Annotated in this window: 107 protein-coding genes and 1 tRNA gene (2 of these 108 cut by a window edge); 40 read left to right on the top strand and 68 right to left on the bottom strand. The window is 72.6% G+C overall.

Features of this window, described 5'->3' with window-relative positions; genetic code table 11:
• On the top strand, positions 1–438 hold the 3' portion of the coding sequence (locus tag ACWD6N_RS01060; protein WP_354962747.1) for a TIGR03089 family protein. Its footprint begins 252 nt before the window's first position; 438 of the gene's 690 nt are visible here — the last part of the coding sequence; its start codon lies beyond the left edge, outside the window; it ends in the stop codon at positions 436–438.
• 51 nt (positions 439–489) lie between these two features.
• On the opposite strand, the gene ACWD6N_RS01055 is transcribed toward ACWD6N_RS01060, so the two are convergent.
• Both ACWD6N_RS01055 and ACWD6N_RS01050 read right to left on the bottom strand, forming a co-directional pair.
• Positions 490–2,469 (bottom strand): acetoacetate--CoA ligase, encoded by a 1,980-nt coding sequence (locus tag ACWD6N_RS01055; protein ID WP_450004317.1) that lies wholly within the window; start codon positions 2,467–2,469, stop codon positions 490–492.
• A gap of 158 nt (positions 2,470–2,627) precedes the next feature.
• On the bottom strand, positions 2,628–3,146 hold the full coding sequence (locus ACWD6N_RS01050) for an acyl-CoA thioesterase (RefSeq protein ID WP_387323330.1): 519 nt from the start codon (positions 3,144–3,146) through the stop codon (positions 2,628–2,630).
• Positions 3,147–3,169: 23 nt separating this feature from the next.
• Here ACWD6N_RS01050 and ACWD6N_RS01045 point away from each other — a divergent pair, with 23 nt between their 5' ends.
• Entirely contained in the window at positions 3,170–3,835 is a 666-nt protein-coding gene (locus tag ACWD6N_RS01045) for a hypothetical protein (protein ID WP_387323328.1), read from the top strand.
• 53 nt (positions 3,836–3,888) lie between these two features.
• On the opposite strand, the gene ACWD6N_RS01040 is transcribed toward ACWD6N_RS01045, so the two are convergent.
• Both ACWD6N_RS01040 and ACWD6N_RS01035 read right to left on the bottom strand, forming a co-directional pair.
• Positions 3,889–5,181 (bottom strand): multidrug effflux MFS transporter, encoded by a 1,293-nt coding sequence (locus tag ACWD6N_RS01040; RefSeq protein WP_354962743.1) that lies wholly within the window; start codon positions 5,179–5,181, stop codon positions 3,889–3,891.
• Between the two features lie 262 nt (positions 5,182–5,443).
• Complete coding sequence (locus tag ACWD6N_RS01035; protein WP_450004316.1) at positions 5,444–6,613, bottom strand: acyl-CoA dehydrogenase family protein; 1,170 nt, start codon at positions 6,611–6,613, stop codon at positions 5,444–5,446.
• Between the two features lie 249 nt (positions 6,614–6,862).
• Between ACWD6N_RS01035 and ACWD6N_RS01030 the strand changes: the two genes are divergently transcribed.
• Entirely contained in the window at positions 6,863–8,290 is a 1,428-nt protein-coding gene (locus ACWD6N_RS01030) for a UDP-glucose dehydrogenase family protein (protein ID WP_354962741.1), read from the top strand.
• A gap of 150 nt (positions 8,291–8,440) precedes the next feature.
• Positions 8,441–13,336 carry an SCO7613 C-terminal domain-containing membrane protein gene (locus ACWD6N_RS01025; protein ID WP_450004315.1) on the top strand — a complete coding sequence of 1,632 codons (4,896 nt, stop codon included), beginning with the start codon at positions 8,441–8,443 and terminating at the stop codon, positions 13,334–13,336.
• A 258-nt stretch (positions 13,337–13,594) separates the two neighbouring features.
• Here ACWD6N_RS01025 and purE read toward each other — a convergent pair whose 3' ends face one another.
• From purE to mca, 6 genes are all read right to left on the bottom strand, one after another.
• Positions 13,595–14,086, bottom strand: a complete 492-nt coding sequence (purE, locus tag ACWD6N_RS01020) for a 5-(carboxyamino)imidazole ribonucleotide mutase (protein WP_354962739.1) — start codon at positions 14,084–14,086, stop codon at positions 13,595–13,597.
• A gap of 52 nt (positions 14,087–14,138) precedes the next feature.
• Entirely contained in the window at positions 14,139–15,314 is a 1,176-nt protein-coding gene (locus tag ACWD6N_RS01015; RefSeq protein WP_450004314.1) for a 5-(carboxyamino)imidazole ribonucleotide synthase, read from the bottom strand.
• A gap of 141 nt (positions 15,315–15,455) precedes the next feature.
• Positions 15,456–17,492: a thioredoxin domain-containing protein gene (locus ACWD6N_RS01010; protein ID WP_450004313.1), complete on the bottom strand. Its 2,037-nt coding sequence runs from the start codon at positions 17,490–17,492 to the stop codon at positions 15,456–15,458.
• A gap of 78 nt (positions 17,493–17,570) precedes the next feature.
• Positions 17,571–20,102, bottom strand: coding sequence for a putative bifunctional diguanylate cyclase/phosphodiesterase (locus ACWD6N_RS01005; RefSeq protein ID WP_450004312.1), 2,532 nt, complete (start codon positions 20,100–20,102; stop codon positions 17,571–17,573).
• Positions 20,103–20,284: 182 nt separating this feature from the next.
• The gene (locus ACWD6N_RS01000; protein WP_354962735.1) at positions 20,285–20,578 is read right to left on the bottom strand and encodes a hypothetical protein; all 294 of its coding nucleotides are present in this window, start codon (positions 20,576–20,578) and stop codon (positions 20,285–20,287) included.
• A 48-nt stretch (positions 20,579–20,626) separates the two neighbouring features.
• Entirely contained in the window at positions 20,627–21,508 is an 882-nt protein-coding gene (mca, locus tag ACWD6N_RS00995; RefSeq protein WP_354962734.1) for a mycothiol conjugate amidase Mca, read from the bottom strand.
• 197 nt (positions 21,509–21,705) lie between these two features.
• Between mca and ACWD6N_RS00990 the strand changes: the two genes are divergently transcribed.
• Positions 21,706–22,146 (top strand): DUF4307 domain-containing protein, encoded by a 441-nt coding sequence (locus ACWD6N_RS00990; RefSeq protein WP_354962733.1) that lies wholly within the window; start codon positions 21,706–21,708, stop codon positions 22,144–22,146.
• A 168-nt stretch (positions 22,147–22,314) separates the two neighbouring features.
• Positions 22,315–22,812: a transcription elongation factor GreA gene (gene greA, locus ACWD6N_RS00985; RefSeq protein WP_089017664.1), complete on the top strand. Its 498-nt coding sequence runs from the start codon at positions 22,315–22,317 to the stop codon at positions 22,810–22,812.
• A gap of 61 nt (positions 22,813–22,873) precedes the next feature.
• Here greA and ilvA read toward each other — a convergent pair whose 3' ends face one another.
• The 4 genes from ilvA to ACWD6N_RS00965 are packed head-to-tail and all read right to left on the bottom strand — an operon-like array spanning position 22,874 to position 27,610.
• The gene (gene ilvA / locus ACWD6N_RS00980) at positions 22,874–24,094 is read right to left on the bottom strand and encodes a threonine ammonia-lyase (protein WP_450004311.1); all 1,221 of its coding nucleotides are present in this window, start codon (positions 24,092–24,094) and stop codon (positions 22,874–22,876) included.
• Entirely contained in the window at positions 24,091–24,999 is a 909-nt protein-coding gene (locus ACWD6N_RS00975; RefSeq protein WP_450004310.1) for a DUF4328 domain-containing protein, read from the bottom strand. The genes ilvA and ACWD6N_RS00975 overlap by 4 nt, the downstream gene beginning before the upstream one ends.
• A 45-nt stretch (positions 25,000–25,044) precedes the next feature.
• Positions 25,045–26,454, bottom strand: coding sequence for an amidase (locus ACWD6N_RS00970; protein ID WP_354962730.1), 1,410 nt, complete (start codon positions 26,452–26,454; stop codon positions 25,045–25,047).
• Positions 26,455–26,467: 13 nt separating this feature from the next.
• Complete coding sequence (locus ACWD6N_RS00965; protein ID WP_354962729.1) at positions 26,468–27,610, bottom strand: cystathionine gamma-synthase; 1,143 nt, start codon at positions 27,608–27,610, stop codon at positions 26,468–26,470.
• A gap of 68 nt (positions 27,611–27,678) precedes the next feature.
• On the opposite strand from ACWD6N_RS00965, the gene ACWD6N_RS00960 reads away from it, so the two are divergent.
• The 5 genes from ACWD6N_RS00960 (at position 27,679) to ACWD6N_RS00940 (ending at position 31,755) form a co-directional block, all read left to right on the top strand.
• The gene (locus ACWD6N_RS00960; RefSeq protein ID WP_450004309.1) at positions 27,679–28,113 is read left to right on the top strand and encodes an HIT family protein; all 435 of its coding nucleotides are present in this window, start codon (positions 27,679–27,681) and stop codon (positions 28,111–28,113) included.
• 72 nt (positions 28,114–28,185) lie between these two features.
• Positions 28,186–28,848 carry a peptide-methionine (S)-S-oxide reductase MsrA gene (msrA, locus tag ACWD6N_RS00955; protein ID WP_450004308.1) on the top strand — a complete coding sequence of 221 codons (663 nt, stop codon included), beginning with the start codon at positions 28,186–28,188 and terminating at the stop codon, positions 28,846–28,848.
• Positions 28,849–29,242: 394 nt separating this feature from the next.
• Positions 29,243–30,172, top strand: a complete 930-nt coding sequence (locus ACWD6N_RS00950; RefSeq protein ID WP_354962726.1) for a ribonuclease Z — start codon at positions 29,243–29,245, stop codon at positions 30,170–30,172.
• Positions 30,169–30,684 (top strand): GNAT family N-acetyltransferase, encoded by a 516-nt coding sequence (locus tag ACWD6N_RS00945; RefSeq protein ID WP_387323300.1) that lies wholly within the window; start codon positions 30,169–30,171, stop codon positions 30,682–30,684. Before ACWD6N_RS00950 ends, ACWD6N_RS00945 begins: the two co-directional genes overlap by 4 nt.
• Before the next feature lie 120 nt (positions 30,685–30,804).
• A complete protein-coding gene (locus tag ACWD6N_RS00940; protein WP_450004307.1) occupies positions 30,805–31,755 on the top strand; it encodes a S1C family serine protease in 951 nt (316 codons plus the stop codon).
• A 90-nt stretch (positions 31,756–31,845) separates the two neighbouring features.
• On the opposite strand, the gene ACWD6N_RS00935 is transcribed toward ACWD6N_RS00940, so the two are convergent.
• Positions 31,846–33,216 (bottom strand): cystathionine beta-synthase, encoded by a 1,371-nt coding sequence (locus tag ACWD6N_RS00935; RefSeq protein WP_210911327.1) that lies wholly within the window; start codon positions 33,214–33,216, stop codon positions 31,846–31,848.
• 72 nt (positions 33,217–33,288) lie between these two features.
• Positions 33,289–33,645, bottom strand: coding sequence for a YkvA family protein (locus ACWD6N_RS00930; RefSeq protein WP_354962722.1), 357 nt, complete (start codon positions 33,643–33,645; stop codon positions 33,289–33,291).
• 150 nt (positions 33,646–33,795) lie between these two features.
• Here ACWD6N_RS00930 and ACWD6N_RS00925 point away from each other — a divergent pair, with 150 nt between their 5' ends.
• The 3 genes from ACWD6N_RS00925 (at position 33,796) to ACWD6N_RS00915 (ending at position 36,998) form a co-directional block, all read left to right on the top strand.
• On the top strand, positions 33,796–34,848 hold the full coding sequence (locus tag ACWD6N_RS00925) for an SGNH/GDSL hydrolase family protein (RefSeq protein WP_450004306.1): 1,053 nt from the start codon (positions 33,796–33,798) through the stop codon (positions 34,846–34,848).
• On the top strand, positions 34,845–35,657 hold the full coding sequence (locus tag ACWD6N_RS00920) for an SGNH/GDSL hydrolase family protein (protein WP_449936613.1): 813 nt from the start codon (positions 34,845–34,847) through the stop codon (positions 35,655–35,657). The genes ACWD6N_RS00925 and ACWD6N_RS00920 overlap by 4 nt, the downstream gene beginning before the upstream one ends.
• A gap of 78 nt (positions 35,658–35,735) precedes the next feature.
• On the top strand, positions 35,736–36,998 hold the full coding sequence (locus ACWD6N_RS00915; protein ID WP_450004305.1) for an acetyl-CoA C-acetyltransferase: 1,263 nt from the start codon (positions 35,736–35,738) through the stop codon (positions 36,996–36,998).
• A 12-nt stretch (positions 36,999–37,010) separates the two neighbouring features.
• Here ACWD6N_RS00915 and ACWD6N_RS00910 read toward each other — a convergent pair whose 3' ends face one another.
• The 4 genes from ACWD6N_RS00910 to ACWD6N_RS00895 form a co-directional block, all read right to left on the bottom strand.
• On the bottom strand, positions 37,011–37,331 hold the full coding sequence (locus tag ACWD6N_RS00910) for a hypothetical protein (RefSeq protein ID WP_450004304.1): 321 nt from the start codon (positions 37,329–37,331) through the stop codon (positions 37,011–37,013).
• A gap of 45 nt (positions 37,332–37,376) precedes the next feature.
• A complete protein-coding gene (locus tag ACWD6N_RS00905; protein WP_354962717.1) occupies positions 37,377–38,135 on the bottom strand; it encodes a Bax inhibitor-1/YccA family protein in 759 nt (252 codons plus the stop codon).
• Between the two features lie 143 nt (positions 38,136–38,278).
• The gene (locus ACWD6N_RS00900; protein WP_354962716.1) at positions 38,279–39,094 is read right to left on the bottom strand and encodes a Bax inhibitor-1/YccA family protein; all 816 of its coding nucleotides are present in this window, start codon (positions 39,092–39,094) and stop codon (positions 38,279–38,281) included.
• Between the two features lie 104 nt (positions 39,095–39,198).
• Positions 39,199–39,282 (bottom strand) — tRNA-Leu (locus ACWD6N_RS00895).
• Positions 39,283–39,383: 101 nt separating this feature from the next.
• Between ACWD6N_RS00895 and ACWD6N_RS00890 the strand changes: the two genes are divergently transcribed.
• Entirely contained in the window at positions 39,384–41,246 is a 1,863-nt protein-coding gene (locus ACWD6N_RS00890; RefSeq protein WP_450004303.1) for a hypothetical protein, read from the top strand.
• Between the two features lie 55 nt (positions 41,247–41,301).
• Here ACWD6N_RS00890 and ACWD6N_RS00885 read toward each other — a convergent pair whose 3' ends face one another.
• The 14 genes from ACWD6N_RS00885 to ACWD6N_RS00820 all read right to left on the bottom strand — a co-directional run bounded on the left by ACWD6N_RS00885 (position 41,302) and on the right by ACWD6N_RS00820 (position 53,423).
• Positions 41,302–42,633 (bottom strand): NAD(P)/FAD-dependent oxidoreductase, encoded by a 1,332-nt coding sequence (locus tag ACWD6N_RS00885; protein ID WP_449936603.1) that lies wholly within the window; start codon positions 42,631–42,633, stop codon positions 41,302–41,304.
• 103 nt (positions 42,634–42,736) lie between these two features.
• A complete protein-coding gene (locus ACWD6N_RS00880; protein ID WP_450004374.1) occupies positions 42,737–43,297 on the bottom strand; it encodes a hypothetical protein in 561 nt (186 codons plus the stop codon).
• Positions 43,298–43,316: 19 nt separating this feature from the next.
• Complete coding sequence (locus ACWD6N_RS00875; RefSeq protein ID WP_450004302.1) at positions 43,317–44,750, bottom strand: DUF58 domain-containing protein; 1,434 nt, start codon at positions 44,748–44,750, stop codon at positions 43,317–43,319.
• On the bottom strand, positions 44,750–45,757 hold the full coding sequence (locus ACWD6N_RS00870; RefSeq protein WP_450004301.1) for an AAA family ATPase: 1,008 nt from the start codon (positions 45,755–45,757) through the stop codon (positions 44,750–44,752). Before ACWD6N_RS00870 ends, ACWD6N_RS00875 begins: the two co-directional genes overlap by 1 nt.
• Positions 45,757–46,341, bottom strand: a complete 585-nt coding sequence (locus ACWD6N_RS00865; protein WP_354962710.1) for a hypothetical protein — start codon at positions 46,339–46,341, stop codon at positions 45,757–45,759. Before ACWD6N_RS00865 ends, ACWD6N_RS00870 begins: the two co-directional genes overlap by 1 nt.
• Complete coding sequence (locus ACWD6N_RS00860; protein WP_450004300.1) at positions 46,338–47,138, bottom strand: DUF4129 domain-containing protein; 801 nt, start codon at positions 47,136–47,138, stop codon at positions 46,338–46,340. Before ACWD6N_RS00860 ends, ACWD6N_RS00865 begins: the two co-directional genes overlap by 4 nt.
• Before the next feature lie 20 nt (positions 47,139–47,158).
• The gene (locus tag ACWD6N_RS00855; RefSeq protein WP_450004299.1) at positions 47,159–47,872 is read right to left on the bottom strand and encodes a uracil-DNA glycosylase; all 714 of its coding nucleotides are present in this window, start codon (positions 47,870–47,872) and stop codon (positions 47,159–47,161) included.
• A gap of 19 nt (positions 47,873–47,891) precedes the next feature.
• Complete coding sequence (locus ACWD6N_RS00850; RefSeq protein WP_354962708.1) at positions 47,892–48,578, bottom strand: dienelactone hydrolase family protein; 687 nt, start codon at positions 48,576–48,578, stop codon at positions 47,892–47,894.
• Between the two features lie 212 nt (positions 48,579–48,790).
• Positions 48,791–49,273: an LppU/SCO3897 family protein gene (locus ACWD6N_RS00845; RefSeq protein ID WP_354962707.1), complete on the bottom strand. Its 483-nt coding sequence runs from the start codon at positions 49,271–49,273 to the stop codon at positions 48,791–48,793.
• A gap of 130 nt (positions 49,274–49,403) precedes the next feature.
• Positions 49,404–50,402, bottom strand: a complete 999-nt coding sequence (locus tag ACWD6N_RS00840; protein WP_450004298.1) for an HAAS signaling domain-containing protein — start codon at positions 50,400–50,402, stop codon at positions 49,404–49,406.
• On the bottom strand, positions 50,399–50,731 hold the full coding sequence (locus ACWD6N_RS00835; RefSeq protein WP_354962705.1) for a PadR family transcriptional regulator: 333 nt from the start codon (positions 50,729–50,731) through the stop codon (positions 50,399–50,401). The genes ACWD6N_RS00840 and ACWD6N_RS00835 overlap by 4 nt, the downstream gene beginning before the upstream one ends.
• Positions 50,732–50,790: 59 nt before the next feature.
• Positions 50,791–51,294, bottom strand: coding sequence for a hypothetical protein (locus ACWD6N_RS00830; RefSeq protein WP_450004297.1), 504 nt, complete (start codon positions 51,292–51,294; stop codon positions 50,791–50,793).
• Between the two features lie 124 nt (positions 51,295–51,418).
• Positions 51,419–52,348, bottom strand: coding sequence for a Ppx/GppA phosphatase family protein (locus ACWD6N_RS00825; RefSeq protein ID WP_354962944.1), 930 nt, complete (start codon positions 52,346–52,348; stop codon positions 51,419–51,421).
• Between the two features lie 22 nt (positions 52,349–52,370).
• Positions 52,371–53,423 carry an ArsR/SmtB family transcription factor gene (locus ACWD6N_RS00820; protein WP_450004296.1) on the bottom strand — a complete coding sequence of 351 codons (1,053 nt, stop codon included), beginning with the start codon at positions 53,421–53,423 and terminating at the stop codon, positions 52,371–52,373.
• A 110-nt stretch (positions 53,424–53,533) separates the two neighbouring features.
• Here ACWD6N_RS00820 and ACWD6N_RS00815 point away from each other — a divergent pair, with 110 nt between their 5' ends.
• On the top strand, positions 53,534–54,409 hold the full coding sequence (locus ACWD6N_RS00815; protein WP_450004295.1) for an alpha/beta hydrolase family esterase: 876 nt from the start codon (positions 53,534–53,536) through the stop codon (positions 54,407–54,409).
• Here the strand turns inward: ACWD6N_RS00815 and ACWD6N_RS00810 are convergent.
• From ACWD6N_RS00810 to eno, 4 genes are read right to left on the bottom strand one after another with little or no spacing between them, the layout of a single operon-like run.
• Positions 54,406–54,948 carry an amino-acid N-acetyltransferase gene (locus tag ACWD6N_RS00810; protein WP_354962701.1) on the bottom strand — a complete coding sequence of 181 codons (543 nt, stop codon included), beginning with the start codon at positions 54,946–54,948 and terminating at the stop codon, positions 54,406–54,408. The two genes, ACWD6N_RS00815 and ACWD6N_RS00810, sit on opposite strands and share 4 nt — an antisense overlap.
• A complete protein-coding gene (locus tag ACWD6N_RS00805) occupies positions 54,945–55,502 on the bottom strand; it encodes a DUF501 domain-containing protein (RefSeq protein ID WP_354962700.1) in 558 nt (185 codons plus the stop codon). Before ACWD6N_RS00805 ends, ACWD6N_RS00810 begins: the two co-directional genes overlap by 4 nt.
• Before the next feature lie 34 nt (positions 55,503–55,536).
• Positions 55,537–56,178: an FtsB family cell division protein gene (locus ACWD6N_RS00800; RefSeq protein WP_354962943.1), complete on the bottom strand. Its 642-nt coding sequence runs from the start codon at positions 56,176–56,178 to the stop codon at positions 55,537–55,539.
• A gap of 31 nt (positions 56,179–56,209) precedes the next feature.
• Positions 56,210–57,493: a phosphopyruvate hydratase gene (eno, locus tag ACWD6N_RS00795; protein ID WP_354962699.1), complete on the bottom strand. Its 1,284-nt coding sequence runs from the start codon at positions 57,491–57,493 to the stop codon at positions 56,210–56,212.
• Positions 57,494–57,706: 213 nt separating this feature from the next.
• Here eno and ACWD6N_RS00790 point away from each other — a divergent pair, with 213 nt between their 5' ends.
• Together ACWD6N_RS00790 and nudC are read left to right on the top strand one after the other, a co-directional pair.
• The gene (locus tag ACWD6N_RS00790) at positions 57,707–58,399 is read left to right on the top strand and encodes a hypothetical protein (RefSeq protein ID WP_450004294.1); all 693 of its coding nucleotides are present in this window, start codon (positions 57,707–57,709) and stop codon (positions 58,397–58,399) included.
• 20 nt (positions 58,400–58,419) lie between these two features.
• Positions 58,420–59,262: an NAD(+) diphosphatase gene (gene nudC / locus ACWD6N_RS00785; RefSeq protein ID WP_450004293.1), complete on the top strand. Its 843-nt coding sequence runs from the start codon at positions 58,420–58,422 to the stop codon at positions 59,260–59,262.
• Between the two features lie 43 nt (positions 59,263–59,305).
• On the opposite strand, the gene ACWD6N_RS00780 is transcribed toward nudC, so the two are convergent.
• The 4 genes from ACWD6N_RS00780 to mfd form a co-directional block, all read right to left on the bottom strand.
• On the bottom strand, positions 59,306–60,925 hold the full coding sequence (locus tag ACWD6N_RS00780) for a DUF885 domain-containing protein (protein WP_450004292.1): 1,620 nt from the start codon (positions 60,923–60,925) through the stop codon (positions 59,306–59,308).
• Between the two features lie 96 nt (positions 60,926–61,021).
• On the bottom strand, positions 61,022–62,026 hold the full coding sequence (locus ACWD6N_RS00775) for a nucleoside triphosphate pyrophosphohydrolase (protein ID WP_450004291.1): 1,005 nt from the start codon (positions 62,024–62,026) through the stop codon (positions 61,022–61,024).
• Positions 62,027–62,028: 2 nt separating this feature from the next.
• On the bottom strand, positions 62,029–62,802 hold the full coding sequence (locus tag ACWD6N_RS00770) for a hypothetical protein (RefSeq protein ID WP_354962694.1): 774 nt from the start codon (positions 62,800–62,802) through the stop codon (positions 62,029–62,031).
• Between the two features lie 127 nt (positions 62,803–62,929).
• Positions 62,930–66,571, bottom strand: coding sequence for a transcription-repair coupling factor (gene mfd, locus ACWD6N_RS00765; protein WP_450004290.1), 3,642 nt, complete (start codon positions 66,569–66,571; stop codon positions 62,930–62,932).
• Between the two features lie 623 nt (positions 66,572–67,194).
• Between mfd and ACWD6N_RS00760 the strand changes: the two genes are divergently transcribed.
• On the top strand, positions 67,195–68,109 hold the full coding sequence (locus ACWD6N_RS00760; RefSeq protein ID WP_450004289.1) for a cyclase family protein: 915 nt from the start codon (positions 67,195–67,197) through the stop codon (positions 68,107–68,109).
• Between the two features lie 187 nt (positions 68,110–68,296).
• Here ACWD6N_RS00760 and ACWD6N_RS00755 read toward each other — a convergent pair whose 3' ends face one another.
• Positions 68,297–69,337 (bottom strand): S66 family peptidase, encoded by a 1,041-nt coding sequence (locus ACWD6N_RS00755; RefSeq protein WP_450004288.1) that lies wholly within the window; start codon positions 69,335–69,337, stop codon positions 68,297–68,299.
• Positions 69,338–69,569: 232 nt separating this feature from the next.
• On the opposite strand from ACWD6N_RS00755, the gene ppc reads away from it, so the two are divergent.
• Complete coding sequence (gene ppc / locus ACWD6N_RS00750; RefSeq protein ID WP_354962690.1) at positions 69,570–72,356, top strand: phosphoenolpyruvate carboxylase; 2,787 nt, start codon at positions 69,570–69,572, stop codon at positions 72,354–72,356.
• Between the two features lie 67 nt (positions 72,357–72,423).
• On the opposite strand, the gene ACWD6N_RS00745 is transcribed toward ppc, so the two are convergent.
• Positions 72,424–73,323 carry a hypothetical protein gene (locus ACWD6N_RS00745; RefSeq protein ID WP_450004287.1) on the bottom strand — a complete coding sequence of 300 codons (900 nt, stop codon included), beginning with the start codon at positions 73,321–73,323 and terminating at the stop codon, positions 72,424–72,426.
• 54 nt (positions 73,324–73,377) lie between these two features.
• On the opposite strand from ACWD6N_RS00745, the gene ACWD6N_RS00740 reads away from it, so the two are divergent.
• Positions 73,378–74,541 (top strand): DNA recombination protein RmuC, encoded by a 1,164-nt coding sequence (locus ACWD6N_RS00740; protein ID WP_089017708.1) that lies wholly within the window; start codon positions 73,378–73,380, stop codon positions 74,539–74,541.
• A gap of 57 nt (positions 74,542–74,598) precedes the next feature.
• Here the strand turns inward: ACWD6N_RS00740 and ACWD6N_RS00735 are convergent, their stop codons facing one another.
• Together ACWD6N_RS00735 and ACWD6N_RS00730 are read right to left on the bottom strand one after the other, a co-directional pair.
• Complete coding sequence (locus tag ACWD6N_RS00735; protein WP_354962688.1) at positions 74,599–75,024, bottom strand: hypothetical protein; 426 nt, start codon at positions 75,022–75,024, stop codon at positions 74,599–74,601.
• A gap of 58 nt (positions 75,025–75,082) precedes the next feature.
• Positions 75,083–76,069: a 4-hydroxy-3-methylbut-2-enyl diphosphate reductase gene (locus ACWD6N_RS00730; RefSeq protein WP_450004286.1), complete on the bottom strand. Its 987-nt coding sequence runs from the start codon at positions 76,067–76,069 to the stop codon at positions 75,083–75,085.
• Between the two features lie 118 nt (positions 76,070–76,187).
• On the opposite strand from ACWD6N_RS00730, the gene xseA reads away from it, so the two are divergent.
• Both xseA and ACWD6N_RS00720 read left to right on the top strand, forming a co-directional pair.
• On the top strand, positions 76,188–77,402 hold the full coding sequence (gene xseA, locus ACWD6N_RS00725) for an exodeoxyribonuclease VII large subunit (protein WP_354962686.1): 1,215 nt from the start codon (positions 76,188–76,190) through the stop codon (positions 77,400–77,402).
• Between the two features lie 46 nt (positions 77,403–77,448).
• Positions 77,449–77,670, top strand: a complete 222-nt coding sequence (locus ACWD6N_RS00720; protein WP_354962685.1) for an exodeoxyribonuclease VII small subunit — start codon at positions 77,449–77,451, stop codon at positions 77,668–77,670.
• A gap of 43 nt (positions 77,671–77,713) precedes the next feature.
• Here the strand turns inward: ACWD6N_RS00720 and ACWD6N_RS00715 are convergent, their stop codons facing one another.
• Both ACWD6N_RS00715 and ACWD6N_RS00710 read right to left on the bottom strand, forming a co-directional pair.
• Positions 77,714–78,562 carry a hypothetical protein gene (locus ACWD6N_RS00715; protein ID WP_450004285.1) on the bottom strand — a complete coding sequence of 283 codons (849 nt, stop codon included), beginning with the start codon at positions 78,560–78,562 and terminating at the stop codon, positions 77,714–77,716.
• A 219-nt stretch (positions 78,563–78,781) separates the two neighbouring features.
• On the bottom strand, positions 78,782–79,492 hold the full coding sequence (locus tag ACWD6N_RS00710) for a DUF4245 domain-containing protein (RefSeq protein ID WP_354962683.1): 711 nt from the start codon (positions 79,490–79,492) through the stop codon (positions 78,782–78,784).
• 159 nt (positions 79,493–79,651) lie between these two features.
• Here ACWD6N_RS00710 and glpX point away from each other — a divergent pair, with 159 nt between their 5' ends.
• Positions 79,652–80,683 (top strand): class II fructose-bisphosphatase, encoded by a 1,032-nt coding sequence (glpX, locus tag ACWD6N_RS00705; protein WP_354962682.1) that lies wholly within the window; start codon positions 79,652–79,654, stop codon positions 80,681–80,683.
• On the top strand, positions 80,680–81,651 hold the full coding sequence (locus ACWD6N_RS00700; protein WP_450004284.1) for a DMT family transporter: 972 nt from the start codon (positions 80,680–80,682) through the stop codon (positions 81,649–81,651). Before glpX ends, ACWD6N_RS00700 begins: the two co-directional genes overlap by 4 nt.
• Positions 81,652–81,685: 34 nt before the next feature.
• On the opposite strand, the gene ACWD6N_RS00695 is transcribed toward ACWD6N_RS00700, so the two are convergent.
• Positions 81,686–82,603 carry an NAD-dependent epimerase/dehydratase family protein gene (locus tag ACWD6N_RS00695; RefSeq protein WP_450004283.1) on the bottom strand — a complete coding sequence of 306 codons (918 nt, stop codon included), beginning with the start codon at positions 82,601–82,603 and terminating at the stop codon, positions 81,686–81,688.
• A 138-nt stretch (positions 82,604–82,741) separates the two neighbouring features.
• Between ACWD6N_RS00695 and ACWD6N_RS00690 the strand changes: the two genes are divergently transcribed.
• The gene (locus ACWD6N_RS00690) at positions 82,742–83,440 is read left to right on the top strand and encodes a TetR/AcrR family transcriptional regulator (protein WP_450004282.1); all 699 of its coding nucleotides are present in this window, start codon (positions 82,742–82,744) and stop codon (positions 83,438–83,440) included.
• A 39-nt stretch (positions 83,441–83,479) separates the two neighbouring features.
• Here ACWD6N_RS00690 and ACWD6N_RS00685 read toward each other — a convergent pair whose 3' ends face one another.
• The 6 genes from ACWD6N_RS00685 to ACWD6N_RS00660 all read right to left on the bottom strand — a co-directional run bounded on the left by ACWD6N_RS00685 (position 83,480) and on the right by ACWD6N_RS00660 (position 88,826).
• On the bottom strand, positions 83,480–84,448 hold the full coding sequence (locus ACWD6N_RS00685) for an NAD(P)/FAD-dependent oxidoreductase (protein WP_450004373.1): 969 nt from the start codon (positions 84,446–84,448) through the stop codon (positions 83,480–83,482).
• A gap of 106 nt (positions 84,449–84,554) precedes the next feature.
• Positions 84,555–85,208: a rhomboid family intramembrane serine protease gene (locus tag ACWD6N_RS00680; RefSeq protein ID WP_089017719.1), complete on the bottom strand. Its 654-nt coding sequence runs from the start codon at positions 85,206–85,208 to the stop codon at positions 84,555–84,557.
• A 114-nt stretch (positions 85,209–85,322) separates the two neighbouring features.
• On the bottom strand, positions 85,323–86,000 hold the full coding sequence (locus ACWD6N_RS00675; protein WP_354962678.1) for an aggregation-promoting factor C-terminal-like domain-containing protein: 678 nt from the start codon (positions 85,998–86,000) through the stop codon (positions 85,323–85,325).
• Between the two features lie 277 nt (positions 86,001–86,277).
• Positions 86,278–87,693: a PhoH family protein gene (locus ACWD6N_RS00670; protein ID WP_354962677.1), complete on the bottom strand. Its 1,416-nt coding sequence runs from the start codon at positions 87,691–87,693 to the stop codon at positions 86,278–86,280.
• Positions 87,694–88,114: 421 nt separating this feature from the next.
• Positions 88,115–88,450, bottom strand: coding sequence for a hypothetical protein (locus tag ACWD6N_RS00665; protein ID WP_074316807.1), 336 nt, complete (start codon positions 88,448–88,450; stop codon positions 88,115–88,117).
• 31 nt (positions 88,451–88,481) lie between these two features.
• Positions 88,482–88,826, bottom strand: coding sequence for a hypothetical protein (locus ACWD6N_RS00660; RefSeq protein ID WP_354962676.1), 345 nt, complete (start codon positions 88,824–88,826; stop codon positions 88,482–88,484).
• 264 nt (positions 88,827–89,090) lie between these two features.
• On the opposite strand from ACWD6N_RS00660, the gene ACWD6N_RS00655 reads away from it, so the two are divergent.
• The 3 genes from ACWD6N_RS00655 (at position 89,091) to otsB (ending at position 90,941) form a co-directional block, all read left to right on the top strand.
• Positions 89,091–89,534: an XRE family transcriptional regulator gene (locus ACWD6N_RS00655; protein WP_089021730.1), complete on the top strand. Its 444-nt coding sequence runs from the start codon at positions 89,091–89,093 to the stop codon at positions 89,532–89,534.
• 161 nt (positions 89,535–89,695) lie between these two features.
• A complete protein-coding gene (locus ACWD6N_RS00650; protein ID WP_354962675.1) occupies positions 89,696–90,049 on the top strand; it encodes a hypothetical protein in 354 nt (117 codons plus the stop codon).
• Positions 90,050–90,116: 67 nt separating this feature from the next.
• Positions 90,117–90,941: a trehalose-phosphatase gene (gene otsB, locus ACWD6N_RS00645; protein WP_450004281.1), complete on the top strand. Its 825-nt coding sequence runs from the start codon at positions 90,117–90,119 to the stop codon at positions 90,939–90,941.
• A 2-nt stretch (positions 90,942–90,943) separates the two neighbouring features.
• On the opposite strand, the gene ACWD6N_RS00640 is transcribed toward otsB, so the two are convergent.
• The 4 genes from ACWD6N_RS00640 to ACWD6N_RS00625 all read right to left on the bottom strand — a co-directional run bounded on the left by ACWD6N_RS00640 (position 90,944) and on the right by ACWD6N_RS00625 (position 96,059).
• A complete protein-coding gene (locus ACWD6N_RS00640) occupies positions 90,944–91,714 on the bottom strand; it encodes an isoprenyl transferase (protein ID WP_089017723.1) in 771 nt (256 codons plus the stop codon).
• 31 nt (positions 91,715–91,745) lie between these two features.
• Positions 91,746–92,987 carry an NAD(P)/FAD-dependent oxidoreductase gene (locus tag ACWD6N_RS00635; protein WP_450004280.1) on the bottom strand — a complete coding sequence of 414 codons (1,242 nt, stop codon included), beginning with the start codon at positions 92,985–92,987 and terminating at the stop codon, positions 91,746–91,748.
• 329 nt (positions 92,988–93,316) lie between these two features.
• The gene (locus ACWD6N_RS00630) at positions 93,317–94,177 is read right to left on the bottom strand and encodes a hypothetical protein (protein ID WP_450004279.1); all 861 of its coding nucleotides are present in this window, start codon (positions 94,175–94,177) and stop codon (positions 93,317–93,319) included.
• A 37-nt stretch (positions 94,178–94,214) separates the two neighbouring features.
• Positions 94,215–96,059, bottom strand: coding sequence for a phosphoenolpyruvate carboxykinase (GTP) (locus ACWD6N_RS00625; protein ID WP_354962671.1), 1,845 nt, complete (start codon positions 96,057–96,059; stop codon positions 94,215–94,217).
• Positions 96,060–96,495: 436 nt separating this feature from the next.
• On the opposite strand from ACWD6N_RS00625, the gene ACWD6N_RS00620 reads away from it, so the two are divergent.
• The 3 genes from ACWD6N_RS00620 to ACWD6N_RS00610 all read left to right on the top strand — a co-directional run bounded on the left by ACWD6N_RS00620 (position 96,496) and on the right by ACWD6N_RS00610 (position 98,345).
• Positions 96,496–97,032, top strand: coding sequence for a GtrA family protein (locus ACWD6N_RS00620; protein ID WP_354962941.1), 537 nt, complete (start codon positions 96,496–96,498; stop codon positions 97,030–97,032).
• Positions 97,033–97,095: 63 nt separating this feature from the next.
• Positions 97,096–97,803: a GtrA family protein gene (locus tag ACWD6N_RS00615; protein ID WP_354962940.1), complete on the top strand. Its 708-nt coding sequence runs from the start codon at positions 97,096–97,098 to the stop codon at positions 97,801–97,803.
• On the top strand, positions 97,800–98,345 hold the full coding sequence (locus ACWD6N_RS00610; protein WP_354962670.1) for a MaoC/PaaZ C-terminal domain-containing protein: 546 nt from the start codon (positions 97,800–97,802) through the stop codon (positions 98,343–98,345). The genes ACWD6N_RS00615 and ACWD6N_RS00610 overlap by 4 nt, the downstream gene beginning before the upstream one ends.
• A gap of 41 nt (positions 98,346–98,386) precedes the next feature.
• Here the strand turns inward: ACWD6N_RS00610 and ACWD6N_RS00605 are convergent, their stop codons facing one another.
• Together ACWD6N_RS00605 and ACWD6N_RS00600 are read right to left on the bottom strand one after the other, a co-directional pair.
• The gene (locus ACWD6N_RS00605; RefSeq protein ID WP_354962669.1) at positions 98,387–98,959 is read right to left on the bottom strand and encodes a PH domain-containing protein; all 573 of its coding nucleotides are present in this window, start codon (positions 98,957–98,959) and stop codon (positions 98,387–98,389) included.
• 86 nt (positions 98,960–99,045) lie between these two features.
• Positions 99,046–99,921 (bottom strand): biotin--[acetyl-CoA-carboxylase] ligase, encoded by an 876-nt coding sequence (locus tag ACWD6N_RS00600; protein WP_450004278.1) that lies wholly within the window; start codon positions 99,919–99,921, stop codon positions 99,046–99,048.
• 84 nt (positions 99,922–100,005) lie between these two features.
• Between ACWD6N_RS00600 and ACWD6N_RS00595 the strand changes: the two genes are divergently transcribed.
• The gene (locus ACWD6N_RS00595) at positions 100,006–101,589 is read left to right on the top strand and encodes an acyl-CoA carboxylase subunit beta (protein ID WP_449937014.1); all 1,584 of its coding nucleotides are present in this window, start codon (positions 100,006–100,008) and stop codon (positions 101,587–101,589) included.
• A gap of 58 nt (positions 101,590–101,647) precedes the next feature.
• Here the strand turns inward: ACWD6N_RS00595 and ACWD6N_RS00590 are convergent, their stop codons facing one another.
• The 4 genes from ACWD6N_RS00590 to ACWD6N_RS00575 all read right to left on the bottom strand — a co-directional run bounded on the left by ACWD6N_RS00590 (position 101,648) and on the right by ACWD6N_RS00575 (position 104,829).
• A complete protein-coding gene (locus ACWD6N_RS00590) occupies positions 101,648–102,514 on the bottom strand; it encodes a hypothetical protein (protein WP_450004277.1) in 867 nt (288 codons plus the stop codon).
• The gene (locus ACWD6N_RS00585; RefSeq protein WP_450004276.1) at positions 102,507–103,007 is read right to left on the bottom strand and encodes a SigE family RNA polymerase sigma factor; all 501 of its coding nucleotides are present in this window, start codon (positions 103,005–103,007) and stop codon (positions 102,507–102,509) included. The genes ACWD6N_RS00590 and ACWD6N_RS00585 overlap by 8 nt, the downstream gene beginning before the upstream one ends.
• Before the next feature lie 62 nt (positions 103,008–103,069).
• Positions 103,070–104,053: a ketopantoate reductase family protein gene (locus ACWD6N_RS00580; RefSeq protein WP_450004275.1), complete on the bottom strand. Its 984-nt coding sequence runs from the start codon at positions 104,051–104,053 to the stop codon at positions 103,070–103,072.
• A gap of 32 nt (positions 104,054–104,085) precedes the next feature.
• Entirely contained in the window at positions 104,086–104,829 is a 744-nt protein-coding gene (locus ACWD6N_RS00575) for a M50 family metallopeptidase (protein WP_354962663.1), read from the bottom strand.
• A gap of 228 nt (positions 104,830–105,057) precedes the next feature.
• On the opposite strand from ACWD6N_RS00575, the gene ACWD6N_RS00570 reads away from it, so the two are divergent.
• Positions 105,058–105,813: a GH25 family lysozyme gene (locus tag ACWD6N_RS00570; RefSeq protein ID WP_450004274.1), complete on the top strand. Its 756-nt coding sequence runs from the start codon at positions 105,058–105,060 to the stop codon at positions 105,811–105,813.
• A 108-nt stretch (positions 105,814–105,921) separates the two neighbouring features.
• Here the strand turns inward: ACWD6N_RS00570 and ACWD6N_RS00565 are convergent, their stop codons facing one another.
• Together ACWD6N_RS00565 and ACWD6N_RS00560 are read right to left on the bottom strand one after the other, a co-directional pair.
• Positions 105,922–106,155 (bottom strand): hypothetical protein, encoded by a 234-nt coding sequence (locus ACWD6N_RS00565; RefSeq protein ID WP_450004273.1) that lies wholly within the window; start codon positions 106,153–106,155, stop codon positions 105,922–105,924.
• 56 nt (positions 106,156–106,211) lie between these two features.
• Entirely contained in the window at positions 106,212–108,218 is a 2,007-nt protein-coding gene (locus ACWD6N_RS00560) for a protein kinase domain-containing protein (protein WP_450004272.1), read from the bottom strand.
• A gap of 90 nt (positions 108,219–108,308) precedes the next feature.
• Between ACWD6N_RS00560 and ACWD6N_RS00555 the strand changes: the two genes are divergently transcribed.
• The 6 genes from ACWD6N_RS00555 (at position 108,309) to ACWD6N_RS00530 (ending at position 113,071) form a co-directional block, all read left to right on the top strand.
• A complete protein-coding gene (locus tag ACWD6N_RS00555) occupies positions 108,309–108,521 on the top strand; it encodes an acyl-CoA carboxylase subunit epsilon (protein WP_450004271.1) in 213 nt (70 codons plus the stop codon).
• Positions 108,522–108,609: 88 nt separating this feature from the next.
• Positions 108,610–109,068 carry a hypothetical protein gene (locus tag ACWD6N_RS00550; RefSeq protein ID WP_450004270.1) on the top strand — a complete coding sequence of 153 codons (459 nt, stop codon included), beginning with the start codon at positions 108,610–108,612 and terminating at the stop codon, positions 109,066–109,068.
• Entirely contained in the window at positions 109,065–110,435 is a 1,371-nt protein-coding gene (locus ACWD6N_RS00545; protein ID WP_450004269.1) for a hypothetical protein, read from the top strand. The genes ACWD6N_RS00550 and ACWD6N_RS00545 overlap by 4 nt, the downstream gene beginning before the upstream one ends.
• A 58-nt stretch (positions 110,436–110,493) precedes the next feature.
• The gene (mycP, locus tag ACWD6N_RS00540) at positions 110,494–111,579 is read left to right on the top strand and encodes a type VII secretion-associated serine protease mycosin (RefSeq protein ID WP_450004372.1); all 1,086 of its coding nucleotides are present in this window, start codon (positions 110,494–110,496) and stop codon (positions 111,577–111,579) included.
• Between the two features lie 173 nt (positions 111,580–111,752).
• Positions 111,753–112,421, top strand: a complete 669-nt coding sequence (locus tag ACWD6N_RS00535; RefSeq protein WP_387323258.1) for a Maf family protein — start codon at positions 111,753–111,755, stop codon at positions 112,419–112,421.
• On the top strand, positions 112,418–113,071 hold the full coding sequence (locus tag ACWD6N_RS00530; protein ID WP_450004268.1) for an O-methyltransferase: 654 nt from the start codon (positions 112,418–112,420) through the stop codon (positions 113,069–113,071). Before ACWD6N_RS00535 ends, ACWD6N_RS00530 begins: the two co-directional genes overlap by 4 nt.
• Positions 113,072–113,144: 73 nt before the next feature.
• Here the strand turns inward: ACWD6N_RS00530 and ACWD6N_RS00525 are convergent, their stop codons facing one another.
• Positions 113,145–113,441, bottom strand: partial view of an ABC transporter permease gene (locus ACWD6N_RS00525; protein ID WP_354962655.1) — the 3' portion only. It continues 459 nt past the right edge of the window; only the last 297 of its 756 coding nucleotides appear in the window; its start codon lies beyond the right edge, outside the window; its stop codon occupies positions 113,145–113,147.

The following is a 113,441-nucleotide window of genomic DNA, read 5'->3' as shown; positions in this document are numbered from 1 at the left end:
CTGAGCGTGGTCGACACGCCGGGCGACGTGGACGTGCTCTTCGCCGCCGCCGACCGCCTCGACGAGGCGCAGTCCTGGTCCGCCGGTGAGCGGTACGCCCTGGGGCTGTCGCCGCTCGCCGCCCCGCTGCGGCAGGTGCCACCCGGGTTCGGCGACTACGTGGTGGAGGTGCGCCGGCACGGCGACCACTTCACCCCGCAGCCCGGACCGGGCCCCGCTGACGCTCCCCTGCTGGCCCGCGCCGAGGCCCGCGCCGCGGAGCTGGGCATCGAGGCCGGCGCTCGCGTCCTCATCGACGCCGCCCGGTACCCCGACCCGGTCGACTGGCTGCTGGCCCCGCTCACCCGGGCCGCCACCGTCGTCCTCTGCGCGAACCTCGACCCGGCCCGCCTGGCCACCCGCCAAACCACGGAAAAGGTCACCCACACCCTCCCGTGACCCGGCTGGGCGTCCGGCGGCGTGCAGGGCCCGCGGGTGTGACCGCAGCTTTCAGGCAGGCGTGTTGTCGGTGGCTCGGCGTTCAGCGAAGGTGGCGAAGGACGTCAGGGACTCGGGGTTGGCCAGGGCACCCTTGGCGGCGGCCTGGTCGACCGGGGTGCCGGTGAGGATCTTCTTGACCGGAACCTCCAGCTTCTTCGCCGAGAGGGTCCGGGGCACCGCGCGCACCTGGTGGATCTCGTCGGGCACGTGCCGGGGGGACAGCGCCGTACGCAGCTCGCGGCAGATCTTCGCGCGCATCGGGTCGTCCAGCTCCAGACCCTCGGCGAGCACCACGAAGAGCAGCAGCTCGCCGGCACCGCCCTCGTCGTCCTCCAGGTGCACGACGACCGAGTCGACCACCTCGTCCAGCCCCTCGACCACGGAGTAGAACTCGGCGGTGCCCAGCCGCACCCCGCCACGGTTGAGGGTGGCGTCCGAGCGTCCGGTGATCACGCAGCCGCCCCGGTCGTTGATGGTGATCCAGTCGCCGTGCCGCCAGACGCCCGGGTAGACGTCGAAGTAGGCCTCCCGGTAGCGGGTGCCGTCCGGGTCGTTCCAGAAGCCCACCGGCATGCTCGGCATCGGCTCGGTGATCACCAGCTCACCCAGCTCGCCGATCACCGGGGTGCCGTCGGCGGAGCGAGCCTCCACCTTGGCGCCCAACGCCCGGCAGGCGATCTCGCCGGCGTACACCGGCAGCAGCGGCACCCCGCCGACGAAGCCGGTGCACACGTCGGTGCCGCCCGACAGGGACTGGAGTTGGAGGTTGTCGCCGACGGTCTCGTACACCCAGGTGAAGCCCTCGGCGGGCAGCGGCGCACCGGTGGAGCCGACCGCGCGCAGCGCGGACAGGTCCGCGACCTCCCGCGGCACCAGCCCGGCCTTGCGGCAGGCCAGCAGGAACGGCGCCGAGGTGCCGAAGTACGTGGTGCCGGTCTCCGCCGCCAGCCGCCACAGCCCACCCAGGTCGGGGTGGCCCGGGTTGCCGTCGAAGAGCACGATGGTCGCGCCGACCGCCGGGCCGGAGACCAGGAAGTTCCACATCATCCACCCGGTGGTGGTGAACCAGAAGAACCGGTCGGCCGGGCCCAGGTCGTGGTGCAGGGCGAGCATCTTCAGGTGCTCCAGCAGGATGCCGCCGTGGCCGTGCACGATCGGCTTGGGCAGCCCGGTGGTGCCCGAGGAGTAGAGCACGTACAGCGGGTGGTCGAACGGCACCGGCGTGAACGTCAGTGGCTCGTCGGTGGGCGCGGCCAGGTCGGCCCAGCCCAGCGCGTCCTCCGGGGCGGCCTTCGGGTCCAGGTAGCCGATGCTGACGGTGTGCCGCACCGACGGCAGGGCGGCCCGGATGGCGGCGACCTCGGCGCGGCGGTCCACCGGCTTGTCGCCGTACCGGTAGCCGTCCACGGCGACCAGCACGGTCGGCTCGATCTGCTGCCAGCGGTCGGTGACGCTGCGGGTGCCGAACTCGGGTGCGCAGGACGAGAAGGTCGCTCCCAGGCTGGCGGAGGCCAGCAGCAGGACGTACGTCTCAGGAATGTTCGGGGCGTACGCCGCTACCCGGTCACCGGCGGTGACGCCGAGCCGGCGCAGCCCGGCCGCCACCCGGCGGACCTGCTCGCGCAGCTCCCCGGCGGTCAGCGTGACCGGCGCGCGGGTCTGCCCGTGCGCGATCACCACCGGGTCGTCGTCGGCCCGCCCCGGCATCCGCAGCACGTTCTCCGCGTAGTTCAGCGTGGCCCCGGGGAACCAGCGGGCACCGGGCATCCCCCGCTCGGCCAGCGTGGCGGTCGGCGGGGTGTGCGCCACCACCTCGAAGTGGTCCCAGATGGATCGCCAGAACCCGTCCAGGTCGGTGACCGACCAGCGCCACAGCGCGTCGTAGTCAGCGAAGTCCAGCCCGCGGTGCTCTCGCAGCCAGCGCAGGTAGCCGCCGATCCGGGACCGCTCGCGTACGTCCGCCGGCGGCGTCCACAGCACATCACCCACTGCTCCACCCTCCCCTGGCCCGGCACGACACTGTGAATGGGCCGTGGCGCCATCTTGCCCTACCTCGAAGCGCCATTCTGCGCACCGGGTACGAGCACCGACGCGTGCCCACCCCACACTCCACCCCACCCACGCATGTGGGAAGCAGCGAGGACAGCTCAGCCGGCGCGGTGGGCCTGGATGGCGCGGCGGCGGGCGAGGCGGTGCGCACGGCGGATCTCAGCCTCCCGGTACCGGCGCTCGTCCTCCGGCGTCTCGGGGAGCACCGGGCGGACCCACCGCGGGGCTCCGCCCACGTCCACTCCGACGAAGACCAGGTACGCGGTGGCCACCCGGACCGGCGCGTCCTCGGCGGAGTCCCACCGTTCGGCGACCACCCGCACGCCCACCTCCATCGAGGTCTGCCCGGTCCAGTTCACCTGGGCGTGCGCGTGCACCAGGTCGCCGACCCGGACCGCCTCGGAGAAGACGATCTCGTCGATCGCCGCCGTCACCGCGGTCCCGCCGCTGTGCCGGGCGGCCGCGGCCCCCGCCACGTCGTCGACGAACTTCATCAGGACCCCGCCGTGCACGGTGCCGTACAGGTTCACGTCGACGGCGGTCATGATCTTGCTCAGGGTGACGCGGGAGTACGACGTCGGCTTGCCGGTCGGAGCGGCGGAGAGGTGCTCGGTCATGCCGGAAACGGTACGGTGCGCGGATGCGACATCTCTGGAGCTTCCTCGCCGGGCTGGTGGTGGTGCCCATCACCTGGGTACTGGTCACACTCGGGCAGGACGGGTCGAGCCGGACGGTCGACCGCTGGGTGGAGATCGGCACGTTCAACACCGCCAACCTGATCGAGCCGGCCGTGTACCTCGGTGTCGGCGGTGTCCTGCTGGGCCTTCTCGGCACACTGCGCGTCTCGCCGCTGGGCACGCTGGTGGCCGGGCTGCTGCTGGTCACCCCGTACGTCGGGATGTTCGTGGCGCCGTTCGAGGTGCGGGACGCGATCCCGCACGGGTGGAAGGTTCTCGGCGATCCCCTGCCGCTGCGTCTTCCGGTGGAGAACGGCACCCTCTTCCTGATCGGCCTGCTGCTGCTGATGGCGGCGTTCAGCAGGCAACGTTGGCAGCAGTGGCCGCGTCCGGTGACCGAGCCGGCCACGGCACCGGCGTCGACGGGTGGCCCCCGGAGCGACGACTTCACCCTGACCGACTGGCCACCGCCCGAGCCCGCCGAGCGCGACGCCACCCCGCCCAGCCTGGGTTACCCGGCCGATCCGACGCCGACCGACCCACTGCCCCGTCGGGTGGGTGGCGAGTCGCCGTGGTCCGCGCCGCCGCGCGGCCAGCCGCGGCCTGAGGACACCACCGAGATCCGTTGACCGTGGGGCGGGCCGGGCGACCGGCCCGCCCCCAACCTCTCTGGACAGAACACCTAGTGCAGTGCGACGGCCAGGTCCGGGTCGACGGCGCCGAGCTCGGCGCGGGGAACGACGAGGAGCATGACCAGCGTCGCCGCGGCCATGCCGCCCGCGATCACGATCGCCATCGGCACGCTCCCGGTGCCGAACAGGCCGACCAGGGGCGCCGACAGCGCACCGATGCCGAACTGCACGGCGCCGAGCAGCGCGGCGGCGGTTCCGGCGGCCTCGCTGTGCCGGGTCATCGCCAGCGCCGGCGCGTTCGGCAGGGCCAGGCCCGCCGCGGCGAGGACCAGCCACAGCGACGCGAGCAGCGTGCCCAGACCACCGAGGCCGGTCGCGGCGAACATCACCAGCAGCAGCCCGGCCGCGGTCCCGGCGATCAGGGCGCTGATCAGGATCTGCTGCGGGGTGTAGCGGCGCAGCAGCCGGACGTTGAACTGGGTGGCCCCGATCAGACCGACCGCGCCCGCCCCGAAGGCCAGCCCGAACTGCTGCTCGTTGAGGCCGTACTGCTCCTGGAGCACGAAGGACGACCCGGAGACGTACGCGAACAGCGCGGCCATGGCCAGCCCGGCGACCAGCACCAGACCGACGAACGCCCGGTCGTTGAGCAGCCGCCGGTAGTCCCGCAGGGTCGCCCCCACGCCGCCGCGCCGACGGCGCGCCACGGGAAGGGTCTCCGGCAGCCGCAACGCGGCGACGACGATCAGCAGCGCGCCGAGCACGGCCAGCGCCGCGAAGACGCCCCGCCATTCGGTCCAGCGCAGCAGGCCGCTGCCCAGGGTCGGCGCGAGGATCGGGGCCAGTCCCATGACCAGCATCAGCCGGGAGAAGATCCGGGCGAACGAGGCGCCACTGAACAGGTCGCGCACGACCGCGGTGGCGACCACGGTGGCGGCCGCCACCCCGAGCCCCTGCAGGACGCGCAGCACGCCGAGCACGGCGATGGTGGGTGCGAACACGCACAGCACGGATGCCGCAACGTGCAGGGCCAGCCCGGCCAGCAGGGGCGCCCGCCGCCCGACCACGTCGGAGAGCGGCCCGACGAGCAACTGGCCCAGCGCGAGGCCGAGCAGCGTGCCCGTCAGCGTCAACTGCACCGCGGTCTCGGTGGTCTGCAGGCCGGCCGTGATGGCGGGCAGCGCCGGCAGGTACATGTCGATGGTCAGCGGCCCGATCGCGATCATCGCGCCCAGCACGAGCACGAGTTGCGCCCGCTGTCGGTTGCTCATCCGGTCGCCGGGCAGCACCTCCCGCTCGAAGGCGGTGTCGGGGCCGGTCTTCTCCACCAACTGCTTCATCATCTCGATCTCTCTGCGTGGCGTAGGACGTCGTTGGGCGTGCCCGCCGTTGGGCAGCGAGTGGATGGCGAGGCAGGGTGGCGGCGGACGCGCCGGCCAGGGTGAACGGGATGATCGGTCGATCAGGCTCGGTGATTCTCCCTTCTCCCCAACATCGTTGACCCGTTCAACGATGTCGGTGTGTGGGGACTCACGTACGAACGCCGACCGCCTCACCGCCGGGCGGCGGTGAGGCGGTCGGTCTCGACGGTCGGGTGGCGGGCGTCTAGACAGCGCCGCTGAGCAGTTGCCGCGCCATGACGATCCGCTGCACCTGGTTGGTGCCCTCGTAGATCTGAGTGATCTTGGCGTCCCGCATCATCCGCTCGACGGGGTAGTCCCGCGTGTAGCCGTAGCCCCCGAGCAGCTGCACCGCGTCGGTGGTGATCTCCATGGCGGCGTCCGAGGCGAAGCACTTGGCCGCCGCGCCGAAGTACGTCAGGTCCGCGTCGCCGCGCTCGGACTTGCCGGCCGCGGCGTAGGTGAGCTGCCGGGCCGCCTCCAGCTTCATGCCCATGTCGGCGAGCATGAACTGGACGCCCTGGAACTCGGCGACCGCCTTGCCGAACTGCCAGCGCTCGGCGACGTACCCCTTGGCGTAGTCGAGCGCGCCCTGCGCGATCCCGATGGCCTGAGCGGCGATGGTGACCCGCGTGTGGTCGAGGGTCCGCATCGCGGTGGCGAAGCCGGTGCCCTCCGCGCCGATGATGCGATCCGCCGGAATGCGTACGTTGTCCAGGTAGACCTCGCGCGTGGGCGAGCCCTTGATGCCGAGCTTCTTCTCCGGCGCGCCGAAGCTCACACCGGCATCGGACTTCTCGACCACGAAGGCCGAGATTCCCCGGGACCGGGCGGTCGGATCGGTGACCGCGAAGACGGTGTAGAACTCGGAGACGCCGGCGTTGGTGATCCAGCGCTTCACCCCGTTGAGCACCCAGTGATCCCCGTCACGCACCGCGCGGGTGGTCATCGAGGCCGCGTCGCTGCCCGCCTCCGGCTCGGAGAGGCAGTACGAGAACATCGCGTCCCCAGCCGCCACCGGCGTCAGGTAACGCCGCTTGAGCTCCTCGGAGCCGGACAGCAGCAGCGGCATCGTGCCGAGCTTGTTGACCGCCGGGATCAGGGAGGAGGACGCGCAGGCCCGCGCCACCTCCTCGATCACGATGGCGGTGGCCAGCGCGTCCGCGCCCGCGCCGCCGTACTCCTCGGGGATGTGCGGGGCGTGGAAGTCGGCCGCCCGCAGAGCGTCGTAGGACGCCTTCGGGAACTCACCGGTGTCGTCGGCCTCGGCGGCGTGCGGAGCCACCTTCGCCGTGCAGACCTCCCGTACCGCCTCCCGGATCGCCTCGTGCTCCTCCGGCAACCGGTAGACGTCGAACGACTCGCCTGCGGCCACGTTGGCCCTCCTCTTCACCGCTATCATGCGCAGTCTGTAGCCTCGCCTGACCTCGACCGCGCAGACTGAAGGATAGCGACTGCAGTTCGGGTGGATGTTACCGGCGCGTAGGTACAGGTTCGACGGAGCATCCCGGCCGCCGAGCGATGATGGAAGACAGACAATGAGCCACCCCTCCGGTGCCCGGCCAGGCGCCGCAGCAGAATGCGACGCGACGAAGCGCCGCCAGTGCGAGCGGAGAAGACAGGCGTGACGATCCCCTATCCCACCATCCAGCCGACCCCCGCCATCGCCACGGTGACGCCGCCCTCGGGCGCGCCCCGTCCGCGGGTGACGTTCCTGGGGACCGGTTACCTGGGTGCGACGTACGCCATCTGCTATGCCGAGCTGGGGTACGAGGTGCTCGGCTTCGACGTGGACGCCGACAAGATCGCGATGCTGAACGCCGGTCAGGTGCCGATCCACGAGCCGGGCCTGGACGAGCTGCTCAAGCGCAACCTGGCCGCCGGCCGGCTGCGGTTCAGCACCGACATCGCGGAGACCGCCGAGTTCGGCGACGTGCACTTCATCTGCGTCGGCACCCCCCAGCGGGCCGACGGAATGGGCGCCGACCTGTCGTACGTCGAGGCGTCGGTGACCAGCCTGGCGCAGCACCTGACCCGCAAGTCCCTGATCGTCGGCAAGTCCACCGTGCCGGTGGGCACCGCCGACTGGGTGGAGCAGCTGGTCGGCAAGCACACCCCCAACGACCTGGGTGTCGAGGTGGCGTGGAGCCCCGAGTTCCTCCAGGAGGGCTTCGCCGTCGACGACGTGCTGCGCCCGAACCGGATCGTGGTCGGCGTGAAGAGCGAGTGGGCCAACGGCATGCTCTACGCCGCGCACAAGGGCGTGTTCGACCTGGCCGCCACCGAGGACCGCGAGGTGCCCCTCGTGGTCACCGACTTCGCGACCGCCGAGCTGGTCAAGGTCGCCGCAAACGCGTTCCTGGCCACCAAGATCTCCTTCATCAACGCGATGGCCGAGGTCTGCGAGGCCTCCGGCGGCGACGTCACCCAGCTGGCCCGGGCGATCGGCTACGACCCGCGGATCGGCAATCGGTTCCTCCAGGCCGGCCTCGGCTTCGGCGGCGCCTGCCTGCCCAAGGACATTCGGGCCTTCCAGGCGCGGGCTCAGGAGCTGGGCGCCGGGGAGGCGCTGCGCTTCCTGCACGAGGTCGACCTGATCAACCTGCGCCGCCGTACCCGGGTGCTCCAGCTCGCCGCGGACCTGCTCGGCCGCCGATCCGGGCCGGCCGGCCCGGACTTCTCCGGCACCCGGATCGCCGTGCTGGGCGCCACCTTCAAGCCCAACACCGACGACGTCCGCGACGCCCCGGCGCTCGCCGTCGCCGCGCTGTTGCAGAAGGCCGGCGCCGACGTGCACGTGTACGACCCGCAGGGCACCGAGAACGCGCGCCGCGCGGTACCCGAGCTCACCTACGAGACCGGCATCAACGAGGCGGTCACCGGCGCCGACCTGGTCTGCGTCCTCACCGAGTGGGCCGACTTCCGCAACGCCGACCCGGTCGCCCTCGGCGAGCTGGTCGCCGGTCGCAAGGTGGTCGACGGCCGCAACTGCCTCGACTCCGCACTGTGGACCCAGGCCGGCTGGGAGTACCGGGGCATGGGCCGCCCCTGACGGATCGCACCCACCGGCCGGTCGCGGAGTGCCTCTCCGTGGCCGGCCGGTGTCGTTGTTTGCCCCGGACCCGCCGACAAGTGTCGAAATCCGCGCCAGCTTTGGGCATGCTGCGACAGTGGGAGTCCACAGTGCGGGTGGAGGGGTGTCGTGGCGACCTTTCAGTGCTCCTCGTGCGGCCGGGAGATCAAGCCGGCCGTCCGCTGCCCGCACTGCGGGGCCGATCAGGCCCAGTGGGTCGAACACCTGGCTGACATCGAGCGCTCGATCGCGGAGATGAAGGCGCGCGACGCCGCCATCGCCCGCGAGCAGCGGCAGATCGCCGCCAAGATGCAGGCCGCGCTCTTCCAGCGGGACATCCTCGCGCACGCCGGTGAGGAACGAGTCAAGCAGGCCACCAGGCCGCGGCGGGTGCTGCGCCGCCGTCCCAGCCGCCGGCCGCCGACCGCCGCCACCGGCGCCCCGCCCCGGGTGCCCCGTCAGGGCACCCCACCCACCGGGGAGGACCCGCCACCGCTTCCGCCCCAGGCGTCCTGGCTCGACGCGGACGACCCCGAGCACCCCCCGGAGGCGTCCTCCCGCGAGGTGCAGAACATCCCGCTCGGGCTGGGCGCGCTGCTGCTCGGGGTGGCCGCGGTGGTCTTCGCCGCGGTGGCGACCAGCTCGATGGACGCGCTGGCCCGGCTCGGCATCCTGCTCCTCGCCACGGTGCTGATGCTGCTCGCCCCGCCGGCGCTGGCCCGACGCGGTCTCACCTCGACCGCCGAGACGATCTCCGCGGTCGGCCTGCTGCTGGTGCCGCTTGCCGGAAACGCCCTGTGGGCGGTGGACCGGATCGGCAACGGCGGCGCCTCCGGTGCGATCTTCGCTGGAGTGATCTTCGCGGTCACCGCCGCCGTCGCGTTCGGGTACGCCGGCTGGACGGGCCTGCGCACACCCCGGTTCGCCACCGTGCTCGCCGCGCAGCCGGTGCTGCCGCTGCTGGCGTACGACCGGATCACCGGGCCGGGCGGCTGGGCCGTGGTGCTCACCCTGGTCGCCCTCCTCGACCTCTGGCTGACCCGCTCCGGGGTGACGGTGGAGCGACCCGTCCGGCAGGACCTCCCGGACCCGGGCACGCCGCCAGCGCCCCGGCAACGCGACGCCGAGAGCCGGCCCGAGGGCGACCCGGAGGAGGCCGCCGAGCTGATCGATGCCGACCCGGTGGCCGCCGTCACCCGGCCGGTGCGCCCGGTGCCCGGTCTGCGCGAGCTGATCTGGCTGCTCCACGGGGTGGCGGTCGCCGTCGCCCTGGCGTACGCCGTCACCGCCCTGCTCCGGGCGGAGACCGTGCCGGCGGCGGCGGGCGCCGGGATGGCGCTGCTGCTGGCCGCCACGGTCGGGTTGGGCGGCGCGCTGGTGCTGCGCCGCCCACCGCTGCCCGACGTCGCGGCCGGCATCCTCACCCTGGCCGTGATCGGGACGCTCGGCCGGATCGCCTCGGTGGCGCTGCCCGGCCGGGCTCTGCTGCTGATCGCGGCGGTCATCACGGTGACCGGGCTGGCCGTGCGCGCGGTCCCCGAGGCCGCCCGGCGCGGCCCGCAGGTCGCCTCAGCGGTGGCGCTCACCGTCAGCGGGCTGGTGGTCGCCGGGGGCGCGCTGCGCGCCGGCGTGGCCCCGGTCCGGGCGTCGCTGCCCGCCTGGGGCGCCGACCTCGACCGGTACCCGGCCGAGCTGGCCGCCGCGGTCGGCCCGACCACCTGGCAGCTCGCAGCCGCCGCGTTCCTGCTCACCATCGCCGCGGTGCTGGCCCTGCCGCCGGACATCCGCCGCGAGTTCGCCGTCGCCGGTGCGGCGCTGACCGCGCTGGCCGTGCCGGCCTCGTTCGGTCTCGGCTGGGCGTCGGCACCCTGGCCGATGGTGCTCACCGCCGTCGGCATCGGGGTGATCGGAGTCTCCGCGCGGACCAGCCGGGCCGCGCTGGCGCACGCCGTCGGGGCCGCCGTGGTGGGCCTGTTCGGAGCGAGCGCCAGCCTGGCCGGGCCGACGCTCACCGCCGCGGTCCTGCTCACCCTCCTCGCGGCCGGCGCTCTGGTCGCGCTGGCGCCCCGGGTCCGGATCGCCTCGGCCGCCGCCGACACGGTGTCCGCCTGGGCCGCCGGGGGCGCCGCGTTCGCGCTGCCCGGGGCCGTCGCCGCGTTCGTGGCGGCCACCGTGCCCACCGACCCGACCCCCACCCCGGCCAGCCTGCGCGAGGTGACCGTCCCGGTGCTGGCCGCGAGTTTCCTCGCGGTCTGCGTGACCCTCGGCTACGCCGCCGTGGTGCAGGTGTCCCAGCGGCGCATCCCGGCGCCGCTGTCCGTCGGCACCGGGCTGGGCGCTCTGGTGGTCACCGCCGCCGCCTTCGGCGCGCCCGGGGCGACCGTCGCCGACGCGTGGGTCGGCGCCCTGCTGCTGGTCGCCGCTGTGCTGCTCTTCCTGGCACCGTCGATCGACGCCGGCCGGCGCTCCGACCTCACCCTGGACGGCTCGGACCTGGCCGCCGCAGCGGTCACCACCGCCCTTATCGCCACACTGGTCCGGATCGCCGCTGTGCTGACCCCGGGCGGGCAGTTGGCGGTCGCCGCCGGCCTGGTGCTGGTGGTCGCCGTCGGCGCCCGCGCCATGCCCGAGGAGTGGCGGCGCGGGCCCATCCTCGGCATCACCGTCGGCGGCCTGCTGATCGGCGTATTCGCCGGTTGGACGGCGCTGCGCGGTGGGCTCGGTGTGCTGGCGACCCCCGGCCCGATCTGGGACGGCGACCTGAGCGGCTGGCCGGCCGCGCCGACCGGTGGCGCCACCTGGCAGGCCCCGGTCGCGCTGGCCCTGCTGGCCGTCGCCGCCGGCATTCTGCTCCCGCCTCCATGGCGGTGGGACGTGTCCGGCGCCGCGGTGGTGCTGGCCACGATCGGCGCGCCCGCCGCGTTCGACCTGCCCTGGTGGACACCGGTCCTGGTCGGCGGAATGGTCGCCACGGTCTACGGGATGGCTGCGGTGGCGACGGAGGAGGCCCGGGCCGGCCTGTCCCGGGCCACCGTGGCCGGCGTGGTCGCGCTGCACGCCGCCGGCGCCGGCCTGGTCCGGCCGTGGACCACCGCGCTGGCGCTGGGCAGCATCGCGCTGATCGGCGTCGTGGTGGCCGCGCTGGCCCGCGTGCTGGCCGGCCCGCAGGTGACCGACATCGCGACCGAGGGGATGCCGCCGCACCTGGTGCAGATCGGCGGTGCGGCGGTCGGCGCGGCGCTGCTGGCCCTGCCCGGCGCGTTGGCGGCGCTGGCCGCCGAGTTCGAACACTCGGCACAGGTGGTGCTGACCGCCGCGCTGGCCGCGTCCAGCCTCGGCCTGGCCGCCGTGGCCGCGGTCCGCCGACACGTCCCGCAATACCTGCCCTGGGTCAGTGTGGCCGTGGTCGGCGGGGCCACCATCAGCGCGCTGGCGGCCATCCCCACCGGCCTCGCCTCGGGCGTCTACGCGGCCGCCGCGGCGCTGCTCGGCGTACTGGCCGAGCTGATCCGCGCGGCCACCGTGCCGCCGACCGGCTCGGCCCAGCCGGTCCGGCGCTGGGCGGTGCTACTCGACGGCGCGCTACGGCGGTTGCCGGACGACTCGGAGCGGCGGCGGTGGCGGGTCAGCCCGTCCGCCGGCGCGCTGGCCGCGGCGGCCCTGCCGACCGCCCTCGCGCTCGCCTCGATCACACCCGCCCTGGTCACCGCCCTGGTCGATCCGCACCGCACGCTGACCCGCATCTGGCAGGGTCCGCCACCGGAACTGCTCACCCCGCCGCCGGACGTCGTCGACCCGACCCACGTGCTGACCGCGCTGCTGCTCACCGCGACCGCGGCGCTGGCCGCCACCGGGTTCAGCGGCGGACGGCGGTCCCGGGCCGTGCCGGTGGTGCTGCCCGGCGCCGCCGTCACGCTGCTGATCGCCCCCATCGCGCTGGGCAACGGTTGGCCGGCGAGCGCCCTCGCCGCGCTCTCGGTCTTCACCATCGCGATGCTCGGCCTCGCACTGACCCCGCCTCCGCCGCTGGTCGAGCCGGCCCGCTCGCTGCGGCTGACCCGGGTGCTGGTCTTCGTCATCGGCCTGGCCGCCGGGGGCGCGGGGCTGGCCGGCAGCCTGGCCACCCGGGAGCTGACCCTGTTCACCCTCGGCGGCGCGGTCGGCGTGGGCGTGGTGGCGGCGCTGTACGGCACCACCCAACGGGCCCGCATTCTCGGCTGGCTCTTCGCCTCGCTGATGGCGCAGCTCTTCGTGCTCACCGCTGGCCTGGTCGCCGGGCTGGCCGCGGTCTGGTCCGCGTTCGGGGTCCTCGCGGTCGGAGCGGTCCTGCAGGTGTTCGCGGCGACCCTGCCCCGACTTCGCCGTCCGGAGGCCCAACGCGAGGCCGCGACCGTGGAATGGAGCGGATACGCGGCCGCGCTGATCGCGCTGGCCCTCGCCTTCGACTCGCCCCGGCACATCGCCGCCCTGCTGGCCGCCTGGGGCGCGGTCCTCGGGGTCGCGGCGACACGACCCGGTCGCCGGCCGGTGGAACGGCGGATCCTGTTCTGGGCGGTGGTGGCCTGCGAGATCACCGCCTGGTGGATCCTGATGCGTGTCGCCGACGTGGCGCTGCCCGAGGCGTACACGCTGCCCTTCGCCGCGCTGGCCCTGCTGGTCGGGGTGCTGGAGCTGCGCCAGCGGTCCGACATGAGCAGTTGGGTGGCGTACGGGCCGGCCCTGGTCGCCGCGTTCGTGCCCACCCTGGCGATCGTGCTGGCCACCGAGTCCAGCACGCTGCGACAGATGCTGCTGCTGCTCGGCGCGGTCGCGGTGCTGGTCTTCGGCTCGTCCAGCCGGCAGCAGGCCCCGGTGATCGTCGGCGCGTCGGTCACCGCGATCACCGCGATCCACGCGCTGTTCAGCCTCGGCCCGTGGCTGGCGCTGATCCCGGTGGGCATCCTGTTGCTGATCCTCGGCGCCAGCAACGAACGCCGCCGCCGCGCCCAGGAACGCCTACAAACCGCCCTACGCGGCATGAGATGAATCTGAGGGTCCCTGCGGCGTGAATGAGTGGGCACGCTGAGCGTGCCGGGTACGTACGTCGGCTGCGGTGAGCGGGGCGGGTGCGTGCGCGGGCGCCGCCCCCGCTGCGGGTCCGCCCGCTGCGGCCCTGGTTCGCCGAGCCGGCCGCCGGCCCGCGGAGGGATCAAGCCTGACCGCCCGGAGCGGGTGGGCTCCCCCCGAAACCCCCACGGCCCGAACCACCGGCCATGACCCCCGATGGCCGGGACGCGCCCCGGGTTAGCTCAGGGTGGCCTGGAGGGCGGCTTCCTTGGCGGCTACCAGGTTTTCCAGGTCCTGCTGGTAGGTCGTCATCTTGGCGCGCAGGTGCTCGTCGGCCGCGCCGAGGATCCGCACGGCCAGCAGGCCGGCGTTGCGGGCGTTGCCGATCGAGACGGTGGCCACCGGGATCCCGGCGGGCATCTGCACGATGGACAGCAGCGAGTCCATGCCGTCGAGGTGCTTCAACGGCACCGGAACGCCGATCACCGGCAGCGGGGTCACCGAAGCCACCATGCCGGGCAGCGCCGCGGCCCCACCGGCACCGGCGATGATCACCTTGAGGCCCCGGTCAGCGGCGTCGCGGCCGTACTCGATCATGGCAACCGGAGTCCGGTGCGCCGAGATCACGCGGACCTCGTACGGCACCCCGAAGTCGTCCAGCACCTCGGCGGCGGCCCGCATGGTCGGCCAGTCCGAGTCACTGCCCATGATCAGCCCAACCGTGCTCACTCCGGTACCCCCTCCGTTCGCGACCGCGGGCTCGCCGGCGCACGCTTCGCGGTCACTCGTGCCCCTCGCGCAGCCAGCGCGCGGCCCGGGCGGCCCGCGCCCGTACGTCGTCCAGGTCGTCACCGAGCACCGTGACGTGCCCGATCTTGCGGCCGGGCCGCACCTGCTTGCCGTAGAGGTGCACCTTCGCCCCCGGCTCGGCCGCGAAGAGGTGGTGCAGCCGCTCGTCGATCGACATCCCGCCCGGCTCGCCGCCGAGCACGTTCGCCATCACCACGACCGGCGCGGCCAGCGCCGTGTCACCCATCGGGTAGTCGAGCACCGCCCGCAGGTGCTGCTCGAACTGGGAGGTCCGGGCCCCCTCGATGGTCCAGTGCCCGGAGTTGTGCGGACGCATCGCCAGCTCGTTGACCACGATCGCCGGCCGGCCGGCCGCGTCGCGCACCTCGAAGAGTTCCACCGCGAGCAGGCCGACCACGCCGAGCGCGGTGGCCAGGTCGATGGCGAGCTGCTGGGCGGTGACCGCCAGCTCCTCGTCCAGACCGGGCGCCGGGGCCAGCACCTCCACGCAGATGCCGTCCCGCTGCACCGTCTCGACGACGGGGTACGCGGCCACCTGGCCGAACGGCGAGCGGGCCACCTGCACGGCCAGCTCCCGGCGCAGCGGCACCCGCTCCTCGACGATCAGCCGGGTGCCGCCGGCGAGCAGCGTCCGGGCCAGCTCGGTGGCCTGGGTGGCGTCGTCGACCAGCCAGACCCCCCGGCCGTCGTAGCCACCCTGGGCCGCCTTGAGCACCACCGGCCAGCCGACCTGCTCGCCGAAGCCGACCAGGTCGGCGGGGTCACCCACCGGCTGCCACGCCGGGTTGGGCGCGCCCAGCTCGGCCAGGCGTTCCCGCATGACCCGCTTGTCCTGGGCGTGCAACAGCGCGTCCGCCGGGGGGTGCAGTGTCACGCCCTCCGCCGCCAACGTGCGGATGTGCTCGGTGGGCACGTGCTCGTGGTCGAAGGTGACCACGTCGCAGCCCTTGGCGAAGGTGCGCAGTGCGGCCAGGTCGGTGTGGTCGCCGTACTGGACGTCGGCGGCGACCAGCGCCGCGCCGTCGTCGGGGGCGACCGCGAGTACGCGCAGTGACTGGCCGAGGGCGATCGCGGCCTGGTGGGTCATCCGGGCCAGCTGGCCGCCACCCACCATGCCGACAACAGGCAGACCGGTACAGGAATCCATAGCGCGGCCAGCCTATCCGGGCCGCCGGCGCGGCCACCCACAGGGCCGGCGCTCGCGCGGCTGGGTCCGTCCGGGAAGCGCCGACCACCACCGGGCCCTGGTCGCGGGCAACTACCGGGCGCTACGTCGGTCGCGGTGTGCTCAGCGGAGCTCGGCGACCAGCTCCTCGACCGACGTGACCGGGCGCTGGCAGACGAAGCCCCGGCAGACGTACGCGGCGGACCGCCCGTCGACCAGCGGGCGGTCGGCCAGCAGCGGCACCCCGGGCTGGTCCGGGCGCCCCGCGACCACCACCGCGCCGGGCGGGGCGTGCCGGTGGGCCGCCGCCACCAGCGGGTCGCCGGCCGGGTCGTCGGTCGCCACGGCGATCTCGTACGGCCCGGAGAGCAGCGCCTCGCCGACCGTGGCCGCGTACCCGGTGAACCGGGCGTGCTGCCCGACGATCGGCGCGACCGTGCCGAGCGCCACCTCGGCGGCCTCCCGGTAGCGGGGCTCACCGGTCAGCGCCGTGTACGCGACCAGCCCGGCGATCAGCGCCGACCGACCGGACGGGGTGGCATTGTCGGTCGGGTCCGCCGGGCGGGTGACGAGCCGCTCCGCGTCGTCGGCGGTGTCGTAGAAGGCGCCGCCGGGCGCGGCGAAGTGCTCCAGCGCGGTGTCCAGCAGCCCGCCGGCCAGGGTGAGCCAACGCCCCTCGCCGGTGAGCTGGTGCAGCGCGCAGAACGCCTCGGCCACGCAGCCGTAGTCCTCCAGTACGCCGGCCGGTTCACCGACCGCACCGCCCCGGGAGACCCGGCGCAACCGGCCATCGACCAGGTGCACGGTTGCCAGGTGCTCGGCGGCGTCGCGCATCGCGCCGTCGGCGACGATGACGACGCCCTCCATCAGGTTGACGTCCTCGTCCTTCGGCGACGCGTACAGCGCGACGACCTGCTGGAACTCGACGAGGGCGGTGATCGCCAGGCCGTTCCAGGCCGCCACCACCTTGTCGTCACGGGCCGGTTGTGGCCGGTTGTCGCGGGCCGTGAGCAGCCGCCCCACCACCTGCTGCCAGCGAGCCCGGATCTCCGGCGCGACGTCGTCAACGTCCCGGGCGAGCCGGAGCACGCTCGTGCCGTGTTCGAACGTGCCCTCAACCGTGACGGCGAAGAGATCGGCGGCCCAGCGGCCGTCCTCCTCGCCCAGCACCTCGACGAGTTGGGCCGGCGTCCAGGCGTAGGTGAGCCCCTCGACGCCCTCGGTGTCGGCGTCCAGCGCGGACGCGAAGCCCTCTCCCGGCCGGTGCAGTTCGTCGGCGAGGAAGCGGGCGGTGTCCCGGGCGACCCGGCGGGCCAGCGGGTCGCCGGTCAGCCGCCAGAGCTGGGTGTAGACCCGCAGCAGCAGCGCGTTGTCGTAGAGCATCTTCTCGAAGTGCGGCACCGTCCAGTGCGCGTCCACCGAGTACCGGGCGAAGCCTCCGGCGAGCTGGTCGTAGATGCCGCCCCGGGCCATCGCCTCGGCGGTGTGCCGGACGATCTCCAGGCTGCGCAGGTCGCCCGTCCGCTGGTGGTGACGCAACAGGAAGAGCAGGTTCATGTGCGGCGGGAACTTCGGGGCGCGCCCGAAGCCGCCGTTGGTCGCGTCGTACTCGCCGGCCAGGTTGGCGGCAGCGGCGTCGAGCAGCGGGGCGTCCAGCGGCGTGCTGGGCCCGCCCACGGCCTGGGCGCCGCCGATCGCCTCGACCACCGCGGCGCCCTGGCGCAGCACCTCCTCGCGCTGGTCCCGCCACGCGGTGGCGACGGACTGGAGCAACCGGACGAAGTTCTCCCGGGGGAAGTAGGTGCCGCAGAAGAACGGGGTGCCGTCCGGGGTGGCGAAGACGGTCATCGGCCAGCCGCCCTGACCGGTCATCGCCTGGGTGGCGGTCATGTAGACGGCGTCGACGTCCGGGCGTTCCTCACGGTCCACCTTGATCGACACGAAGTCGTCGTTCAGCAGGGCGCCGACGTGCTCGTTCTCGAACGACTCGTGCGCCATCACGTGGCACCAGTGGCAGGCGGCGTAGCCCACCGAGATCAGCACCGGCACGTCGCGCCGCTTCGCCTCGGCGAACGCCTCATCGCACCAGGGCCACCAGTCGACCGGGTTGTCGGCGTGCTGGAGCAGGTAGGGACTGGTGGCGCCGGCGAGTCGGTTCACCCGACGACCATAACCAGCCCCGGTCGGTCACGCCGGGCGGTCACCCGCCGAGCACCCCGGCCCGAGCCGGGCTGACGGTCAGGAGGCGCCGTCGGCGCGGAGCCGGAAGACGTTCGACTCCGCGGAGTCGCGCAGCGACCCGAGCACCGCATTGATCTTGTCGGCCGGCATCGGCTTGAAGAAGTGGTAGCCCTGCGCGGAGGTGCAGCCCAGCTCGGCCAGGGCCAGCCGCTGCTCGGCGGTCTCCACCCCCTCGGCCACCACCCGCAGCCCCAGCTCGTGGGCGAGACCCACGGTGGTCCGTACGATCGCCGCCGCCTCCGGCGAGTCCGCCATCCGGATCACGAAGGAGCGGTCCACCTTCAACTCGTCCACCGCGATCCGGGTGAGGAAGGTCAGCGAGGAGAAGCCGGTGCCGAAATCGTCCACCGCGAGCTGCACACCCATCGACCGGAGCGTGGCCAGCACCTCGTCGATGACCTCCAGCTCGCTCATCACCACCGTCTCGGTGATCTCCAGGACCAGCCGGTGCGGCGGCACCTGGTGCCGGCGCAGCGCGTCGGCGATCTCCGCCGGCAGCCGGGGGTCGAGCAGGCTACGCGCCGACAGGTTCACCGAGATCGGGACGTCGAGCCCCTCCTGGGCCCAGTCGGCGGCCACGCTGAGGGCCTTGTCCAGCACGTACCGGGTGAAGGTGCCGAGCTGCTCGCTGTTCTCCACGGGACGGATGAAGTCGGCCGGGCCCAGCCAGCCGCGCCGGGGATGCCGCCACCGGATCAGCGCCTCCACACCGGTCGGCGCGCCGGTGGTTAGGTCGACCGCCGGCTGCAGTGCCAGCACCAGTTGGTCGTCGACCTTCAGCGCCTCGCGCAGCTCGGCCAGCAGGGCCAGTTGGTCGGTGCTGGCCGCGTCCCGGGCACCGTCGTACGCGGCCACACTGCCGCCGCCCTCCTTCGCCTGGTACATCGCGATGTCGGCCCGGCGCAGCAGCTCCGTCAGGTCGGCGGTGCCGGCGTCGGCCACGACCACCCCGACGGAGACCTCGATCGACATCCGTACCCCGGCCACCTCGGTGGGCGCGGCCAGCCGTTCGGCGATCTCCCGGGCCTGGCGTAGCGCGTGCGCCATCGGTGCGGCCCGGTCGCCGAGCACCGGCACCGAGGTGAGCAGCAGAGCGAACTCGTCGCCGCCGAGCCGGCCGAGCAGGTCACCGGGGCGGGCCAACGCGCTGAGCCGGTTCGCCGTCAGCCGCAGCAGTTGGTCGCCCGCGGCGTGCCCCAGCGTGTCGTTGACCTCCTTGAACTGGTTGATGTCCAGCAGCAGCAGCGCCACCGGGTGGTCGTGCGCGAGCTGCCGCAGCGCCTGATCACCCTTGCCGAGCATGGCGGCCCGGTTGGCCAGCCCGGTGAGCGGGTCGTGCACCGCCTCGTACGACGACCGGGCGGTGACCAGCCGCAGTTCGCGGTGGGTCGCGGCGTCGTGCAGCGCGGCGGCGAGCGCGTCGCCGAACGCGGCCACCGCGTCGTGTTCCCGGGCGGTGGGCGGAGCGGACCGGGGGAACCGGACCCGCAGCCGACCGACCGGCGCGGCACCCACCGACAGCGGACGGATCAGCTCGTCCTCGCCGGGTTCCGACCGGTCCGGCGGGCCCACCTCACGGTCGACCAACTGGCCGCCGGCGTCGCCCCGGTAGCGGCGCCACCGGCCGTCGGCCCGGGCCACGTCCACATCGACCAGCTCAGCGCTGAACAGCGCCAGCGCGCCGGTCACCGCAGCGCTGGCCACGCCCCGCTCGTCGAGCTGGTTGAGGGCCGCGGTGGCCTCGGCGAAGGCCCGCCACGTCCGGCGTTCCTGGTCGGCGCGCAGCCGGTAACGGTAGGTCTGCTGGAGCAGCCAGAGCAGCGGTGGGAGCAGCAGCAACCAGCGCGGGTCGAGCTCCAGCAGCGCGATCACCACCAGGCCGACCGCCACGTTGCCGACGAACATCAGCAACTTGCCGCGCAGAGCGGCGAGCAGCGGTGGCCCGATCGGCAGCCCGTGCCGCAGGCCCAGCGTCACCCCACCGAGCCAGGCGGTCACCAGGAGGTACGTCACCGAGCCCGCGATCACGGCCAGCGCCAGCATCGGGGTGGGCGCGGCGAGCAGCGGGTGGCCCAGCGCGGTGGCCACGGACACGGCCAGTGCCGACGCGGCGGCCAGCGACGCGGCGATCCGGACGATCTCCAGTGCCGGACGGCGGTCGTTGTGCAGTGAGTGCGCCGTCCAGGCCAGCCCGGCGCCGAGCAGGGTGGCCGCCGGCAGCCAGCCGGCCGGCGCCAGGTAGAGGCAGACGATCAGGGCCGCCTCGCCCCAGGTGATGCTGACCATGCCGGCGGCCGAGCGGAACCGCAGCCGCGCGAACTGGGCGACGGCGAAGACGGCGACGGCGATGCCGAAGCGGGCCGGACCGCCGAGCGGATCGTCGGCCGGCAGCCGGTGCGGAAGGGTCAACCCGACCGCGGCGGCGACCAGGGCGGTCAGCGTCACGGCCGCGGTGAGCACGAGCAGCCGGGCAGGCGTGCCGCGCACCCCGAGCCGGTCGAACGGGTCGCCGGCCGGGCCGGAGGTCATCGACCTCCCCCGTCAGCCGACGGACCGACGGCGGTACGGCGGGCGGCCGGTGCTGTGACTGTCATCGGCGCCCCCTCCCGCACACAGCTCAAGGACTTTTGGTCCCCCCGGCGGAAGGCTAAGCCAAACCGGGTGGTCGCAACAGGGGGCGACCACCCGGTTCGGCGTGAATCATGCGCGGACTACCCGTTCCGGTGCTGCTGGTGCCCGTTGGGAGCGGGCGTGGAGGAATCACGCGCTCCGGTCCCGTCTGTCGGATCGGCGACTGTCGCTTCGGCCCTGGTCGGGTCGGTCGGCGGCGTCTGCTGCGGAAACCGGTCGGGCAGCCGGCGCAGCCGGGCGTTCATGTTGCGGATCAGCAGGATGGTCGCGGTGGCCAACAGCAGGATGAGGAACAGGCCCATCGGGCCGGCCAGGCCACCCGTGCGGGTGTCCCCGAAGTTGTTCTCCGCGAGCACCTGGGTAGCGGTCAGCATGGCGTTCCTCCGATGTGCGGTTACTTACCAGGGTAGCCCCGCGCGGAATCAGCGCGCGTGCGCCGTCTCCCGCACACCCGCGAACAGGTCGGACTCGGGCATCGGGCTGTCCACCACCGACCGGGCTAGCTCGTAGTCCTCCGTCGGCCAGGCGCGCTGCTGGAGCTCCATCGGCACGTGGAACCAGAAGCCGTCCGGGTCGACCTGGGTGGCGTGGGCGCGTAGCGCGTCGTCGCGGACCGAGAAGTATTCGGCGCACTCCACCCGGGTCGTGATCCGGGGGCCCTTGTCCGGCCGCTCCTCCCAGCGCTTGAGCCACTCCTCGTACGGCGACTCCTTGCCGGCGGCGAGCATGCCCTCGTGCAACGCCATGATCTTGGCCTTGGAGAAGCCGATGTCGTAGTAGAGCTTCAGGGGCTGCCACGGGGCGCCCAGCTCCGGGTAGCGCTCCGGGTCGCCGGCCGCCTCGAAGGCGGCCACGCTCACCTTGTGGCACATGATGTGGTCGGGGTGCGGGTAGCCGCCCTCCTCGTCGTACGTGGTGACCACGTGCGGGCGGAACTCGCGCATCAGCCGCACCAGCGGACCGGCGGCCACCTCGACGTCCTGGAGGGCGAAGCAACCCTCGGGCAGCGGTGGCAGTGGATCGCCCTCGGGCAGCCCGGAGTCGACGAAGCCGAGCCACGCCTGGTCGACGCCGAGGATCGCCCGGGCGGCGTCCATCTCGGCGCGGCGGATCTCGCCGATGTTGGCCCAGACATCGGGGCGGTCGAGCTTGGGGTTGAGCACGCTGCCGCGCTCCCCGCCGGTGCACGTCACGACCAGGACATCCACGCCCTCGGCGACGTACTTCGCCATGGTCGCCGCACCCTTGCTCGACTCGTCGTCCGGGTGCGCGTGGACGGCCATGAGACGCAGCTGTTCTGCCAACTTCGGCACTCCTCGTCTGTGCCGGCCGGTGGACCCGACCGGGCTCGACCGGCTGACCTGCCGGAATCCTCCACACCCGGTCGGCGGTCGACACCATGGGGGCCGACCTGCCATTCCTGCCGCTGAGCCGGGCTGGGAGGATGGACTCTGTCATTCTTGCTGATGCCGCCGACAACAACGCCAGGAGATACCCGCCGGTGACCGAGACGCACGCCACAATTTCATCGGGCGCGCCGGCTTTCCCGGCCGGCCGCTACGGCCGTCGTCGGGCGACCGGCGGTGGGCGCCGCCGCACGCTGCTGGCCGCGCTGGCGCTGCTGGTGCTGGTGGGAGCCCTGAGCCTGATCTCGGTCCGGCTCTACCGGCAGTACGGCGATCCCGTCTACGACGCCCAGGTGATCACCTACACCGACATCACGGACAACCAGGTGCTGGTCGACTTCCGGGTGACCGTGCCATCGGGCGGATCGGCGGTCTGCGCGCTGCGCGCCCGGGACCGCGCCGGCGCCGAGGTGGCCCGCGAGGAGGTCACGGTGACCGCCGAGCCCGGTGACCGGCACGTGACCGCCCGGCACCGACTGACCACCACCGCGCGGCCGTTCATCGGCGAGGTGCTGCGCTGCCGGGCTCCGGCCTGAGCTGCCAGGACGGCACCGCGGCCGGCCGCCGTGACGGGCCTGAACGGGCACCTACCCCCGGCGTCGGATACGGACACCAGCGGTGATCGTCGACACCCTGTGTCGTACCGCACTGGTAACTTGGTAGTTCACCTGTCAGCCAGCCACGCACAACTGAGGAGAACGCCTGTGTCCACTGGCAACGAGGCGCCCGCCACCTGGCTGTCCCAGGACGCGTACGACCGCCTCCAGGCCGAGCTCGACGAGCACATCGCCAACCGTCCGGCGATCGCCGCGGAGATCAACGCCCGGCGCGAGGAGGGCGACCTGCGGGAGAACGGCGGCTACCACGCCGCCCGCGAGGAGCAGGGCAAGGCCGAGGGCCGGATCCGCTACCTGCAGGAGCTGCTGCGCACCGCCAAGGTCGGCGAGGCGCCGACGACGGACGCGGTGTCCCCCGGCATGGTGGTGACGATCTACTTCGACGACGACACCGAGGACACCGAGACCTTCCTGCTCGGCTCCCGGGAGATCGCGGCCACCACCGACCTGACCGTCTACAGCCCCGAGTCGGCGCTCGGCAAGGCGATCCTGGGCGGTCGGCCCGGGCAGACCTGCACCTACACGGCGCCGAGCGGCGCCGACATCAAGGTGACCGTGGTCAGTTTCGAGCCGTTCTCCGGCTGATCGCCACCGGCCCCACCATGCGCTGCGGCGTACCGCCGCCGGGGCGTGGCACCCGCGGGTGTCACGCCTCGCCGGCGAAGACCACCTGGTAACCGCTGGCTCGCAGCGCGCTGATCAGGGTGTCCGAGTGCTCCACGCCCCGCGTCTCCACCGACAGCGCCACCTCCACCTCGCCGAGGCCGAGGTGCGGGTTGGCCCGCTGGTGCTCCACGTCCACCACGTTGGCCCGGTGCTCGGCGATCTGGCTGAGCAGCGAGGCCAACTGCCCGGGCCGGTCCGAGCAGCGCACCGTCACCCGCAGGTAGCGACCCGCGGCGGCCAGACCGTGCTCGATCACCCGCAGCATCAGCAGCGGGTCGATGTTGCCGCCGGAGAGCACCGCCACCACCGGGGCCTCCACCTGCACCACACCGGCCAGCAGCGCGGCCACGCCGACCGCGCCGGCCGGCTCGACCACCTGCTTGCCCCGCTCCAGCAGCATCAGCAGAGCCCGGGAGATGTCCTCCTCGGAGACCGTGACGATCTCGTCGACAAGCTTGCGGACGTGGCTGAAGGTGAGCTCCCCCGGCCGGCCGACAGCGATGCCGTCCGCGATGGTGGAGAAGGCCGGCAACCGGACCGGTTCCCCGGCCACCAGTGAGGGCGGGAAGGCCGCTGCGCCGGCCGCCTGCACACCGATGATGCGGACGTCGGGTCGCAGCGCCTTGGCGGCCACCGCCATGCCCGAGATCAGGCCGCCGCCGCCCACCCCGGTGATGATGGTCCGCACATCCGGGCACTGTTCGAGGATCTCCAGCGCCACCGTGCCCTGGCCGGCGATCACGTCCGGGTGGTCGAACGGGTGGATCAGCACCGCACCGATGCGCTCGGCGTACGTGTGCGCGGCGACCAGCGCCTCGTCGACCGTGTTGCCGGCCAACTCGACCTGCGCGCCGTACCCCTTGGTGGCCGCCACCTTCGGCAACGGCGCGTTGACCGGCATGAAGACCGTCGCGTGAGTGCCGACCAGCCCGGCGGCCAGCGCCACGCCCTGCGCATGGTTGCCCGCGCTCGCCGCGACCACACCGCGTTCCCGCTCCGCCGCCGACAGCCGGGAGATCCGCACGTACGCGCCGCGCACCTTGTACGAACCGGCGCGCTGCAAGTTCTCGCACTTCAGCCACGTCGGCCCGCCCAGCGCCGCGCTCAGCGGCCGGGAGGGCTCCAGCGGGGTGGTCCGGGTGACGCCGGCGAGCAGTTCCCGCGCGGCCCGCACGTCGTCGAGACCGACCAGTTCCGTCATGCCCCGATCGTGCCACCCGCCCCCGGCGCCTCCTGCGGCGACACCGGGGTCGCCGGGGGCAGAACGGCCGGCACGGGTCCGCCCGGCGCCGGCGCCCCGAGAGTCGGGGACATCGGCCAGCCCTGGGCGGTCGTCGGCCAGGCCGGCATTCCCCGGGCGATCCGCGCCTCCTGCATGGTGGAGATCCGCCGGACCAGCACGATCAGCGCCACGGCGGCGACCACGCAGGCCACCGCGGGCACGGCGTGGCGGAGCAGAGAGTCCGGATAGTAGTCGAGGTACGCCTGGTAGTCGGCGTCGGTGGAAGGGGTCTCCGGCAGCCTGTCGTACGCCTGGCTGTCGCGGCGACTGACAAACCGCTCGCCGACGCTGAACACCAACCAGGCGGCCCACCAGACGTACACCAGGTCCGGCGTGAACCGCCGCCAAAGGCTGTCCCGGGCCACGTTGGCCACCACCCGGGCCGGCATCACGAAGTTCGCGAACGGCACCAGCCAGCCGGCGATCGCCCAGCCGGCCCCGAGCGTCGGCAGCGCACCCGGGAACGCCTCGATGTTCTTCCGCGCCCGCCACGTCCAGATGATCACCAGTACGGCGGCGGTGAGGTACGCGGCCACCATGGGCAGCGCCAACAGCGCCTCGACGACCACCGCGGCGAGCAGCAGATCCGGGTCACCGTCGGCCCGGGCCTGCCGGGCCATCGCCAGCCCCACCAGCGAAGCGAGTGCCGCCACTAGGTACAGCACAGCGGTAGCGCCGACCGCGATGCCGGCAGCCAGGCCGATGCCGCGTACGGAGTAGGTCGGCAGCCCCGGAGTGACGGCGGGCTGGCCGAGCGGAGTGTGGCAACGCTGGCATTCGTTGTGTTCGGGGGGCGTGGCGTCCCCGCAGGTCTGGCAGCGCATTGATGTCCCCCGGTCCGCGCGACGATGCGCGCACACCGTAGACGATCATGCGGTGGCCGGCGACCCCGTTCCGACCCGGGGATAGCCGGGGGCGTGGCGCGACCACGGCGCGGCCATCTCGAACTGACCGGCCACGCCGAGCAGCAGCAGCTCCGAGCCGGGCGGACCGACCAGCTGCACGGCGACGGGCAGCCCGTCCGGGCGGCGACCCACCGGCACCACGATCGCCGGCAGACCGGCGATGTTCCACGGTGCCGCGTACGGGGCGTACCTGATGTTGGCCGTCATGTTCGCCCGCCAGGACCGGTCGGACCAGCGTGCGGCCTCCGGCGGCGCGCTGGCCAGCGCCGGGGTGAGCAGCAGGTCGACGGAGTGGTCGGTGAAGAAGTCGATCGACCGCTGCCGCCAGGCGGCCCGGTCGGCCTCCCGGACGTAGCCGCGACGCTGCGCCCACTCCCCCAGCCCGACGTGGCGCCGGGTACGCCGTTGCAGGTCGCGCCGGTCCAGCCCGGCGGCCCGGACGTCGGCGGCCGCGGCGGCGAACCAGGTGGCGATGCCCTGCAGGCCGAGCGCGGTGGGATAGACCGGATCGGCCGGCACGGTGTCGTGCCCGGCGGCCGCCAGCAGCCGGCCGGCGGCGGCGACCGCGTCGCGGTTGGGTGCGTCCGGCGAGACACCGCGCACCGGGGAGCGCAGCGAGACGCCCACCCGCAGCCGCTGCGGCGGGACGAGCTTCTCCGGCCGCCGACCGGCGAGCACCGAGAAGCCAACCGCCGCGTCGGCCACCGTGCTGGTCAACATGCCGTGCTCGGTGAGGCCGAACCAGTCGTCCGCGCCGAGCTGGCACGGGACCACGCCCCGGCCGGGCTTGAGCCCGACCAGGCCACAGCACGCCGCCGGGATCCGGATTGAACCGAGGCCGTCGTTGCCGTGCGCGATCGGCACCAGCCCGGCGGCCACCGCGGCGGCGGCGCCGCCGGACGAGCCGCCGGGGGTACGCCCGCTGTCCCACGGATTGCGCGTCACCGCGCTGTTGTCGTCGGTGAGCGCCCACAGCCCCAGCTCGGGCATCCGGGTCACGCCGAGGATCACCGCGCCGGCGCCGCGCAGGCGGCGCACCACCTCGTGGTCGGCCTCCGCCACGTCGGTACGCACCGCGGCAGAGCCGTTCCAGGTGGGCAGGCCGGCGACCGGAGTGTTCTCCTTGACCGCCACCGGCACCCCGGCCAGCGGCAGGTTGGCCAGGTCCTCCTGCTCGTCGACCTTCTCCGCCTCGGTGATCGCCTCACCGCCGCGCACGGCGCGGAACGCGGCCAGCTCGCCGTCGGCCCGCGCGATGTACTCGAGGTGGTCGGCGACGACCTGGGTGGCCGAGACGTCGCCCCTGCGTACGCCCCGGGCGATCTGCTTGGCGGTCGCCCCGACCCAGGTCGCCATGATGTCCTGCACGGCCATCCTTCCCCAGCGGTCAGCCCAGTGCCTGCTCCAGATCGGCGAGCAGGTCGTCGACCGTCTCGATGCCGACAGACAGTCGCACGAGATCGCCGGGAACTTCAAGCGGCGAGCCGGCAGCACTTGCGTGTGTCATCCGGCCCGGGTGCTCGATCAGGGATTCCACCCCGCCCAGCGACTCGGCGAGCACGAAGAGCTTGGCCCGATTGCAGATCTCCACCGCGTGGTCCTCGCCGCCGGCGGCCCGGAAGGAGATCATGCCGCCGAACCGGCGCATCTGCTTGGCGGCCACCTCGTGACCGGGGTGGGAGGGCAGCCCGGGGTAGATCACCTGGGCCACCTTGGCGTGCCCGTCGAGGTACCCGGCGAGCCGCTCGGCGTTGTCGCAGTGCCGGTCCATCCGTACCCCGAGGGTCTTGATGCCGCGCAGGGTGAGCCAGGCGTCGAACGGCCCGTTGATCGCGCCCATCGCGTTCTGGTGGTAGCGCAGCTCCTCTCCGAGCGCGGCGTCGGCGACGACGAGCGCGCCACCGACCACGTCGGAGTGGCCACCGATGTACTTGGTGGTGGAGTGCACCACGACGTCCGCGCCGTGCGCGATCGGCTGCTGCAGGTACGGCGAGGCGAAGGTGTTGTCGACCACCAGCAGCGCGCCCGCGTCGTGCGCCACGCCGGCCAGGGCGGCGATGTCGGCGATGCCGAGCAGTGGGTTGGTCGGCGTCTCCACCCAGACGATCTTCGTACGGCCCGGCTGCACGGCGGCCCGGACCGCGGCCGCGTCGGACACCTTGGCCGGGGTGAACTCCAGGCCCCACCGCTGGGAGACACGGGCGAAGAGCCGATACGTGCCGCCGTACGCGTCGTCCGGGATGACCACGTGGTCGCCCGGCTGGCAGAGGGCCCGCAGCAGGGTGTCCTCGGCGGCCAGGCCGCTGGCGAAGGCGAGCCCCACCGGCCCGCCCTCGAGCGCGGCCAGGCACTCCTGGAGGGCGTCGCGGGTCGGGTTGCCGGAGCGGCTGTACTCGTAGCCGAGCCGGGGCGCGCCGACGGCGTCCTGCGCGTACGTGCTGGTCTGGTAGATCGGTGGAATCACCGCGCCGGTGCGGGCCTCAGGGTCCTGACCGGCGTGAATGGCGAGCGTCTCGAAGCCGTGGTTCATGCTGGTGAGGCTAGTGCCCCGCCCGGCGCTTCGGGGCGGGGCCGGGCAGTCGGCATTAGCCTGGGCCGATGAGCGGGTGCGTGTTCTGCGGAATCGTGGCCGGCGAGGTGCCCGCGTTCCGGGTGACCGACGAGTCGGACGGGGTGGCGTTCCTGGACACCCGCCCGGTCTTCGCGGGGCACGTGCTGGTGGTGCCCCGGGTCCACCTGGTGACCCTGGCCGAGCTGCCGGCCGAGCTGCTGCCGGGCTACTTCGCCCTGGTCCAGCGGCTGGCGGTGGCGGTGGAGACCGGCCTGGGGGCCGGTGGGACGTTCGTGGCGATCAACAACAAGGTGTCCCAATCGGTGCCGCACCTGCACACCCACGTGGTTCCTCGGACCAAGGGGGACGGGCTGCGCGGCTTCTTCTGGCCGCGTACCCGCTACCCCGCCGATCAGGACGCCCGAGACATCGCGGCCCGGGTGGCCGACGCCCTGCCACGCCCGTCCCGGCCGCCGGGCTGACTCCAGCCTGGGCGGGTAAGGAACCTGGGCCCACCGGGTTGCATGCGGCAGAGGTACGAGAGGAGTTCCACCGTGTTCCTTCGCCAGTCCAAGGCTGAGCTGCCCACCCCCGACCAGGCCCTGCCGGGCCGCCCGATCCCCATGCCGGTCGCCGACCGGCACGAGGTGCTGGGGACCCCGCTGAAGGGCCCGTACCCGGAGGGACTCCAGGTCGCCGTCTTCGGTATGGGCTGCTTCTGGGGCGCCGAGCGGCTGTTCTGGACGCTGCCCGGGGTGTTCACCACCTCCGCCGGCTACGCGGGTGGCATCACCAGGCACCCGACCTACGAGGAGGCGTGTTCCGGCCGGACCGGGCACGCCGAGGTCGTCCAGGTGGTCTACGACCCGAGCAAGATCGCGTATGAGGACCTGCTGAAGGTCTTCTGGGAGAACCACGACCCGACCCAGGGCATGCGCCAGGGCAACGACGTGGGCACCCAGTACCGGTCGGCGATCTACACGACCACCGACGAGCAGCGGGCCGTCGCGGAGTCGTCCCGGGACGCGTTCCAGCCGATCGTGAAGCGGGCCGGCAAGGGTGACATCACCACGGAGATCGCCCCGCTCGGCAGCTACTACTTCGCCGAGGACTACCACCAGCAGTACCTGGCGCCGACGAAGAACCCGAACGGGTACTGCAACCACGGCCCGAACGGGCTGAGCTGCCCGGTCGGTGTGGCCCGTACCGCCGGCTGACCGTCAGCAACCCGCACGACCACGATGCCCGGCCGCCGAGAGGCGGCCGGGCATTCCCGTCCGGCGTGTGATCGAAATCCGTTGCCGAGCCCGCCGGGGACTCGATAGCGTGGCGGTACACGTGAAAGGAGGTGGTCCAGACTTGTATAGCAATCGGACTCGTGAGGTGGCTGTCCGCTAGCCGCTGTCCTCGACAGTGATCGGTCCGCCGCGAGGCGGGCACCAGTACCAACGTCGAGACCGTGTGGCAGCGGTGCGGCGAATCCATGACAGCCACCCGACCCCCGGGGTGCCGGCCCAGTCCAGCCGGCCCGCGCGAAAGCGCGGAACACCCCGGGGGTCGCTTCATCTGCCGGCAGCGGTCGGGCCGGTCAGCTCAGCCGGAGGACCCGCGATGTCCATGCGCGAGCTGGTGGTCCTGGGGACGGCCAGTCAGGCGCCGACCCGCCAGCGCAACCACAACGGGTACGTGCTGCGCTGGGACGACGAGGTGATCCTCTTCGACCCGGGCGAGGGCAGCCAGCGGCAACTGCTGCACACCACGGTCACCGCCACCGACCTGACCCGGATCTGCGTCACCCACTTCCACGGCGACCACTGCCTCGGCCTGCCCGGCACCATCCAGCGGCTCTCACTGGACCGGGTGGCGCACCCGGTCGCCGTGCACTTCCCGGCCGGCGGCGCCGAATACTTCGCCCGGCTGCGGCACGCCACCTCCTTCTACGAGACCGCCGAGCTGCGGGTCGAGCCGATCGAGGCCGACGGGCAGCGGATCACCCTGGGATGCGGCACGCTGGAGGCCCGCCGGCTGCGGCACCCCATCGAGACGTACGGCTACCGGCTGGTCGAGCCGGACGGCTACCGGATGCTGCCGGAGAAGCTGGCCGCGTACGGCATCGCCGGGCCGGCCATCGGCGAGCTGATCCGCGTCGGCCACCTCGACCTGGACGGGCGTCGCGTCAGCCGGGACGAGGTGAGCGTGCCCCGACCGGGGCAGCGGTTCGCCTTCGTGATGGACACCGGCCTCTGCGACGGGGTCTACGCCCTCGCCGAACACGCCGACCTGCTGGTCATCGAGTCGACCTTTCTGGAGTCGGAGGCCGCGCTCGCCGCCGAGGTCGGCCATCTGACCGCGGCGCAGGCCGCCCGGGTGGCGACCGAGTCGGGGGTACGGCGGCTGCTGCTCACCCACTTCTCCCAGCGTTACCCGGACCCGCGCCGGTTCCACGACGAGGCGCGCGAGCACTTCGACGGCGACCTGATCATCGCCGAGGATCTGACCACGGTGCAGCTCCCACCACGCCGGGTAGCCTCGGCCGGGTGACCGTCACGCTCCGCCCCGCCACCGGTGACGACCTCATGGGGGTGGGTGCCCTGCACCAGCGCTCGCGGGTCGCCGCGTACTCCTCCTTCCTGCCCGCCGAGGCGCTGGCCGACCCGACGCCGGAGGCGATGGGCCGGTACTGGACCGAGCGGTGGAGCTGGGAGCGGGACACCCACCAGCTGACCGTGGCGGAACGCGCCGGGACGCTGGTCGGGTTCAGCTACCTGGGCCCGGACGACGAGGACGACCCGGCGACCGGGCTGCTCAACGCGATCCACCTGGACCCGGCCGAGCAGGGGCGGGGCACCGGCCGCGCGCTGATGGTGGACGCGCTGGACGCCATGCGGGCCGGGGGCTGGCGGCGAGCGGTGCTCTGGGTGCTCCGGGACAACGCCCACGCCCGCGCCTTCTACGAACGCGGCGGCTGGACCCCCACCGGCGCCGAACGCGAGGAGTACATCGGCTCCGCCCCCACCCCGCAACTCCGCTACACCCGCCCGCTGACGGTGTAAGGAAGGGCACCTTATTAACGCCTCCGGTTGTACAGGGGCCCCTTATTAACACGGCGCAGGTCGATGTTCGCTGTCGGCGGATCAGGGCATGCCGGCGCCACGGGCGGCGTTGCCGGGTGCATGGACACCGGTCACACCAGGTCCGGCCCGGCCGAGGAGGCCGCGCTGGACGCGTACTCCCAGGTGGTCACGACCGTGGCGGCCCGGGTGCTGCCCAGTGTGGCCGCGCTGTCGGTGCGGACCGCACGCGGCGCCGGCTCCGCGGTCACCGTGGGCACCGACGGTCTGCTGCTGACCAGCGCACACGTCGTGCAGGGTGCCGCGGACGGCTCGGCGGCGTTCGGCGACGGCACCGAGACGACGTTCCGGGTGGTCGGCGCCGACCCGCTCTCCGACCTCGCCGTGCTGCGAGTCGACGAGACCACCGTGCCACCGGTGGAGCTGGGCGACGCCGACGCACTGCGGATCGGCCAGCTGGTGGTGGCCGTTGGCAACCCGATGGGGCTGGCTGGTTCGGTGACCGCCGGGGTGGTCTCCGGGCTCGGCCGCTCGCTGCCCGCCCGGGACGGGCGGGTCACCCGGCTGATCGAGGACGTGATCCAGACCGACGCGGCGCTCAACCCCGGCAACTCCGGCGGCGCGCTGGCCGACTCCGCCGGGCGGGTGATCGGCGTGAACACCGCCGTCGCCGGCTACGGACTGGGACTGGCGGTGCCGATCAACGCCACCACCCGGCAGATCATCGCCGAGTTGACCACCGCCGGCCGGGTCCGACGGGCCTGGCTCGGCGTGGCGGGCGTACCCGTTCCGCTGCCGCCAGAGGTGACCGCACGTACCGGCCAGCGACGCGGGCTGCGCGTGGTGGAGGTGGTGCCAGGCAGCCCGGCCGGCGTGGCCGGTCTCTACCTGGGCGACATCATTCTCAGCGCGGGCGGGCGACCCGTGGCCGACGGCCAGGGGTTGCAGCGGTTGATGCTCGGCCCGGCCATCGGCGTCCGGCTGCCGGTGACCGTGTTGCGCAAGGGCGCGTTCGTCGACGTCGTCGCGGTCCCTACCGAGCTGCGTGCCTGACGCTCCGGCCGCCGGGCGCCCGGCGGCCGGAGCGTTAACAAGGGGCCCCTGCTCTACACGAGGCGTTAATAAGGTGCCCTTCCTTATCGCTCAGTGGGCGCCCAGGTGGGCCAGGAGGTCCTGGCGGGTGAGGACGCCCTTGGGCTTGCCGTCGACGAGGACCAGGGCGGCGTCGGACTTCTCCAGCAGGCCGACGGCCTCGCTGACCGGCTGGCCACCACCGATCATCGGCAGCGGGTCGCCCATGTGTCGCTCGATGGTGTCGTGCAGGTGCGCCTGACCGGTGAAGAGCGCGTCGAGCAGGTCCCGCTCGGCGATGGAGCCGGCGACCTCGCCGGTCACCACCGGCGGCTCGGCCTTGAGCACCGGCAGCTGCGAGACGCCGTACTCGCGCATGTAGTCGATCGCGTCGCGGACCGTCTCGGTCGGGTGCACGTGCACCAGCTCGGGCAGCCCGCCCGGCTTGCTGGCCAGCGCGTCGGCCACCGTCGGCTCGGTGCCGGAGTTGTCGAGGAAGCCGTACCGGGCCATCCACGAGTCGTTGAAGATCTTGGACAGGTAGCCCCGGCCGCCGTCCGGCAGCAGCACGACCACCACGTCGTCCGGGCCGGCCCGACGAGCCACCTCCAGCGCGGCGACCACAGCCATCCCGCAGGAGCCGCCGACCAGCAGCCCCTCCTCGCGTGCCAGCCGCCTGGTCATCTCGAAGGACGCCTTGTCGGAGACCTCGACGATCTCGTCGGCGACACCCCGGTCGTACGTCTCCGGCCAGAAGTCCTCGCCGACGCCCTCCACGAGGTACGGCCGGCCGGTGCCGCCGGAGTAGACCGAGCCCTCCGGGTCGGCTCCGATGATCCGCACCCGGCCCTCGGAGGCCTCCTTGAGGTAGCGGCCGATGCCGGAGATGGTGCCGCCGGTGCCGACGCCCGCCACGAAGTGGGTGAGCCCGCCCTCGGTCTGCTTCCACAGCTCCGGGCCGGTCGTCTCGTAGTGCGAGCGCGGGTTGGCCGGGTTGCTGTACTGGTTCGGCTTCCAGGCGCCGGGGATCTCCCGGGTCAGCCGGTCGGAGACGTTGTAGTACGAGCGCGGGTCCTCCGGGGCGACGGCGGTCGGGCAGACGACCACCTCGGCGCCGTACGCCCGCAGCACGTCCTGCTTGTCCTGGCTGACCTTGTCGGGGCAGACGAAGACGCAGCGGTAGCCCTTGAGCTGGGCCACCAGGGCCAGCCCGACACCGGTGTTGCCGCTGGTCGGCTCGACGATGGTGCCGCCGGGCTTGAGAAGGCCGGCCGCCTCGGCGTCCTCCACCATCCGCAGCGCGATCCGGTCCTTCACCGAACCGCCCGGGTTGACGTACTCGACCTTGGCGAGCACGGTGGCCTGGATGCCCTCGGTGACGTTACGCAGACGTACCAGCGGGGTGTTGCCGATCATGTCGACGACGTTGTCGTAGTACTGCACGGTGTGCCCTCCGTTGCGGCGCCGGCGATGGCGGCCGGGCAGACGTTTCCTCGCCGCCCAGGGTACGTGCCGTCAGGGCACCAGCCCCCCGGGGATGACCGAGCTGCGCCGGGCCTCCCACTCCAGGAAACGGTCCGTCTCGGCGAGCACGCTCCCGGCCAGCCAGGTGATCATGACCGCGTCGTCGGCCAGCCCGAAGATCGCCAGTGGGATCTCGGGGAGCAGGTCGATCGGCGAGACGATGTACGCCGTCGCCGCGGTCATCAGGGCCAGCCGGAGGCCGCCGTCGTACTGCCCACGGGCGGTGGCCCGGATCATCCGGGGCAACGCCGCCAACCGGGCGCCCAGCGACGGCCCGCCGCGTGCCCCGGCCGCCAACGCCCGGGCCAGGGCCGCGAACGCCGCGCTGCGCTTCAGTGTCTTCCCCATCGTCGCGCTCCTCTCCGCCGGATCAGCGTGACGGGTCGGCGCAAGTCGGCCGGCCTCCCCCGGACAGGTACCCCGTCGCGTCGGTTTCCAGGCACCCGCGAGCCGTCACGACGACAGCGGCGTGTCGGCCCGGCGAGATAATGTCGTGGAATGGGGGTGGCTGGTTCCGTCGTACCCGTTGATCCGCGCTGGCGGCAGGCCCGGCGGGTCGCCTGGCTGGCAGCCATCGGGACGGGCGCCATCGCGGCGGCCGCGATCGCGACCGGCGGGGTGCTGCTCGGCCAGGCCCGCCAGGCCCGGCGCACCATCCCGATGGCCGAGGCGCCGCCGCCGCGCTGCGACGGGCTCTACGGCGCCAAGTTCCCTGGCGCGGCGCTCACCATGGTCGTGCTCGGTGACTCGTCGGCGGCCGGCTACGGGGTCCACCGCCGCCGGGAGACGCCGGGCGCGCTGCTCGCCACCGGTCTGTCCCGACGGCTGCACCGGCCGGTGCGGGTGCACCGCTTCGCGGTGGTCGGGGCCATCTCGGCAGTGCTCCGGCACCAGGTGGAGGCGGCGCTGGAGCGCGAGCCCGACATCGCGGTGATCCTGATCGGCGGCAACGACATCACCAACCGCACCCCGCGCGGGCTGGCCGTGCGCTACCTGGTCGAGGCGGTCCGCACGCTGCGCGACGCCGGTTGCGAGGTGGTCGTCGGCACTTGCCCCGACCTGGGCGCGATCCGTCCGATCCAGCCACCGCTGCGCTGGCTGGCGCACCGGTGGAGCCGACAGCTCGCCGCCGCCCAGACGGTGGCCGTGGTCGAGGCTGGCGGCTGGACGGTCTCCCTCGGTGACCTGCTCGGCCCCCGCTTCGCCGCCGAGCCGCACCGGATGTTCGCCTGGGACCGGTTCCATCCCTCCGCCGAGGGGTACGCGGTGGCTGCCGCCGCGCTGCTGCCGACGATGCTCTCCGCGCTCGGCACGGGGCAGGAACGACGGGTCACACCGACACCGGGCGAGGGCGTACGGTCGCTGCCGGAGGCCGCGCAGGAGGCGGCCCGGCACGCCGGCACGGAGGTCAGCGGCACCCAGGTCCGGGGCCACGACCACGGGCCGGCCGGCCGGTGGGCGCAGCTGCGCCGCCGGGCGTTCTTCGGTGTCGGTGCGGTGCCGCAACGCGGGTCCGCCCCGGACACCTCGACAGTGGAGGGACTGGCATGAACGAGCGCAGCGAGCGGGACGTGACCGCCGGTTTCCCGGTCCGACTGGGTCGGGCGGCGGCGCTCTCGCTGCTCGCCGGCACCGTGGGCGGCGCTGCCGTCCTGGCCGGCGAGGCGTTCGTCGCCCGGCACCGGCGCTACGCCCAGCCGGAGCTGGGGCTGGCGCTGCGGGCCACGATCGGTCGGGCTGACGCTCCACCGCTGCGGCTGGTGCTGCTCGGCGACTCGTCGGCGTTGGGCGTGGGCGTCGACCGGCTCGAGGACACCATCGGCGGGCAGTTGGCCAACCTGCTCGCCGAGGGCCCCGCCGGGCGGCGGGTGCACCTGTCCAGCGTCGGCGTCTCCGGGTCCCGCTCGACGGACCTGACCACCCAGGTGGCGCGGGCCCTGCTCGGCGAGCGGCCCGACGTGGCGCTGGTCCTGATCGGGGCGAACGACGCCACCGGGCTGCGTCGGCCCGCCGACGCGTCGGCGTATCTCGGTGCGGCGGTGCACCGACTGCGCGAGGCGCGGGTCGAGGTGGTGGTGGGCACCTGCCCCGACCTCGGCGCCGTACGGGCCATCGCGCCCCCGTTGCGCCAGCTGGTCGGCTGGTCCGGGCGCCGCGTGGCCCGCGCCCAGACGACGGCCGTGCTCGATGCCGGCGGCGCGGTGGTCGATCTGGCCACCGAGACCGGGCCGGTGTTCCGGGCCGACGCGGGGACGCTCTGCCACGACGGCTTCCATCCCTCCGCCGACGGCTACCGGGTGTGGGCGCACGCCCTGCTCCCCGCCGTCGCGGCCGCCGCGGCGGTCGCCTCCCGACGCTAGATCGACGCGGCTCGGGGTGACATTTCCCGCCGGGCCGGCTCCTTCCGCGCCAAGTTACCGGCGGGTTAACGTGGGTCCATGCCGATTGAGTCGTCCCGCGACGCCGTCATCGTCGCCACCGCCCGCTCCCCCATCGGCCGGGCGCACAAGGGATCCCTGCGCGACGTCCGCTCCGACGACCTCGCCGCGACCATCGTCCAGGCGGCCCTGGACAAGATCCCCCAGCTCGACCCGACCACGATCGACGATCTCTACCTCGGGTGCGGCCTGCCCGGCGGCGAGCAGGGCTTCAACATGGCCCGCGTGGTGGCCACCCTGCTCGGGCTGGACACCGTGCCCGGCGCCACGCTGACCCGATACTGCGCCTCCTCCTTGCAGACCACCCGGATGGCCATGCACGCGATCCGGGCCGGCGAGGGCGACGTGTTCGTCTCCGCCGGCGTGGAGATGGTCTCCCGGTACGCCCGGGGCAGCTCCGACGGGCTGCCCCCCGAGGCGCAGGCGCTGGTCGGCGGCGGCTGGGAAAACCCGCGCTTCGCGGCGGCCGGCGAACGCTCGAAGCGTCGCGCGCAGGGCGGCGCCGAGGTGTGGGCCGACCCGCGCGAGTCCGGCGAGCTGCCGGACATCTACCTGACCATGGGGCAGACCGCGGAGAACCTGGCCCAGGTGTACGACGTCAGCCGCGCCGACATGGACGCGTTCGGCGTCCGCAGTCAGAACCTCGCCGAGAAGGCCATCGCCGACGGTTTCTGGGCCCGGGAGATCACGCCGGTCACCACGCCGGACGGCACGGTGGTGAGCACCGACGACGGCCCCCGGGCGGGGGTCAACCTGGAGGGCGTGGCCGGCCTGAAGCCGGTGTTCCGTCCGGACGGCCGGATCACCGCCGGCAACTGCTGCCCGCTCAACGACGGCGCCGCCGCCGTGGTGGTGATGAGCGCGCAGCGGGCCGAGGAGCTCGGGCTGACCCCGCTGGCCCGGATCGTCTCCACCGGCGTGACCGCGTTGTCGCCGGAGATCATGGGCCTCGGTCCGGTCGAGGCGTCCCGGCAGGCGTTGCGCCGGGCCGGCATGACCATCGACGACGTCGACCTGGTCGAGATCAACGAGGCGTTCGCGGCGCAGGTCATCCCCTCCTACCGGGAGCTGGGCATCCCGGAGGAGAAGCTGAACGTGATGGGCGGCGCGATCGCCGTCGGCCACCCGTTCGGCATGACCGGCGCCCGGATCACCGGCACCCTGCTCAACGCACTCGAGTGCCACGACAAGACCATCGGCCTGGAGACGATGTGCGTCGGCGGCGGTCAGGGCATGGCCATGGTGCTGGAACGGCTCAGCTGAGCCGACCGTCGCTCAGAGCGCGCTGCGGGTCGCCGTCACCTCGGCGGCGGCCCGCGCCAGCACCTCCGCACCCGGCCCGGCGGCGACCAGGTCCGCCACCACCACCCGCACCTGGTCGGGCAGGGCCAGGTCGTTGTCCAGCCGGGGCACCACCCGGCGGGGTTCGCCCTCGGCGTCGGCGGCCAGGTTGGCGATCTCCTGCACGAGCCGGTGCACCAGGTCGGCGCGGGACATGTTGCCGGTGGTCGCGACCGCCGCCCAGCGGGGCTGCTCCCAGTGCCCGACCTGACGGACCAGCAGCCGTACGGCCTGGTCCAACTCCGCTGTGCTCATCGCCGCCGAGTCTACGGCCGACGCCGGGCGAGTCACGTCGGCCGGTCAGCGGCGCAGGTAGCTGAGCAGCCGCAGCAGCTGCCAGTAGAGAAAGACCAGCCCGGTGAGCAGGCCGAACGCGCTCAACCACGCGTACCGGCGGGGTCGGCCGTCGCGCACCGAACGCTCGACGAGGTCGAAGTCGAGGATGAAGCTGAGCGCGCCGGCGATGATCGCCACGACCGAGAAGGCGTACGGCAGCCAGCCCACCTCTCCGCTGACGCTGTAAACCGCCAGCCCCGGCCGCCCGGAGATCAGGTACGACACCAGGTTGACCACGCTGAGCACGGCGATGCCGAGCAGCGTGCCGATCACCACGCGGGCCAGCCGGGGCGTCGCCCGGATGATCCGGGCCCGGTAGAGCGCCGCCATGCCGAGGAAGACGCCGAAGGTGCCGGCCACCGCCTGCACCACGATGCCCGGATAGACCAGCTCGAAGGCACGGCTGGCCACCCCCAGCAGCAGCCCCTGGAGCAGGGCGTAGCCGACGATCGGCACCGGGTTGGTGATCCCGCGCAGCGAGATGACCAGGACCAGCGCGATCGACGCGAGAGCGCTGCCGGCCAGCGCGGCGGGCACCCAGACCGCCTCCGGCACCACCGCCCAGGAGACCGCCGCCGCCACGCCGGTGAGCAGCAGCAACCCGACGGTGCGGACCACCACGTCGTCGACGGTCATCGGCTCGACGTCACGGGCACCGAGCACCCGGGCTTCCAACCGGCCGGTCTCGTCCAGCCGGTTGAGCACCGGGTTGTTGCTGCGCACCGCCGCCTCCTTCGCCCGCGTACCCCTCGCAGTCACTCTGCCCCGGGCGGACCGGCGGCGGCGGGCAAACGGCACGGCCGGCGCAGACGACGGCGCCCGCCCCCAGGAGCGGGGGCGGGCGCCGGTCGGCAGCGCGGACGACGTCAGTCGTCGCCCTGGAAGTAGCTCAGCAGTCGCAGGATCTCGATGTAGAGCCAGACCAGGCTGACCAGGATGCCGAAGGCGGCCGTCCAGGAGTAGCGCTGCGGCAGGCCCATCCGGACGCCGTCCTCGATCTCCTTGAAGCTGAGCACGAAGCTCAGCGAGGCGACCACGATGCACACCAGGCTGAAGCCGATCGCCAGCGGGCTGCCGTCGCGCAGGCCGGTGTTGACGCCGAACAGCGCCAGCACCAGGTTGATCAGCATGACCGCGAAGAGGCCGGTCATCACCGCGATCATGCCCTTGACGAAGGCCGGGGTGGCCCGGATGACCTTCGCCCGGTAGAGCATCGCCATCAGGAAGAAGATGCCGAAGCTGGCCGCGGCGGCCTGGAGCACGATGCCGTCGTACGCCGTCTCGAACGCCTTGCTGACCATGCCGACGAAGACGCCCTCGACGACCGCGTACGTGATGACCAGCGCCGGGTTGGCCATCCGGGAGAACGAGATGATCAGGCCGAGCACCAGGCCGACGACCGCCGCGCCGATCCAGGCGGCACCGACCAGCGCGTCGGGCACGAGCACCCAGGCGGCCGCGGCGGTGATGCCGAGGATGCCGAGCAGGGCGACGGTCTTGACCACCACGTCGTCGACGGTCATGGGCGCCACGGTTGGCGGCGCGACCGGGTAACCGGCCTGGGACGGGTACTGCTGCGGAATGCCGGGCTGTCCGTACGGCCCGGTCGGGGCGTACCCGGCGGAGCGCTCCCGCTCGGCCGCCTGGCCGAGCCGGGCGAGCACCGGGTTCGAGGTCTTCACTGTCTGGCCTCCCTCAGGGGGTCGTTTGCACGTGAACGTGCCCTCCAAGAGTAAACGGCCCGACCAACTCATGGTGATCACGAATGAGAATGCGTTCAGCCCGCTGGTGCCCGGGGCGGGGGTCGAACCCGCACGCCTTGCGGCAGCCGCTTTTAAGGCGGCCGTGTCTGCCGTTCCACCACCCGGGCGGGTGGCACCGGCGCGCCGACACGCACGGTGCAGTGTCACCGTAGCCGGTTCGCGGCGACCCGGCGTACCCCACCAGCCTGGCCGCATTAGGGTCGATGCCGTGAGCAGCGCAGCCCCCACGGCCCCCGACGCCGCCCCTGAGCAGGCCTTCCGCCTCGCCGATCAGGTCAACCGCCAAGCCTGGGCCGTCCGGCTGCTGGCCGCCGTCCGCCGGCACCGGGGGGACCTGCTCGTCGCGCTGATCTGCACGGTGGTGGCCGGCTGGCTCACCCACGGACTGTGGCCCGACCCGGCCGGCCGGACGCTGGCGCTGAACCCCGAGGACCAGACCCTCTACGAGTGGTTCCTCGCGGTCGACGCGCGCGCGCTGCTCGGTGACTTCAGTCTGCTCACCGACCGGCTCAACGCCCCCGACGGGGTCAACCTGATGACCAACACCACGGTCATCGCGCTCGGCATCGTCTGCGCGCCGATCACCCTGCTGCTCGGCGCGCCGGTCACCTTCGCGCTGCTCGCCGCGGCCAACCTGGCCGGCACCGCCGTCGCCTGGTACCTGCTGTTCCACCGGGCGATGCGCGCCCGGCGGCTCGCCGCCGCCCTCGGCGGAGGGCTGTGCGGGTTCGGCCCCGGCATGATCTCGCAGACCAACAGCCACCTGCACATGACCGCCCAGTGGCTGGTGCCGGTGATCATCTGGCTGGTGGTCCGGCTGCTGCGGGCGTCCGACCCGGGGCCCACGCCGCCCACCGGGTCCCGCCGCCTGGTCGCCGGGCCGGACCGGCGGCGCATGCTCAGCTCCGCGGCCGGGCTGGCCGCGGCGGTCACCGCGCAGGTCTTCATCGGCGAGGAGGTGCTCTTCCTCGCCGCCGTCACACTGCTGGTGATGGCGGTCAGCTACGCCGTGGCGGACCGGGACCTGGCCCGTCGGGCGCTGCCCAACTTCGCCGGCGGGCTGGCCGTCGCCGCCGGGCTGGCCCTGCTGGTGCTCGGATATCCGCTGTGGTTCCAGTTCGCCGGGCCGCAGGGGGTCGCCGACGGAATGTTCAGTCCGGCCTACTTCTCCGCCGACCTGAGCAGTTGGTGGACCGTCTCCCCACTGTCGGTGGCCGGCAGCGCCGAGTCCGCCCGGCTGACCACCGGCCCGGCCGAGTACAACACCTTCCTCGGCTGGCCGCTGCTGCTGGTCACCGCGGCCAGCGCGATCTGGATCTGGGCGGGGCGGCGGCGACTGGTGCTCGCCTGCGTGGTCGCGGCGCTGGTGATGGGTGCGCTCTCGCTCGGCCCGGAAGTGGTGCTCGGCGGCACCAGGACGGCACTGCCCGGCCCGTACGCCCTGCTGGCCGGGCTGCCGGTGGTGGACGGCGCGCTGCCGATGCGGTTCGGCCTGGCGCTGCTCCCGATCATCGCGACGCTGCTGGTGCTGGCGCTCGACAAGGCCCTCCGGAGCACCGGTCGGGCGCGGCGGCTGGTGCCGCTGGCCGTCGTCGCGGCGCTGCTGCCGATCTTCCCGGCCCCGCTGCCGACGGCCGAGCGGCCCGCCGTGCCGGAGTTCGTCACCGGCGGGCACTGGCGGCAGTGCGTCCAGCCCGGCGGGGTGCTGGTCCCGGTGCCGCTGCCCACGCCCAAGGAACCGTGGCCGATGCGTTGGGCAGCCGCCGCCGACGCGGGCTTCGGCCTGCCCGAGGGATTCTTCATCGGCCCGTACGGTCGGGGCGGCACCGCGGCGATGGGCACCTTCAAGCAGCCCACCTCGGCCCTGCTGGCGGACGTCGCGCGGCGCGGCGACCAGCCGGCCATCGGCGACGAGCAGCGCCGGCAGGCCGCCCGGGACGCCGACTTCTGGGGTGCGTCCTGTGTGGCGCTGGCGGACGACGCCCCACACGCGGACAGCCTGCGCGCGACCCTGGAGCAGCTCTACGGCCCAGCCACCCGGATCGCCGACGCCTGGACCTGGCGGGTCTGACCGCGTACGACAAGGGGCCCCGCCAACACGGCAGGGCCCCTTGTCGTCGATCGGGTCAGACGCGGGGGACGCCGACCGGCTGGGACGCCTCGACGAACTCCTCGCGCGGGTCGTGCAGCTGGCCCAGGGCGACCACCTCACGCTTGAGGAAGAACGCCAGCGACCAGTCCACCACCACCCGGACCTTGCGGTTGAACGACGGGATCCGGCTCATGTGGTACGTCCGGTGCATGAACCAGGCCGGCCAGCCGGTCATCTTCACGCCGTACACCTGGGCGACGCCCTTGTGCAGCCCGAGGCTGGCCACGCTGCCGACGTGCTTGTGCTTGTAGTTGACCGGCTCGCGGCCCCGGATCACCGCCACGATGTTGTCGGCCATCCGGGCGGCCTCACGCACCGCATGCTGGGCGCTCGGCGAGCAGAAGTTGCCCGGCTCCTTGGTCAGGTCGGGCACCGCGGCGCAGTCGCCGGCGCTCCACGCGCCCTCGACAACCCGGTCACCGTCGACCACCTGAAGGGTGGGCAGGCAGGTGACCCGCCGCCGGTCGTCGCGCGGGAAGTCGGTGGCGTCCAGCATCGGCGACGGCTTCACGCCGGCCGTCCAGACAATCGTGTCGGAGCGGAAGCTGTCGCCGTCGGAGAGCTTGACCACCCCGTCGACGCAGGACTCCAGCCGGGTGTCCAGCCGGATGTCCATGTTCCGCTTGAGAAGCTGCTGCACCGTGTAGGCGCCCATGTCCCGGTCCACCTCGGGCAGCACCCGCTGGGTGGCCTCGACGAGCACCCAGCGCATCTCCTCGGGCTTCAGCTCCGGGTAGTAGCGCAGGGCGTCGCGGGCCATGTCCTCCATCTCGGCGAGCGCCTCGATGCCGGCGTAGCCACCACCGACGAAGGTGAAGGTCAGCGCCGACCGGCGGACGTCCGGATCCGGGGTGACGGCCGCCACGTCCAGCCGGTCCAGCACGTGGTTGCGAAGGTAGATCGCCTCGCCGATGGTCTTGAACCCGATGCCATGCTCGTGCAGGCCGGGGATCGGCAGCGTCCGGGACACCGAGCCCGGGGCCACGACCACGTGGTCGTACGGGATCTCCCGGGCCGGGCCGACGATCGGCTGCACGGTCGCCACCTTGCGATCGTGTTCGACACGGGTGACCGTGCCCGCCACCACCGTGCACCGCTGCAACTCCCGCCGCAGCGGCACCACGGAGTGCCGGGGGGAGATGTTGCCGGCCGCGGCCTCGGGCAGGAACGGCTGGTACGTCATGTGCGGCTGGGGGTCCACCACGATGACCTCAGCCTCACGGGAGCTGAGCTTCTTCGACAGGCGCAGGGCGGCATAGAGACCGACGTGCCCGGCACCCACCACAAGGATCCGCTTCGGATTCACGTCATCTATCTTTCCCCGGTCGGCTCAGGTAATCCCGCTCGCGCCCCCCATCTGTGACGGAGCACAACCCCTGTGACCTGGATAACCCTGGTCGACACACAATCTACCCGCGTCGCAGGAGCCAGCCCAGCAATGCTGCTATCCCCACCGCCACGAGTAACCCGAGCACGGTGACCCACTGGTGGCCGCTCTCCCCACCCAGGCCCGCGACCTGCAACAGCAGCACCCCCAGCACGGCGGTACCCAGCAGCACCGCGGCCGCCCGCAGCAGCCAGCGCGTGATCAGCTCCGGGTCCACCACCGCGTCGTAGGGCAGCAGCGCGGCCAACGCGCAGAGGGTGTGCCCCAGGTAGAGCAGCGCGGCGAGAGCGAGCAGCCGCCAGAGCGCCACCGGCCGGCCGTAACCGTCGGTGGCGAGTAGCCAGCCGCCGACCATCACCAGCGCCGCGAAGGTCGGCCAGACCCGACGCGGACCCACCGCGGGCAGCAGCGCGGCCACCGCCAGGAAGCCGAGCGGCCGGCCGGACAGCACCTCGGCGGGGAACGCCAGCGCAAACCCGGCCAGCACGGTGACGAAGATCCCGGCCCGAACCATGAGCGGGGCGGCGCTGATCCGGGCGAAGGCGTCCTGGGCCGCCCTGACCCGCCCGGTGACGGCGTCGATCATCTGTGCCCACCCCCGCTCACCGGGCACCGACCCTCGGGGCCATCGCCAGCCGCGCCACGTCCCGCAGCACCTGGTCGAGGCTGCCGGCGCCCGCCCAGCGCACCACGGGCACGCCGTGCTCCCGGAGCTGCCCGATCATGATTTCCCGGTCCAGCCGCCACAGCCGGTACGCCACCTCGGCCCAGCCCCGGTCCTTCGGCGGCGTCAGGTCGGTCGGCAGCGTGTCGACCGCCACCACGAACCGCCCGGCGCGGGCCAGCCGGGCCAGCATCTGCGCCGACCGCTCGTCCAGCAGCGGAGTGAGCACCACCACCAGCGCGTCCGAGGAGAGCAGCTGCGGGCCGAACACCTGGTCGTACGGCTCGTGCTGGGAGGCCTGGGCGCGTACGTCGAGCAGCCACTCCAGCACGGTCAGGTACTGCCGGCGACCGGCGGCCGGGCGCAGCCGCCGCGCGGCGGGCCCGTACTCCAGCAGCGAGACCCGGTCGCCCCGGTGCAGGTAGTGCTCGGCGATCGCGGCGGTGGCCCGCACCGTGGTGTCCAGCACCGAGGCGGCGCCGCCCACCCCGCCCGAGCGGCCTGCCTCGGCGAGCACGTCGAGCAGCACCACCACCTCGGCGTCCCGGTCGGAGAGGGTGGACGCCACGTGCAGTTGCCGGGCGCGCAGCGAAACCCGCCAGTCGATGCGGCGCAGCCGGTCGCCGGGCGCGAAGATCCGTACGCCGGCCAGCTCGCCGCCCTCGCCGGGCCGGCGGGAGTGGTGCGCCCCGACCAGGCCGGCGGCTCGGGGCATCGCCTTCACCGCCTCGAACGGTTCGGTTCGCGGATAGACCCGGACCCGGACCGGCTCGGTGATCACCGCCCGGGAGACCAGCAGGCCACCCGCCGTGGCGACCCGCGCGCCGGCCGGACCGACCGGGTGCCGACCCCAGCGCAGGGCCCTGCCGGCCAGGCCGAGGTCCACCGCCGTCGCCCTGGGCACCGACGTCACGAACGGCCGATCGGCCACCGAGCGCCCCGCGCCACCGGCCGGTGCGGCAGCACCGTTGTGCGTCGCATCGTCGTGCGACCCGTCGAGGGCGAAGCCGGCCCGCTCGATCCGCAGCCACGGCGAGACCCGGGACCGCACCACCACGAGGTCGTAGTCAACCGTGTCCGGGTTGCCGACGCTCACCGCCGCCGTCACCGCGCCGCCCTCGACCATCGGCCCGTCGTCACCCGGGGTGATCCACACCTGCGGTAGCGCGGAGGGTCGGCGGCGCAGCGCGTACGCGGTGCCGAGCGCGAACGGGGCGGCCAGCACGATCAGGTCGACCCGCCCCAGCAGCACCCCCGCCACCAGCAACAGGCCGGCGAGCAGCGCCGCCCGGCCGAGTGCCCAGGTGGGCGCCCAGCCGGTGGCCGGTTCCGGCTCGGCGGATCTCGGCGCGGGCACGGTCGGTCCGGTCATCAGCGCCGGGGCCCGCCGGCGGCGTAGCTGGGCAGCGCGCCGCTGGCCGGCGCCGGAGTGCCCTCCAGCACCTCGCCGACCACGAACGCCGGGTCGACCCGCCGCAGCCACATCTCCGGGCGCAGGGTGATCCGGTGGGCCAGCGCGGGCGCCGCCACCTCCTTGACGTCCTCCGGCACGACGTAGTCCCGGCCGCCGAACACCGCACGGACCCGGGCCAGCAGCAGCAGCGCCAGCGAGCCCCGCGGCGACGCGCCGACCAGCACCGACGGGTGCTCCCGGGTGGCCGCGGTGAGCGCCACGATGTAGCGGCCCACGGAGTCCTCCACCACCACGTCCTCCAGGGCGGCCTGCATCGACCGCAGGGTGGCCGCGTCGACCACCGGCTTGATCTCCGCCTCCTCGCGGCGGCGGCCCATCCGGCGGCGCAGCACCTCCCACTCCTCGTCGTGCTCCGGGTAGCCGAAGGAGACCCGGAGCAGGAACCGGTCCAGCTGCGCCTCGGGCAGCGGATAGGTGCCCTCGTACTCGATCGGGTTGGCGGTGGCCAGCACGTGGAACGGCTCGTCCAGCTTGTAGGTCACGCCCTCCACCGAGACCTGCTTCTCCTGCATCGCCTCCAGCAGCGCGGACTGGGTCTTCGGGGGCGTCCGGTTGATCTCGTCGGCGAGGAGGAGGTTGGTGAAGACCGGGCCGGCCCGGAAGGTGAAGTCGCCGTTGCGCTGGTCGTAGAGGAACGAGCCGGTGACGTCGGCGGGGAGCAGGTCCGGGGTGAACTGGAGCCGGCGGAAGTCCAGCCCGAGCGCCTGGGCGAACGAGCGCGCGGTGAGCGTCTTGCCCAGACCCGGCAGATCCTCCAGCAGGACGTGCCCACCGGCCAGGATGCCGGCGAGGACCAGCTCCAACGCGTCCCGCTTGCCGACCACGACGGTGCCGACCGCGTCCAGCACCGCCCGGGCCAGACGGCCGACCTCGGCGGCGGGCATGCTCGGGTCCACGTCGTTCATCAGATCTGCTCCAGTTCGGCGACGATCACCGCGAGGTCGCGCGGCGACGGGGGGCGGCGGGGCGGGTTTTCCAGGAACGTCCACAGCCGGTCGCCCAGCAGGACACGGGCGCGGCCCGGGTCCGACTCACGGGTCACGCCGTGCTTCAGGCGCATCCGCTCGTCGGCGAGTTCACCGATCCGGGGCAGGACCACGCTGGTGAAGCGTTCGGGTCGCGTCGTGGACCAGTCGAGTGGCCATTCCCAGCGGTTGATCGCGGTGCGCAGCGCGTCCCGGGAGCCCCAGTTGTAGCTGCCGTCCTCCTCGCCCGTCGTCATCCGACCGCTCGGCGGCGGCGGGGGTGGCGGCGCGAGCAGGCCGGTCACCCGGCGGACCGCCAGCACGGCGAGCACCCCGGCGATCAGCACGGGCAGGGAGACCTGGAGGCCGATGGCGCGCAGCCCGGCGACGAGCACCGCGACCAGGGCGGCCGCGATCGCGAGCGAGCGCAGCACCAGGCGGGCCGGCCCGCCCCGCGACTGCGGGTCGGCCGGTGCCGGTTCCTCCTCGAAGGCGAGCAGGTCGTCGATGCTGGTGGTGCTCAAGCAGGCACCTCCTGGCTGGGGGCCACCGCGGCCAGTTCGTGGCGCAACCGGCGCAGCGCGGCTCGGGCCTGGTCGCGGGTGCGTTCGTCGACCGGGCGGGTGGCGTACCGGGCCTCCCGGTAGACGTGCGCGAACTCGGCCAGCACATCGGCGCTGACGATCGCCGGCACCCCGGCCGACGGGTCGCCGCGCAGCAGCCGGGTGACCAGGTCGGTGGGAGTGTCACCGGGCCGCCGGGGAACACCGGCGGTGGCGGCGGCCTCCTCCAGTCGTACCCAGCAGGCGATCACCGCGACCCGGGGATCGGTGTCCCGGTCGTCCAGCTCCACAAGGCCGGCGTCGAGCGCGGCGACCACCTCGCGGGCGGTGCCCTCGGCGGTACGCCGGCCCCGCTGCGCCGGCAGTGCCCGGGTGGTACGGCGCACCGCGCCGCGAACGAGGATCCAGGTGAGGTAACCCAACACGGCGGCGATGGCCAGCCCGAGCAGCACCATCGCCACGGTGGCGATCCACTGCGGGATGTGCGCCTGGGTGGCCTCGCCGGCGTCGCGCGGCTCCACCGGAATCGACGGCGATGGCTCCGCCGTCGGATACTCGGGGACCCAGGGGACGTTCTCCGCGGCCGGGGGGATCCGGCTGGCCCCGATCGACGAGTGCGCGGAGGCCAGCGCGGCCCCGGCGAGCAGAACGGCGACCGCACCCACCGGCCACCACCGGCGGAGCAGGCCGAACACCTGGCGCAGCACCCCGGGCTCCTCGGCGGGGTACGGCGTGGGCGGGCGCGTTCCGTCCGTCATGGCCACCGCCCCACGCACTCTCAGTCCACTCCGGCCAGCTGCCTGGCCCGGCCGAAGACGTCGTCCAGCATCCCTGGTGTCAGCCGCCCGGTGAAGGTGTTCTGCTGGCTGACGTGGTAACAGCCAAGCAATTCCGGTGCGGCCGTGCCGGACCAGTGTGCCCCATGGCCGAACCTCGGTCGCGGGCTGGGCGGGCGCTGCCCGTACACCTGGTGCAGCACCGGCCACCACGCCGCCCAGGCGAACGCGCCCAGCGCGACCACGACGCGCAGGGTGGGCCGGATGAGCGCGACCTCGCGGTGCAGCCAGGGCGCGCAGGTGTCCCGCTCATCCGGGGTGGGCTTGTTGTCCGGCGGCGCGCACCGGACGGCCGAGAAGATGCGGGTGTCGCGCAGAGCCAGCCCGTCGTCGGCGGCGACGCTGGTCGGCTGGTTGGCCAGCCCGGCCCGGTGCAGGGCGGCGAACAGCACGTCACCCGACCGGTCGCCGGTGAAGATCCGGCCGGTGCGGTTGCCACCGTGCGCGGCGGGCGCCAGGCCGAGGATGGCGATCCGCGCGTCGGCGGCGCCGAAGCCCGGGACCGGCCGTCCCCAGTACTCCTGGTCACGGAAGGCGGCCCGGCGTGTGCGGGCCACCTCCTCCCGCCAGCGGACGAGCCGCGGGCAGGCGAAACAGTCGCTGACCGCCGCGTCCAGATCGGCCAGGTCGGTCGCCCGCACGGCGCGGGCGACCACCTGATCGGGGGTACGCGACTCAGCCAAGCTTGGCCCGGAAGAGTTCCAGGGTGCGGGCCCAGGCGCTGGCGGCGGCGCGCTGGTCGAACGCCTCCGGCCGGTCGTCGTTGAAGAAGGCGTGCGAGGTGCCCGGGTAGTCGTAGAGGTGGCAGGTGCCGCCGGCCTCCTCGATGGCCCGGCGGGCGGTCTGCACGCCCTCGGCGGCCGACGTGCCGTCCTCTTCAGAGCAGTGGATGACGGCGGACTTGCCGGCGTAGTCGACCCAGTCGGGGCGCATCGACTCCCAGGGCAGCACGGGGTAGAAACCCACGCTGGCGACGATGCGCTCGGAGAGCGTCGCCGACCAGAGAGCCAGGCTGCCGCCGGCGCAGAAGCCCACCGCCCCTACCTTGCCGGTGACCTCCGGTCGGCCGGCGAGGTAGTCGGCCGCGCCGGCGATGTCCTTCGCCGCCTCGTCCATCCGCATGGCCATCAGCAGCCGCTGCGCCTCGTCCGGCTCACTGGTGGTCTCACCGTGGTAGAAGTCCGGGGCGAGGGCCACGAAGCCGGCCTCGGCGAACCGGTCCGCCACCGACCGGATGTGCGGGACCAGGCCCCACCACTCCTGGATGACGATGACGGCGGGGCTGGCGACGCCGCTGGCAGGTATCGCGAGATACCCCTCGCTCATGCCCCCGTTGCTGCGGTAGCTCACCATCTCGCCCATCGGCCCGTCCTCCTAGCGGTCAGTCATCGTTGGCTGGTCGCCCAGTGGTCCTACGTGCCGGTAGCCTGCCATGCCGCGCCGTCGCCGGGGAAGACACGGGAACAGTGGCATTCACCTCCCGTTCGCCGGGTCGTGACTCCGCGTACGCCGACGGCGGCGGGGACCGTTCCCCCACCGCCGTCGGTGCCGTTGCCCTGCTGCTGACGCTCCGGTCAGGCCTTCTTGGTCAGGCAGAGCAGGTAGCCCGTCTTGCCCGGCTCGATGCTGTAGAAGACGTACCCCTCCTCGCCCTCCTTGAGGTACTCGTCACACGCGGTGCCGGCCTTGGCCTGCGCCTCGGTCTGCCCATCAACGCGACCGACCACGTTGTACGCCGCGTCGGTGGAGGTGCACTCGACGACCTTGGCGCCGTCGACCTCCTCCTCCTCGGTGCCGGTGACCTCGGGCAGCTCGGCGATGCAGTCGCCGGCCTTGGCGTCGGCGGTCTCGTCCTTGTTCAGGAAGTTGCCGATGGCGCTGGCGACGCCGAACTTCAGGCCGGCGATGACGACGAACACGAGGATCGCGCCGATGATGCCGAGGGCCTTCTTTGCACCGGGCTTCTTCGCCTCCGGCTCGACCGGCGACGGCGTCTCGACGGCCGGCTGGGGCGGCGCGACGTCGGACGCGGGGGGCGGTGCAACCTGCTCTGACACGGGGGTTCCTTCCGAGGGGTTGATGAGCAGACGACACCGTAACGATCATTGATTTCCGGCGTCGTCCCGCTCGCCTCGTCCGTTCAGCTATTTCCCAGCTTCGTATGCATGATCCAATTCACATCGTCGTTCAGCCCGTCGCGGTGGGGATCGGTGTGCCGGTCGGCGTCGCGGTCGGACCCACCGTCGGCCCACCGGTGGCCGTCCCGGTCGGCTCGGGCGTCACGGTCGGGGCCGTCGTCGGCGGCGCGGGCGGGACCGTCGGCGCCGGCGCGCCCGGAGCCCGGGGGCCGAAGGGTGCCTGGTCCGGGCAGTACGGGTACGCCCGCAGCAGCGGCTTGCCATAGACGTCGGCGGGGTCCGCGCAGTCCGGGTAGCCGAGCCGGATCGGGTCACCGTTCTGGTCGAAGAGCCGGGCGTTCTCCACGAGCCGGCCCTCGCGGTCGTAGACGAAGACATCCCGGACCCGGCTGTACTGGCTGTCGACCGAGGTCTGGTCGTAGTAGTAGTCGCTGTAGCCGAGCCGGTCCTCGGCGTTCGCCAGCGTGGCGAGGGCGAAGAACACGAGCACCAGGCTGCCGGCGTGCAGTGCCCAACGCGGCCAGCGGGTCAACCGCTCGGAGCGGCGGCCGAGCCAGATCGAGGCGAGCACGAGACCGACCAGCATGATCAGGCCGCCGAGCAGCTCTCCACCGAACCGGGGCAGCAGCCCGAAGCCACCACCAGTGGTGATCATGGTGATCAGCATCGCCGCCAGGTAGCCGCGCAGCACCCACCAGCCGGGACGCAGCAACCGGAGGAAGTCGCTGGCCGTCTCGTACCCCAGCGGTGGGCCGAGCCGGGAGTCGATCGAGCGCAGTCGCCTGCGGGCCCGGACCACCGCGGTGGCGACCCGCTGGTCGAGGTTGCGCCCGCCGCCCGGTGCGCCGGCCGCGGCGCGCAGCTCGGCGGCGTACGTCTCGGGCTCCCCAAGCCGCTCGACGAGGGTGCCGCCGGCCTCGGCGGCCACCTCGGCGAGGTGATCGGCCAGATCCTCGGTCAGCTCGTCGCGCTGGGTGGGCGGCAGGTCGGCCAGCGCCGCTCGGACCCGCGCGACATAGTCCGTGATTTCCTGCCCCGTGACGGTCATGCCGCCATCCCCCGATCGTCGAGCAGACTGTCCATGGTGGTGGCGAACGAGCGCCAGAGCTTGCCGGAGCGGGTCAACTGGTCGCGCCCGGCCGCGTTGAGTGCGTAGTACTTGCGGTGCGGCCCGGATTCGCTCGGCACGACGTAGGTGGTGAGCAGGCCGGCGCCGAAGAGGCGGCGCAGCGTGCCGTAGACCGAGGCGTCGCCGACCTCCTCCAGCCCGGCCTCGCGGAGCCGGCGCAGGATGTCGTAGCCGTAGCCGTCCTCCTCTCGGAGCACGGCCAGGACGGCCAGATCGAGCACGCCCTTCAGTAACTGTGTGGTGTCCACGCACTGCACACTACTGTGCAATGCGAAATAGCGTCAACGATTCAGCCTCGTTCGCCCCATCAGCATTCGTTCTCTCCCCGATGCGCGAACTCCTCGAGGGAGAGAACTTCCTGCACCTCCTCGCCGCGGACGATGGCGGTGACCAGGACCGATCCGGACGCCAGTTCGGTCAGTTCGCCGAGGCGGAAGCTCACCCGGTGCGTAGTGAAGCTGCTGTCGTCAGCGACTCCGTACATGTCGAAGGCACCGTCCGGGTCAGCAATCGACTCCGGTGGGAAGCCATCCAGGGGCACGGTGGTGGGCGAAGTCGCGGCACGTGGCACGGTGAAGTTCCGCCCCGGCCACTTCGGCCACGGCGTCGCCCGACCCGACGGGGTCGCCCGACCCGACGGTTTTGGCGACGTCGACTCCCTGACGGAGAAGAGCACCACGACGTCGGGCGGCCGGTCCGAACACCAGGCCAGCGCCGCGAGCGGGCGGCCAGCGGCGTCAACGGTCAGGCCGGTGATGCCCTTCCTCTCCGGCGAGCAGGAGGTCAAACCGCCGAGTACGAATGCCGCCACGGCCAGCACAGCAGCCGCCCGGCGCGTCGTCCGCGCTTGAAGGCCCATCCTCCGACGGTCACAGCTCAGCGTCGACTCAGGGCCTCAGCGTCGTCACAGTTCGACGACGATCAGTGTGATGTCTTCACTGAAGACTCCAGGCGATGCCGTCGAGGATGTCGTGCTCCGAGGCGACCACCGACGGCATGCCGGCCCGCTCCATGATCACGCGGAGCACCAGCGCACCCGCGCCGATCACGTCGGCCCGGCCCGGATGCATCACCGGGATCGCCAGCCGCTGCTCGCGGGTTCGACCCAGCAGGTCGGCCGTCACCTCGGCCACCGCTTCGTAGGAGACCCGGGCGTGGTGGATCAGCTCCGGGTCGTACTCCCGCAGACCCTGGGCCACGGCGACCACGGTCGTGACCGACCCGGCGAGACCGACCAGCGTGGCCGCCTCCCGGCCGGGCACCGCCGCGAGCGCCCGGTCCACCGCCGCCACGATGTCGGCCTGCGCGGCGGCGACCTGCTCCGGCGTCGGCGGATCGCCCGGCAGATGCCGCTCGGTCATCCGGACACACCCGATGTCCACCGAGATCGCGGCCCGCACCCCGCCGGCCCGGTCACCGACCACGAACTCGGTGGAGCCGCCGCCGATGTCCACGACCAGGAACGGCTCCTTCGCGTCCGCGGGAAGCCCCCGCACCGCGCCGGTGAAGGACAGCCGCGCCTCCTCGTCACCGCTGACCACCTCGGGCGCGACCCCGAGGGTGCGCCGCACCATCTCGGTGAAGTCGTCGGCGTTGGCCGCGTCCCGGGAGGCCGAGGTGGCGCACATCCGCACCCGCTCCGCACCCAGCTTCTCGATGTCGGCGGCGTACGACGCCAGTGCCACCCTGGTCCGCTCGATCGCCTCCGGCGCCAACCGGCCGGTCCGGTCCACGCCCTGCCCCAGCCGGACGATCTCCATCCGTCGGGTCAGGTCGGTCAGCGGCGCCTGCGGCCCGGCCGATGGGTCGGGCAATCCGGCGACCAGCAGTCGGATCGAGTTGGTCCCGCAGTCGATGGCCGCCACACGCGTCGTCACGGCAGCAACCCTACGGCAGGCCAGGCGGTCGCCCGGCGGGTTGTCCGGCCGAAGGCCACACCGCGGAGAGGTCCGACACCGACGACTCCGAGCCGGCGACCAGCAGGTGCGCGCCGAGCGGTGTCAGGTGGTGCCGGACGGCCCCGCCGTCCCGCTCGCTGGCGATCAACCCGGCCGACCTCAGCGCGCTGGCGTGCTCCGACGTCGAGCTGAGACTGATCCCGACGGCCCGGGCCAGCACCGTCGTGGTCAGCCCGCCGTCGTCCGCGAGCCGGCGGAGCACCAGCGCCCGAGTGGTGCCGAGCAGCCGCCCGAGGGAGTCGACCCCCGCGGAAGCGGCCCGGCGCGGCATCGGCACCGGGTAGACGAGCAGGATCGGCCGACCCGGCTCGACCAGCACCCGGGGGCGGGGACCAGCCAACGGGGAGGGCAACAGGATGAGCCCGTGCCCGGTGCCGGTCAGCTCCCCGTGCCACCAGGTCCGCACCTCCAGCACCGGCTCCCGCCACCGGATCGCCGGGTGCAGACCGTCGAAGAGGCTGGCCAGGCCGTGCCGCGCCAACCGCTGGCTGGCGCAGATCACCTGCTGGCGGTGCGCCGCCAGCAGATCGGGCCAGTGCGGTGCCAGGACGGCCTCGAACCAGGTGCGCACGGCCCCGCCGAACAGGTCCAGCGTCTCCGGGTCGGCCGTCGCGAACCGTCGCCGCAGCGGGCTGGCGGCCACATCGGCGTACGCGGCGGCGACCTCGGCCCGGACCCGGCGCGCCGGAGTGGCCCGGATCGCCTCGAGACCGGCCGTCACCGACTCCAGGCCGTCGAAGGGTGTGACGAAATCCGGCAGGCTCCCCCGACCGGGCAGGAGGTGCCGCAGGGTCGCGGTGGCGGCCTGGGCGACGCCGGAGGCCTCGACAGCCCCTGCCTGCTCGGCCAGGGACGGCGCCATCACCGCGACCGTGGGATCACGCAGCCACTGACCGGCCAGCAGCGCGGTCCCGACCGGGTGCAGCCGGTCGGCGAGCCGCACCCGGCACAGATCCGCCGGCCCGAGCTGGAGGCGAAGCATGGGGACAGCCTGCCTGCCTTCGGCCAGGACCGAAAGGGTTGATCCGCACGCCGGCCGCCTCCAGTGTGGACGTCGGGATCGACGGGGGGTGGGCCGGCGTGCGTCGGACGATGGCAGTGTTGACGGGGCTCTGCCTCATCGTGGCCGTCGCGGCCTGCGAGCGGGGGCAGCCCTCGTCGACCCCGCCAGCCGCACCCTCCGCGTCACGCCCAGCGCCGGGCGATCACCGGCTCACCCTGAAGCACAACGGGCTGGACCGCGCCTACCTGCTGCACGCACCAGACGGGTACGACCCGAGCCGGTCGCCCGCACTGGTCATCGCGCTGCACTTCTATCCCGGAACCGGCCCCTCCATCCGGGAGCTGACCGGCCTGGACGCCAAGGCCGACAAGGACAACGTCCTGGTCGCCTACCCCGACGGGCAGGGTGGCGGCTTCAACGCGCTGGTCTGCTGCGGCAAGGCGGACGACGTCGGCTTCCTCAACGCCCTCACCGACCACCTGGTGCAGACCTGGCGGGTGGACCCGACCCGGGTCTTCCTCACCGGCATCTCGAACGGCGCCGACATGAGTTTCCGGACGGCGGTGGAGGGTGCGGGCCGGTTCGCCGCGATCGGGGTGGTCAGCGGCGGGTACAGCGGTCCCCTGACCACGGCCGACGACTACGTACCGAAGAGACCGGTTTCGGTGATCACCTTCATCGGCGCGCAGGACCGGTACGAATCGGTCTTCCAGGCGGGCATGCGGACCTGGCAGCAGCGACTCCGGTGCAAGCCCAGCCCGAAGGCGTCCGGAGTGCCGGGGGTGACCCGGACCGTGGCCGGCTGCGCGGACGGCAGCGAGGTCAGCGTCTACACGATCGCCAGCATGGGCCACAGCTGGCCGGGAGCGACAACCGGTCAGCTCGCCGCACCCACCGCGGGTCTGTCGGCCACCGACCTGATGTGGGGGTTCTTCGCCGCGCACCCCCGCAAGGCCACCCCCTAGAGCCGCAGCAGCATCCGGGTGTTGCCCAGCGTGTTCGGCTTCACCCGCTCCAGGTCCAGGAACTCCGCGACACCCTCGTCGTACGAGCGCAGCAGCTGCTCATAGACCGGCTGCGGCACCGGCGCGCCGTCGATCGCCTGGAACCCGAACGAGGCGAAGAACCGGGTCTCGAAGGTGAGCACGAAGATCCGGGCCACGCCCAGCTCCCGAGCCGCGTCGATCAGCTCACCGACCAGCCGGTGCCCGATCCGCTGGCCCCGGCAGGACGGATCCACCGCGACGGTGCGGATCTCGGCCAGGTCCTCCCACATCACGTGCAGCGCGCCGCAGCCCACCACGGCGCCGTCCTCGGCGCGGACCGCCACCCGGAACTCCTGCACGTCCTCGTAGAGGGTGACGGTGGCCTTGCTCAGCAACCGCCGGTCGTCGGTGTACGTGTCGACCAGCCGCCGGATGCCACGAACATCCCCGGTGCGGGCCCGCCGCACCAGAATCTGGCTCTCGGCAACCGGTGCCGACGACCCGGCGTCCGCACTCATTCGCCCGCCGGCACGTCCACGCACGGGCCGGCCGTCCACCAGGGTTCGACCAGCGCCAGCGTCTCGTCACCGAACGGGTTCACCCCGGGGCCGGCACCCAACGCGTGCCCCAGGTGCACGTGCAGGCACTTCACCCGGCCCGGCATGCCGCCGGCCGAGATGCCGGCGATCTCAGGCACCTCGCCGATCGCCTCGCGACGGGCGAGGTAGTCCTCGTGCGCCGCCCGGTAGTGGGCGGCCAGCTCGGGATCCGTCGTCAGCCGGTCGGCCATCTCCTTCATCAGCCCGCCCGATTCCAGCCGGCTGCACGCCGCCGTGGCCCGCGGGCACGTCAGGTAGTACAACGTCGGGAACGGCGTGCCGTCGGCGAGGCGGGGCGTCGTCTCCACCACGTCCGGCAGACCACACGGGCAGCGGTGCGCCACCGCCCGGGTCCCACGGGGCGGGCGGCCGAGCTGCGCGCCCACCGCGGCCAGGTCGGCCTCGGTGGCCGGCTCGCGGTGCGGCAGGGGTACGGAATCCGCCGCCGACTCCGGCGGTGGTGCGACAGTCACGGTGCCCATCTCTCCTGGTGCGCTGGTCGGTGGTTCACTTGCCCGGCTGCTGGCTGTCCGCCGCCTGAACGCTCGACCAGAGCGTGTCGTACCAGGTCACCGGACCGGCCGGGGCCGCCGGTCCGGCCGACTTTCCGGCGTCCCGGGCAGCGCCCTCCGGGTCGTGGAGCACCACCATCATCTTCTCGCCCGGCCGGCCCATGAAGAACCGTTCCCGGGCCTGGGTCTTGATGTACTCGTCGTCCTGCCATTTGGCGGCCTCAGCGGCGAGCTTGCCGATCTCTTCTTCCTGCGCCGCCTGGGCGGCCTCCATCCGCTCGATGTCGGCCTGCTGGTCCAGGTAGACCCGGACCGGGTAGGTGTAGGCCAGAGCGAGCGCGATCAGGACCGCGAACAGCACGGTGGCCCGGCCGGTGAAGCGACGGGGGTGGGGTGCGGCGAGCCGTTTGACGGCACCACCGGCGGCGGTACGCCGAGCGGCGGCCGGACGGTTCGCGGAGCGAACCCCCTCGGCCCCCCGGGCCGCGCCCGGCGCCCGACCAGCGGTGCCGCGCGGCTCGGCGCGTACGCCTGCCTCGCGGACCGATCCCCGTGTGGCGCGGCCGCCACCCGGCCGACCGGACTGACCCGGCCGGCGGGCGGGGCGCTGACCACCCGGTGTGCGGCGCTGCTGCATCGTCACACCCCTCCCCCGAGGCTTCCGCGTCTCAGGCCGAACGGTAGCGCGGGAACGCGCCGACGCCGGCGTAGCGCGCCGCGTCGGCCAGCTCCTCCTCGATCCGGAGCAGCTGGTTGTACTTGGCGACCCGGTCCGAGCGGGCCGGCGCGCCGGTCTTGATCTGGCCGCAGCCGGTGGCCACCGCCAGGTCGGCGATGGTGGTGTCCTCGGTCTCGCCCGAACGGTGGCTCATCATGCACTTGAAACCGGCCCGGTGGGCCAGGTCCACCGCGTCCAGGGTCTCGGTCAGCGAACCGATCTGGTTGACCTTGACCAGGACCGCGTTCGCCGACTTCTCCGCGATGCCACGGGCGATGCGCTGCGGGTTGGTGACGAACAGGTCGTCACCGACGATCTGCACCCGGTCGCCGATCGAGGCGGTCAGCGTCTGCCAGCCGCTCCAGTCGTCCTCCGCCAGCGGGTCCTCGATCGACACGATCGGGTACTCGTCGGCCAGCTTCGTGTAGTAGGTGCTCATGTCCTCGGCGGACTTCGCGGCACCCTCGAAGGTGTAGGTGCCGTTGTCGAAGAACTCCGTGGCCGCCACGTCGAGCGCGAACACGATGTCGCTGCCCAGCCGGTAGCCGGCCTTCTCGACCGCCTCGGCGATCAGGTCCAGCGCCGCGGCGTTGGTCGGCAGGTTCGGCGCGAAGCCACCCTCGTCGCCGAGCCCGGTCGACAGGCCCTTCTTCTTCAGCACCGACTTGAGCGCATGGTAGACCTCCGCGCCGGAGCGCAGCGCCTCACGGAAGGTGGGCGCGCCGATCGGCGCGATCATGAATTCCTGGATGTCGACGTTGGAGTCGGCGTGCGCGCCACCGTTGAGGATGTTCATCATCGGCACCGGCAGGAGGTGCGCGTTCGGGCCGCCCAGGTAGCGGAAGAGGCTCAGCTCGGCGCTGCCGGCGGCGGCCTTCGCGACCGCGAGGGAGACGCCGAGGATGGCGTTCGCGCCCAGCTCCGACTTGCTGTCGGTGCCGTCGATGTCGAGCATCTTCTGGTCGATCAGCCGCTGCTCGCTGGCCTCGTACCCGATGATCTGGTCGACGATCTTGTCTTCGACGTTGGAGACCGCCTTCTCCACGCCCTTGCCCTGGTAGCGGTCGGCGTCACCGTCGCGCAGCTCGATCGCCTCGAAGGCGCCGGTGGAGGCGCCGGAGGGCACGGCGGCGCGGGCCACCGTGCCGTCGTCCAGGCCGACCTCGACCTCGACCGTCGGGTTGCCCCGCGAGTCGAGAATCTCCCGGGCGACGATTCCCTCGATGGTTGCCACTGAGTCGCTCCTCGTTGTTGTGATCCGGTCCGTGGGTGGGCCGCGACGGTGCGGCTGAGGCAGGTGTTGAACGCAGCGTATCGGGCCACGGGAACGGGCACGGCGTCGCCCGCGTACCCGAGTCGCCCCACGGTGACGGACATTCCCGGATTTCCGGGCCTCAACCGGCAACGGGTTTGCGCTGCGCGGACCCCATCCACCAGGCTGGTCGCCATGCCCGCCGCCTCGACCACCCTCCGCATGCTCGCCGTGTCGGTCATCGCGTCGCTCACGGTCACCGGCTGTCAGACATTCGAGGACGCCGGACGCGCCATGGGCCGCTCCGATCTGGTCAACGACCTCGCCGTCCGGCTCGACCGGGCGCTGGAGCTGACCTACTCGGCCGAATACCAGCTCCCCGGCGGAGAGACCGCCGCGATCGTGCAGGCCCAGGATCCGGCCCGCTCCGCGTACAGCTACCCGGGCGGACGACTCACCGTCACCCCGGACGGCGTCACCCGGTGCACGACGACCGACGGCCGTACGGCGTGCACGCTGGTCACGCCACCCACCCCGGGCAGCAGACCCACCGTCGCGCTCTTCGCCGAGGCGAACCAGCAGGGTCTGGTCACCCCGCCGGTGGTGGTCGGGCTGCTGACCGCCGCCGCGCTCGACCCGCAGGCGGTCATCAAGCAGAGCGACACCACCGTCGCCGGGCACCACGCCACCTGCGTCGAGGTGCAGCGGGCGGACGGCGACCTCACGGCCTGCGTGACCACCGACGGCGTGCTCGGCAGCTTCACCGGGGCTGTCGACGGCAAGCCGATGGAGCTGGCGCTGAGCAGCTACTCCGAGACGGTGGCGAAGGACGCGTTCGACCCGCCCGCCAATGCCAGCGTGGTGGACCAGCGGCCGGGCGGGTCGTGACCGATCCGGCCGTCGGGTCCGTGCCAACCGCGCGGCGCACCGGGTTCCAGCCGGGCGCCGACCTCGGCCGCCCGCCCGAGCCCACCGACCTGGCCCTGCCGGTGCTCGGGGCGAAGCTGCTGACCACCGCCGACGGGACGGTGGCCCGGGTCGCCGATCTGCCCGCCGAGACCCCGTGGGTGCCGTTGGGCACCCTCGACGGGGTGCCCGCGTGGGCGACCGACCTGGCCACGGCCGACGGGATCCTCGGCCGGGCGCGTGGCTGGGCGTCGCTCGCCGCCGAGGTGCCCGAGCCGCTCGCCACGCTGGCCGGGCGGGCGTTGGCCGTGGTCACCTGGCGGCGTACCCACCGGTGGTGCGGCGCCTGCCGTGCCGAGCTGACGGACCAGCCCGGCGAGACCGCCCGGCGCTGCCCCGGCTGCGGCCTGTACGTGCCGATGCAGCTCTCCGCCGCGGTGCTGGTCGCGATCACCCGGGCCGGTCCGGCCGGCGGCGCCGACGAGCTGCTGCTGGTCCGGCACGCCACCGGGCCGACCGGGTTGTGGGCACTGGTGGCCGGCTTCGTCGAGGCCGGTGAGACCCTGGAGGCGGCGGTGCACCGGGAGGTCGCCGAGGAGGTCGGGCTCAGCGTCGACCGGCTGGCCTACTTCGGCAGCCAGCCGTGGGCGATCTCCGGCCCCGGGGTGCTGCTCGCCGGCTTCACCGCCCGTGCCGCCGACCCGCACGCCGAGCCGGTCGTCGACGGGCGCGAGCTGACCCAGGCCCGCTGGTTCGGCCTGGACGCGCTGCCGGCGGAGCTGCCGCCCGCGTACTCCATCTCGCGCTGGCTGATCGACGCGACGGTGACCGCCGGACGGCGGTGACCGGCGCGACCGCGACCGACCTGCGAGCCCCGACCGGGGCGGGTCAGACGCCGAGCAGGGAGCGCAGGTGGCGCGGGGGCGGGCAGTCGTGGGCGAGCATCGCGTCGTGCCAGTCACGCACCGACACCCCGTGCGGGCGGTCCCTGGCGATTTCGGCCACCTCGCTGTACCCGACAAAGTAGGTGGAGAGCTGGGTGGACGTGAGCAGCGACCGACGCCACTTGCCGGCCGCCTCGCCCTCCTCCTGGAAGCCGCGCCCGGTCATCAGCGCCATCGCCTCGGCCTCGGGCAGGTCCTCGGCGTGCACCAACTGGTCGAGCAGCGCGTTGATGGTCATCCGCAGCTGCATCTTGAGCTGCTGCAACCGCACCGGCAGGCCGCCGAAGCCGAGCCCGGCCATCAGCTCCTCGGCGTACACGGCCCAGCCCTCGATGAACGGACCCGACTCGGCCAGCGCCCGGACCCGGGTGCCACCGACGTAGCGGCGGGCGTGGGCGAGCTGGAGGAAGTGCCCGGGCATCGCCTCGTGCACCGTCAGGTTGCGGATCATGTGATCGTTGTATTCGCGGTAGAACGACTCGACCCGGTGCGCCGGCCAGTCCGCCGGCGTGGGTGCGATGCAGTAGAACGTCGGCAGCGCCGCGGTCTCCAACGGGCCGGGCGAGTCGCAGTACGCCACCGCGACACCCCGGGCGAACTCCGGCATCTCCTGGATCACGCATCGGTCGTCGACCAGCGTGACCAGATCGTGCGCGCGGACGAAGTCGGTCGCCTCGTCCAGGGTCACCCCGGCCAGCTCGACGATGGTCCGGTCGTCCGGGTGCTCGGCGGCGAGCAGGTCCAGCGCCCGGCGTACCGTCGCGTCGTCGGCCCGGCCGCCGACCAGCTCGACGGACGCCTCGCGGATCTCCGCGGTGACCCGGTCCAGGTTGGCCCAGGCGCGGCGCTGGATCTCGGCGGCGCCCAGCTCGGTGTCGAGGGTGTGCCAGAGCCGGGCCTCCCAATGGCGGCGGCCCAGGCGAGGGTCACGGCCGGGGCCGCCGTCGGCGGCGAGGCCGATGCGCAGCCAGGCGACGAACTCCTCCAGCGCGGCGATCGCCGCGGTGGCCGCCGGCTCCACCCGGTCGAGGCTGCCGGGCGACTGGGCGAGCAGGGGCGGCAGCTCGTCGCGGATCAGCGCGGCCGTGCCGGTGAACTGCCCGACCGCCGTCTCGGCGTGGATCCGCGGCATGTCCCGCAGCGTCGCGCGGGCGGTGGCGAGGGCGTCCGGTACGGCGGCGAGCCGACCGGCCAGGTGGTTCAGCCGCACCTCGGCCGAGGCGTATGGGCGGGCCAGCAGCGGATGCAGCAGCGGGCCGGGGTTGTGGTGCAGCGGGTCCCACTCGTGCGCGCGGATCTCGGTCAGCTCGAACAGCTCCCGGTCCACGAACGAGGTGAGCAGCGCGTGGTCCACCTGCTCCTCGACGTCGAGCGAGTCGGGGTCCAGTTCGGACAGTGCGTTCGCCGCGTCGGAGAGCATCGCCTGATCGCCGGCTATCGCCCCGGCGGACCGATCCGGCAGCCGGTCGTCGAACCGGTGGTCCCCCGCCGCGGTCGCGACCCCCGGCCGCGTCTCCAGCAACGCCTCGACGACCCGCTCCGCCAAAACCCCAAACGCTTCCACCCCCCGACCCTATCGACCGCCCCTCGGCCAGCCGTGTTGATCAAGAGGTTTGCGTCAGGATCCGGCCTGGAGCTGACGCAAACCTCTTGATCAACGTCAGTCGGCGGGTGGAGTGGGTGCAGTGGGTGGGGTGGTGCGCTCGGCGGCGCGGACCGCCTCGGCGTAGGCCAGGGTGGTGCGGCGGAGGGCGGCCTCCGGGTTCAGGTCGGCCTGGCGGGCCGCCGCGACGGTGGCCAGGAGGCTCGCGCCCAGTCGGGCCTCCGCGTCCACCTGGGAGTCGGCCAGCGGCGGCGGGACGGCCAGCCCGACCCGGGCGGCTCGGTCCAGGATCGTCGCGGCCAGGGCGAGGGCGGGCTGGCTCAGCGCCACGCCGTCCAGCACCGAGTCGCGCGCTTTCTCGGCCCGCTTGATGCGCTCCCAGTTGGCGGTGATCTCCTCCAGCGTGCCCGCCTCCGCGCCGGCGAAGACGTGCGGATTGCGCCGGATCATCTTGTCGACCAGGCCACCCGCCACGTCGTCGACGTTCCACCGCTCGCCCTCGGGCAACTCCTCGGCGAGCCGGGCGTGCAGCACCACCTGAAGCAGCACGTCGCCCAACTCCTCGCGCAGCGCGTCCGTGTCGCCGGCGCTGATCGCGTCGTACGCCTCGTAGCTCTCCTCCAGCAGATAACCGGCGAGGCTGCGGTGCGTCTGCGCCCGCTTCCACGGGTCGCCGCCCGGCGAGGCCAGGCGGTCCAGCACGGCCACCGCGTCCAGCAGCCGGGCACCCGGCGGATCCCACGAGCCGTACATCAGCTCCAACTCGGCCAGCCCCGGCTCCCGCGCCAGCCGCAGGCCCAACTCCCGGGCCAGCGACTCGTCGCCGGCCGGCCCGGCCAGCCACACCGCGGCGCCGTGCGCCGCCACCGTGTCCAGCAGCGGCTGCGTCGCCGGGCCGTCCACGACGGTGACCGCCGCGCCCGCCTGGCGCACGGCCGTGGCCAGCTCGCTCTCCGCGCCGGTCAACACCGGATGCTGGCGTACGACATCCCAGGCGGCGGAGGTCAGCAGACCGGCCGGCAGCCGGGGCGAGGTGACCAGCAGGACGATCCGTGCCGTCATGCTCAGCTGGCCGTGCCCTCGGCCTCCGGAGTCTCGGTCGACGGGACCGACTCCGGAGTGGAGATGTCCGTGACCGCGTCGGAGCCCGGCTCACCCAGCGGCACACTCACCGCGGGGGCGTTGTTAGGGAAGGTGAGCAGCGGAAACTCCAGCGGACGGTACCGCGGGCTGACCGTGACGTCGTAACGATCGACCGCCTCGCCCAGGGCCTTCCGGGTGGCCAACGCGCCCCGCAGTTGGTCGCCGTCAAGCTGACTGGCGGCCTCCTGGTCGGTCACCTGGGCCGGGATCGTGCCCGCCTTGCGGCCCGCCGCCACCACCGCGGCCAGCTCCTGCTCGGTCGGCGCGACCGACTCGCCGACCGGCACCCCGGACAGGCAGGTGTAGAGCTCGGTCATCCGCCGCACGTAACCGGTGTCCGGCGAGAGGCCGAGCTGCTGGGCGACCTGGTCGACCGCGATCTGGCCGCGCGGCTGGTAGTTCTCCTCGGCGGAGACCTGCTCGCACACCTTGGCCAGCACCAGCACGCTTGCCACCTGCGCCGAATCGGGCAGCGGCGGCTTCTCCACCGGAGGCTGGTCGCCGGTGGTCGGCGTCGCCGACGCGCTCGGCGTCGGGTTCTTCGTCCGCAGGTCGCTCATCGCGGCGGTGAGCGCGTCCTCCGTGATGCGGAAGTCACCGACGTAGGCGGCGACACCCGGCTCGGCACGGCAACCGGAGAGGACGACGAGGCCGACCGCCACGCTGGCGACGGCGAGAAGACGGCGAGCACGCATGACGGTCACTCTCTCACGGCAGGACACGTCGCTGTGACGCCCCCCACCTCCGCGCACCCGCGACCGGGTGCGCCTGCTCGACACGCCCCCGCGCCACGGGCCGCCGCTCGACGCACGCGGCACCGGCTCAGGCGGTCGCCCCCGCCGTGACGGCCGGGGCGCCGAGTACGTCGGAGAGGAGCTGGGCGCACCACTCCAGCAGAGCCTGGTCGCGCAGCGGCTCGCCACCGACCCGACGCGTGCTCGGCCGGGGCACACTCACCTGGTCGGTGGCCTGCTTGTAGACCGCGTCCGGGTGGTAGCGCTTGAGCCGCAGCTGCTTCGAGTCGGGCAGCGGCAGCGGCCCGAACCGGACGTGCTTGCCCTGCATCGACACGTCGGCCAAGCCGTACCGGCGGGCCAGCAGGCGGAACCGGGCCACCGCGACCAGGTTCTGCACCGGGGCCGGTGGCTCGCCGTACCGGTCGGTCATCTCGGCGACCACCTCGCGCAGCCGCTCCTCGTCGCGCGCCTCGGCGAGCTTGCGGTACATCTCCAACCGCAGGCGCTCCACCCCCACGTAGTCGTGCGGCAGGTGCGCGTCGACCGGCAGGTCGATCTTGACGTCGGCCTCCTCCTCCGGCCGCTCGCCCTTGAACGCGGAGACCGCCTCGCCGACCATCCGCACGTACAGATCGAAGCCGACACCCTCGATGTGCCCGGACTGCTCGCCGCCGAGCAGGTTGCCGGCGCCCCGGATCTCCAGGTCCTTCATCGCCACGTACATGCCGGCGCCCAGCTCGGTGTGCTGGGCGATGGTCGCCAACCGCTCGTGGGCGTGCTCGGTGAGCGGCTTCTCCGGCGGGTAGAGGAAGTACGCGTACGCCCGCTCCCGGCCCCGGCCGACCCGGCCACGGATCTGGTGCAGCTGGGCCAGGCCGAGCAGGTCGGCCCGCTCCACGATCAGGGTGTTGGCGTTCGGGATGTCGATGCCGGACTCCACGATCGTGGTGCAGACCAGCACGTCGAACTCCTTCTCCCAGAAGCCGACCATGACCTTCTCCAGGGCCTCCTCGCCCATCTGGCCGTGCGCCACCGCGACCCGCGCCTCGGGCACGAGCTCACGCAGCCGCCGCGCCGCCCGGTCGATCGACTCGACCCGGTTGTGCAGGTAGAAGACCTGCCCGTCGCGGAGCAGCTCCCGGTGGATGGACGCGGCCACCTGCCGGTCGTCCTGCGCGCCCACGAAGGTGAGCACCGGGTGCCGCTCCTCCGGCGGGGTGGCGATGGTCGACATCTCCCGGATGCCGGTGATAGCCATCTCCAGGGTGCGCGGGATCGGGGTGGCCGACATGCTCAGCACGTCGACCGAGGCCCGCAGCGTCTTCAGGTGCTCCTTGTGCTCGACACCGAAGCGCTGCTCCTCATCGACGACCACCAGACCCAGCTGCTTGAACCGGGTGGCGGTCTGGAGCAGCCGGTGGGTGCCGATGACGATGTCGACCGTGCCGTCGGCGACCATCTCCAGCGTCCGCTCGGTCTCCTTCGGAGTCTGGAACCGGGACAGCTGCCGGATCTCCACCGGGAACTGGCTCATCCGCTCGGCGAACGTGTTGTAGTGCTGCTGCACCAGCAGCGTGGTCGGCACCAGCACCGCCACCTGCTTGCCGTCCTGTACCGCCTTGAACGCCGCCCGGACCGCGATCTCGGTCTTGCCGTAGCCGACATCACCGCAGATCAACCGGTCCATCGGGACGGTCTGCTCCATGTCCCGCTTGACCTCGTCGATCGCGGCGAGCTGATCCGGCGTCTCCTGCCAGGGGAAGGCGTCCTCCAGCTCCCGCTGCCACGGCGTGTCCGGGCCGAACGAGTGACCCTTGGACGCCTTGCGGGCGGCGTAGAGCTGGATCAGCTGCGCGGCGATCTCCCGGACCGCCTTGCGCGCCCGGGCCTTGGACTTCTGCCAGTCCGAGCCGCCCATCTTGTGCAGGGTCGGCTGCTCGCCGCCCACGTAACGGGAGAGCTGGTCCAGCTGGTCGGTCGGCACGAAGAGCCGGTCGCCGGGCTGGCCGCGCTTGCTGGCCGCGTACTCGATGACCAGGTATTCCCGGCTGGCGCCGTTGACGGTGCGCTGCACCAGCTCGACGTACCGGCCGATGCCGTGCTGCTCGTGCACCACGTGGTCGCCGGCCTTGAGCTCCAGCGGGTCAATCGTGTTGCGCCGCCGGCTCGGCATCTTGCGCATGTCCCGCGTGGAGGTGCCCCGACCCCCGGTGACGTCGTTGCCGGTGAGCAGCACGAAACGGGACGCCTCATCGACGAACCCGCTGCTCAGCGCACCGCAGGTGACCACCAGCTCGCCGGCGGCGGGGGCTGTCGGCATCTCCTCGGTGAGCCGGGCGCCCAGCCCGGCGTCGCGCAGCACCTCCACCGCCCGCTGGGCGGGACCGTGCCCCTCGAAGACCAGCGCGATCGACCAGCCCTCGCCGGCCCAGCGCTTGAGGTCGTCGACCACACGCGCGGTCTCACCGTGATAGAGCGGGGCCGGCTGAGCGGAGAGCGTCACCGCGATGGCGTCGTCCGGAGTGACCGCGGCCTGCTCCGGCGCGTCCTCCCAGGGCTGCCGGGTCTCGGCGGTCTCCGCCTCCATTAGGCCGAACGGGGACAGCGTCCACCACGGCTGGCCGAGCTTGCCGGCGGCGGCCCGCACCTCGGCCAGGGTCCGGAAGGCGGCGGCGCCGACATCCACCGGGGCCTGCCCGCCGACCGCCGCGGCGGCCCAGCTGGCCTGGAGGAACTCCTCCGAGGTACGCACCAGGTCGTGCGCCCGGGTGCGGATCCGCTCCGGGTCGCAGAGCAGCACGTGGGTGCCGGCCGGCATGGCGTCCAGCAGCAGCTCCAGCGAGTCCGGGCCGACCAGCACCGGCGCCAGCGACTCCATCCCCTCCACCGGGATGCCCTCGGCCAGCTTGTCCAGGATCTCGGCCAGCTCCGGGTGCTGCTCGGCGAGCGCGGCGGCCCGCTCACGGACCGGCGACGTGAGCAACAGCTCCCGACAGGGCGGCGCGCAGAGCAGCGGAACCTGCTCGATGGTCCGCTGGTCGGCGACGGCGAAGGTGCGGATCTCCTCCACCTCGTCGCCCCAGAACTCGACCCGGGAAGGATGCTCGTCGGTCGGCGGGAAGACGTCCAGGATGCCGCCACGCACCGCGAACTCGCCGCGCTTGGTGACCAGGTCGACCCGGGCGTACGCCATGTCGATCAGCCGGCGGGCGACCTCCTCCAGATCCGCCTCCTCGCCTGCGGCGAGCTGCACCGGCTCTAGGTCACCGAGCCCTTTGAGCTGCGGTTGGAGCAGCGAACGAACCGGGGCCACCACCACCCGCAGCGGCCCCGTGCTGCCGTGCGCGTCAGCCGACTCCGGGTGCGCCAGCCGGCGCAGCACGGCCAGCCGCCGGCCGACCGTGTCCGAACGCGGGGAGAGCCGCTCGTGCGGCAGCGTCTCCCACGACGGGAAGACCACCACCTGCTCCGCCGGCAGCAGCCCGCCCAGCGCGGCGGCCAGGTCGTCGGCCTCACGGGTGGTGGCGGTCACCGCCAGCACCGGCCGCCCAGCCCCGCCACCGGGCCCGTCAGGGTCGGCCGCGACGGCGGCCACCGCGAACGGGCGCAGCGCCGGTGGAGCGGTGATGTCGAGGCCGTCGACCTGAGCGGCACCGGAGCGCGCCAGGTCACGCGCCCGGGCCAGCCCGGGGTCGGCCAGGGCGGCAGAAAACAGACCGGTGAGCATGTGATCACTTCCAGGGGAGTCGACGCACACGACGGCTGCCCCTCGTCCGGTCGGACGGGGGGTGCACGACAACCAGCCTATCCCCGTCCACCGACAGCCACCCCCTTCCGCCCAGGTCCATGCCCCAAGCCTCGCGCCCCGCCCCGCCCCCGCGGCCCGTGCCCCGCTCCCGCGGCCAGTGCCCCCCTCCGCGGCCCGTGCCCCGCTCCCGCGGCCAGTGCCCCCCTCCGCGGCCCGTGCCCTGCGGCCCGTGCCCTGCGCCCTGCGCCCTGCGCCCAAGATCCGCACAACTTCAGGGATGTAGTGGCCTCCGCGCGCCGGGAGACAACTATTTCCCTGAAGTTGTGTGGATCATCCCCCGTTGCCCGCGCTGCCCCCGCCACCTGCGCTGCCCCCGCCACCCCGCGCTGCCAGCTGCCCCCACTGCCCCGCTGCCCGCTGCCGCGTCTGCCCGGGGCGGGCCATGTGCACGACCTGGCCTTGGCCCTGACCCGGCTCGGCGCCGCCACGGTCAGGCCGACCGCCTGCCGGCGGACCGCCGGTACCCACCGAACTGCACACCGTCCCGGCGGACGGGGATGTTCGATCTTGACGGCGACCGGAGGCCGTGATCAGGTCTTGGTATGGGCGGGCAGTGGCGGGCGCAGTTCGATGCTGAGGTGAGCTTCGCCAACGGCGGTGGGCTGCGCACCGAGGGGTTCCGGCTGGACATCCCGGGTCGAGAGATCACCGATCAGGACCTGGCGGCGTTGTTCGTCCGGCATCTCGGGCTGCTGATGGTCGCCGAGGTCCGGATCAGCGCGAAGACGATCATCGAGGAGCCGCACAAGGGTGGCCGTGGCGTCGCCGTCGGCGAAACCGGCGCCGGCCGCCGGCTGGTCGAGCTGAGCCACGTGATCAGCGACGGGATGACCACCCTGCCCGGCTGGCCCGGGCCGCGGATCGGCGACTGGCTCACGTTCGCGGCGTCCCGCGCGAGCTATGCGCCGGGCACCGAGTTCCGGGTGGCTCGGATCGACATGATCGCCAACACCGGCACGTACCTGGACACCCCCGCACACCGCTGGACCGACGGCGATGACCTGGCCGGGGTGCCGCTGGACCGGCTCGCCGACCTGCCCGGCGTGGTGGTCCGGGTGCCGGTCGGCACACGGGCGGTGGACCGGTTGATGCTGGCCCCGTACGAGGTGGCCGGGCGCGCGGTGTTGCTGCACACGGGCTGGGATGCGCACTTCGGCACCGAGCGGTACGGCGCGCCGGAGGCGCCGCACCTGACCGGGGACGCCGCCCGGGCGCTGGTGGACGCCGGCGTGGCACTGGTCGGCATCGACTCGATCAACATCGACGACATGAGCCCGGCGGCCGGCGGTGAACGCCCCGCGCACAGCGCGCTGCTCGCCGCGGGCATCCCGATCGTGGAGCACCTGACCGGCCTGGACGCCCTGCCGCCGAACGGCTTCCGGTTCACCGCGGCGCCATCGAGGGTCGCCGGCATGGGCACCTTTCCGGTCCGCGCCTTCGCCATCATCGACGGCTGAGCGCGCGTCACACCGCACCGGACGCGGCGTCCGAGCCTCGGCCGCCCCGCGCCCCGCGCCCCGCGCCCCGCGCCCCGCGCCCAAGATCTACACAACTTCAAGGAAGTAGTGGCCTCCGGTGCGCCGGGACACCACTACTTCCTTGAAGTTGCGAAAGCCGGCGGGCCAGCCGGGCAGCCGGACCGGGTCAGTAGCGGACCGCGATGCGTCGGGCCTCAGCGTCGACCAGGATCTCTCCGCCGTACGGGATGATCAGCTGCGGGTCGGTGTGCCCGAGGTCGACGTCGAAGACCAGCACCGCGTCGGGCGCGTACTCGGCGCAGGCCCGGGCCACCGCGGTCCGCTGGGCCGCCGCGTACGCCCGGCGTTCGTCGAGGGTGTGCGGCCGGTCGAAGTCCCATGCCTTGGCCCGTCCGACCAGCACCGCCGGGAAGCTGGCGAGCAGGCCGCGCTCCCCCAGGTTGCGCAGGATCCGGTACACCTCGGTGTCCGAGGGCAGTTCCTCGGAGGTCTCGATCAGCAGCACCGAGCCGGACAGCGACGCCGCCGGTGCCACCCGGTCGGCGGCGAGCAACCAGTTGAGCACCTCCAGGTTGCCGCCCCAGGTGCGTCCCCGGACCACGCGCGCCGGGCCCTGCCAGTGCCAGCCCTCGCCGGGCAGCATCACCGGCTCCTCGGCGAGCGTCGCCGGGTCCCGCCAGTCGCGCGGCTCGTCACCCCACTCGACGGCCGGGGCGAGGTCGTACCAGTCGGTGGTGAAGAGCGCGGCGCGCAGCGAGTCGAAGGTCAGCGGGTGCGGTGCGCCCGGCCGGCCGAGGTGCACCAGCACCGAGCCGCCGTGGTACGCCACGATCCCCAGCCGGTACAGGTGGTTGAGCACGTTGGTGTTGTCGGAGTACCCGAAGTAGGGCTTGGGGTTGGACCGCAGCACGTCGTCGTCGAGGTGCGGGGTGACCGTGATCAGGTCCTCGCCGCCGACGGTGGCGAGCACGGCGGTGATCGTCGGGTCGGCGAACGCGGCGGTCAGGTCGCGAGCCCGGTCGCGCGGGTCGGCCCCCATCACCCGGGTGGTCGGGTACTCCACCGGCTCCAGATTGAACTCCTCGCGCAGCCGGCGCAGCCCCAACTCGTACACGTGGGGAAAGAGACCCGGCAGACCGGCGGAGGGTGAGACGATCGCGACCCGGTCGCCGGGCTTCGGTTTGGTGGGATATCGCGGCGCATCCATGATCGAACGGTATCGGTGGGGGCCAGCGGATTACCGCCCGGCGAAACGCCACGAGCAGGGCGAATCCGGCCCTGACCGACAAGACCAAGATCGCGGGCCGTTGAGGTGATCTCCGAGGTGTTCCGCGTCACGGCGCACCATTCGGAGAGCCCCTCCTGCCATCCGGCCCGGCGCGGATACCATCCAGGGAGTCGGACAGCGCTGTCCTTCGTACTCACGTAAGGAGCGCATCGTGACCGACCAGCACGACCACGACGGCCCGGACGCCGCGCTGCGCGCCGACATCCGCCGGCTCGGCACCCTCCTCGGGCAGACGCTCGCCCGCCAGGAGGGCCGACCACTGCTCGACCTCGTCGAGGAGATCCGCGCCCAGGTCCGCACCGACGCCCCGGCGGCCGCCCAGCGGCTCGGCGGGCTGGACGTGACCACCGGCACCAAGCTGGCCCGCGCCTTCTCCACCTACTTCCACCTGGCCAACATCACCGAGCAGGTGCACCGCGGCCGGGACCTGCGCCGCCGCCGCGCCGTGCAGGGCGGCTGGCTGGACCAGGCGGCCAAGATGATCGCCGAGCGCGGGGTGCCGGCGGAAGAGATCGCCGCCGCGGCCCGCCGGCTGGCGGTACGGCCGGTCTTCACCGCGCACCCCACCGAGGCGGCCCGCCGCTCGATCCTGTCCAAGCTGCGGGCCATCGCCGACGAACTGGACACCGAGACCGCCAACGCGATCCTCTACGGCGCCAGCGACGAGGGCCCGGCGAACCGGCGGCTGGCCGAGCTGCTGGACCTGATGTGGCAGACCGACGAGCTGCGGCTGGACCGGCCGGACCCGACCGACGAGGCCCGCAACGCGATCTACTACCTGCGTGACCTGTACGCCGAGGCCGCCCCCCAGGTGCTCGACGACCTGGCCGACACGCTGCGCACGCTCGGCGTGGAGACCTCGCCGACGGCCCGCCCGTTGAGCTTCGGCACCTGGATCGGCGGTGACCGGGACGGCAACCCCTTCGTCACCCCGGCGGTCACCCGCGAGGTGCTGACCATTCAGCACGAGCACGGCATCGCGGCCACCGAGAAGGCGATGGACCACCTGATCAACGAGGTGTCGGTCTCGCGCCGGTTGCGCGGGGTGTCACTGGACCTCTCCGCCAGCCTCGCCGCCGACCTGGACGCGCTGCCCGAGGTGGCACCCCGGTTCCGCCGGGTCAACGCCGAGGAGCCGTACCGGCTCAAGGCGCGCTGCGTGAAGGCGAAGCTGGCCAACACCCGGCAGCGGTTGCGCCAGGGCACCGCGCACGTGCCGGGCCGGGACTACCTGGGCTCCGCCGAGCTGATCGCCGACCTGGAGCTGCTGCGCGCCTCGCTGGCCCGTAACTCCGGGCAGCTCACCGCAGTCGGCCGGCTGGCCTCCACCATCCGGACGGTCTCCGCGTTCGGCCTGCACCTGGCCACCATGGACGTCCGGGAGCACGCCGAGGCACACCACGCGGTGCTCGCCCAGCTGTACGGTGCGGTCGGCGAGGTCTCCGACTATCCGGCGCTGAGCCGCCTGGAGCGCACCAAGCTGCTCGCCGACGAGCTGACCGGCCGCCGACCGCTGTCCACGCTGGACACTCCGCTGTCCGAGCCGGCCCGCAAGACGTTCGACGTGTTCGGCACCATCCGGGAGGCGCAGGACCGGTTCGGCACCGAGGTGATCGAGTCGTACATCATCTCGATGACCCTCGGCGTGGACGACGTGCTGGCCGCGGTGGTGCTGGCCCGCGAGGCCGGGCTGGTCGACGTGCACAGCGGGCGGGCCCGGATCGGGTTCGTGCCGCTGCTGGAGACCCCGGCCGAGCTGAACGCCGGCGGTGAACTTCTCGACGAACTGCTGTCGCTGCCCGCGTACCGGGCGCTGGTGGCCGCCCGGGGTGACGTGCAGGAGGTCATGCTCGGCTACTCGGACTCCAACAAGGAGGCTGGGATCACCACCAGCCAGTGGTCGATCCACCGGGCCCAGCGCGCGCTGCGCGACGTGGCCGCCCGGCACGGCGTGCACCTGCGGCTGTTCCACGGCCGGGGCGGCACGGTGGGTCGCGGTGGCGGGCCGACGCACGAGGCGATCCTGGCCCAGCCGTACGGCACGCTGGACGGCGCGATCAAGGTGACCGAGCAGGGCGAGGTGATCTCCGACAAGTACAGCCTGCCCTCGCTGGCCCGGGAGAACCTGGAGCTCACCCTCGCCGCGGTGCTCCAGGCGACGCTGCTGCACACCGGCCCCCGGCAGCCGGCGGAGATGCTCGAACGCTGGGACGCCGCCATGGACGTGGTTTCCGAGTCTGCGTACCGGTCGTACCGGTCGCTGGTCGAGGACCCGGACCTGCCGGCGTACTTCTGGGCGTCCACCCCCACCGAGCTGCTGGGCGCGCTGAACATCGGCTCCCGGCCGGCGAAGCGCCCGAACACCGGTGCCGGGCTGTCCGGGCTGCGGGCCATCCCGTGGGTGTTCGGGTGGACGCAGACGCGGCAGATCGTGCCGGGCTGGTTCGGCGTCGGCGCGGGGCTGGCCGCCGCCCGCGAGGCCGGCCTGGCGGACGTGCTGGCCGAGATGCACCGCAACTGGCACTTCTTCCGCACGTTCCTGTCGAACGTCGAGATGATGTTGACCAAGACCGACCTGAGCATCGCCCGCCGGTACGTCGAGACGCTGGTGCCGAAGAAGCTGCACCCGATCTTCGAGCAGATCGAGCAGGAGTACGAGCTGACCAAGCGGGAGGTGCTGGCGGTGACCGCCTCGCCCGCCCTGCTGGAGAACTCGCCGGTGCTCCAGCGCACCCTGGCCGTCCGCGACACCTACCTGGAGCCGCTGCACCACCTCCAGGTGGCGCTGCTGCGGCAGTACCGGGAGTCCGGTGCCGCCGGACGGGCGGTGGCCACCGCGCCGGGCGGCCGACGCGCACCGAGCGACGGCACGGCCCTGGAACGGGCACTGCTCACCACGGTGAACGGCATCGCCGCCGGAATGCGCAACACGGGCTGAGCGACGGCACAACAAAACAGGCCCCGGTCCTTCGACCGGGGCCTGTTCGCGTGTCACTCAGCGGCGGTCACCAGTCGCCGCCGCCGAAGTCACCGCCGCCGAAATCGCCGCCGCCGAAGTCACCGCCGCCGAAATCGCCGCCGCCGAAGTCACCGCCGCCGCCGAAGTCACCGCCGCCGCCGAAATCGCCGCCCGCGTAGTCGCCGCCGGCGTAGTCGCCACCACCCTGGTCGCCGCCGTCGAAGCCCTGGTCGCCGCCCTGGTCGCCGCCGTCACCGCCCTGGTCGCCGCCGTCAGCGCCCTGGTCGACGCCGTCGCCGAAGCCCTCCTGGTAGCCCTCGTCGTAGCCGTAACCCGGGTCCGCGAAGGCGGGCGAGAACAGCGCGTCGGCGATCAGGATGCCGCCGAGCACACCGGCGCCGGCGCCCAGCGCGGTCTTCCACCACGGCGTCGAGTACCAGCCCGCCGGCACCGGCCGGCCCTTGTAACGGCCACCGGGGTAGTAGTAGGGCGTGTCCCGGCCGGGTTGCGGGCCGGCCCGGAAGGTCTGCCCCTGCACGTCGACCTCCCGCTCCTTGGTGAGCTGTCCGACCCCGCGCGCCGCGGCCAACTGCGGCACCTCCGGGCCGGGATCGATGCCCAGTGCCGTCCGTGCCGCCCGGATGTACGCCAACCCCTCCAGCGCGGTCTCCCGGGCCAGCGCGAACTGGTTGGGCGTACGCGCCTGCTCCAGCTGTGAGCCCGCCGCGTTGTACCGCTCACCGGCGTCGGACAGCGCCTGGCGGACCGCCGGCTCGTCGCCGTGCAGGTTCATCAACTGGCCGCCGAGGCGCTCGTACCAGCGTTGCGCCTCCGCGCGGGCGTCACCGAGTTCGGTGCGCTGCCGGGCGGTGGCCTGGGCACGGATGATCGCCGCGGCGCCCAGCACGCCGACCACCACGATGGCGAGGCACAGCAGAAGTTCCATGTCTCCGAACGTACCCCCGGGCGTCACGTCGTATCCGTCTGGCAAGCTCCGGTGATGGACGTCTCGACGCTGCTCCTGGTGATCGTGTGCCTCGGCGCCGGCGGGGCGGTGGGCTGGCTCGCGGCCCGGTCCCGGTCGGCGGCCGACATCGCCCGGCTGGACGCCACGCTGACCGCGACCCGGGAGGGCGAGGGGCGCCTAGAGCAGTCCATGCGGGCGCTGAGCTACGAGGCCACCGCCCAGTCCCAGGAGGCGGTGGCCCGCGCGGTGGCGCCGCTGCACGAGACCCTGCGCCGCTACGAGCAGCGGGTCGCCGACCTGGAGCACGACCGGGTCGACGCGTACGCCGAGCTGCGTGAGCAGGTCCGCTCGATGAATGCCGTCTCCGGCGAGCTGCGCACCGAGACCAAGCAGCTGGTGGCGGCGCTGCGCGCGCCGCAGGTGCGGGGCCGCTGGGGCGAGCACCAGTTACGCCGGATCGTCGAGGCGGCCGGCATGCTGGAGCACTGCGACTTCTCCGAGCAGGTCACCGCCGCCACCGACGAGCAGGTCGTCCGCCCGGATCTGGTGGTCCGGCTGCACGGCGGCCGGTCGGTGGTGGTGGACGCCAAGGCGCCGTTCGACGCGTACCTCACCGCGATGGAGGCCCGCGACGAGCGCGGCCGGGACACGCACCTCGACGCGCACGCCCGGCACCTGCGGGGGCACGTCGACGCGCTGGCCGCCAAGTCCTACTGGGCCGCGTTCGACAGCTCGCCGGAGTTCGTGGTGCTGTTCGTGCCCGCCGACCCGTTCCTCGACGTCGCGCTCCAGCGTGACCCGACGCTGCTGGAGCACGCCTTCGCCCGCAACGTGGTGCTGGCCACGCCAGCCACCCTGGTCGCCCTGCTCCGCACGGTGGCCTACTCCTGGCGGCAGGAGGCGCTGGCCCGCAACGCGCTCGCGGTGCACACGCTGGCCCGGGAGCTGTACGGGCGGCTCGCCACGCTCGGCGACCACGTGGGCAAGCTCGGCTCGTCGCTGGCCGGCGCGGTGACGGCGTACAACCGGGCGGTCGGATCGCTGGAGGCCCGAGTGCTGGTCAGCGCGCGCAAGCTCGCCGAGCTGGGCGTCTCGGACGAGGAACTGGCCAGTCCGGCCCAGGTCGAGCTGACTCCCCGTCAGCCGCAGGCTCCCGAGCTGCTGGACGACGTCGTCCCCGTCGACCGCGACCGCTGACCGGTTTCGCCGGCGGCTGACCGGTCGGCCGGGCGGGTTACCCGCTGGCCCACCGTGTCAGCTACGGTGCGCGCTCTCGACGACGAACGGCGTGCCCTGCTGGCAGGTGGTCATCATGCCGGGCTCGACCCGGCCGGTGACGGTCACCTTGGCACCGGCGGTGAGCACGTCCCGCGGGCCGCCGATCAGCAGGTAGCCGTCGAGCAGCACGCAGTTCGGCTCCACGCCAGGGGTGATCGTGCCGGTGAGTTCGGTGGCTCCGACGGGCGGCGGGACGGTGGGTCCACCGGGTGGCTTGAGCGTCGGGGCGGGGGTGGGTGTCACCGGGCCAGGGGTCGGCGGGACGGCCGCCGACGGGCTGGGCTGCCCGGTGGCCGGTGACGATCCGCTCGGGGTGGGGGTGGCAGGACCGTCCGTGCCGCCGCAGGCGCTCAGCGCCGCGCAGACCACCAGGGCGGAGACGACGAGCCGAAAGGTCCTCATGCCGATTTGGACGCGCCGGAGTGGCGGGGCGTTCCCGCCGGAAACCCGCCGAGACCACTCAACCGCGGGCCGCCGCGGCCTTCATGTCCCGCTTCAGCTCCTGCGGCAGCGAGAAGGTGAGCCGCTCGTTGGCGGTGGTGATCTCCTCGACGTCGGCGAAACCGCGTGCCGCCAGGTGCGCCAGCACGTCCCGGACCAGGTCCTCGGGGACGCTCGCGCCGGAGGTCACGCCGACGGTACGGGCGTCGGCCAGCCAGGCGTCTTCGATCTCGTGGGCGAAGTCGACCAGATGACCGGCGCGGGCGCCGGCGTCCAGGGCCACCTCGACCAGCCGGACGGAGTTGGACGAGTTTCGCGAGCCGACGACGATCACCACGTCGCACTCCGGGGCGATCTCCTTGACCACGTGCTGCCGGTTGGAGGTCGCGTAGCAGATGTCGTCGCTGGGCGGCGACTGGAGCAGCGGCAGCCGCTGCTTGAGCCGGGCGACCGTCTCCAACGTCTCGTCCACCGAGAGCGTGGTCTGGGAGAGCCAGACCACCTTCTCCGGGTCGCGAACGGTGATCTTGTCGACGCCGTCCGGCCCGTCCACCAGCTGGATGTGGGCGGGAGCCTCGCCGGCGGTGCCGACGACCTCCTCGTGCCCCTCGTGACCGATCAGCAGGATGTCGTAGTCCTCGGCGGCGAACCGCTTCGCCTCCTGGTGCACCTTCGTGACCAGCGGGCAGGTCGCGTCGATGGCCTTCAGTGAGCGCGCCTTCGCCTGCTCGTAGACCTCGGGGGCCACCCCGTGCGCGGAGAAGATGACGGTGGCGCCCTCCGGCACCTCCTCGTTCTCCTCCACGAAGATCGCGCCCTGCGCCTCCAGGGTCTGCACGACGTGCTTGTTGTGCACGATCTGCTTGCGGACGTAGATCGGGGCGCCGTAGAGCTTCAGCGCCTCCTCGACGGTCTGCACCGCGCGGTCGACGCCCGCGCAGTAGCCGCGGGGCTTGGCCAGGAGCACGCGCTTACCGGTCTGGGGGGTCGCCTGAGCCTCGGTCACCCGTCCATCGTACGTGTCCGATTTCCCGGCGGCAGCGGCCGCGACCCCGCCCCTCCTGCCGCGCCGAGGCCCGAGGCCGATCCGGTGGGGTGGGGTGGGTGGGTCGTAGGGTGGGCGGGTGAGTGACGGGGCGCGGAGCAGCGCGGAGGAGCCGTGGCCGGTCCGGGTGGTCAGCCAGAAGGTGGGCGCCTGGATCGCGAAGCTCGGCTGGGTGTGGGTGGACGGGCAGGTGGCGCAGATCAGCCGCCGGCCCGGGGCCAGCACCGTCTTCCTCACCCTGCGTGATCCGTCGGCCGACCTGAGCCTGACCGTCACCACCAACCGGGACGTACTGGACGCCGGCGCGCCCGAGCTGCGCGAGGGCGCCCGGGTGGTGCTGCACGCCAAACCGGAGTTCTACGCCGCCCGCGGCACGCTGAGCCTGCGTGCCGACGAGATCCGCCAGGTGGGGCTGGGTGAGCTGCTGGCCCGGCTGGAGAAGCTCAAGAAGCTGCTCGCCGCCGAGGGACTTTTCGACCGGGCACGCAAACGCCGGCTGCCGTTCCTGCCCGGCCGCATCGGGCTGATCACCGGCAGGGCGTCGGCCGCCGAGCGGGACGTGCTGACCAACGCACGGCGACGGTGGCCGGCGGTGGAGTTCCGTACGGTGAACGTGGCCGTGCAGGGCCCGTCCGCGGTGCCGCAGATCATCGACGCGCTCAAGGTGCTGGACGCCGACCCGAGCATCGACGTGATCATCATCGCCAGGGGTGGCGGCGGCATCGAGGACCTGCTGCCCTTCTCCGACGAGGCGCTCTGCCGCGCGGTGTTCGGCTGCCGCACCCCGGTGGTCAGCGCGATCGGTCACGAAACGGACGCGCCGTTGATCGACTACGTCGCCGACGTCCGCGCGTCCACCCCGACCGACGCGGCCAAGCGGGTGGTCCCCGACCTCACCGAGGAGGTACGCCTCATCGGTCAGGCCCGGCACCGCCTCGAACGGGCGGTGCGCAACCTGGTCGACCGGGAGTCCCACCGGCTCGACGGGCTACGTTCCCGTCCGGTGCTGGCCCGGCCGCAGGTGATGGTGGAGCAGCGGGCGACCGACCTGAGTGCGCTGCGTCAGCGGGCCGGACGATGCCTGGCCCACCGCCTGGGTGCGGCCGACGACGAGCTGCGGCACACCCTGGCCCGGCTACGCGCCCTCTCACCCGCGGCCACCCTCGACCGGGGGTACGCGATCGTGCAGCGCGCGGACGGCCACGTGGTCCGCGCGGCGGCCGAGGTCGGCAAGGGCGACCCGCTGCGCGTCCGCCTGGCCGACGGTGAGCTGGCCGCCACGGTGGACGGCTGAGTGGCGGGGCGCGGCGACCGGAGCGTGGTGTGCTGAGATGGACGCGATGACTGACGACACGAAAGCCGGGCCGGACGAGCGGCTCAGCTACGAGCAGGCCCGTGCCGAGCTGGCCTCGGTGGTGGAGCGGCTGGAGGCCGGCGGCACGTCCCTGGAGGAGTCGCTGGCGCTCTGGGAGCGTGGCGAGGCGCTGGCGGTGATCTGCCAGCGGTGGTTGGACGGCGCCCGGGCGCGGATCGAAGCGGCCCGGCAGGAGTCCGCCTCCTGACCGCCGGTGGGGCGACCGGAGCCGCCCCACCCGCGTACGACCGTCAGTTGAACAGGCTGTACAGTTCGGCCGGCGCCTCGACGACCTGGTTCGCCGGCGGCTTCTGCGCGGCGGTGGCGGCACCGTAGTCGGAGTACGTCATCCGGATCTCCTGCGCCGCGGTCTGCCCGGCGGCCGGGAGTTGCAGCACCAGCTCACTGAGCCGGCCCTGCGGATCCACCTTCGCGGTGAACGGAACCGTCTTCGCCTGCGTGCCCAGCGCGGCGATCGTGGCGGCGTTCAGCGAGCCGGCCTCGGCCGCCCTGCTGACGTCGATGGTGCCGGCGTACGTGCCGGTGCCGGTGCTGCGGACCTCGGTGATGCCCTGGGTCAGCACGGCGCTGCCGGCCGGGTCGACCTTCTCGAAGTCGAAGCCGAGGCTCCGGTTGCCCTTGATGCGGGTCTGGTCCAGGTGCTGGTACTTGCCGAGGTTGAGCCGCTTGATGGCGGGCAGGCTGTCGGCGGTGGCGCCGGTCAGCTCCAGCTTCACCCAGCTGTCCGGCTTGAAGTGGATCACGTCGAGCTTCATGGCCAGGTCGGACGAGGGACCGCCAAGCGCGATCTTCATGGACGCGCTCTGGCTCGGCTGGTGCACCTGGCCCTCGGCGGTGGAGCCGACGCCGGCGAGGGTGAAGCGGAAGTTTCCGTTGCTGATCTCCCGGGTGGAGTCGAGCAGGGCCTGCTTGGCGTCGCCCGCCACGGGCGAGCCGGACGGGCTCGGCACGCCGGACGCGCTCACCGTCGGGGACGCGGTCGATCCGGCGCTAGAGGTCCCACTGCTGTTGCAGGCGGCCAGGCCGGGCGTGAACAGGGCGGCGGCCACCAGGCCGGCACTGAGTCGTCGAACAGTCATATGTGTCTCCCAAGGGGGTCACCCGACGACCAGGACGGCGCCGGAAACCGGGCGACGCAGCAGCACCCTCGGCTGCGCCGCGCGACCCGGGCCGTGCGCGCGCCCGGATCACTCCCTCTCTGTTCCCTGTCGACCCGTCGGACAATCACCCTTTCTGTCCGGTTGCCCGGTGGAGGACGGCGCCGGTGGGACCGGGGCGGCACGAGGCCACCCCGCCCGTCAACGCAACGAGCCGGCGAGTTGGCGGAGTTCGTTGTCCCGGGCGTCGCCGATGACCAGCACCGTCCGGGCCGGCTCCAGCAGCACCAGCGCCTGCTGGTTGCCCCGTGCGGTGTAGCGCTGCCAGGTGCGTCCGGCCAGCTCCGTCGGGCCCTGCGGCTGGCCCTGGTCGGTCAGCTCGGCGGGGAGCAGCCGCTCCGCCGGCACGCTGCTCTGCACCAGCTGGACGCCCCGCCCCTCCGGGGTGAGGTACCCGATGCGCAGATTCGCGCCGTCCTCGACGGTCTGGAAGCGGGCGCTGACCGTGCGCCAGCCGGAGCTGAGCCCCTGCGGCTGGTTCACCGGGAAGGCGTTCGCCGACTGGGCCTGTTCGATCGCCGGCGCCGGGTCGACCGTGGTGGGCTCGTCGCCGCCGAGGAATCCCCGGTAGAAGGCCAACAGCAGCGCGATCGGGATCAGCAGCACCAGCAGCGAGATCGCCATGTCCTTCGGCGACCGCTCGGATTTCACGGATCCTGTCGGCGGCGGCGGCGCGGGCCGCTCGCCGGCGGCCGGGCCCGACGCGACCAGGGCCGGCTCGTCGGCCGGCGGCGTCGTCCGGTCGGTCTCGGCCTGCTCAGCACCGGAACCGGCGGGGACGTCCGCCGGCGGCTGGCCGCCGGGCGGCGTGGGGTCGTCGGGTACGCGGTCGGCTGGCTGTGCGGGTTCCACCCTCTTATCTTCGCAGCCGCCCGACCGGCGGTATCCGGCCCATCGCCGCCCCGCGCCGACGCCGGGTCAGCCATCGTGTGAGGATCAGCGACAAAGCCGGCAGCGGGAGGCGTCCCGCCGTCGGTCCACCCCGCACCGTCGCGAGGAGGAGCAGCCGTCATGACGAACACCAGGACGCGGATCCCACAGGATCTCGACCGTAACCTTGCCCTCGACCTGGTCCGGGTCACCGAGGCCGCGGCGATGGCCGCTGGCCGTTGGGTCGGCCGGGGCGACAAGGAGGGCGGCGACGGGGCCGCCGTCGACGCCATGCGCAAGCTGATCAACTCGATCCAGATGCGCGGCGTCGTGGTGATCGGCGAGGGCGAGAAGGACAACGCCCCGATGCTCTTCAACGGCGAACAGGTCGGCGACGGCACCGGACCGGAGGTGGACGTCGCGGTCGACCCCGTGGACGGCACCACGCTGATGAGCAAGGGCATGCCGAACGCGCTGGCGGTGCTCGCCGTCTCCGAGCGCGGCGCGATGTTCGACCCGAGCGCCGTCTTCTACATGGAGAAGCTCGCCGTCGGGCCGGCGTACGCCGACGTGATCGACATCAACGCCGGGGTGGCCGACAACCTGCGCCGGATCGCCAAGGTCAAGGGCACCGACGTCTCGGAGGTGACGGTCTGTGTGCTGGACCGCAGCCGCCACGACGACCTGGTCGCGCAGATCCGCCGCGCCGGAGCGGGTATCCGGTTCATCTCCGACGGGGACATCGCCGGTTCCATCGCGGCTGCGCGGGGCGAGTCGGACGTCGACGTGCTGATGGGCATCGGTGGCACCCCCGAGGGCATCATCTCCGCCTGCGCGCTGAAGTGCATGGGCGGGGCGATGCAGGCCAAGCTCTGGCCGCGCGACGACGAGGAGCGGGAGAAGGCGCTCGCCGCGGGGCACGACCTGGACCGGGTGCTGGGCACCGACGACCTGGTCACCGGGGACAACTGCTTCTTCGTGGCGACCGGTGTCACCTCCGGGGATCTGCTGCGCGGGGTGCGCTACCGGGCCGGCGGCGCGTACACCCAGTCGATCGTGATGCGGTCGAAGAGCGGCACCATCCGCGTGATCGACTCGTACCACCGGCTGGAGAAGCTGGCGCTCTACTCCGCGGTCGACTTCGACGGTCGTCCACTGGCCGAGCAGGAGTGAGTGTCACCGGCACGGCGACGCCACAGACCCTGTCAGCCACCCGCCGGATCACCGGTGTCGGGCTGGCGTCGGTCTCCGGGCTCGCGGTGGCGGTGCAGTCTCGGATCAACGGCGAGATGGGGGTACGCCTGGCCGACGGCTTCGCCGCCGCGGTGGTCTCGTTCGGCGTCGGCCTGCTGGTGCTGCTGGTGCTGGTGCCCGCCACCCCGGGCGGGCGGCGGGGGCTGGTCGCGGTGCGGTCGGCCCTCGCGGCGGGCACGCTCCGGCCCTGGCAGTGCCTCGGCGGGGTGTGCGGGGCGTTCCTGGTGGCCACCCAGGGGCTGACCATCGGCTCGTTGGGCGTGGCGGTCTTCACCGTGGCGGTGGTCGCCGGGCAGACCGGCAGCAGTCTCGCGGTGGACCGGGCGGGGATCGGGCCGACCGGCCGGCAGCCGGTCACCCGGCAGCGGCTGGCCGGTGCGGTGCTCACCGTGCTGGCGGTCGGCCTGGCGGTCGGCGACCGGTTCGGTGACCCGGGCGCGCTGGCGCTGGCCCTGCTGCCGCTGCTCGCCGGGGTGGGCATCGCGTGGCAGCAGGCGGTCAACGGCCGGGTCCGGGCCGCGGCCGACAGCGCCCTGACCGCCACCCTGGTCAACTTCACCGTGGGCACGATCGCCCTGCTCGTCGCGTTCGCGGTCGACATCGCCGTACGCGGCTGGCCGATCGGCCACCTGCCGACCGAACCGTGGCTCTACCTGGGTGGCCCGATCGGCATCGTGTTCATCGCGATCGCCGCGGCGATCGTGCGCTTCACCGGTGTGCTGCTGCTCGGCCTGGCCACCATCGCCGGCCAGATCGTGGGGGCCGTCCTGTTGGACCTGCTGCTGCCCACCGCGGCGTCGCACCCGGGCCCGAACACCCTGCTCGGGGCCGCGCTGACCATGGTGGCCGTGCTGATCGCCGCGCTCGCACCGCCCGCCCGCCGCTGAGCGGGACCGGTCTCGCGGCGGGTGACGTGCGGGTTCAGCCGTGCAGGGCCTCGACGATCTCCTTCAGGGCGCGGTCCAGGGGGGTCGGCTCGACGCCGAGGGTGGCGGTGGTGGCGGTCGAGTCCATCAGGAACGGGCGGTCGAACTGGTAGGCGGTCTCCCGCAGCTCACGGATGAACGGGTTGGTCAGGCCGCCCAGCCACAGCACCGGGTAGGGCATCCGGATCAGCTTCGGCGTGGGCGTGCCGGCCAGCGTCGCCGCCCGGGTGGCCAGCTCGCGCATCGGCGCGGCCGGCGCGCTGGGCACGTGCCAGGCCCGCCCCCAGGCCCGCTCCTCGGCGGCTGCCGCGACGAGGGTACGGGCGACGTCGGCGATGTACGTCCAGGTGTGCGGGGCGTCCCAGTTGACGGGCAGGAAGACCCGCTGCCCGGCGAGCACCCGGGGTAGCACCATCATCGCCAGCGAGGTGCCGCCGACGCCGATGTAGTCCGATCCGCGCACCTCGGTGGCCCGGACCCGGCCGGCCCGGTGGGCGGCGAGCGCGTCGGCCCACATCTGGTTGCGTACCCGACCCTTGGTGCCGGTCGCGTTCGGCGGGGTCTGCTCGGTCATCGGGCCGTCGACGGGTCCGTACCGGTAGAGGTTGCCGACCGTCGCGAGCACCGCGCCGGTCCGCTCGGCGGCGGCGAGCAGCGCGCCGGCCAGCGGCGGCCAGTCGATGGGCCAGCGGTGGTAGGCCGGGTTCGCGCAGTTGTACAGCGCCTGCGCGCCGTCGGTCAGCACGCTGAGCCGGTCGGCGTCGGCGGCGTCGGCGGCGATCCGTTCGATGGCGGGGTGCTCCGGCCCGGCGCCTCGGCGGCTGATCACCCGGACCCGTTCACCTCGTTCGGCGAGAAGAAGGGCGGTCGCGGTGCCGACCGGGCCGGTGCCGACGATCACGTGCAGTGCCATGGGAACTCCTCCGAGCGGGGATATGAAGCGAGAGCGGTGCTCTCGGTTGCTCGTCCAGCATGGCCTGCCACCGTGGCAATAGTCAAGAGCAGTGCTCTCTTTTTTGATTGGTGCTCCAAACCGTGGCAGACTGGCCCCATGCCCGCTTCCTCGATCCGCGCCCGGGTCCGCGCCGAGATGCTCGGCGAGATCAAGGCGGTCGCCCGCCGGCACCTCGCCACCGACGGCGCGAACCTCTCATTGCGCGCCGTGGCCCGGGACATGGGCATGGTCTCGTCCGCCATCTACCGCTACTTCCCGAGCCGGGACGACCTGCTCACCGCGCTGATCATCGAGGCGTACGACGCACTCGGCGACGCGGTGGAGGCGGCCGAGGCCGTGCCCGACCGAATCGACCTCCGCGCCCGCTGGCAGGCGGCCTGCCGGGCGGCCCGGGACTGGGCGCTGGCTCACCCCGCCGAATACGCGCTGCTCTACGGCAGCCCGGTCCCCGGGTACGCCGCCCCGGACGACACTGTCGGCCCGGCCCAGCGCCCCCCACTGACCCTGGTCGGCCTGCTCCGGGAAGGGCTGGACGCGGGGCTGCTCAGCCCGCCGCCCGCCGGTGAGCTACCGGCGCCGCTGCACGACGACCTGACCGAACTGGCCGACACGTTCTTCCCCGGAATGCCCCCCGCCCTGCTGGCCCGGGGCATGGCCGGCTGGACCCAGCTCTTCGGGCTGATCAGCTTCGAGCTGTTCGGCCGGCTCAACCGGACCGTCGCGCACCGGGACGCGTACTTCGACCACCAGGTCGGGCTGCTGGCCGACCTGATCGGTCTGCCCCGCCCGCAGTGATCGCCACCGACGCGAACCGGTCCGCGGCCGGCACCGCGGTCAGCCGGCGTCGGACGAGTGCCCGGGGAACAGGTGGGCGCTCGGGTCGATGGCCACCGCGGCGTTGTTGACCGCCGTCGCGGCCTCGCCGAAGCCGGTCGCGATCAGCCGGACCTTGCCCGGGTACTCGGTGATGTCACCGGCCGCGTAGACCCGGGGCAGGTTCGTCGCCATGGCGCTGTCCACCAGGATGTGCCGGCGGTCCAGCCGCAGCCCCCACTCGGCGAGCGGGCCCAGGTCGGCGGTGAAGCCGAGCGCGGCCACCACCGTGTCCACCGGCAGCGTCTCGGTCGCGCCACCGCGCACGGTCACCTCGGCGCCGGTCACCGTGGCCTCCCCGAACAGCCGAGTCACCTCGGCGTTGACCACCACCCGCACCGGCAGCGACAGCACCCGGGCGACCGTGGAGGCGTGCGCCCGGAACTTCTCCCGCCGGTGCACCAGGGTCACCGAGCGGGCCAGCGGTTGCAGCGTCAACGCCCAGTCGAACGCGGAGTCTCCGCCACCGACGATCAGCACGTCCCGGTCGGCCAACTCGGCCGGCTCCGGTACGAAGTAGACGATGCCGGCGCCTGGCGCGCTGTCGGCGCAGGGCAGCGGCCGAGGGCTGAAGCTGCCCAGGCCGCCGGTGATCACGACCGCGCCGCAGCCGAGCTGCTCGCCACCGGCCAGCCCGAGCACCGGCCGCTCCTCGGCGTACGACAGCTTCTCGGCCCGGGTGCCGAGCAGGTAGTGCGGGCCGAACGGGGCGGCCTGAGCCACCAGGTTGGCGACCAGGTCGCGGCCCTTGACGGCGGGGAAACCGGCCACGTCGAGGATCAGCTTCTCCGGGTACATCGCGGTGACCTGACCGCCCGGCTCCGGCAGCGCGTCGATCACCGCCACCGACAGCCCTCGGAACCCGGCGTAGTACGCGGCGAAGAGGCCGGCCGGACCGGCCCCGATCACGGCGACATCGACCTTGCGCATGGCGTACCGTCGCTTTCCGCTCACGGATCAACGCTTGCTGATCACGACGGTAGGCGGGTGGCGGCGGTCCGGCAAGCACGTCCCAGAGGCGCGCCGAGGGAACCGGTCAGGGCAGGCTGAGCGTGGACCCCGTGTAGTCCGAGCCGCCGACGACCGGCCGGCGACGACGGAACAGGATCGCGGCCACCACCCCGCCCAGCAGCCCGAACAGGTGGCCCTGCCAGGAGATCCGCTCGTCGGTGGGGAGGATGCCGACCAGCTGCCAGCCGTAGAGCAGACCAACCAGCAGGAAGACGGCGAAGTTCCACCAACTGCGCTCGAAGATGCCCCGGGTGAGCAGGATGCCCAGGTATCCGAAGATCACGCCGCTGGCACCGACCACCACCGAGTTGGGCGAGCCGGTGAACCAGACGCCGAGCCCACTGACCAGGATGATGATCAGGGTCGACCAGAGGAACCGCCGGGCGCCGGCGGCCAGCACGAAGGTGCCCAGCAGGATCAGCGGGATGCTGTTGCTGTAGAGGTGGTCGAAGCCATGGTGCAGGAACGGCGAGAAGAAGACCCCGTCCAGCCCGTCGATACGCTTCGGAATGATGCCGGCGGTGGCGTCCAGGCCGAACTCCAGCCCCTGGTCGACGGCCTCGATGAGGAAGAGGAACGGGACCACCGCGCACATCGCGACGAAGGCCCGGCCGAGCGCGGCGTAGAACGCCTCGGTGCCGAACCGGTGGGGGTCGCCGCTTCCAGGGTGCAGGGTCACCCCCCAACTGCTATCAGCAAATGGGGCCGGCCGCCACTCGCGTCCCGTCCGCGCCGGCCCGGTACGGACGATGGCGGGGCGGATGGTCGCCCACCCGCCCCGCCATCGACACCGTCAGTAGTGGCCGTTGCTCTGGAAGAAACCCCAGGCCCCGCAGGGCGTGTCGTACCTGCCCTTGATGTAGCCCAGGCCCCACTTGATCTGGGTGGCCGGGTTCGTCCGCCAGTCGTCGGCGACCGTACCCATCTTGCTGCCCGGCAGGGCCTGCGGAATTCCGTAAGCACCGGACCCGGAGTTGCTGGCCTTGTGGTTCCAGCCGCTCTCCTTGGTCCAGAGCTTCTCCAGGCACGGGAACTCGGCGATGCCGAAACCCGCCTCGATCATCATGGCGCAGCCGACCTTGCGGTTGCCGCTGTACTCGGCGCAGGACGCCGGGATCGGCCCGTCGTACGGCTTGGGCTGCTCCGCCGCCCTCCGCTCGGCCGCCTTGCGCGACGCCGCGGCGGCCTTGGCCTTGCGGGCCCGCTCGGCGGCCTCCTTGGCGGCCTGGGCCGCCCGCAGCTTGGCCTCGTACTCGGCGGCCCGCTGCTTGGCGAACTTCACCCGGTGGGCGGCCTGGCGCTCGCGCTGGTAGGCGAAATCGGCGCGGTCGACCTCAAGGCCGACCTGCGCGGTCAGGCCCTGTTGCTGGGTTTCGCGGTCTTCGCCCAGGTAGAAGCCACCGGCAACGCCCACGGAGAGCAGTGCGACAGCAGCCGTACGGGCGCCCAACCGGCTCCACAGCCGACTCACGAAGTGGTCCCTTCGTCGGGGGCAAGGACGGGGCGCGGCGCCGGCCACACGAGGGCCGTCAGCCGTGCCGCGAGCGCCCCGACCGGTTGCCGGTCGCGCCGCCGCACCGGCCTTCGCCGATGTCGTCCATCTCGGGACGAACGATCATCAACGATTCCTGTGGTGCGTGGGCGCTCGTTGGACACCATCGCGCACAGTGAGACCGATGGGAAACCAACCGACTCGTTCGTGATCTGCGTCACACTGAGAATGCGGACGAATCCCTACATAAGCACCATCAGAGCGGGATGTCCTCCAGCAGATCCGTCACCATGGCGGCAATCGGCGACCGCTCCGAACGGCTGAGCGTGACATGGGCGAAGAGCGGATGGCCCTTGAGCGCCTCGATGACCGCGGTCACGCCGTCGTGCCGCCCGACCCGCAGATTGTCCCGCTGGGCCACGTCGTGGGTGAGCACCACCCGGGAGCCCTGCCCGATCCGGGACAGCACCGTCAGCAGCACGCCGCGCTCCAGCGACTGGGCCTCGTCCACGATCACGAAGGCGTCGTGCAGGCTGCGCCCACGGATGTGGGTCAACGGCAGCACCTCGAGGATGCCCCGCGAGGTCACCTCCTCCAGCACGTTCTCGTGCACCACCGCGCCGAGCGTGTCGAAGACCGCCTGGGCCCAGGGCGACATCTTCTCCGACTCCGACCCGGGCAGATAACCCAGTTCCTGGCCGCCGACCGCGTACAACGGGCGGAACACGATCACCTTCTTGTGCCGGCGGCGCTCCATCACCGCCTCCAGGCCCGCGCAGAGCGCCAACGCCGACTTGCCGGTGCCGGCCCGTCCACCCAGCGAGACGATCCCGATCGACTCGTCCAGCAGCAGGTCGAGGGCGATCCGCTGCTCCGCCGAGCGGCCGTGCAGCCCGAACGCCTCCCGATCACCCCGGACCAACCGGACCGACTTGTCCGGCAGCACCCGGCCGAGCGCGGAGCCGCGCCCCGAGTGCAGCACCAGGCCGGTGTGGCAGGGCAGCCCACCCGCCTCGTCCACGTCGAGCGTCTCGCCGGCGTACAGGCGACCGATCTGCTCCTCGCCCAGCTCCAGCTCGGACATGCCGGTCCAGGTCGGGTCGCTGGCCTGGCCGTGCCGGTACTCGTCGGCCCGCAGGCCCACCGAGGCGGCCTTGACCCGCAGCGGCATGTCCTTGCTGACCAGGGTGACCTCCCGCCCCTCGGCGGCGAGGTTGAGCGCCACGGAGAGGATCCGGGCGTCATTGCTCTCGGTGCGGAACCCGGGCGGCAGCACCCCGTCGTCGGTGTGGTTCAGCTCCACCCGCAACGTGCCGCCGTTGTCGTTGGCGGGCACCGGGTGGTCGAGTCGCCCGTGCCTAATCCGCAGTTCGTCGAGCATCCGCAGCGACTGCCGGGCGAACCAACCCAGCTCCGGATGGTGCCGCTTGCCCTCCAGTTCGGTGATGACCACCAGGGGCAGGACCACCTCGTGCTCCTCGAAGCGGTGGAAGGCCGCCGGGTCGGACAGCAGCACGGAGGTGTCCAGGACGAAGGCCTGGCCGGTTGGTCGCGGCTCCTTGGGGTCGGCCGGCGCGGCGCCCGCCGCACGGCGGCCCCTGCTGGCGCGGCGGGTCGTGGCAGTCGCGGCCGGGGTCTGATCGGCACCGGCGGTCGAACGGCGAGTCGTCACAGGCCTGCTCCGACGGATGGGCACCCGCCACCCGTGTTCCGCCTCCTCCGGTGCCCGGGGACACGGGGTCGGATGCGGAACCCCATGCGCGAGGTCGCAGATCCGGGCGGACCGGCTGGCCCGGGAGAACCCCGTGCCATGCCTAGACGCTAGCGGCGGCGGACCGTCCCGGCTAGAGGGCGATCGTGGATCTCCGGTGACCGCCGTGTGAACGCGCACAGCCCGACGCGGCGGCGGCCGGGCCGGCGCCGACGGGGCGCGGCGGAACCGGCCGGGATGCATGCCCCCTGCGTGCATCCCGGCCGGTGGGGCCACCGTCACCGGTCTGACGTGGCCCCGACGGTGCGTGTCCGCCGCGGACGACGCACCGCGCTCGTGGCGCCGGTCGGCGGAACCGCCCCCGGCGGCTCGCCGACCGGCCTCAGCCGGTCCGTCGGACGAGCGTGCCGGTCGGGTGCCGCCCGGTGATCGGGGCGGCCGGCGCCGTGAACGACGAGCCGGTGTAGGTGGTACCGGGGCGAGCGACCGTGCCCGCTGAGCGCACGACGCCCGCGGGGGAGACCGACAGGGCGGAGGCGATGGCCGCCTGGGCGTCGCGCCGCCGTCGGTTCCACGCGCCCCGGTCACCGTCGAAGTAGCCCTGCCGGTAGCCGAAGCGGTAGCCGATGCGGTAGCTGAGCTGGCCGTGCAGCCGGCCGGCCGCGTAGCTGGTGGCGCCGAGCACCAGGACGAGGAAGACCGCCAGGAACGGGCTCATCGGGCGGCCCCGGCCCGGCCCGGACGCCCGGTCATCGCTCCTCCGGCTCGACCGCGGTGGGATCCGCGACGAGCAGCCGGTCCAGGTCGTCGGTGCTGACCTCCTCGACCAGCTCGACGCTGATCCGGCAGCCGTCCAGCACGACCTCGGCCACGGAGGAGCGGCGGATCTCTCCGCCCGCGTCGTAGACCCGCACGCTCAGCTCCGGGCAACCGAGATGGGTACGCCAGGCGTTCCACTCGGTGCGGTCGCCGACGCTCAGCGACAGGTAGCGGCAGCCTCGGGCGACGTAGAGGCGCCACGGAGCGGTCAGCCCTGCGGCCACCCCTTCGGCAATCAGCCCGAAGGCCTGGGCTCGGGTGGCGAGCTCGGTCACCGCACCCCCCTCGCGCCGGGGGCGTGACGCATGTGAGCACCAGTCGTCTCATGCACGTGACACACCGTAGATTGTCCCATGGGCGTGACAGTATCAGCTTTTCGTCCGTTTACCGCCGCCCCTAAAGGCATCTATTCTGCCCGGGTGACACCCCTCAACAGTGGCACTGGATCGTTTACCGGAAATCCGAAGAACCCGTCACGTTCGCGTGACGACGGCGCGCCCGGGCGCGCGCCGACGACCGACTGGCCGTACCGTCACGGGGTGACCGAGACGGCCAATGCGCGGAAGATCGCCTTCGCCACCTTCGTCCGGCGCGCGCTCGACGAGGCCCGGGCGACCCGGGCCTGGAGCGGCACCGAGGTGTCCCGGCGCACCGGCGTCTCCCGGCAGACCATCAACCGGTGGGTCCGCGGCGACTGGGCCAGCGACCCGGAGGCCGAACGTGTGGTCGCCTTCTGCGAGGGTCTGGGGCTGAACCCCGCCGCGGCCTTCGCCGCCCTCGGCTGGGACCGCACCGCCGCGGGCCCGCGCGCCGGCCAACCGGCACCGCCGATGGACCCGGACGTGGAGGCACTGCTGCGGCGGCTGGTCGATCCGAACGTGTCGGACGCGGAGAAGTTCCACATCCGCGAAACCATTCGATACCTCGCATATCGCCCGACGCTGCCGGTCGACGTCCGAAAAAGAGGGAATCAGGCCGGCTAGTTCCTCAGATGGCGAAAGAACGCCTGGTCAGGTTCATTCGTTTGGCTCCGGGGCCGGAACGGGCACGCTAGCGTCCCTATTCGTACTGCTTGGGCTCGTCGTCGGCGGGGGACGGGACAAGGCCGAACCCAGCCCTGCGGGACAGAAGGAGGCGTCTGTCCATGACCCTGAAGTGGTTGGCAGTCGTGGTCGCCACGGTGTCGATGACACTGTGGGCGACCGGCAACGCGGTGACCCTCGTGGTCAACGGCGGGCAGCTTCCGCTGCTCGTCAACCTCCTCGTGCTCATCAGCGCCGGCACCGCGGTCATCCTGGCCGTCATGGCGGAGCTGCACGAGCGGCTGAACGACCGGATCAGCGCACTCACCGAGTTCCTGGTGGCACGGCTCAACGAGATCGAGAACCACACCGGCGATCGCAACACCGGGTTCGTGGAGGGTTATCTGCTGAGTCACGGCCAGGAGGCGGCGGTGGTGCCGTTCGGCCGTCGCGGACGAGGAGCCGCCGAACGCTGACCACGCGCCGCCGAGTGGGCCCGCTCGGCCAGGAATGAGCCTCCTTCGCCGGGGTACGCTGACGCGCGTGCCGCCGTTGAATCTGGGCAATCAGCAGCCGAGGACCCCGTTGAACGCCGACCAGGCCTGGCGGATCACCGCCGGCCGGGCCGCCGGGACCGTCCTCTTCTTCGACTTCGACGGCACGCTCGCGCCCGTCGACGACGATCCGAACGCGGTACGCCCCGCTCCCAAGGCGCTGGCCGCGATCGAGGCACTGGCCCCGGTGGTGCAGCGGGTCGCGATCGTCTCCGCCCGACCGGTGGAGTTCCTCCGGGACCATCTCGGCGGGCTCGCAGGCGTGGACCTGTACGGCCTCTACGGGCTGGAGCACAGCCACTCCGGCGGAGAGACGGTCACCGAGCCGACTGCGCTGCCCTGGGTGCCGACCATGGCGGAGCTGGCCGACCTGGCCCGTGCGGAGCTGCCGCCCGGCACGCTGGTCGAGTACAAGCGGCTCTCCGTCGCGCTGCACTGGCGTACCGCGCCGCAGCTCGGCCCGACCATGCAGCAGTGGGGGCAGGCCCAGGCCGACCGTCTGGGGCTGCGTGTGCAGGCCGGGCGGATGGTGCTGGAGCTCAAGCCGCCGGTCGACGGGGACAAGGGCATGGTGATCGGCGAGGTGATCCGGGATGCCACCGGCGCCTGGTACTTCGGCGACGACGTCTCGGACATCAAGGCCTTCGCCGCCCTGCGCGCCCGAGCCGCGGCCGACCCGGACTTCTTCGGCGTCTGCGTGGCGGTGGCCAACCCGGAGACCGGCCAGGAGGTGGCGAACGCCGCCGATCTGACCATCGAGTCCCCGGCCGCCCTGGGCGACTTCCTCACCCGGGCGCTGACCCACCTGCCCTGACGTCAGGCGCCGTAGCGACGTTGCCGAGTGGCGTACGAGCGCAGCGCACGCAGGAAGTCGATGTGCCGGAAATCCGGCCAGTTGAGCTCGCAGAAGTAGAACTCCGAGTGCGCGGACTGCCACAGCATGAAGCCGGACAGCCGCTGCTCGCCGCTGGTGCGGATGACCAGGTCGGGGTCGGGTTGGCCGCGGGTGTAGAGGTGCTCGGCGATGTGCTCGACGTCCAGCACCTCGGCCAACTCCTCGATGGTGCCGCCGGAGGCGGCGTGCTCCAGCAACAGCGAGCGCACCGCGTCGGTGATCTCCCGCCGGCCGCCGTAGCCCACCGCGATGTTGACCTCGGCGCCGCCGCTGCGCTCGCGGGTGCGCTCCTCGGCGCCCTTGAGCGCCGCCGCGGTCTGTGCCGGCAGCAGGTCGAGCGCCCCGACGATGCGCAGCCGCCAGGGGTTGCCCTCCTCGGCCAGCTCCACCACCAGATCCTCAATGATCTTGAGCAGCGGGTCCAGCTCGCTGGCCGGCCGGCGCAGGTTGTCGGTGGCCAGCAGGTAGAGCGTGACGTGCCCGATACCGGCCTGGTCACACCAGCCGAGGACGTGCTTGATCTTCGCGGCGCCGACCCGGTGCCCGTCGTTCGGGTCGACGAAGCCCATCTCCCTCGCCCACCGACGGTTGCCGTCGCACATCACCCCGACGTGCCGGGGCACCGGCTTACCCGCGAGCTTCGCCGTGAGCCGGCGCTCGTACACGGAGTAGATAAGGTTCCGCAGCGTCATCACCTAGCAGCGTAGCGACCCGCCGGGCGGATCACCGCCTCGGAGGCCGATCCCCGCCGGAGAGCCCGAATCCGATCATGGCCAGGGTACGGGCGGTGAGCCGCCCGTCGCCCAGCCCCAGCTCGACCACGTCGTCGAACACCCGATCGTCCCGACGGGCCGCCCGGACCGCCGCGTCGACCACCCACCGGCGCCGCGCCAACCAGGCCGCCACCGAGCTGTGCCGCAGGTGGGTGCCGAGGCGGCGACGGAGTCCGTCGGCGTAGCGGCGGGCGGCGGCCTCGGGTGCGCGGGCCGCTGCCGCCCCGGCCAGCGCACCGGAGAGCAGCGCGTAGAAGATGCCCTCCCCGGTGAACGGATTGATCAGCGACAGCGCGTCCCCGGCGAGCAGGGTGCGGCCCTGCGCCGGTGCCGGCCGGTGGGTGGACAACGGCAGGTGGTGGGCACGCAGCGCGGTCACCGTCGCGAGGTCGGTGCCGGGCAGCAGCGCGGCCAGCCGGTCCAGCAGGTACGCCCGACTCAGCGGCTCCCCGCGCAGCACTTCCCCGTACCCGACGTTCGCCCGTCCGTCGCCGATCGGGAACGACCAGGCGTACGCCGGCCAGTGAGCCTGCGAGGTGACGATGAGCTGCTCGGACGGGCCGGGCAGCGCCGGCGCGTACCCCCGGATGGCCAGCGCCAGGTGCCGGTCGGGGTTCACCGGGTGGCCGAGCGCCCGGCGCACCACCGACCCGGCGCCGTCCGCGCCCACCACCACACGGCCGGACAACTCCCCGTCGAGCACCACCCGGTTGGCGCGCGGCTCCACCCGCCGGACGGTGTGCCGGCGCAACTGCGCGCCGGCGGCCACCGCGGCCGCCACCAACCGCGCGTCGAAGACCTGCCGGGGCACCGTGTACGCCGGGCGGGGCAACGCCCGCGCCACCGCGCCCCCGCCCGGGGCGATCATGCGCAGCGCGGGCAGCGGCGCGTAGCCCGCCACCGCCTCGGCCACCCCCAGTTCGGCGAGAACGTCCACCGAGTGCGCGGCGATCCCGTCGCCACACGCCTTGTCCCGGGGAAAGTCGGCCCGGTCCAGCAGCAGCACGCTGGCACCGGCCCGGCGGGCCGTCAGCGCGGCGGCCGCTCCGGCCGGCCCCGCTCCCACCACCACCACGTCGAACTCGTCGCCCACCGCGAGCCTCCCTCCGGCCGGTGCGACGCGGCCCGTCCCGCCCCGCCGGCGATCCGCCCGTGCCGCCGACGCCGGTCTGTGACCGACGCCACCCGCCATCCTGCCTCCTGCCGGCTCGGGTCGACCGACACCGAAGCGCCCGATCTGGCCAGAACGCCCCAACCGGCCGGCACCCCCTCGTGCCGCACGCTGCCGCGGCAGCCCGGGGTATGTGCATGTCCCAGGCCCTGTAGAGCTGCCCCACCTGTGGGGCATGCAAGGCCGAAGTGCCCGGCGGCCCATTTCTGGGGCAGCTCGACAGGTGCCCGGAGAAGCTGCCCGCGAGCGGGCCACGCAAACGGCCGAAGTGCCCGGCGGCCCATTTCCGGGGCAGCTCGACAGGGCACCAGAGAGGCGTGGCAGGCCCGAACGGAGCCGCGCCACGCGGGTCAGGCCGGGGCCGCGGCATCCTTCGCGCGAGCCGCGCGCCGTAGCCCGTACAGCGTCAGGGCCGCGGCAGCGAGCAGCGGGCCACCGTCCCGGATCAGTCCGTCCAGCCCCAACAGCCACCAGCACAGCGGCAGGTCCACGGCGAGTACGGCCATCGTGACGACGACCAGCAGGCCGCGCGCCCAGTGCTTGCCGCGCATCAGAAACGCGGTGCAGAACAGCACCGCGTAGCTGGCCGTGATCCCGGCGCCGAACCAGAACAGCACGGCCGGCACCGCGGTCAGGCGATCGTCCAGGATGGATCCTCCGGCCACCAGCGCCGGCACCAGCATCAGCGGGCTGTAGGTGAACGCCGCCACCCGACTGGTCAGCAGCCAGCCACTGGCCTCCGGCCGGCGCGGTGGCGTCTCCCGCCAGGAGATGCCGGCCCGGTCGATCACCAGTCGCGGCCGGTGCCGGACCAGGTGCCCGGTCAGCGCCGGCGAGTGGTAGAGCAGCCAGACCACCGCCGCGCAGAGCGCGGTGAGCGCGGCGAAGCCGAGCAACCCGGGCAGTGGCGGCACTCCCTGCCGGGGCACGATCAGCCGGCCGACGGCGAAGATCGTGGTGACCGCGAGGATCAGCCCGAACGGGCGGGCGGCCGTACGCCCCCGCCGGACGTGCCCGATCAGCAGCAGGAAACCGAACGAGCGCAGCATCGCCCAGCCGGTGCGCACCGCCAGCCCGAAGCCCGGCTCCGGGGCGTACCACCAGTTGAGCAGCTCGACCACGACGGTGGCCGCCGCGGTCGTCGCGAGCAGGATGGTCAGCACCCGGACGGCGGACGGCCGCCGGACCTCGGTCTCGGCGGCCGTCCTCATGGGATCCGATGATGCCCGGCAGGGGCGATGTTCACACCTACCGTTGCGGCTGCGCGGCGTCCAGTCGGGCCCGCAACGCGTCCAGCTCGGCCCAGAGCACGCCGGGCAGCTTGTCACCGAACTTCTCGAACCACTCGGTGACCAGCGGCAGCTCGTTGCGCCACTCGTCCGGGTCGACCTTCAGCGCGATCCGGACGTCCTCCGGGGTCATGTCCAGGCCCTCGACGTCCAGCGCGTCCGGGGCCGGAACCATGCCGATCGGGGTCTCCACCGCCGCGGCCCGGCCCTCGATCCGCTCGACGACCCACTTCAGCACCCGGGAGTTCTCGCCGAAGCCCGGCCAGAGGAACGAGCCGTCCGGGTCCTTACGGAACCAGTTGACGTAGTAGATCTTGGGCAGCTTGGCCTCGTCGCCGTCGGTGCCCTTGCCCATCTCGATCCAGTGCCGGAAGTAGTCACCGGCGTGGTAGCCGATGAACGGCAGCATCGCCATCGGGTCCCGACGCACCACGCCGACCGCGCCGGACGCGGCGGCGGTGGTCTCCGAGGAGAGGGTCGCACCCATGTAGACGCCGTGCACCCAGTCCCGAGCTTCGGTCACCAGCGGGATGGTGTCCCGGCGGCGGCCGCCGAAGAGGATGGCGTCGATCGGCACGCCGTTGGGGTTGTAGTAGTCCTCGGCCAGGATCGGGCACTGGGTGATCGGGGTGCAGAACCGGCTGTTCGCGTGCGAGGAGAGGCGGTCGCTGTCCGGCGTCCAGTCGTTGCCCTTCCAGTCGATCAGGTGCGCCGGAGGCTCGCCCATGCCCTCCCACCAGATGTCCCCATCGTCGGTGAGGCCCACGTTGGTGAAGATGGAGTTGCCCCGGTCCAGCGTCCGCATCGCGTTGGCGTTGGTCTTCCAGTCGGTGCCCGGCGCGACGCCGAAGAGGCCGTACTCCGGGTTGACCGCGTAGAGGCGACCGTCCTCGCCGAACCGCATCCAGGCGATGTCATCGCCGATGGTCTCGACCTTCCAACCCGGGATGGTCGGCTCCACCATGGCCAGGTTGGTCTTGCCGCAGGCGGAGGGGAACGCCCCCGCGATGTGGTAGACCTTCCCCTCGGGCGAGGTGATCTTGAGGATCAGCATGTGCTCGGCGAGCCAGCCCTCGTCGCGCCCCATCACGCTGGCGATCCGCAGCGAGTAGCACTTCTTGCCGAGCAGCGAGTTGCCGCCGTACCCGGAGCCGTACGACCAGATCTCGCGGGTCTCCGGGAAGTGCGAGATGTACTTCGTCTCGTTGCACGGCCACGCGACGTCCTCCTGGCCCGGCGCGAGCGGGGCGCCGATCGAGTGCAACGCGTGCACGAAGTCCGCGTCGTCACCCATCGCCTCGAGGATCCTGGCGCCCATCCGGGTCATGATCCGCATCGAGGCGACCACGTACGGGCTGTCGGTGACCTCGACGCCGAACATCGGGCTCTCGGCCTCGACCGGGCCCATGACGAACGGGATGACGTACATGGTGCGACCGCGCATCGAACCGCGGTACAGGTCGTTCATCGTCCGCTTCATCTCGGCCGGCGCCATCCAGTTGTTGGTGGGGCCGGCGTCCGCCTCGTCGACGGAGCAGATGAAGGTGCGCTCCTCGACCCGGGCGACGTCCGTGGGATCGGTGCGCGCGTAGAACGAGTTGGGCTTCTTCTCCGGGTTCAGCCGGATCAGGGTGCCGGCCTCGACCAGCTCATCCGTGAGGCGGCGCCACTCCTCGTCGGACCCGTCCACCCAGACGACCCGGTCGGGGGTGGTCAGTTCCGCGACCTCACGGACCCAGGCGAGCAGTTTCGGATGGGACGTCGGGGCCTGATCGATACCCCGCACAACAGCCGGAGCAACCATGACACATCTCCTTGTGGTCGACGCTGACCGATCTATGGGATGCACGAGTCTCAGCGGCGCGATGCGTCGCTTCGTGGAAACCTGGGATTGGGCTCAGCGTAAACCGGGCAGCCTTCCGAGTCAGTGGGACTGGTTGTGAAGAACTGCACAAGCTACGGCTACGCTGCGGCATTGGGAGCTGATACCCGCTTTCCCGCGCAGTTTCACGCAAATCTTGTTGTGCACCCCGTCGACGTGAGTTGCGGTCGAGCGGCGAACCGGTCCCGCCGACCGTTGCGTGGATTCCCGTTCCGGGACGCGTCACTCCTCCCGTTGGTTACGCTGCGTTCAGCAGCGACGCACCCGGCGCGAGCCCGGCACGAGCGACCACGCATGCTCGCCGTTGCTACCCCGCTGACTGGTCATCAGCCGGTACGCTCGGCCCGTGGCCGCCACGATGACCGGGGAGCAACCGGGTCCCCGGCAGACCCGGCCGGGTCTGGTCCGGGCACTCCTCGACCGTTTCGGTCACCTCGTCCGCGAGTTGAGCAAGTTCGCCACGGTCGGCGGCATCGCCTTCCTCATCGACTTCGCGCTGTTCAACTACCTGACGACCGCGCGTGGCGTCGAACAGGTGACGGCGAAGACCATCTCCACCGTTCTCGCGGCCAGCTTCGCGTTCGTCGGCAACCGGTTCTGGACCTGGCGGCACCGCCAACGCAACAATCCGGCCCGGGAGTACGCGCTCTTCTTCTTCTTCAACGCTGTCGGCCTCGGCATCGCGGTGGCCTGCCTCGCAATCAGCCGGTACGGGCTCGGCAGCATCTGGCCGGCGGTGTTCCAGACGCCGCTGGCCGACAACATCGCCAGCTTCGTCGTCGGCACGGGCCTCGGCACGCTCTTCCGATTCTGGTCCTACCGGCGGTTCGTCTTCGTCGAAGCGGGAACCCGGACCGTTCCGCAGGTGAAGCACGACCGAGACCACGGGGCGTGACCTGCCGCCCGCCTCGTCCGGCCGGTGATCGCCGGCCTCACCGACTGCCCTAAGGTGTTTCGCATGCGTCTTGTCCGTCTGCTGCCTGAGCGCTGGCAGAAGTTCATCCGCGAGGCGCTCAAATTCGGCATCGTCGGCGGCATCAACACCGTCATCAATTACGCGGTGTTCAATGTCCTTGCACTCACCGTCTTTGCCGATGGTCAGTTGAAGGCCACCGTGATCGCGACCATCGTCGCCACGATCACGTCGTATCTTATGAATCGTCACTGGACGTACCGGGACCGCCCGAAATCGGCGCTCCGGCGGGAGTACGTCCTGTTTTTTCTCTTCAACGCGACCGGCCTGCTCATTGAGTTGGGCGTACTGGCCGCAGCCAAGTACGGCCTCGGCGTCCACGGCCTGCTGGCACTGAACGTCGCGAAGACCGGTGGCGTGCTGCTGGCCACCCTGTTCCGGTTCTGGTCGTACCGGACCTTCGTCTTCCAGCCCGTCGTACCGGCCGAGACCGAGGCGAAGGCCGAGCCCACCTGGCACAGCATCCCGCGTGACGAGTGGGACACCATGGCCGGGATGGACCCGGTCGCCGAGCTGGCCGAATCCGTCTCCGAGCTGGAGGAGTCCGACGGCCGTCCGGCGACCGCACCCGGCCCGATCGGCGCTCCCACCCAGGGGAGGCCCACGCCGTTGAGCGCTGGTTTCTCCGCCGACCTGGACGCGGAACTCGCCGCGGAGCTGCACGCCGGCACCCGCCGCGCGCCCCGCCGGTGACCCCACCCGCAGCCCGCTCCGGCACCGGGGCACGCGCCGAGTTGTTCTTCGAGGACCTCGTCCCGGGGCTCACCGTCGACCTCGGCGTGGTCACGGTGGATGGCGACGAGATGGTCGCCTTCGCCCGCCGCTTCGACCCGCAGTGGTACCACGTCGACCCGGAGCTGGCCGGAGCGAGCCGGCACGGGGGGCTCATCGCCAGCGGTTTCTACACGGTCAGCCTGTTCATGCGGGCGTACGTCGACCACCTGCTGTCCCGCGCGGCGGCGGACGCCTCCCCCGGCCTGGAGGAGCTGCGCTGGCTCGCCCCGGTGCGCGCCGGGGACCGGCTCGCCGTCCGGGTCGACGTGATGGGCGCCCGGCCGTCCACCGCCCGCCCGGGCCTCGGCACCGCCAGCCTCACCGGCACCATGCTCCGCCTCGGCCCGGACGACCGGCCCGAGCAGGAGGTGTTGCGGACCCGTTTCCGCGGCTGGTTCGCCCTGCGCCCCGCCGACCCGTCGCCTGAGACCGAACCGACCGAGACCGAACCGCCCGCCTGACCCGCCCCGGCGCGGTGGCCGGGGCGGTCACGCAGTCGGAATCAGCTCGTGGTGTCGCGCAGCGGCTTGCCCTCGCGCATGTCGGCGAGGATGTCACGCATCTCCCCGTCGCCCAGCGAGTGCTTGTCGTGCTGCGCCTCGACCAGCTCGTACAGGGTGGTCTGCACCTGGCCGACGCCTGGGACGTCGGCGAGCACCGACTGGCCGCGCTCGCCGGCGGACTCGATCGTGAGCGTGCCGCAGCCGAGCAGCCGCTCGATGAAACGCTGGTTCATCGAGTGGTCGTTGATCCGGGTGAGCGGGAGGTCCCGCCGGTCTCGGGAGAAGACACCCTGCTGGAGCAGCACCCGCTCATTGGTGAACAGGTAGTGCGTGGTGCGCCAGACCAGGAACGGCCACAGCCCCAGCCAGAACACGGCGACCAGGGCGAGCACCCCGATCACGGCCAGCGCGATCGAGCCTCCGCCGCCGGCCGGCAGCAGGAGCACGCCAACGACTACCGCCGCAACGGCCAGCACCAGCACCGCGATCGGCCGGATCAACGCCTTCCAGTGCGGGTGCAGGTGCAGCACGACGTGCTCGTCCTCGGTGAGCACGTCTTCGGGGAACGCCACGGGAACCTCCATCGCCATTTTTCCGACGCGCAGACCGTAACCGGTCCAACCGCCCCGGCGGATCAGCCGCACGGGGCGGGTTGCGTTCACCGGAGGTGCAGGACATCGCCGGCGGCCAGGACGCGGTCGCCGGTGGGGGTGGTGACCAGGAGCTGCCCGTCGGGATCCACGCCGGTGGCGGTGCCGGTCAGGTCGTCGCCGCCAGGAAGCAGGACCCGCACCTCGCGACCGACCGTGGCACAGGCCGCCAGGTAGGCGTCGCGCAGGCCGCTGGCCACGGCGTCTCCACCGGCGGCGCGCCAGCGGTCGTACCAGTCGGCGACCGCGCGCAGCAACGCCCGCAGCAGCGGGTCCCGGTCGGTGGCCGCCCCGCCGGCCAACTTCAGCGAGGTGGCCGGCAGCCCGGTCGGGTTCACCGGCAGCTCGTCGGCGCGCAGCGTCACGTTCAGCCCGATACCGAGCACGATCGCCGGCGGCTGGTCCGGCGAACCCCCGGGCACCGCCTCGGCGAGCACGCCGGCGCACTTCGCGTCACCGATGAGCAGGTCGTTGGGCCACTTCAGGGTGGCCTCCAGCTCGGCCAGCCGGGCCACCGCCTCGACCAGCGCCACGCCGGCCAGCAGCGGCAGCCAGCCGTACCCGGTGGGCGGCGCGGCCTGCCAACCGCGGTCCGGCACGGCCTCGCCGGGCCGCAGCAGCACGCTGGTGGTGATCCCGGCCCGCGCCGGCGACTGCCAGACGCGGCCGCGCCGGCCGCGACCGGCGGTCTGCCGCTCGGCGACCACGACCAGGCCCTCGGGCTCGCCGACCCGGGCAGCCTCGGCCACGTCGGCGTTGGTGGAGCCGGTCTCGGTGCGCAGCTCCAGCCGGGCCCACGGGCCGTGCGGCGCGACCAACGCGCGCCGCAGCCGGGCCGCCGACAACGGCGGGCGGTCCAGATCGGTGTACGGGGAGCCCGGCATCCCGCCAGCCTACGGCGGTGGCCGCACCGGCACTGAGGCGTACTGCACAGCGGCGTCGTCCTGAACCATCGTTATATTCCCTGGGTGACTACCGAGACCGGGACCAACATCCACAGCACCGCGGGCAAGCTGGCGGACCTGGAGCGCCGGGTCGACGAGGCGGTGCACGCCGGATCGGCGCGCGCGGTCGAGAAGCAGCACGCCCGGGGCAAGAAGACCGCCCGCGAGCGGATCGAGATGCTGCTCGACGAGGGCTCCTTCGTCGAGCTGGACGAACTGGCCCGGCACCGGTCCACGGCCTTCGGGCTGGAGAAGAACCGGCCGTACGGCGACGGTGTGGTCACCGGCTACGGCACGGTGGACGGCCGGCAGGTCTGCGTCTTCGCCCAGGACTTCACGGTCTTCGGTGGCTCCCTCGGCGAGGTCTTCGGCGAGAAGATCGTCAAGGTGATGGACCTGGCCATGAAGATCGGCTGCCCGGTGGTGGGCATCAACGACTCCGGCGGGGCGCGCATCCAGGAGGGCGTGGTCTCCCTCGGCCTCTACGGCGAGATCTTCTTCCGCAACGTCCGCGCCTCCGGCGTCATCCCGCAGATCTCGCTGGTGATGGGCCCCTGCGCCGGCGGCGCGGTCTACTCCCCGGCGGTCACCGACTTCACCGTGATGGTCGACCAGACCTCGCACATGTTCATCACCGGCCCAGACGTGATCAAGACGGTGACCGGCGAGGACGTCGGCATGGAGGAGCTGGGCGGGGCCCGTACGCACAACTCGCGCAGCGGCAACGCGCACTACCTCGCCACGGACGAGGAGGACGCGGTCGACTACGTCAAGGCACTGCTGTCGTACCTGCCGTCGAACAACCTCGACGAGCCGGTGGTCCACCCCGCCGAGGCGGATCTCGCCATCAGCGACGAGGACCGGGAGCTGGACACGCTGATCCCCGACTCGGCCAACCAGCCGTACGACATCCACCAGGTGATCGAGCACGTCCTCGACGACGGGGAGTTCCTGGAGGTCCAGCCGCTCTACGCGCAGAACATCGTGGTCGGCTACGGCCGCGTCGAGGGGCGCCCGGTCGGCGTGGTGGCCAACCAGCCGATGCACTTCGCTGGCACGCTGGACATCGCCGCCTCGGAGAAGGCCGCCCGGTTCGTCCGCACCTGCGACGCGTTCAACATCCCGGTGCTGACCTTCGTGGACGTCCCCGGCTTCCTGCCCGGCACGGGTCAGGAGTGGGACGGCATCATCCGCCGCGGCGCCAAGCTCATCTACGCGTACGCCGAGGCGACCGTTCCCAAGGTCACCGTGATCACCCGCAAGGCGTACGGCGGGGCGTACGACGTGATGGGTTCCAAGCATCTCGGCGCGGACCTGAACTTCGCCTGGCCGACCGCGCAGATCGCGGTGATGGGCGCGCAGGGCGCGGTGAACATCCTCTACCGTTCCGAGCTGGCCGGCGCCGAGGACCCGGCGGCGGTTCGGGCCGAGAAGATCGCCGAGTACGAGGACACCCTGGCCAACCCGTACGTGGCCGCCGAGCGTGGGTACATCGACTCGGTGATCCCGCCGCACGAGACCCGGACCCAGATCGTCCGGGCGCTACGAGTCCTGCGCACCAAGCGCGAAACCCTCCCGGCGAAGAAGCACGGCAACATCCCGCTCTGACCGCGCTCCCTGGTCCGCGCAACTTCACAGAAGTTGTGCAGACCAAGGGCGGCCGTGGTCAGCAGGAGGGGTTGGCGGCGAGGCACATCCGACGCGCTGCCACCACGGCCAGCCGGCGCAGCTCCGGCTCGGAGCTGTTCCGTCCCAGACTGAGCACCGTGATCAGGTCACCCACTCGCACCACCGCCGTGCTGGTGGGCGAGTGCTCGTCACCAATGGCCTTGCCGGTCTTCTGGTCGCGGGGCTGCGACACGGTGTGGCGCAGCAGGGCGGCACCGTCGCCGGCGAAGTCCCGCTGCACCACCGCCCACTGGTGTACCGCCGTCCCGGTCCCCTTGCGTCCCGCGACCTCGTACGGCCCGACGCTGCGCCACTCGGCGCAGGGAGCCACCAGCCGGTCGAGGTCGGCGAAGAACGACCCGGCAGCCTCCGGCGTCACCCGGTACAGATCCTGACTGAGTAGGAAGTCATCGGGACCGGTGTCGGCGGCCTCTGCGGGTTCCCGGAGCATGGTCAGCGCCCGTGACCAGCGGGACGTCTGCCAGGCAGGGGCCATCCCCTGCTCTTCCCGGCAGTAACCCAGCATGTTCTCGACGACGACCATCTCCCCCAACCCCGACTGGCTGAGCTGCACCTGCGCCGGCTGCGCCAGGTTGGCCGGTTGCAACAGTGCGTCGGCGGCGATCTCGCCCCGGGCTGGTGCGGTCGGGCTCGCCGAGGCAGCCACCGGGGGTGGTGTCGGCCCACGACCGTTGCCGACCACGGCGACGGCGGACGCCCCCGTGATCACCAGCACGACCGTGGCGGTCACGGCGGTACGCCGATTGCGCCGCCGGGCCCGGGCCCGGATCTCCTGCGGCTCGGGCCACCGCACGTCCCGCAGGTCCCGGTGGACCCGCTCGACGAATGCCAGGTCGTCACGCATCGGTAGCCTCCTCAAGTTCAGAGACGGCGAGCAGCCCGGCGAGCGCGGTGCGCCCCCGGGAGAGCCGGGCCTTGACGGTGCCCACCGGGGCTGAGGTCTCCCGCGCCACCTCGGCGACTGGCATGCCCATCAGGTAGTACAGGGCGATGGCGGTGCGCTGCTCCTCGGGCAGCCGGCGCAGCGCGGCGACCACCTCGACGGTGTCGGTGCCCGGGCCGGGAACGGTCTCGGTGGCGCCGTGCCGCAGGTACGCGCGGGCGCGACTGCGCAGGCTGCGCCACCGGCTGACCGCGATCCGGCTGGCCACCACCCGCACCCACGCCTCCGGGTCGTCGTACCGGCTGACCGTCGACCAGCGCTGCCACGCCCGGATGTACGCCTCCTGCACGGCGTCCTGCGCCTCGACCCGGTCGCCGGTGAGCGCGTAGACGAAACCGAGCAGCCGTTGCCGGCTCCCGCGGTAGAACTCGTCGAACCCGTTGACGTCCGGCACCCGCTACCTCCCCGTGTCGGTCGCAGGGAACACGCGCCGGGTGGGGTCCTCGGTTGCCCCGGTCAGGCGATCATCTTCTCCAGGTCGGCGAGCGGGAACGCGCCGGCTCCGATCCGCTCCCGCACCGCCCGGCGCACCGCGCGTTGCACGGCCACGTTGGCCGGCGTCGGTACGCCGTGCAGCCGGCCGAGCAGCGCGATCTCACCGTTGAGGTGGTCGACCTCGGTTGAGCCCGTACCCCGGGCCAGGCTCTGCCAGGTGGAACCGCCGGAGCGGCCCGCGCCGTCGACCGGGCGCTGCTGAACCCGATCGCCGCGTTCGGCTCGCTCCTCGTCCGGCGAGGTGTGCGCGATGTGTGCGGCGGCGAGCGCGGCGACGCCCTCGGCGCGTACCCGCTCGGCCAGCGCGTCCGGGATGTCCCGGCCGAGCAGCGCCTGGAGGCCGTTGCCGAGGTTGGCGAGCAGCTTGCCGTACTTCCAGCGCAGCACGTCCTGCCGGACCGGGGCGACGAACCCGGCGGCGGTCAGGTCGGCGGCGATCGCCTGATCGGTGTCGTCGACGCCGGCCGGGTAGCGCCCGATGTGCAGCATTCCCGGGTGCGGGTAGCCGTTGGACACCACCACGCCCGGGTCCAGATGGGTGGCCGGCAGCCAGACGCAGACCGGGTGCACGTCGGCGAAGAGCCGCAGGGCGGCCCTCTCGTTGGCCACCCCGTTCTGCGCCGTGACCAGCGGCAGCCGCTCCCCCGCCGTGCCACCCCCGTCCACCGGCGCGTCCACCCAGGCGGCCAGCGCGCCCGCGGTGTCCTGCGACTTCACGGTGAGAATCAGCACCGTGTCGGCCGGCAGCGGGCGGTCACCGGGGCCGTCCGCGGCGGCGAGCCGGGCGGTCAGGTCGCCGTCGGGCTGGCGCAGGGTCAGGCCCCGCTCGCGGATCGCGTCCAGGTGCGCGCCCCGGGCCACCAGGGTCACGTCCCGACCGGCCTCGGCCAGCCGTACCCCGATGGTCCCGCCGACCGCGCCCGCCCCGATGATCACGTATCGCATGCGCCTCATTCTGCCCGCCCGAACCCTCGTGGTCAGAGAGTCAGGCCGGCGTCGGTGAGGATCGGGCCGGCGAGCAGCAGCGCGCCGGCGACGAGCGCGACCAGGTTGACCAGGGCGAAGAAGAGCACCCAGAAGAACGCCGGGAACGGGGTGAGGCCGGCGAGCTGGTCGGCGTCGGACGCGGGCATCCGGCCGCGCGAGCGCAGCCGTTGCAGCTCCACCACCGGCCGCACCCCACCGAGCAGCAGGAACCACACCCCGGTGTACGCGAAGGCGGCCTGCACCTGCGGGGTGGCGTACCACGAGACGGCGAGCACCAGGGCGCCGGTGACCAGCAGCGACACCACGCCGAAGGCGTTGCGGATCATCACGAGCATGGCGAGCAGCAGCACCACCGCGACCCAGAGCAGCAGGGTGATCCGGTTGCCGCCGAGCAGCCAGGCGCCGGCCAACCCGACCAGCGGCGGGGCGACGTAACCGGCGAGCAGGGTGAGGATCATGCCCGGCCCCGAGGGCCGACCGGCGGAGAGCGTCAGCCCGGAGGTATCCGAGTGCAACCGGATGCCGCGCAGCTTGCGGCCGGTGAGCAGGGCGATCAGCGCGTGCCCGCCCTCGTGGGCGATGGTGATGGCGTTACGGGCGATCCGCCACGGCAGTCGGGTGCTGACCACCACCAGCGCGACGGCCGCGGTGATCAGCACCAACAGCGCGGGCGGGTCCGGCTGCGCGCCGAACAGCGTGTCCCACAGGTCGCTCAGCCCGTCGATCGACATCATGGGGCGCGAGCCTACCGGCGTCGTTCCGGTATCGGTCCCGGGCCACCGGCTCGTATCGGGTGAGACTGATCGAGTGGCATTCCCTGAGGCTGTGCCGGCTCGACGGCGAGCACTACGTCGAGGCACCACCGACCCCCGGTCGATGAAGCTTTTTTCTACAACTCTTGCGATCTAGGGCACTAACCTCCAAAGATGGGCGTCAATAGACCGACGCCCTTGGAGGCAGCCATGGCCCGTACCAGATCACCGCTGCGCCGCGTGCTCGCGGCCGGCCTCACCCTGCTCGCCACCGCGGCGGCGACCCTGGTCGCGACCGCCGGCCCGGCGGCCGCCGCCACCACGCCCGGCGTCGACGTGTCCCGCTACCAGGGCACCATCAACTGGACCAGCGTGCGCAACGCCGGCATCCAGTTCGCCTTCATCAAGGCCACCGAGGGCACCAGCTACAAGGACCCGAACTTCAACGCGAACTACGTCAACTCGTACAACGCCGGGGTGATCCGCGGGGCGTACCACTTCGCCCGGCCGAACATCTCCGCCGGCTCGACCCAGGCCAACTACCTGGCCTCCAACGGCGGCGCCTGGTCGGCGGACAGCCGGACCCTCCCCGCCGCGCTGGACCTGGAGGCCAACCCGTACGCCGGCGGCTACTGCTACGGCCTCAGCACCACCGGGATGCGCAACTGGGTCCAGGACTTCCTGAACACCTACCGCTCCCGCACCGGCCGTTTCGCGGTCATCTACACCACGACCAGCTTCTGGAACCAGTGCACCGGCAGCTGGACCGGCCCCTGGGCGAACCACCCGCTCTGGCTGGCCCGCTGGGCGAGCACCCCAGGCGCCCTGCCGGCCGGTGCGCCGGTGTGGAGCTTCTGGCAGTACACCAGCACCGGCGCCGTCTCCGGGATCAGCGGCAACGTGGACCGCAACTACTGGAACGGCGACCGGTCGCGGCTGATCGCGCTGGCCAACAACACGCCCTGACCGGACCGGTCCGCCTGATCCGCCTGGGGAGGCGGTTGGCGGCAGCGGGATCGGCTGTCACCGCACGGTCGACAATCGGTCCGGCTGCCGCCACACCACCGGTACGGGTCAGGCCCGCCGTCGGCTCATCGCCGGCACCACCACCGGAGCGTCCTCACTGGCCAGAGCGCTCCGCCGGGTCAGCCGCCAGGCAGTCACCCCGCAGACGGCAACGGTCACGACGCTGAGCAGCGCGATGAGCGCCCAGATTCCCGCGCTGACCAGCAGCAGGACGGCGTCGCCGAGCGCGACGAGCATCCACAGTGCCAGCCGGGGCCGAGCGTCCCTCCGTCGGTAACCCATGTCGTGCCTCCTTCCGTCGTCGAAGGTCACATACCCCGGACGACGGAAGGTCATGCTCAGTCCTTGCGGTCGGGCACGAAGCCCTTGGCGATCCGGTCGAAGTTCGGCAGGTTGGCCTGCCAGTCCTTCTCCGCGATCTCCCACCGCAGGGCGTAACCGCGGTTGCTGGCGGTGACGAAGCCGCGGTTGCGGACGTGGATGCGGGTCCCGTCCCGGGTCTCCAGCCACTCCCAGTCGCCGCAGGTCTTCCAGAAGTCGCAGGCATTGATGCTGAGATACTGGTAGTTGTTGACGAGCCTCTTCCGGTTCGGCTCCTGCGCCTGCCAGTCCTTGACGGCGTCCTTCGCCGGAGTGCTGGTCCACTGCACGAGCAGTTCACCCGGCCCGTTGTTCTGGCTGAAGACGACCGTGATGCCGTCGACCTGCCGGCGCGACCAGCCGTCCGGCAGTGGCAGGGCGAAGCCGGCCAGGTCCTTGTGCAGCTTCCAGCCCGCCGGCAGCGCGTTCGGATCGACCGACGGGGTGGCCGAGGCCGTCGGGCTGGGCGCGCCGCTGGTGGGCGGGGGCACCGCCGGAGCCGTGGTCTGCGGCGCCGGAGCCGAGGTAGCGGCACCCCCGGTCGGGCCGGCCTGCGGGCTCTCGTCGCCGTCGCCCTTGGTGAGCAGCGGCACGATCACCACGAGGCCGATCAGCAGCAGGGCCACCACGGCCCCGATCAGCAGGTTGCGCCGGGTGTTGTTCGGCTTCGTACCGCCATAGAGCGGCACGGACGCACGCCCGGCGGGGCTCACCGGGGTCGACATGACCGACGTCGGGGTCGGCGGCCTGCGCTGTTCCGGCGCCACCGGCGGGCCGTCGACCTCGGTCGGCTCGTCGTCGGCCTTCGTCGTGCCGTCGGCGGATGTGCCGACCGCGGCCGTCACCTTCGCCGTCGGGTCGGCCTCGGCGGTGTCCGGGCGGTCGATCGTGGCGGTCGGCTCGGCCGAAACCGGCGCGGTCGGGTCGGCGTCCGCAGCGGGAGGCACGACGGCCGTCGGGCTCGCATCACTGGGCGTCGAGCTGGTGTCGACGACGGGAGTCACGGCCGCGGCTGCCGGCGGGGTCCGCGGGGCCGGCGGCGAAACCGGCCGGTCAGCGCCCTTGTCGGCGGGTCGCGGCGCCGGCACCAGCGGCGGGCGCGGCTCGCGCGGACCGTTCGGCCCGGGCCGGCGTACGCCATCCAGCAGCGAGATGCTGCGCGCCCGCTTGCCACCGGCGCGGCGCAACAGCCGCTCCGCCACCTCGGCGTTGATCCGCTCGTTCGGGTCCTTGCGCAACAGCCCGTTGAGCACCGGCTTGAGTGGACCGGCGTTCTTCGGCGGCGGCATCGGCTCGGTGGCCAGCGCGGCCAGCGTGGCGATCGCCGACGGCCGCGCGTACGGCGACTTGCCCTCGACCGCCGCGTAGAGCGTCGCGCCCAGCGACCACAGGTCGGCCTCCGGCCCGGCGGTGCCCTCCCGGGCACGCTCCGGAGAGATGTACGCGGGCGAACCGAGCACCATGCCGGTGCGGGTGACGTTCGGGTCGCCCGGGATGGTCGCGAGACCAAAATCGGTCAGCACCACCCGGCCGTCGTCGCCGAGCAGCACGTTGCCCGGCTTGACGTCGCGGTGCATGACGCCCGCCTTGTGCGCGGCGTTGAGGGCGCCCAGCACGCCGAGGCCGATCTCGACCGCGCGGGCCGGCGGCACCGGCCCGCTCTCGGCGAGGGTGTCCTGTAACGACTTCGACGCCACGTACTCCATGACGATCCACGGATCGCCGTCGGTGCGGAGAACGTCGAAGATGCGCACCACATTGACGTGGTTGAGCCGGGCGATGGCCCGGGCCTCGCGCAGCGAGCGCTCCCGCATCTCGCGGCGTTCCTCGTCGGTGAGGCCGGGCGGCGGCACCAACTCCTTGATGGCCACGTCCCGGTGCAGCACCTCGTCGCGCGCCTTCCACACCCGACCCATGCCGCCCTGGCCGAGCGGCGACAGGAGCCGGTATCGGTCAGCGACGAGTTGGGGAAGCGCGTTCGACATCGGTGAGACGGTACCCGGACCCCCTGATCGTCACACCGCCGGCACGCCACTCCGCATTGTCGGTAACTTCGCGGCGCGTACCCTGGCGTCATGTCTGCCGAAGAGCCGTTGTTCCGGGTCGTCCGCGGCGTGCCCACCACCGAGGAACTGGCCGCCCTCGTGGGGGCGATCGTCGTCCGGTCCCGCCCGGCCGCCGCCTCCGCGCCGGTAGCCACGTCGGCCTGGGCTCGCAGCGGTCGACCGGCCGGCGCGGTGCTCACGGCCCGCCCGGGCGGATGGCGCTCCGCCGATCTGCCCCGCTGACCCGACCCGCCGTGCGGGGGCTGCCAGCGTCGCTCCCAGCCGTTAACCTCACTCAGGGAAACGGTGCCGTGACGGGTAGGGAGGATCGATGATCCCCGAAGAGGACCGGCCAACCCCCTGGCTGCGCAACTACGGCGGCATCGAGGCCGACATCCGCCAACTCCGAGAGTTCGCCGACCGGCTCGCCGCGGAGGTCGAGAGCAACTACGCGCCACACCTGTCGTACATCGCCGACGACATGTCCGCCCAACTGCCCAACCCGTGCGACGCCTTCATCGAGCTGGTCACCTTCCTGCAGGCGCACCACGAGACACAGCAGGCCACCGCCGACATGGTGTACGCCGTCCGAGGCGCCACCGGCCACCTGGCCGCCGTCGCCGACCGGGTCGCCACCCAATACTCCGACGCCGACGCCTTCTCGGCCGCCCGCGTCGTGGACGTGCAGCGGGCACTCGCCGACCCGGGGACCGTCCTGCCCGGAGGCCCGACCCCGATGCTGCCCGACCCGACCGGCGCCGACGGGGACAGGCCGGTGGTGCTGCCGTGATCGAACGGGGCAGCGGCCGCACCTCCGGCGTCACCGACTGGCAACTGATGGACGTCAACAGCATGTGGGCCTGCCTGCAGGACCACGACACCGCCAACCACTGGAAGCAGGTCGCCGGCTGGCGCAAGGTCTGCGACCTGGCCCAGATCCACCTCGGCCGGCTCCAGGAATACCGGCGCGGTCTCGCCGAGGCGTGGCCGCCCGAAACCAGCGCCGCCTCCCGCACGTACCTCGCCCAACTCGATGACCTGATCGACAAGGTGCGGCACACCCACGACGCCGCCGCCGCCAACTACACCGCGCTCTCCGCCGCCACCCAGGCCATCGGCACCACCCGCGCCGAGCTTCGCAAGATCCATGAGGAGTACGCGACCAAGCTCCAGCGGAAACAGGCGTACGAGGCCACGGCCGCCGACCCGAAAGCGGTCATGGGCAGCCGAGTCACCGAATCACCGGTGACCGACGCCGAACTGGAACGGCTGAACGCGCAGGCGCGGGGCATGATGTTCAACCTCAGCGGCGAACTCCAACAAGCCCAAGCCACCCTCCAAAAACCACCTCCACCACCAAAAACCAAACCGGTCGCCGACCAAGCGAACTCAGATGTATACGGCGGATCTGCCGCCCCCGTTATTCCTCCCATCGTGCCCGCGCCTCCGACGACATCTTCCGCAGCCCGGCCGCACGCGACCGTCCGGCCTGTTGAGTCGCCGATTGCTCCCGGGCTCGGGCCTGTGCTTGGCGCGGCGGCCACCGGGCTAGCCAACGCGCCCGCAAACACTGGTCCAGGTCTTGGACCCACGGCAACAACGCCAGCAAGCCCGACGTCGAATCTCGGACCGCCGTCCCGGTCGCCGGGCATCCCGCCAGTTACGAACTCCAAGACGCTTGGCTCGCAGCCCCATTCCATCAACGGTCGGGGCAGCGGAAATGCGACGCCAACTCATGCAGTCCCACCCGCGCAGCCACGTCCAATGCCTCCGGGAGGCTTGATTGGGGGCATCCCCGGAACTGGACTCGGACAGCCCGGCGCAAGCACTCCACCTCGTCGCACAAATCCAGTCGGCGGCGTGATCGGTGGCGGAGGCGCCGGCACTGGACCTACAGGCGGAGCGGGGTCTCGACCGGGTAGTGGCCGGAGCCCGGGCTTACCACACGGATCCCCGCCGTTCGGCGGTGCTCCGAGCATCATCCCTCCAGGTGGTGGCGCATCTCGCCTGAACCCTCGGGAAGCTCAGCGCGATGAGCGGCGTCCCTGGGATCCCGAACATCCGTGGGAGACAGATCAGGGTGTTGACCCTGTGGTCCGCCCGCCCGACAAACAGGATCCGATCGATCCCGGCCCCGCCATTGGCCTTGATCGATAAGCCTCATGCCGCCTGGACGGCCCTGGCCAGCCTGAGCGCCGCCGTGCTGCAACTCCCACTGCCAGCGCACACCACGCCAGACCCGCCGGGTGTAAAAGTAATTCGTGGTGACCAATGGCACCTTCGTTATCTCCATACCACCGAGGCCCAAGGAATCAGCCGAGGCAACGGAGTTATAGTGGCCGTGCCAGACACTGGTGTCGAAAAACATCCTGACCTTCGAAGCAATCTGTTGCCCGGCGCCGATCTCATTTCCGGAGGCACCGGCGACGGTCTAGACGATGCGAGCAGTCACGGCACTGGCATGGCAGGCCTGATTGCCGCTCATGGACGTGGCAACACAACGGGAGCCTTAGGCATTGCGCCAGGAGCTGGCATTCTCCCCATTCGGATCCAGGTTACGGACGAGGCGGGTAATAGCGACAATCTTGCGGCTGGAATCGAATATGCCATCGCCCACGGAGCCGAAATCGTCAGCGTCTCGTCTGTTGCTGGACCGAACCCCAATCTACAAAGAGCCGTCGAAGCCGCCACACGGGCGGATGTAATCGTCGTTGCAGCGGTAGGCAACAAGCCACGCGATCAGTTCGTCAGCTTCCCGGCCTCGTATCCGGGCGTTATTGCTGTCGGGGGTATCGATCGGGACGGGAATCATGCCGCGATCTCGGTGACCGGTCCGGAGATTGACGTGGTTGCACCGGCGGTCGACATCTACAGCACGAGCACCAACGGTAAGTACCGCAAGGGAACCGGCACTTCCGACGCGACGGCGATCGTGGCGGGGGCGGCGGCGTTGATCAGGTCCAAGTACCCCTACCTTCCCGCGCAGGAGGTGGCGCACCGCCTCACGGCCACCGCCGTAGACAAGGGTTCGCCCGGGCGCGACGACGAGTACGGCTACGGCGTGATCGACCTCGTTGCGGCGCTGACGGCAGACGTACCCCCGTTGGGGTTCGAGTCGGCGAGCGCGCCGGCCGGCGGTGGCCCGACCACGACGGCCGGCGCTCAGCCGGACGACGACGGCGGCGCGTCGGTGGGCGGTCTGGCCACCCTCGGGGTGATCGTGGCCGCCGGTGCTGGGTGGGTGCTGGTGGTGCGTCGGCGGCGGCGCGGGGACGATCCGCCTCCCCGGGTCAGTCGCTGACCGGAAGACGGCACAGTGATCGACTCGGGATCATTGATGTCGCGGTGTGGGGGGTGGTGGGACCGCCCGGTATCAATGAAATCGAGTCGATCAAGAGCGGGTGAACTGGTGGGCACGGGCCGGCGCGGGGCGGATGGTCGTGGCCAGGGTGGTGAGCCGGTAACGTCGGTCGGGTGTCTGCATCCCTGCCGCTCCGTCTCGTGCTCGCCTCGGCGAGCCCAGCCCGTCGCAAGTCACTCCAGGCCGCCGGCATCGAGCCGGACGTGCTGGTCAGCGGGGTGGACGAATCCCTGGTCGTGACCGATCGGGCCGAGGAGCTGTGCCTGGAGTTGGCGCGGCTCAAGGCACAGGCTGTGCTGACCCGGCTGAGCCCGGCGACCGACCAGCGGACGTTGGTGATCGGCTGCGACTCGGTGCTCGCGTTCGACGGGGAGATCCTCGGCAAGCCGGCGGATCCGGCGGACGCCACCCGGCGCTGGCAGCGCATGCGGGGGCGCAGCGGCGTCCTGCACAGCGGACACTGTTTGATCGACGTTGTCGCCGGGCGGCGCGCTGAGGCGGTGGCCTCGACCACCGTCCACTTCGCCGACATCAGTGACGACGAGATCGCCGCCTACGTGGCCAGTGGCGAGCCGCTGGCGGTGGCCGGCGCGTTCACCATCGACGGGCTGGGCGGGCCGTTCGTGGAGCGGATCGAGGGTGACCCGGGGACGGTGATCGGGCTGTCGATGCCGCTGCTGCGCCGCCTCCTCGCCGAGCTGGACCTGCGGATCACGGATCTGTGGACGAAGGTCGCGCCCGGCGGCCAGTCGGTCGAGCCGCTCGGTAACGTCCGGTCATGACCACCAAATCGATCCCGCTCACCGACGAGCTGCACGCCTACCTGGTGGCGCACGGAGCCCCGCCAGACAAGATCATCCGGGACCTGGCCGAGGAGACCCGGTCGGTGCTGCCGGAGCACGCCACGATGCAGGTGGCTCCGGAACAGGCTGCGTTCCTGACCTTCCTCACCCGGCTGCTCGGCACGCGGCAGGCCGTCGAGGTCGGCACGTTCACCGGGCTCTCGTCGCTGGCGATCGCCCGCGGGTTGCCCGAGGGCGGGCAGCTGACCTGCTTTGACATCTCCGAGGAGTTCACCGGCATCGCCCGGCGCTACTGGGCTCGCGCGGGCGTGCAGGACCGGATCGACCTGCGTATCGGCCCGGCCGGGGACCGGCTACGGGAGCTGCCGCACGAGCGGTACCTGGACTTCGCGTTCATTGACGCGGACAAGACCGGCTACCCGGTCTACTGGGCGGAGCTGGTGCCCCGGATGCGCCCCGGCGGGGTGATCGCCGTCGACAACGTGCTGCGCGGCGGGCGGGTGATCGCACCGCAGAACGCCGACGACCGGGCCATCGCCGCCTTCAACGACGAGGTGCTGGCCGACGTACGGGTGGACCCGGTGATGCTGCCGGTCGCGGACGGCCTGACCCTCGCCCGGGTGCGCTGAACGCAGGCAACCGTGAACGCGGATGTCGAGGTGTCCTCGCGCGAAGGACACCCCGACATCCGGAGCGCGAACGTCAGCGGACGCTGCGGGCGAACTGGCGTGCGGCCCAGACGACCCCCGCCGCGGCGAGCACCGCGGTGATGGTCAGGCCCTGCCAGACCTTGTCGCTGCCGAGGTCCCCGGCGAACAGCGCCCGGGTGCCGTCGACCGCCCAGGAGAACGGGTTCCAGTCGGCGATGGCCTGCAACCAGCCGGGCGCGAACGTGAGCGGCAGCAGGATTCCGGAGAGCAGCAGCACCGGCTGCGCCACCGTGTTCATCAGCGGGGCCAGCGCGTCCTCGCTCTTGACCTTGAGCGCGACGCCGTACGA

This window comes from Micromonospora sp. NPDC005163, assembly GCF_053599835.1.
The sequence above is the reverse complement of the archived record's forward strand: the minus strand, read 5'-3'. Positions and strand labels throughout refer to the sequence as shown.

Bases quoted from the DNA above. Each gene is read 5' to 3' on its own strand.
- ACWD6N_RS00810 (WP_354962701.1), bottom strand. From the start codon at position 54,948: ATGAGTGCGGACGCCGGGTCGTCGGCACCGGTTGCCGAGAGCCAGATT.
- ACWD6N_RS00530 (WP_450004268.1), top strand. From the start codon at position 112,418: ATGACCACCAAATCGATCCCGCTCACCGACGAGCTGCACGCCTACCTG.
- ACWD6N_RS01040 (WP_354962743.1), bottom strand. From the start codon at position 5,181: ATGATGAAGCAGTTGGTGGAGAAGACCGGCCCCGACACCGCCTTCGAG.
- ACWD6N_RS00790 (WP_450004294.1), top strand. From the start codon at position 57,707: ATGCCCGCCGCCTCGACCACCCTCCGCATGCTCGCCGTGTCGGTCATC.
- ACWD6N_RS00720 (WP_354962685.1), top strand. From the start codon at position 77,449: ATGACTGACGACACGAAAGCCGGGCCGGACGAGCGGCTCAGCTACGAG.
- ACWD6N_RS00970 (WP_354962730.1), bottom strand. From the start codon at position 26,454: ATGGCCGTGCAGGACATCATGGCGACCTGGGTCGGGGCGACCGCCAAG.
- ilvA (WP_450004311.1), bottom strand. From the start codon at position 24,094: ATGACGGAACTGGTCGGTCTCGACGACGTGCGGGCCGCGCGGGAACTG.
- ACWD6N_RS00570 (WP_450004274.1), top strand. From the start codon at position 105,058: ATGGCCCGTACCAGATCACCGCTGCGCCGCGTGCTCGCGGCCGGCCTC.
- ACWD6N_RS00560 (WP_450004272.1), bottom strand. From the start codon at position 108,218: ATGTCGAACGCGCTTCCCCAACTCGTCGCTGACCGATACCGGCTCCTG.
- ACWD6N_RS00650 (WP_354962675.1), top strand. From the start codon at position 89,696: ATGACCCTGAAGTGGTTGGCAGTCGTGGTCGCCACGGTGTCGATGACA.
- ACWD6N_RS00940 (WP_450004307.1), top strand. From the start codon at position 30,805: ATGGACACCGGTCACACCAGGTCCGGCCCGGCCGAGGAGGCCGCGCTG.
- ACWD6N_RS00580 (WP_450004275.1), bottom strand. From the start codon at position 104,053: ATGCGATACGTGATCATCGGGGCGGGCGCGGTCGGCGGGACCATCGGG.
- ACWD6N_RS00920 (WP_449936613.1), top strand. From the start codon at position 34,845: ATGAACGAGCGCAGCGAGCGGGACGTGACCGCCGGTTTCCCGGTCCGA.
- ACWD6N_RS00755 (WP_450004288.1), bottom strand. From the start codon at position 69,337: ATGGATGCGCCGCGATATCCCACCAAACCGAAGCCCGGCGACCGGGTC.
- ACWD6N_RS00930 (WP_354962722.1), bottom strand. From the start codon at position 33,645: ATGGGGAAGACACTGAAGCGCAGCGCGGCGTTCGCGGCCCTGGCCCGG.
- ACWD6N_RS00615 (WP_354962940.1), top strand. From the start codon at position 97,096: ATGCGTCTTGTCCGTCTGCTGCCTGAGCGCTGGCAGAAGTTCATCCGC.
- ACWD6N_RS00975 (WP_450004310.1), bottom strand. From the start codon at position 24,999: ATGCGCTGCCAGACCTGCGGGGACGCCACGCCCCCCGAACACAACGAA.
- ACWD6N_RS00760 (WP_450004289.1), top strand. From the start codon at position 67,195: ATGGGCGGGCAGTGGCGGGCGCAGTTCGATGCTGAGGTGAGCTTCGCC.
- ACWD6N_RS00635 (WP_450004280.1), bottom strand. From the start codon at position 92,987: ATGGCGGGTGGCGTCGGTCACAGACCGGCGTCGGCGGCACGGGCGGAT.
- ACWD6N_RS01000 (WP_354962735.1), bottom strand. From the start codon at position 20,578: ATGCTGACCGCTACCCAGGTGCTCGCGGAGAACAACTTCGGGGACACC.
- ACWD6N_RS00875 (WP_450004302.1), bottom strand. From the start codon at position 44,750: ATGACCGGACCGACCGTGCCCGCGCCGAGATCCGCCGAGCCGGAACCG.
- ACWD6N_RS00775 (WP_450004291.1), bottom strand. From the start codon at position 62,026: ATGACGGCACGGATCGTCCTGCTGGTCACCTCGCCCCGGCTGCCGGCC.
- ACWD6N_RS00665 (WP_074316807.1), bottom strand. From the start codon at position 88,450: ATGAGCCCGTTCCTGGCGGTCTTCCTCGTCCTGGTGCTCGGCGCCACC.
- ACWD6N_RS00690 (WP_450004282.1), top strand. From the start codon at position 82,742: ATGCCCGCTTCCTCGATCCGCGCCCGGGTCCGCGCCGAGATGCTCGGC.
- ACWD6N_RS00925 (WP_450004306.1), top strand. From the start codon at position 33,796: ATGGGGGTGGCTGGTTCCGTCGTACCCGTTGATCCGCGCTGGCGGCAG.
- ACWD6N_RS00870 (WP_450004301.1), bottom strand. From the start codon at position 45,757: ATGAACGACGTGGACCCGAGCATGCCCGCCGCCGAGGTCGGCCGTCTG.
- glpX (WP_354962682.1), top strand. From the start codon at position 79,652: ATGACGAACACCAGGACGCGGATCCCACAGGATCTCGACCGTAACCTT.
- ACWD6N_RS00815 (WP_450004295.1), top strand. From the start codon at position 53,534: ATGGCAGTGTTGACGGGGCTCTGCCTCATCGTGGCCGTCGCGGCCTGC.
- ACWD6N_RS00555 (WP_450004271.1), top strand. From the start codon at position 108,309: ATGTCTGCCGAAGAGCCGTTGTTCCGGGTCGTCCGCGGCGTGCCCACC.
- ACWD6N_RS00950 (WP_354962726.1), top strand. From the start codon at position 29,243: ATGTCCATGCGCGAGCTGGTGGTCCTGGGGACGGCCAGTCAGGCGCCG.
- ACWD6N_RS00620 (WP_354962941.1), top strand. From the start codon at position 96,496: ATGACCGGGGAGCAACCGGGTCCCCGGCAGACCCGGCCGGGTCTGGTC.
- ACWD6N_RS00685 (WP_450004373.1), bottom strand. From the start codon at position 84,448: ATGCGCAAGGTCGATGTCGCCGTGATCGGGGCCGGTCCGGCCGGCCTC.
- ACWD6N_RS00575 (WP_354962663.1), bottom strand. From the start codon at position 104,829: ATGATGTCGATCGACGGGCTGAGCGACCTGTGGGACACGCTGTTCGGC.
- ACWD6N_RS00915 (WP_450004305.1), top strand. From the start codon at position 35,736: ATGCCGATTGAGTCGTCCCGCGACGCCGTCATCGTCGCCACCGCCCGC.
- ACWD6N_RS01005 (WP_450004312.1), bottom strand. From the start codon at position 20,102: ATGACCTCCGGCCCGGCCGGCGACCCGTTCGACCGGCTCGGGGTGCGC.
- ACWD6N_RS00910 (WP_450004304.1), bottom strand. From the start codon at position 37,331: ATGAGCACAGCGGAGTTGGACCAGGCCGTACGGCTGCTGGTCCGTCAG.
- ACWD6N_RS00770 (WP_354962694.1), bottom strand. From the start codon at position 62,802: ATGCGTGCTCGCCGTCTTCTCGCCGTCGCCAGCGTGGCGGTCGGCCTC.
- ACWD6N_RS00590 (WP_450004277.1), bottom strand. From the start codon at position 102,514: ATGCGTGACGACCTGGCATTCGTCGAGCGGGTCCACCGGGACCTGCGG.
- ACWD6N_RS00625 (WP_354962671.1), bottom strand. From the start codon at position 96,059: ATGGTTGCTCCGGCTGTTGTGCGGGGTATCGATCAGGCCCCGACGTCC.
- ACWD6N_RS00965 (WP_354962729.1), bottom strand. From the start codon at position 27,610: ATGAACCACGGCTTCGAGACGCTCGCCATTCACGCCGGTCAGGACCCT.
- ACWD6N_RS00860 (WP_450004300.1), bottom strand. From the start codon at position 47,138: ATGACGGACGGAACGCGCCCGCCCACGCCGTACCCCGCCGAGGAGCCC.
- ACWD6N_RS00565 (WP_450004273.1), bottom strand. From the start codon at position 106,155: ATGGGTTACCGACGGAGGGACGCTCGGCCCCGGCTGGCACTGTGGATG.
- ACWD6N_RS00695 (WP_450004283.1), bottom strand. From the start codon at position 82,603: ATGGCACTGCACGTGATCGTCGGCACCGGCCCGGTCGGCACCGCGACC.
- ACWD6N_RS00740 (WP_089017708.1), top strand. From the start codon at position 73,378: ATGGACGTCTCGACGCTGCTCCTGGTGATCGTGTGCCTCGGCGCCGGC.
- ACWD6N_RS00800 (WP_354962943.1), bottom strand. From the start codon at position 56,178: ATGCAGCAGCGCCGCACACCGGGTGGTCAGCGCCCCGCCCGCCGGCCG.
- ACWD6N_RS00600 (WP_450004278.1), bottom strand. From the start codon at position 99,921: ATGCCGGGCTCCCCGTACACCGATCTGGACCGCCCGCCGTTGTCGGCG.
- ACWD6N_RS00715 (WP_450004285.1), bottom strand. From the start codon at position 78,562: ATGACTGTTCGACGACTCAGTGCCGGCCTGGTGGCCGCCGCCCTGTTC.
- ACWD6N_RS00960 (WP_450004309.1), top strand. From the start codon at position 27,679: ATGAGCGGGTGCGTGTTCTGCGGAATCGTGGCCGGCGAGGTGCCCGCG.
- ACWD6N_RS00850 (WP_354962708.1), bottom strand. From the start codon at position 48,578: ATGGGCGAGATGGTGAGCTACCGCAGCAACGGGGGCATGAGCGAGGGG.
- ACWD6N_RS01015 (WP_450004314.1), bottom strand. From the start codon at position 15,314: ATGGATTCCTGTACCGGTCTGCCTGTTGTCGGCATGGTGGGTGGCGGC.
- ACWD6N_RS00745 (WP_450004287.1), bottom strand. From the start codon at position 73,323: ATGGAACTTCTGCTGTGCCTCGCCATCGTGGTGGTCGGCGTGCTGGGC.
- ACWD6N_RS01045 (WP_387323328.1), top strand. From the start codon at position 3,170: ATGCGACATCTCTGGAGCTTCCTCGCCGGGCTGGTGGTGGTGCCCATC.
- ACWD6N_RS00640 (WP_089017723.1), bottom strand. From the start codon at position 91,714: ATGACGCTGCGGAACCTTATCTACTCCGTGTACGAGCGCCGGCTCACG.
- ACWD6N_RS00550 (WP_450004270.1), top strand. From the start codon at position 108,610: ATGATCCCCGAAGAGGACCGGCCAACCCCCTGGCTGCGCAACTACGGC.
- ACWD6N_RS00630 (WP_450004279.1), bottom strand. From the start codon at position 94,177: ATGAGGACGGCCGCCGAGACCGAGGTCCGGCGGCCGTCCGCCGTCCGG.
- ACWD6N_RS00735 (WP_354962688.1), bottom strand. From the start codon at position 75,024: ATGAGGACCTTTCGGCTCGTCGTCTCCGCCCTGGTGGTCTGCGCGGCG.
- ACWD6N_RS00840 (WP_450004298.1), bottom strand. From the start codon at position 50,402: ATGACCGTCACGGGGCAGGAAATCACGGACTATGTCGCGCGGGTCCGA.
- ACWD6N_RS00820 (WP_450004296.1), bottom strand. From the start codon at position 53,423: ATGCTTCGCCTCCAGCTCGGGCCGGCGGATCTGTGCCGGGTGCGGCTC.
- mfd (WP_450004290.1), bottom strand. From the start codon at position 66,571: ATGCTCACCGGTCTGTTTTCTGCCGCCCTGGCCGACCCCGGGCTGGCC.
- ACWD6N_RS01050 (WP_387323330.1), bottom strand. From the start codon at position 3,146: ATGACCGAGCACCTCTCCGCCGCTCCGACCGGCAAGCCGACGTCGTAC.